Source organism: Aeromonas sp. S15(2024), assembly GCF_041402265.1.
GTDB lineage: Bacteria > Pseudomonadota > Gammaproteobacteria > Enterobacterales > Aeromonadaceae > Aeromonas > Aeromonas dhakensis.
Genome location: NZ_JBGLQY010000004.1, coordinates 54548 through 167726 on the forward strand (window position 1 = coordinate 54548; position 113179 = coordinate 167726).

Below are 113179 nucleotides of genomic sequence, written 5' to 3' on the forward strand. Positions count from 1 at the left end.
GGCCCAGGCTTTCTGCAAATCCAATTCGCCGATCAGCTGACCCATTCGCAGGTTGCGGTTGCTTTTGCTGCCCACCAGAGACTCTGAGGTGGGCACAAAGCCACGTTGCAACCGGCTGACCTCAAGCGATTTTTCGATCAGATCGCCAGGTCGGATGACATGGCCTCTAGGCAGCTCCTGAGCCGTCACCCAGACCGGCAGCATCAGTGTCACCTCGACCCTGGCCCTGATCTGCCAGGCCGGGTCGACGCACTCTGCCAGATAGGGTCGCCGTCCCCAGGGCTGACGATACTGACCACCGGCCTGCAGGCGGATAGGCTGCGAGCAGTCCGGCAGATGGGTGACTGCCGGGGAGATCCAGACCTGATATTCCGCTTCGGGCGCAGGCCAGCCCTGCTGCAGCAGATAGGCATGCAGGGCCTGGCTGGCATCCTCCTGCAACAGTGCTTCGAGCTGCCGGGTCAGGGTGTTTGGCTCAGCCAGCAGTGGCCATGACAGCAGCCACAGAGCCAGCAGGTTGCTGCGCTTCCATACGGGAAACAGTGCTTCCCCTTTTATCCGTGTTATCAGCCACTGTTGACGCTGTAACCAGCGGAAATAAAGGTTCTTCATGGTTGGCATGAGTCTTGATAAAGAGTGCACCGGTCTGACTGATTCATAGAAGGATGAAGCATGAGTATCTCATTTGACAGCGCGTTGGGTGTACACCCTTATGCCCTCGATGTGCGGGCGGATCGGGCGCGTATCCTGGCAGGCAACCTGGCCAATGTAGATACCCCAGGTTATCTGGCCCGGGATGTCGATTATAAGACGATTCTGGGGCGTGTCGCGCAGCAAGTTGCAGCGGGAGACGAGAGTGCCGCCATTGCACAGGGCAGCATGGCCAATGACATGCAGCATCCTCTCTATCGTATTCCCTATCAGGTATCAATGGATGGCAATACCGCCGAACTCAGCGTCGAGCAGAGCAAGTTTGCCAACAACGCCACTGATTTCCAGACCAGTCTCACCTTTCTGAATATGAAAATTACCGGGATCGCCAAGGCGATCGAGGGCCGCTGATCATGTCGTTCAATCGCATCTATGACATTGCAGGTAGTGCAATGCGAGCACAAACCGTTCGTCTGGACACGGTTGCCTCCAACCTGGCGAACGTGGACAGTGCCGCGGGCAGTGAAGAGGCGGCCTTCCGTGCCATCAAGCCGGTGTTCTCCACCCTTTATCAGCGGGTGCAGGATGCCGAGGCGCTGGGGTCGGCTCAGGTGCAGATAGCTGGCATAGTGCAATCCGATCGTCAGGTCGAGAAGCGTCTTGAGCCCACCAACCCCTTGGCTGATCAGGACGGCTTTGTCTACTACTCCAACGTCAACGCGGTGGAGGAGATGGCCGACATGATGAGTGCATCCCGTGGTTTTGAAACCTCCGTCGAGGTGATCAACCGTATCAACAGCATGCAGCAGGGTCTGTTGCGCCTGGGTCAGGGAGTGTAAGCCATGAGCCTGCCTCAGGTAAGCAGTCTGGATACGGCCCGCAGCACCAGCCAGCGCAACACGACACCGGAGATAGCCCCCAATAACACGGCTGCCGGCCAGAATGCCCAGAGCGGTATGCAGTTGCGTAACGAATTCCTGCAGATGATGGTTGCCCAGATCCAGAACCAAGATCCCACCAACCCCCTAGATGGTGCCCAGTATGTTACCCAGCTGGCACAGTTCAGCATGGTGGAAGGGGTGGAAAGCCTGAAGGTCTTGCAGCAGAAGTCCATCAACATGATGGATACCCAGCAGGTACTACAGAGCACTGACCTGATCGACAAGGAAGTGATGGTTCCGAGCAAGACACTGACCAAGAGCGACGAAAAAGCGATCCGGGGGCAGGTGGAACTGGCCGGTGCCGCCGATCAGGTTGAACTCAAGGTGTATGACAAGCACGGCACCCTGGTTGCGACCAAAAACTGGGGTGAGAGCAAGGCCGGTGGCCTTGATTATGAACTGCCCCCTTTGCCTGCCGGTGAATACAGCTTCGAGGTCAAAGCCTCGCTCCAAGGTGTGGCGACCACGACCAAGAATTATGTGGCCAGCACAGTAGAGCGGGTCACCCTGCCTGGTACAGGCGAAATTATGTTACAGGTGGCAGGAGTGGGCGATGTGCCTCTCTTCAGTGCCATCCAGTTTGGCAAATCGGCGTAATCAGATAGGAGCGAAACTGTGTCTTTCAGTATCGGATTGAGCGGCCTGCGCGCCGTAAACCAGGAATTGAGTGTCATCAGCAACAACGTGGCCAACGCCAGCACGGCCGGCTTCAAGTCCAGCCGTGCCGAGTTTGCCGCCATTTATGGCGGTGGTCAGGCTGGTGGTGTAGAGATGAACAACGTTTCCCAGAATTTTGACCGCAATGGTGACGTGACCCGTACCGGCCGTGGGCTGGATCTGGCGATCTCGGGCAGCGGCTTCTTTGTGCTCAAGGACAGCAACGGCCAGACCTCTTATACCCGGGCAGGCATGTTTCAGCGGGATCCCAACAATTACCTGACCACCGCCAGCGGTACGCGGCTGCAAGGTTACACCACCAATGATGCGGGCGAACTGCAGTCCGGTGTGGTGGGGGACATTCAGGTCAAGGCCGGCAGCTTGCCTGCCAAACCGTCCGACAAGCTGGAGTTCGTTGCCAACCTCAAGGCCGATGCCGGTGTGATCGACCAGACGGCCCATCCGTTCGATCCTGACAAGTCGGCCAGCTTCAGCTATTCCCAGTCCAGCAAGGTGTATGACTCGCTGGGGGTTGAGCACACAGTCACCCAGTATTTCGTCAAGACGGCCGACAACACCTGGCAGGTCAACTATGCCTTCAATGGCACCAAGACAGGCACCCCTGTGACGCTGGAGTTCAACACCAACGGTACCCTGAAGTCTCCGACGACCTCCCCGGTCCTGGACCTGACCCCGCCCGGTGCCGAAAAGATCTCCCTGCAAGTCGATATCGCCCGTGTCAGCCAGTACGCCTCCGATTTCAACGCCACGCGCAACCAGTCAAATGGGTATACCGCCGGCGATCTGACCGGGGTGCGGGTGGATGCCGATGGTGGTGTCTATGCCACCTTTACCAACGGTCAGAGCCTGTTGCAAGGCCAGGTGGTGATGGCGAACTTCACCAACCCCAACGGTCTGCTGCAAACCAACAATACCACCTGGCAGCAATCGTTCAGCTCTGGCCAGCCGGTATTGGGTGCCCCCGGCACGGGGACCATGGGGTCATTGACCGCAGGGGCTTATGAGGGGTCCAACGTGGATCTGACCGGGGAGCTGGTGAGCCTGATGACTTCCCAGCGCAACTATCAGGCCAACGCCAAGACCATCAGCTCCGCTGACAAGATGACCCAGGTTCTCTTCAACTCCTTCTAAGGCTTGATGCGTGGAAAAGCTTATCTATACCGCCATGTCTGGGGCGCAACATACCCTGATGGCCCAGCAAATCCGGGCAAACAACCTGGCCAACGTCAACACGGCCGGCTTTCGGGCCGATTTCGAGCGTGTATCTGCTTATGCCCTGGCCGGTGATGGCTATCCAAGCCGGGTAATGGCCCGCGAGGAGCTGGCTGGTACCGACTTCAAGGCGGGAGCCCTTATGCAGACGGGCCGCAAGCTGGATGTGGCGATCCGCGGTGAAGGCTTTATCACGGTCCAGACCGCCGATGGCAAAGAGGCCTATACCCGAGCTGGCAATCTGGAGAGCGATGCCGATGGTCTGCTCACGCTCAATGGTCGTCCGGTACTGGGGGAAGGCGGGGAAATGGTACTTCCTGCCTATCGGGATCTGAGTTTTGGCAAGGACGGTTCGCTCAGTATCACGCCGCCCGGCGGCGGTGCCCGGCTGGATGTAGGGCGTCTCAAGCTGGTGAACCCGGACCCAGCCGAACTGGTCAAGGGGTCGGATGGTCTCTTCCGGTTACGCCAGGGGGGGGATGCCGAGGCCAGCGAGCAGGTGGTACTGGCGTCCGGCTTTCTGGAAGGGGCGAACGTGAATGCAGTCGACGAGCTGATCAGCAGCATGTCGCTGACCCGCAACTTCGAGCTGCAGGTCAAATTGATGAAAACGGCGGACGATCAGGCTCGGCAAGGTGCCCGGCTGATATCCGGCCAGGGTTGATGAATGGCGGGCTTGCCGCCCGCCACGGCCAATTCGCATTGCGGGGGCGTTGACGCCCCCATGAATCAGGTGGAGAGACGAAGATGCACGCGGCACTTTGGGTAAGTAAAACAGGTCTGTCGGCGCAAGATGCCAAGATGGCCAGCATTTCCAACAACTTGGCTAACGTCAACACGGTCGGGTTCAAGCGCGATCGAGTTGCTTTTGAAGATCTGTTCTATCAGGTGCAACGCCAGCCCGGGGCCCAGCAGGATCAACAGAACCTGTCTCCCATCGGCATCCAGATGGGTAACGGTGTTCGAGTGGTCGGTACCCAGAAAGTGTTCACTCCCGGTCAGTTCCAGAACACCAACCAGGAACTGGACATGGCAGTTGTGGGGGCCGGTTTCTTCGGGGTGGAACGCCCTGACGGCGAGACCGCCTATACCCGCAATGGTCAGTGGCATCGCAACGCCGAAGGCCTGCTGGTCAACTCCGATGGTTTGCCCATGCAGCCGCAGATCCAGATCCCGGACAATGCGACCAAGGTGTCCATCGGAACCGACGGAACCGTGAGTGCGACCTTGCCGGGCCAACAGGAAAATGTGGAGCTGGGCCGTATCACCCTGACCAACTTTGCCAACCCTGCCGGCCTGGAAGCGCTCGGTGGCAACCTCTATCGAGCGACCGGTGCTTCCGGTGAAGCGATTGAGGGAGTACCCGGTGAAGAGGCGATGGGGGCCATCAAGCAGTTCACCCTGGAGAGCTCCAACGTCAACGTGGTGGAAGAAATGGTCGACATGATCACCACCCAGCGGGCTTATGAGATGAATGCCAAGGTTGTCTCGTCGGCTGACCAGATGCTCAAGTTCGTCACTCAAGCGCTGTGATGATGAAGACGATGTGGCGTTATCTGTGGGTGGTTCTGCTGTTGGGCGGCTGCGCGACCTATGAGCTCAAGGCTCCCGAACCGGGTGATGAGAAATGGGCGCCTTCACGCCCCATGCTATCGGCCTCGGGCAAGGGGGAGGATGGCAGTCTTTATCGCGGTGATTACATGATGACCCTGTTTCAGGATCGCAGAGCTTACCGTATCGGCGACATCCTCACCGTTGTATTGGAAGAGCGTACCCAGTCGAGCAAAAAAGCCAACACCAGCATGAGCAAGAACAGCAGCATGAACGTGCCGGCCCCGAGTATCGGCGGCAAGGTGCGCTCTGACTGGGGGGCTTCTCTTAGCGCAGATCGGGACTTTGATGGCGGGGCGACGTCCAGCCAGCAGAATACCCTGGCCGGCTCGATCACGGTGACGGTGGCCGAGGTAATGCCGAACGGGGTGCTGGGGATCCGCGGCGAGAAGTGGATCCGCCTCAACCAGGGCGATGAGTACATCCGGTTGGGCGGCATGGTGCGGGTTGAGGATATCGATCAGAGCAACCGAATCTCGTCCCAGCGCATTGCCGATGCCCGCATTACCTACGCCGGGCGTGGAGCTCTGGCTGACAGCAACCAGATGGGATGGCTGAGCCGTTTCTTCAGTTCCGCCTTCGCTCCCTTTTGAGGTTTCACATGAACAGATGGTTTATCGCCCTGCTTTGCCTCTGCCTGCCCTGGTGGGCCAATGCCGCTGCACCGGCCAAGCGGGCCTTGCTGGATATTGCCGATGTGCAGGGGATGCGGGCCAACCAGCTGGTTGGCTACGGACTGGTGGTGGGCTTGTCCGGCACGGGTGACAAGAGCCAGGTCAAGTTCACTGGCCAGTCGATGGCCAACATGCTCAAGCAATTCGGGGTTCAGCTGCCAGATGACATCGACCCAAAACTCAAGAACGTTGCGGCGGTGTCGGTTCAGGCCAATTTGCCGGCTCTGGCAGGCAAGGGGCAGATGGTGGATGTAACGGTCACCTCGATCGGGGATGCCAAGAGTCTGCGCGGCGGTTCGCTGCTGCTGACGCCACTGCGCGGTATCGATGGGGAAGTGTATGCCGTTGCCCAGGGCAATCTGGTGGTGGCCGGGGTCAAGGCCGAGGGGCAGTCGGGCTCTTCTGTCACCATCAACGTGCCGACCGCAGGGATCATTCCCAACGGCGCCATCATAGAACGCGAAGTGGCCAGCAACTTTGCAGAAAAGCCTGAAGTGACGCTCAATCTGCACCAGCCCAATTTCAAGACCGCCCGCAATGTGGAGCGGGAGATCAACCGTCAGCTGGGGCCGGTGGCCAGAGCGGTCAGTGCGGGACGGATCCAGGTTGCCGCTCCGAAGGACGAGAGCCAACGGATCTCGTTCATGGCGCTGCTGCAGGACATTCAGGTCGACATGGGCAAGGAGCGGCCTCGAGTCGTCTTCAACAGCCGGACCGGAACCGTGGTCATGGGCCAAGGAGTCAAGGTTCACAAAGCAGCGGTCAGTCATGGTAGTTTGACGGTGACTATTGGCGAGAGCCAGACAGTCAGTCAGCCCAACGCCTTCTCCAATGGACAGACCACAACGACTCCCAACTCGAAAATCCAGGTGGATCGGGAACGAAACAACATGTTTGTCTGGCCGGATGGCACCTCACTGGAGGTGATCGTCAAGGCAGTCAACTCGCTCGGGGCAACCCCCGATGATGTCATGGCCATCCTACAAGCACTCGATGAGGCTGGAGCCCTCGAGGGAGAGCTGGTGGTCATCTAAGGATCTCTATGACCAGAATAACCACGGAACCTGGGTTTTATCAGGATCTCAACGAACTGCAGCAGATAAAGAGCAACCCGGATCAGCGTGCCGCACTGGATGCGGCCGCCGGCCAATTCGAGGTGAGCTTTCTGCAAACCGTGCTCAAGCACATGCGCTCAGCCTCCGATGCGATGCAGGATGAGGATGACAAGCTCATCAAGGGCCAGGAGCTCTATCGCGACATGTATGACAGTCAGTTGGCGATGAGCATGGTCAAGCGTGGCGGCATTGGGTTGAAAGAGCAGATGGTCAGCCAATTGGCGCCGACATTAAAGAATGCCGAGTCGGTGGTCGCTTCAGAACAGCAGACCCTGGCTGCCTTCAGTCAGCCTCTGAATTCGGCAAAAATGAGGAAAGTTGACTGATGTCGCTGCTCAATATCGGTTTTAGCGGACTTAACTCGGCCCAGATCGCGTTAAATATCACCGCCCAGAATATCGCCAACGTCAATACCATCGGCTATAGCCGCCAGGAAGCCATGATGGGCAGCCTGTCCGGTTTTGGCCGGCTGGATAATGGCCAGGGGGTAGAGGTAACCGGTGTTCGCAGGATCACGGATGACTATCTGGTCTCCCAACATTGGCGCAGCCGCTCTGCAACTGGCGCCTCTTACTCTTTCCATCAATACATCAATACCACCGAACAGCTGCTGGGCAGCGAGTCGATGAACATCGCCAAGGGGCTGGATAGCTTCTTCGCCTCCCTGAGCGCGGCGCTCGACAGCCCGGAAACACCGGCACAGCGCAGTCAGATCGTCAGCTCGGCGGGGGCACTGGCCAACCGTTTTGGCCAATTGAATGAAAGCATGCTGACCCAGGAGAAGCAGATCGATGATCAGCTCAACAGTACCGTTTCTCAGGTCAACAGCTATCTGAAACAGGTTGCCGAGCTGAATACCCAGATCAGCGAGCAGGCGTCCAAGGGCGTTAATACCTCGGTGCTGGAAGACAGTCGCGAGCAGATCGTACGTGAGCTGTCGACCTTCATGGAAGTGCGGGTCAACCGGCAAAGTGATGGTTCGTTCTCACTGAGCCTGCCTCAGGGTCAGCCGCTGGTGCTGGCCGGCAGCAGCAGTACACTCTCGCTGGCGGGTGACAAGCTCAGTCTCAGCTTCGGTCCACAATCGTTCGATATTCCCAAGCTGCATGGCGGCAGCCTAGCGGGGGTTATGGAATATCGGACGACAGTTCTGCGTCCGCTGCGTGACGAGCTCAATCAGATCGCGAAAAAACTGGCGGATGATTTCAATGCCAAGCAGGGTGGGGGTGTCGACTTGCATGGTAATCCGGGCAAGCCGCTCTTCACCTACGATCCCCTCAACCCGTCCGGCACGCTGAAGATTGCCGATGGCTTCACTGGCGATGACCTCGCCTTTGCCAAGGCCGGCGGCGGCAGCGGTGACAACCGCAATCTGCAGGATCTGTTGACCATCAAGGATGATCAATATGATGCCTACAGTGCTTTGCTGGGCCGGATGGCGGTACAAAGTGGTCAGGCCAAGGCCACCATGACGGCGGATGCCAATATGGAAAAGCAGCTGGCCACCAAGCTGAGTAGCGTCAGCGGGGTCAACACGGATGAGGAAGGGATCAAGATCATGGCCTACACCAAGGCGTATCAGGCCAACGCCAAGGTGATCAGTACTTCGGAGCAACTTTTCACCTCCATCCTGAACATGTTCTAACGGAGCGATCATGCGCATCAGTACCAACCAGATTCAACTTAGCATGCTCGACAACCTGCAGTATGGTTTCGGTGAATATGCTCGCCTCGATCGTCAGATCTCCACCAACAAGCGCATTCTGCAACCCTCGGATGATCCGGTAGGGAGTGTGCGCCTGCTCGGTCTGAAGAAAGAGCAAGTGGCCATGGAGCAGTATCAGAAGAACATTGCCAATGCCAAAAGTCAGCTCTCTCAAGGGGAGATCCAGCTCGACACCATGACCAACATGCTGAGTCGATTGCGCGATCTGACCCAGACTGCAGCCAATGGCTCCCTTTCGGAAGATGATCGTCGGGCAGTCTCCAGCGAGTTGGCCATCATCAAAGATGGCTTGCTGGATCTAGCCAATGCCCGTAACGAGAGTGGATCCACTTTGTTCAGTGGCAGCCAGGTAGATAAGACCGCCATAGTGAAAGACCTTGGTGGTAATTATGTCTATCAGGGAGATAATCTGGTGCGCGAGGTCAGTATTGCCAAGGGAGTCACGGTGGAGCTTAATCAGACCGCCGACAAGCTGTTCATCCAGAACGGGGATTTCTTCAAGCAGTTAGATGACATGGTGGCCGCTTTCGACAGCGGTGCTGCGGACTCTGCCGATCAGGCCAGGGCCATGCTGGATCGCAGTCTGACCCTGCAAGATGACATCAGCCAGATGGTCAGCACTATTGGTGCCCGCATCAATCTGCTCGATCAGGTGGATGAAGGGCATGCGGAGAAGAGTGTCTATAGCAAGGAAGTGAGTAATCAGATAGAGTCCCTCGACTATGCCAGTGCCGTCACCCAGCAGGCCCATGTGCTGATGGCTCTGCAAGTGCAACAGCAGGCCTTTGCCAAGGTCAATGGCCTGAGCCTCTTCAATTACATGCCATAAGTCCAGTTTCAGGGAGCCATGATGCAGATTCAACAAACCCGTTTGGGTGGCGTGGCTGAAACGCCAGCCCAGCCCAGACTGCGCGGGCGCGTGACTGCTCAGAGTGCGTCCCAGCCAACCAGCAAAACGGAACGTCATCCCAATATTGTCCGGCTGGATCGCTGGGCCCTGATCGGTACGGCGCAGCAGCGGATCGCCCACGCTCAGGGGGGGGAACAGGCACTGAGCCAGATCTGGGGTGAATTGAAGCGTCTCGAGCAGCAGCTTGGCCAAAATCGTGCTGTGAGCGGCGATCTGGTATCACGCTTAAAGCTGCTGGAAGAGAAGTTGACCCAGCCCCAGGCCCCGCTGACCACAGAGTTGAAGCCCCGTTTGCTGGCATCAGCAGGGGAGAGCCGGGTGAGTTATGGCTCGGAGCGGCTCGACCTGCTGAGCCCCAAGGCGAGTGCCGAGCGCCTGATCTTTTCCTTCCCACAGACCAGCAGTGCCGTCGAAGTGATGTTGCCTGCCGGATCCAGTGAAGCGGAAGTGGTTACCCGGCTGGATCGGGCTCTGCGTAAAGAACATATCCAGGTCCGACTGAATGAGCTGGGTAAGCTCGAATTGACTGTACCTGAGCTGCATCGACGCAAACTGGATGAACCGGTTCTGCTCAGCGGTGAGGGGATCCGGATTCCGGCCGGCAATCCCGTTCCGGTGCAGTTCAAACCTAAGCCAGGGCAGTTAACCCAGTTGGGGGAAGGCATCGAAAAGGGAGAGTTCAAGCAGGAGCAACAGCGCCTGAAGCGCTTGTTGGGTGAGATTGAGCAATCCGTTCGCGAGTTGAAACAGTTTCGCCAGCGCATGGTCAGGCAGCTTGACCGGGTCAAGGCGCGTAGCCAGAACCTCAAGCAGGAAGAGCTTGAACAGTTGCAAGGCAAGCTCAGCCAGCAGCTCAAGGATGGTGGCTTCATGGGCACCATGGCTGGTCTGCTGGCCCAGGCCAATGTGTCGCGCCAGAACGTGGTGGCCCTGCTGACCTGAGGCCGGAAGAGGTGATCGAATTGAGAAACCGCCAGCACTTTGCTGGCGGTTTTTATTTCAAGGCTTGAGGAGGGCGTAGAGGCTCAGATCCGACGCAAAACCAGACTCACTCAATCCCTGTTCTATGGTTTTGATAAAGCCAGCATTGTGTTGGCGTATGGTGTGATAGCTGTAGAACAAGTTGATGATGTCCTGCTCCTCCAGCTCTTTCTCCATGGCCAGCAGGCACAGATAGCTGCGCAGCAGGAAGAAATCGATGACCAGCAACTGATAGGCTTGGGCCGGGGTGTTCTGCTGTTGCGGAAAGTTATGGTGATACACGTAGTAGAGCAGGTAGTTGTTCATGATCTGGGGACGAGCCGACAGGAAGGGTGATACCTTTTCATACCAGGCCTGCTGCAGTCGTGAGAGTTTCGTCTCGTCATAAACCCCTTCCAGCAGGCGGTTGATATTGTCAAGACAGCCTTGCATGGTCTGCCGTCCACGCCTTCCTTGTGAGTAGGCCAGCAATTGATGAGTTATGGTTCGCAACCCCCACCACTGCAACCGCGGCAAGACCGGCAATTGTTCGAACATGCTGAGGAGTTCTCCCCGCTCGGCCAGCACGGCCACCTGCTCCAGGAAGGCTTCGTGTGACAGCTGTGCGGGATCCCGATGGATCAGCATGCCAATGAGCCACAGCCGTATTTCGACGGGAACCTCCGTAGCAGCCAGCACATGGATGCTCAGGCTGTGCAGAGTCGCCATGGCGGTAGATGGAGGAGATACGAACGGCAGGCGTTGCTCCAGCTCGGTGACTTCAGTCTGCATTGCCATGGGATCGAGCAATAACTGCCGGCTGACCTCGGGGCATGAGAGCATCAGGGATTTTCTGACCTGATTGCCGATGCGTGAATGGGATCTTGGATAGGTTTTGCAGGTATGGCTCAGCGCCTCGGCACCGGCCTTGCTGTGGATCTGGCAAAGACGGTTCTCATCAAGGAAGGGGCAGGCTCCCTGCTCGTCAAGCTGGATTTCTCCCCAATGTTCATTGCTCTGTTTGACCTTGCGGATATGCAATTTGCTGAGGGACTGGACTGTGGGGTCCGGGTGTCTCTCATAGTTTCTAAAGGTCAATTTGTCGATGCTGATGGTCCAGCTATGACAGCAGTTGTCCTCGCAGCGATCTCCGATGCACTGGAAATGTTTAACAAAGTGAGGGGTATAGAGAGAGGCTGCCATGTCGCTGTCCGGTAAAGAGAGGTGCCGTGATAAAAGCAATAACCATGCCGGATACTCTCACTCTGTTACAGAGATCGTGGACTACGCAGGGGAGAAGGAAGTGCAAAAAAATATGCGTCAAGCTGTCTACATTTCTGCGAGAAAGAGGTCGCCTATATCTGATGTCAACCTAACAGGCTGCAGTGCAGCGTCATATCGAGGAATACATCATGGGCTTGTCCATTCATACCAACTTCGCTTCTCTGACCACTCAGAGCCAGCTCAATACCACCAACAAGATGCTGGGCACTGCCATGCAGCGTCTGGGCACTGGTCTGCGCATCAACTCTGCAGCCGATGACGCTGCTGGTCTGCAGATGGCCACTCGTCTGCAATCACAGTCCAGCGGCCAGAAAGTCGGCATGCGCAACTCCCAGGATGCCATTTCCATGATGCAGACCGGTGAAGGTGCCATGGACGAGATGAGCAATATCGTTCAGCGCATGAAGGATCTGGCTACCCAGTCTGCGAACGGAACCAGCACCGCTGAAGACCGCAAAGCCATGGATGCCGAGTTCACCGAACTGCGCGCCGAGCTGGACAACATCAGCAACAACACCACCTTCGGTGGACAAGAGTTGCTCAAGACCGGCAAGGGTTTCCAGGAAGATGTGACCTTCCAAATCGGCGGTACCAGTGCCGAGAAACTGGAGCTGAAAAAGACAGGTACCCTGGCCAAAGCGCTGGCAGAAGTTGTAGGCACTGGCAAAGGCACAGACGGTGCAGCTGTCAAGGCTGGTATCGGTGCTCAGGATAAGGCAACCGCCGCCATGGCTGAACTGGACACTTTCTCCCAGAAGATCGGTGAGTCTCGTTCTGCCTTCGGTGCCAACATCAACCGCCTGGAACACACAGTCAACAACCTCTCCAACATGAAAGAGAACACCGATCTGGCGAACGGCCGCATCATGGATGCCGACTTCGCTCAAGAGAGCACTAACATGACCAAGAACCAGATGCTGATGCAGGCTGGCATGTCCGTGCTGTCCAACTCGAATCAGATGACCGGCATGGTGACTTCCCTGCTGCGTTAATCCAGGTGGCACTCATCCCATCCTTGGATGAGTGCCTTCTTCCCTCTGTTCTTCTCCCTTCTTTCCGCTTTTCCGCATATTTTCCCGATCTCCATTCAAGTCTTGGCCGATTCCTGTCGCTTCTTATTCCCATAAGGGTTACCTGCTGCATCGCAGCTTTTTTAAGGAGTAAATCATGGGTTTGTCCATTCACACCAATTTCGCTTCCCTGACCACTCAGAGCCAGTTGAATTCCACCAACAAGATGCTGAGCACTGCCATGCAGCGTCTGGGCACCGGTCTGCGCATCAACTCCGCCGCCGATGACGCCGCCGGTCTGCAGATGGCGACCCGTCTGCAATCCCAGTCCAGCGGCCAGAAAGTTGGCATGCGCAACTCTCAGGATGCCATCTCAATGATGCAGACTGGTGAAGGCGCCATGGACGAGATGAGCAATATCGTTCAGCGCATGAAGGATCTGGCTACTCAGTCTGCGAACGGCACCAGCACCACCGAGGATCGCAAGGCGATGAATGCCGAGTTCGTGGAACTGCGCGCCGAGTTGGACAACATCACCACCAATACTACTTTCGGTGGTCAAACCTTGCTTGCCAAGGGCTCTGGTTTCCAAGGGAATGTCACCTTCCAGATCGGCGGCACTGCCGCCGAGAAACTGGAGCTGAAGGATGATGGCGTTCTGGCTACCGCCCTCAAGGGCGTGATTGCCGATGACAAGGGTACCAAGGGTGCCGCCGTTGCTGATGGTATCGATGACCAGACCAAGGCCACCAAAGCTATGGCCGAGCTGGATATCTTCTCCAAGGGGATCGGCGAGGCGCGTTCCGCCTTCGGTGCCAACATCAACCGTCTGGAACACACAGTCAACAACCTCTCCAACATGAAAGAGAACACCGACCTGGCGAACGGCCGTATCATGGATGCCGACTTCGCTCAGGAGAGCACCAACATGACCAAGAACCAGATGCTGATGCAGGCTGGCATGTCCGTGCTGTCCAACTCCAACCAGATGACCGGCATGGTGACTTCCCTGCTGCGTTAATGTGTTGCCTGGCCACCTCGAGAGGGGTGGCTTTGTTATTGTTTGTGCGTTGGAAAGCACCGACTCGGTTTTTTCCAACGGGCATGCCTCCGATAAGTTGATAGGGATGTGATGATGCAAGTAGATCCGGCCAGCATGGCAATGAAACTGGTAGCCATAGAGCGCCAGAACATGGACAAGTTGCTGAAAAAGCAGTTGGACAGTGTCAAGGGACAGCAGAGTGCTATCAGCACGCTAACCACCAAGCTGTCGACTTTCCAGGCCATGCTGAAGGATTTGAACAAGGCGAGCAACCTGCAAGCCCAGAAGGCCACCATGTCTCAAGACGGGGTCATGACGGTCACCAGTAACGGCAAGGCCAGCTCGGGTCAATACAACTTCTTCGTGGAACAGCTGGCCCAGTCTCATCAGGTGGGGCTGCAGCTCGACAGCGACACCACTCCACTGCCGACCGACGGTGTCTTATCCCTGACGGTCAAGGGCAAGGCTATCGACATCGATCTGGCGACTTTGCCAGCAGGCTCTACTGCCAAGGATTTGGTCTCTCATATCAATAATGCCAAGGACAATCCAGGTGTGAAGGCGACCCTGGTGCGTACCGATGGCAAGGTCAGTATGGTGCTGACCAGCAAGGAGAGCGGGGTGGAGAATGCTATCACTCTGGGTTATAGCGGAGATGCCAGCAATGCTCTGGGTGCGGCTGTTGTCGGTAAGAAGGACATCACCCAGGCACAGGATGCCAAGCTGCGAATGGGGGGCGACAATCCGCTGACCATCACCTCCGCCAGCAACAAGATCGAAAACGTGGTCGACGGTCTGACCTTCCAGCTGACCAAGGCCCAGAAGGTGGGAGATGCCCCTCTGATGGTGACCATAGATCAGGACAAAGAGGCTGTGACTGGGTCCCTCAAGAAGTTTGTCGATAGCTATAACGAGCTGATCGATGAGCTGGCCAAGATGACTTCCAGCGACCCCAAGGCGCCGGGTGCCCTTTCGTCTGATAGCGGGGTGCGCAGTCTCAAGAGCGCTCTGTCTCGCAGTGTGCGGGATCTGCCGGATGGGCTCAGTCTCAGCAGTCTCGGCATTAAGACCGATAAGACGGGCAAGCTCTCCTTCAACGAAACCGACTTCAACAAGGCGCTGGAGAAGGATCCTGAACTGCTCGGCAAGGCACTGATGGGCGATGATGGCTTGCTCAAGCGGATGAGTAATTCGCTCGATCCTTACACCAAGCGAGACGGTGCTCTCAAAGGCCGCAAGACCGGTCTTGAGGCGACCGAGAAGCGGGTGAACGAGCGGATGGAGGCATTGGACCGTCGCATGGAATCCGCGTATAAGCGCTACCTCAATCAGTTCACCACCATGAACCAGATGATGCAGACCATGGGTGCTATCTAAACCGGCACGTTTCCTGCTGTTTGCAGCATCTTATCCGGAACAAGCGAGTTGTACATGTTTGAAGATCAAGATGGCTACGATGCCTACCAATTCGCAGCTACCCAGGCCAAGGCGGCGAGTGCGGACCCACATCAGCTGGTGCTGATGTTGATGGACGGGTTGCTCGATGAAATGGCCCGCGCGGAAGGCCATATTCTGGCCAAGCAGTTTGAGCGCAAAGGGCAAGCTATCAACAAATGCCTGCAGATCCTGGGTGGACTGGACAGTGCATTGGATATGGAGAAAGGCGGGGAGCTTGCTGTCAACCTTCATCGTCTCTACGACTACTGTGGTCAGCGCCTGTTTGAAATCAGTGTGTCAAACGATGTGGCTGGGTTCGCCGAAGTGCGTCGAATTCTGCTGGAACTGAAGGAAGGTTGGGAAGCAATGGCGCGTCATCCTCGCTGATGCGGAAGTGATGCTTCCTTCTTTTCCCGGCCTGATCCCTGGCCATTCTCATGAATTCCTGAATTTCTCAGCTGGCCTGCTCCTTGCTTGCTGGCAAGGTCATTTTAATTGGGGGCCATCACCATGTCGGTAACCGGAACTAAGCAACTTACTGCAGAGCATGAGACTCGCCATCGCCAGCTGCTGGGGTTGGGACGCCTGATATTGCAGCAGGCCCGAGCCGGCCAGTGGGATGCCGTTCGTTTGGCTGATAGTCGATTGTCCCAGTTCATCCAGCACATGCTGGGGCAGCCAGAATTATGGGCCGCTATGCAACCTGCCAGGGATCAGGTGCGCTCCTGGCAGCAGGAGGCTCTGCTGCTCTGTCAGCAAGAAACGGCCTTGCGTAAACGGGAATGGCAGGCGCTGTCCCAGAAGCGGGAAGGGTTGCAAGCTTATGGCGAGGTACAGGAATGGGCATGATTCAATTCCCCTGCCTTGATGGTGTGGCTGCGCTTGATTCCGCAGGATTCAGTCGTCTTTCCCGGCAGCCTGATGGCCAAGGTGACACATACCAACCGCTGGACCTGCCATTCATGGAAGAGTTGGTGGCAATGCCTTTGCCAACTGAAACTATCGATGAAAAAGATCCGAGTGTGACTGATGAGCCGCGAGATGATGCTGCCGAACAGTTGGATTCTTTTAACAACCTGCCCCCCGTTTTCCTTTTGTCCGATGATGCTTCGCGACTGTCGATGCTACGCCAGGCCCAGCCGGTAGTCGTGACGACTGATGATAGGGAGGGGGCGATCCGACAAGACGGCTCATCAGCCGCCTCGGCAGTATTGCGAGCCCTGTCAACCTATGGTCGTTCTGACTACAGCCGAGTAGTTGGGGAGGCAGTAGGTTCTCAACATGAAAATAGAATGCTTGTATCCAGCACGGATGTATCCAACCGTATGGGCATACAGTCTGCTGGACAGATGGGGATACAGCCTGCTGGACAGGCAATGGAACCGGAACCGGTATTGCGTGACAAGGTTATTGCTAGTGTGCCGCCCCTGCTTCCAAGCGATGGCGCAGGTGAACGTGAATCCACCGTTGCAGACTTGAAAGGTGTGTTCAGCAATCTGGCGACTGCGGTGGCACCCAAACCGGCAGAATATCAATGGGCCCCCGTCAAGTTGGCCGACAACCCCGTTCAATGGGGACAGCAACTGCTCGATGTGTTGAAAGACAAGGTTGAGCTGCAGGTCAATCAGCAGGTCAAGCAGGCCCACATCCGGCTTGATCCCCCCGAACTGGGTCGGCTCGAATTGACCGTGCGTCTGGAGGGGGATCGTCTCAATGTCCAGCTCAACGTAACCAACCCTGCGGTGCGTGAAGCACTGATCCAGTCGATGGAGCGCCTGCGGATGAGCCTGTCTCCCCATCATACCGGGGGAGTCGAAGTCAACGTGGGCCAGGGTGGTGAGAGAGAGCAGCAGGATAAATGGCAACAGCAGCAGATCATGGCTGGACGACGGCAGTGGCAGGAAGAGTTCGAGCCAAGCGATGGCAATGGACGAGACTGGCTGAATACCCTGGTTTGATTTTTTATCCGGCAATAACGAGAGTGATTTCATATTATGCGGCGAGTCGTTAAGTGGTTGATGATGGGCGTGATGGCACTGTGCCTGTTGGCTGTGCTGGCTTATGGGGCCTATCTGAAGCGAGATCTGGTTGCCGTGTGGCTGGGATTGGCTGAGCCAAAACCCGAGCTCAGTACTACCCCGCTGTTCAAACCGATGGAGCGCTTTGTCATTAGTCTGGAAGGTGGTGTGGAATCCCATTATCTCGTGCTTGAACTGGCACTGGTGACCCACAATCCGGCTCAGCTCAACTCGCTCAATGAACTGACGCCGCTGATCCGCAATGCGATGGTGCAATATTTCAGTCACCGCACCCATGAGGATGTCAAAAAGGAGCTTCAGAACATCACTGCATTGCAAAGCTCTTTGTTGGGCAAGCTGGTCACCACGCTGCAAAGCTATGGCTACAAGACCTATCTGGATGAGGTGTTGATTACCAAGGTCCTGGTTCAGTAGCGACGTCATGATGGATATCGACTGGGATAGCCCGCAAGAATTTGTTTCCTCTCCCCCCCGCACGGGCGAACAGGCCATTCTGACCCGTTATCTGCCACTGGTTAAACGGGCTGCCAGCCATTTGCGCAGTCAGGTTTCCGCCTGCTTCGACCAGGAAGATATGGAACAGGTGGGCATGATGGGTCTGCTGGAAGCCTGGCGTCGTTACGACAGTGAGCCGGATGCCCAGTTCGAAAGCTACGCCTTCAAGCGGATCCGTGGGGCCATGCTGGATGAACTGCGTCGCCTGGATTGGCGCCCCCGTCAGTTGCGTCAGCAGGTGCATAGCCACAATCAGACCCAGAGAGAGCTACACAACCGGCTTGGACGTCCTCCGTCGGAGCTGGAACTGGCCACCGCATTGGAGTGCACCATTGAAGAAGTGCGCCAACTGGCTTATGCCAGCCAGGCCGAGGCCCTTCAGAGCCTGGAAGAGTGGCTGGAAAATGGTGGCAAGGCTCCGACCACGGAATCCGATGATGTCGACATGGCGATGACCATCAGCAAGGTGCTGACCTCGCTGGACAAGCGCGAGCAGCTGCTGCTCGCCCTCTACTATCAGCAAGAACTGAACATGAAAGAGATTGCCCTGGTGCTGGGGCTGACGGAATCTCGGGTTTGTCAGTTGCATAAGCAGTGTGTTCTACAGCTCAAGCAACGTTTGGTCGACTCCATATACTAACGCCTCACCACTAGTGGTGAGGCTCATTGAATTCTGCGGGAGCATTCATGCAAAAACAGATAGGCCTCGGCGTCATTTTCATTTGTGTGCTGGGCGGTTTCATGATGGCGGGCGGCAACCCCGTTGCTTTGTGGCAACCAGCCGAGTTGATCATCATCATTGGGGCCGCGGCAGGCTCCATGTTCCTGGGTAATTCGAAGGAGGTGATGCACGAGATGTGGCGGCAGATGAAACAATGCTTCAAATCCAACAAGGAGGAGAAGGAGGTTTATCGCGAGTTGCTGACACTGATGCATCAATTGCTGGAAGAGACCCGCAACAAGGGCATGAAGGCACTGGACGAGCATATCGAGAACCCGCAGCAGAGTTCGGTCTTCCTGATGTATCCACAGATTTCGGAAGATCCGCAGTTACTGGGTTTCATCATCGACAACTTGCGTTTGCTGGGCATGGGCAAGATCACCCCGCATGAACTGGATACCGTGCTGGAGCAGGAGATCATGGCGATCGAGGAAGACATGCTCAAGCCGGCACATGCTCTGCACAAGACCGGAGAAGCCTGCCCTGGGTTTGGTATCCTGGCGGCCGTGATGGGGATCATCATCACCATGCAGCAGTTGGATGGCCCTCTGAGCAATATCGGAGTGCATGTTGCTGCCGCACTGGTCGGCACCTTCATCGGTATCTTCCTCTGTTACTGCCTGCTGGAGCCCATCAGCAATGCCATGGAAGAGATGGTCAAGCGCCGGATCGGGCTGCTGATGTGCATCAAATCCATCCTGATTGCCCAGCTACGTGGCAAGACGCCGCTGATTTCCGTCGATTCAGGTCGCAAGATGCTGGAGCCTGACGTGAAGCCCAGTTTCCTTGAACTGGAAGACTGGGTAACGAACAGGGCCATGTAATGCGTAATCACGAGCAGATCATCATCAAGCGCCAGCAGCGGCGCAGCAGCGGCCCCAAAGGGGGAGGGGCCTGGAAAGTCGCCTTTGCCGATTTTACTTTGGCGATGATGGCATTTTTCATGGTGCTATGGATCCTGGCTGTCTCCAGCCAGGAGGAGCGAGAAGTCGTCGCCAGCCGCTTGCGTGATTACAGCATTATGGACAGTGAGGCCAACCCGTTCGACATCAGCAATAGTCCCTATCCGGTAGATCTGGGTGGCAACCCTTCTGTACTGGAGGAGCTAAGCCCGAAATTTGTGGAGCAGGGGCAGCGCATGCCGAGACATATGCAGCGAGATCGCAGCATCTTTTCTGATGGCGCCAGTGGTGGGTATGAGAGCCTGCTGGCCGGCAAGATTGAAGGGGAAGCCCAGATGAAGCAGCTGGCTGGCTTCATTGGTTCTCTGGCCGAGCAGATGCAGGCCAAAAATAATCTGGAGTTGCAGCTGGTACCGCAGGGCCTGCGGATCCTGATCCGTGATGATGACGATCGGGAGATGTACAGCCGGGGTAGTGCCCGTATCAGCCCTTTCTTCCGGCACATGCTGATGGCATTGGCACCGATTTTTCAACGGGTTGAAAACCGCATCATGATCTCGGGCCATACCGACAGCACCCCCTTTGCCGGGGACAACTACAGCAACTGGGAGCTCTCCTCGGATCGAGCCATGATGGCTAGACGTGTCTTGCTGGCGGGTGGCATGCCCCCGGAACGAGTGGGACAGGTGGTTGCCATGTCGGATACCATGCTGGAAAACACCGCCGATCCTCGGGGCAGCCAGAACCGTCGAATCGAGCTGTTGATCATGACCAGTCAGGCAGAAAATAATCTGGAACAGTTGTTCAGTGCACAAACGCAAGCGGCCGTGAAACAGGCCAAGGATGAAACGTCTCATGGACAACCTTGAAGCAGAGCCATCAATATCGACCGAATTCAATGATCCCCGGCGCAAGCTACCCCGCTGGTATCTACATGATGGCACTACGCCCCTGGAGTCACAGAGCTGCGGTATTGCAGCAAGGCTGCTGGTATCAGGTTTGTTGTTTGACAAGAGTATCGGCAGAGCCGTGATCAAGGACATTGGTCCCGGTGGGGTAGGCTTTCTTGCGCCAGCCCGTTTTGTCTTGCCCGAAATAGTTGCCTTATCGCTCTCGCCACGAATTGTGCTGGAGTGCCACATCACCCATCGTCGCCCCATCGGACAGTATCTGAGTTTTTATGGTGCCCGCTGGTCGGAGCCCGAGTCAGTCGATTTATCACCGGTATTGAGTCACTGGCGACACTGTTTCATGGTACCAGAGGCGGGCGTTTCGTCTCCAATCCCAGCGGATCCTGCAACGCCTCCAGCCTGACCGAACCCTTGCTCATATCCAGCCCTCTTGCTGCCTGCAACAACAGAGGGTCGTGCAAACTTTCCAGCGACACTGCCTTGTAAAACACCTGCTTGCTGTTTTGGCGTGTCGGTGCAGGAGATCCTCCCCGGCTGTAGACGATGGGACAGTTGGTGACCCCGGGGGCATCGGGAAGCTGCCATGCCGGATTCCAGCGGCTTGCTTCATTCATCGCGACCCCCTTTGCCATGGCCCATTGCAACAGGGAACAACTGCCAGGGTGTGTGGCAACCTGAATATTTTCCCCTGCTTGCCAGGGGGGCAGGGTGATCTGGTGCTGTTCCGACCGGTCAAGCAACTGTGCCAAGGCAATAAAGCGCGCCACATACAGGCGTGTTTCCATAGGCAGTTGCAGCTCCCATATATTTCGGGTGCCTGCATCGAGTACCGCTTTCAAGATTCTCCCTTCTCCTGCGTTATAGGCTGCCAGTGCCAGCAGCCAGTCCTGGCCAAAAAACTGATAAAGCCAGCCGAGATAGGAGAGAGCCGCATCGGTAGCAAGCGGTAGCGAATAGCGCCCATCAAAGCCCGGTTGCATAGGAATGGAAAAGCGTGCGGCTGTATCGGGCATCAGTTGCCAAGGGCCAGCAGCGCCTGCTGCCGATATCACATCTAGCCGATAACTGCTCTCTATCAGTGGTAAAAAGGCCAGCATACGAGGCAACTTGCGAGCGCTGACCTGATCTGCAACCCAGCGGATCATGGGCTGGGACTGTGTCAGTCGTCTTTGCAGGTGATCGCGTTGCTTCAACAGAAACTGTGTTTGCTGAGTGACCAGTTCGGCTCCTTTTCCCTGAATTGGGGTAGGAAAACCAGCCTGCCAGTGATAGTTATGATAAGAATAACAATAGGGGGAGGTCAGTAATAGAACGCTAACTAGCCAACCGAGAGAGCGACTCATGATATGAGGGGGAGGCAAATAGCATTAGAGAATAAAAACATGATGTATCTCAACAGTTTTCGATAATTTTTGTCGACTGTTCATGTGGAATCCAGGACGTGATAAGCATGATAGCACGAGTAAAAAAGACCCCAAAAGCGGGCAAGGCACTCCAGAAGTTTCTACTGTATTTGATTCTCGCCAATTTTGTATTGATGGGGCTTTATGTCATGCATGCCGGGGAACTGGCATTTGGCGTCAATATCCTGCTGACCTTCCTGCTGATTATCTACAATCTTCTGCTTTGCCAGTTGGTATGCCTGCGAGCTCGCCGGGCTGGTGACGGTTATATCATCTACCCCGTGGTTGGGGTCAGCATCATCCTGTGTACCGTGGTACTCTATCGCTTCATTATTTCCCCCTGATTAGAGCGGTCTTCATACTGGCCGTTAATTAATCAATAGTGCCTTCTCGTAAATAAGTTGTGGAAAATCAACTCATTTAATCCTCGCTGCGAAAATGCTGCGTCAATATGTTCCCCATGCCCGAGATCCTCGCTTGAAAAGCCCTCAGCACGTCCTTAAACTTCAAGGTGGGGAAAAGTGGATCAAAGTGGTTTTTATCGGGCGGTTTGCCCCCTTTAACTCATTTCAGGGACTGCAATTTGTTGCATGGTGCGCATGCCATCAGCCTAGACAGCAAGGGGCGATTGGCGATTCCGACCAAGTACCGTGATTGGCTGCGCGACGAGAGCGAGGGCCAGCTGGTCTGCACCATCGATATTGCTCACCCCTGTCTGCTGCTTTACCCCCTGAACGAATGGGAAGAGATCGAGCGCAAGCTCAAGACCCTCTCCAGCATGAATCCCCTTGAGCGCCGCCTGCAGCGGTTGTTGCTCGGGCATGCGACCGAATGCGAGCTGGACGGCAATGGCCGTCTGCTGCTCAGCCAGCCACTGCGCAGCCACGCGGGGCTGGACAAGAAAATCATGCTGGTGGGCCAGCTCAACAAATTTGAGCTGTGGGATGAAGCCCGCTGGCAACAACAGGTCAATGACGACATTCAGGGCCTGCCCGAGGATGACTGGGCAAGCTCGCCACGACTACAGGATTTCTCTTTATAAATGACCCAAGCCGCTGAACACATCACAGTGCTGCTGCACGAAGCCGTCGAAGGGCTGGCCATCAAGCCGGACGGCATCTACGTCGACGGTACGTTTGGCCGGGGCGGTCACTCGCGCCTTATCCTGCAGCAGCTGGGCTCCAATGGCCGTCTGATCGCCATCGATCGGGATCCCCAGGCCATCGCCGAAGCGGCCAAGATCCAGGATCCGCGTTTCGAGATCGTGCACGGCCCCTTCTCCGGTATCACCACCTACCTGAGTGAGCGCGGCCTGCTGGGCAAGGTCGACGGCTTCCTGCTGGATCTGGGGGTTTCTTCCCCCCAGCTGGACGATGCCGAGCGCGGTTTCAGCTTCATGAAGGACGGTCCGCTCGACATGCGGATGGATCCCACCTCCGGTCAGAGTGCCGCCGAATGGCTGGCCAGGGCCGATGTGGACGACATCGCCTGGGTACTGAAGACCTTCGGCGAGGAGCGCTTTGCCAAGAAGATTGCCCGCGCCATCGTGCATGACCGGGTCACCGAGCCCTATGTCCGCACCCGCCAGCTGGCGGAGATGATCGCCAGGGTCAATCCGAGCAAGGAGAAGGGCAAGCACGCGGCGACCCGCAGCTTCCAGGCCATCCGCATCTATATCAACAGCGAACTGGACGAGATCGAGACCGCACTCAACGGGGCCCTGGAAGTGCTGGCCCCCCACGGCCGCCTCTCCGTCATCAGCTTCCACTCGCTGGAAGACCGGCTGGTGAAGCACTTCATCCGCAAACACGAGAAAGGCCCGGAAGTGCCGCATGGCATTCCGCTGACCGAGGCCCAGCTGGCCGGCGGTCGCAAACTGAAATCGATCGGCAAGGCGCTCAAGCCTTCCGAGCATGAAGTCAACGAAAACAGCCGGTCACGCAGCTCGGTGCTGCGAGTGGCCCAGCGGCTGGCGGAGTAAGTCATGAGTGAGGTGCGTGTTCATCTGGCCAGGGAGATCCTCGGCGATCTCTGGCGGCACAAGCTGCAGGTGGTGCTGGCCATCGCCGTGCTGATCACCGCCTTTGCCGTGATCCTGGTGACCAACATGACCCGCGGCCTCACCGCCAAGCAGAATGACCTGATGGCGGAGGAGGATCGTCTCAACATCGAATGGCGCCACCTGCTGCTGGAGCAGGGCACGCTGGCAGAGCATTCCCGGGTCGCGAGTCTGGCCATGGACAAGTTGCAGATGGCTCGCCCGCTGGTGACCACCGAGAAGGTAATTACACAACCATGAAACGCAAGGCATCCGCCAAGGCCCAACCCAAGGTCAAAGCCCCGTCACTCTATCCGTGGCGCTTTCGCACGCTGGTGTTTTTCATCGGCATTGCGTTTGCCGGCTTGATCCTGCGGCTGGCCTGGATCCAGGTGATCGACCCGGACAGGCTGCGCCAGGAGGGGGACATGCGCTCGCTGCGCACCACCTCCACCCAGGCGGTGCGTGGCATGATCACCGATCGCAACGGCGAACAGCTGGCGGTGTCGGTACCGGTCGAAGCGGTGTGGGCCGATCCCAAGACGGTGCATGAATCCGGTGCGATCCACAACGAACGCGCCTGGATGGCGCTCTCCGCCGTGCTCAAGCTCGACATCAATACCCTCAAGCACCGTATCTCCAACCCGAGCAAGCGCTTCGTCTACCTGCAACGACAGGTGACGCCGGCGGTGTCCGAGTACATCAAGGGGCTCAAGCTGGGCGGCATCTACCTGCGTCCGGAGTCGCGCCGTTTCTATCCGACCGGCGAGATCAGCGCCCATCTGGTAGGGGTGACCAACATCGATGGGCATGGCATCGAGGGGATCGAGCGCAGCTATGACGAATGGCTGACCGCGACCCCGGGCGAGATGCGGGTGCGCAAGGACCGGCAGGGTCGGGTCATCGAGCGGCTCGGGCTGGTGAAAGAGGGCAAGAACGCCAACGATCTGCAGCTGAGCATCGATCAGCGGGTACAGGCGCTGGCCTACCGGGCACTCAAGCGGGCCACCGACGAGAACAAGGCGACCTCCGGCTCCATGGTGATGCTGGACGTGAAGACCGGCGAGGTGCTCGCCATGGTCAACACCCCCTCCTACAACCCCAACAACCGCGGTCAGTACCAGAGTTTCCGGGTGCGCAACCGGGTGGTGACCGACACCTATGAACCGGGTTCGACCGTCAAACCCCTGATCCTGCTGAGTGCCCTGCAGGCCGGCGTCACCAGCTGGAAGGACACCATCCAGGGCGGCCCCCTGTTCATCGGGGCCAAGCAGATCCGCGACGTGAGTATTCACAAGGCGACCAACCTGTACGACATCCTGCGCTATTCCTCCAACATCGGCATGTCGCGTATCGCACTGCGGATGCCCGCCCAGGAGATGATCAACACCCTCAGCATGGTGGGCTTCGGGATGGATACCGGCAGCGGCCTGATGGGCGAGAGCAGCGGCATGCTGCCCCAGCGCCGGCGCTGGTCCGATATCGAACGGGCCACTCTGTCGTTCGGCTATGGCCTGCGGGTGACCCCGCTGCAGCTGGCCTCTGCCTATGCCACCCTGGCCAACAAGGGCAAGCGGGTGCCCATCTCCATCGTCAAGGTGAGCGAGCCGCCCAAGGGCGAGCAGGTCATCGATCACAACAACGCCACCGCCATGCTGCAGGCGCTGGAGTACGTGGTCGACAACGCCATTCCGAAAGCCAAGATCCCGGGCTACCGGGTCGGCGGCAAGAGTGGTACCGCCAAGGTCGCCGTGGCCGGCGGCTACGGCAAGGATTACATGGCCTGGTTCGCCGGCTTCGCCCCGGCCAGCAACCCGCGCTTCGTCATGGTGGTGGTGATCAACGAGCCCAAGGGCGATGCCTACTACGGTGGCGCCGTGGCGACCCCGCCGTTTGCCGAAGCCATGGGCGGGGTGCTGCAACTCTTCAATATTCGTCCCGACGCTGTGCCGCCAGCGGTACCCACCAAACTTGCCCGTACGGAGGCTTCCAATGTTGTCCCGCGCACTTGATCAGCTGATGCGCCCCTTTGGCATTACTGCCCCGGCGCTCGCACTCACCGACATCCAGCTGGACAGTCGGCGTGTCGGGCCCGGTTGTCTCTTCGTGGCGATTCGCGGGCATCAGGTGGATGGCAGACGGTTTATCGAACAGGCGGTGGCTCAGGGAGCGACCGCCGTACTGTTTGAAGAGGACGGGGAATTCGTGGCACCAACGCTGGCCGTGCCCTGCATCGGCGTGCCCAACCTGCCGGCCCGCCTCTCCGAGCTGGCCGGCTATTTCTACGACCAGCCGGCCAGCAAGCTGGCGCTGGTGGGCATCACAGGCACCAACGGCAAGAGCACCACGGCACTGCTGGTCGCCAACTGGCGCACCCTGCTTGGGGGCAAGGCCGGGGTGATGGGCACGATCGGCAACGGCCTGTTCGGCGATCTCATCGAAGCGGAGAATACCACCGGCAGCGCGCTGCAGGTGCAGGCCAATTTGGCCGCCCTGCAGGCGCAGGGGGCGGATCTGGTGGCGATGGAGGTTTCCAGCCACGGTCTGGTGCAGCATCGCGTGGCAGCCCTGCCGTTTGCCGCTGCTGTATTCACCAACCTGAGCCGGGATCACCTGGACTATCACGGCACCATGGAGGCCTATGGCGCCGCCAAGGAAGAGCTGCTGAAACTGGTGGCCGAACCTTGCGCCGTGCTCAATGCCGATGACCGCCTGGGTCGCCAGTGGCTGGCCGCTTATCCGGCCGCGGTGGCGTTCAGCGTACACGGCCCGGTGGCCAATCACCCGGGGCGACAGCTGACGGCGCAAGATCCCCATTTCCACCAGCAAGGTTTTCGCACGCAGATTAACTCCAGTTGGGGGAATGGTGTATTATCCGCCCCCTTGCTCGGGCGCTTCAACGTCAGCAATGTGCTGGCCGCGATGGGCGCCATGCTGGTGCTCGGCTATGACTTCGACGAGTTGCTGGCCACCGCGCCGCAACTGCAGCCGGTGACCGGTCGCATGGAGTGTTTCGGTGGCGGCAAGGCGCCGCTCGCCGTGGTCGACTATGCCCACACGCCGGATGCGCTGGAGAAGGCGCTGCAGGCCCTGCGGGTGCACTGTGAAGGACGGCTCTGGTGCCTGGTGGGATGTGGCGGCGACAGGGATCGCGGCAAGCGTCCCATGATGGCCGCCATGGCCGAGCTGCATGCGGATCGCGTGATCCTGACCGACGACAACCCCCGTACCGAGGAGCCGGCCCGGATCATGGCCGACATGGTGGCGGGTCTTCGCGATCCTGGCGCCGTGCAGATCGAGCACGACAGAGTCAAGGCGATCCAGCTGGCGCTGAGCCAGGCAAACAAACAGGACATCATCCTGGTGGCCGGTAAAGGCCACGAGGATTATCAGATCATTGGAACCGACAAGCGGCACTACAGCGACCGGGAAACCGTCGCGGCCGCCTTGCACACATTATTGGAGTCATTCGCATGATGACCCTCAGGCTTGCCGAGCTGGCGCAGGTACTCGATGCCCGTCTGATTGGTGAAGACGAAGCGATCACGGCTGTCAGTACCGACACCCGTACCCTGGGTGCCGGCGCGCTGTTCGTGGCGCTGCGCGGCGAGCGTTTCGATGCCCACGATTTCTGCGACCAGGCCGTGGCTGCCGGCGCCTCCGCCCTGCTGGTGGAGCGTGAACTGCCGCTAGCGATCCCCCAGCTGGTGGTGGCCGATACCCTCAAGGGACTGGGCCGCCTCGGTCGGCTGGTGCGCGAGCGCATCAACCCGAAAGTGCTGGCCATCACCGGCAGCTGCGGCAAGACCACGGTGAAGGAGATGGCGACCGCCATCCTGCGCCAGGAAGGGGACGTGCTGGCCACCGCCGGCAACTTCAACAACGAGGTGGGGGTGCCGCTCACCCTGCTGCGCCTCGAGCCGAAACACCAGTTCGCGGTGATGGAGCTGGGGGCCAACCACCCGGGCGAGATCGCCTGGACCACCTCGCTGGCCAGACCCGATGCCGCCATCATCAACAACGTGGCGGCCGCCCATCTGGAGGGCTTCGGCTCGCTGGAAGGGGTGTTCCACGCCAAGAGCGAGATTTTTGAGGGCCTGGGTGAAGGTGGCACCGCCATCGTCAACGCCGACAACGAGTTCTGGCCCAAATGGCAGGCCCGCGGCATTCATTGCGCCTTCTCCATCGAGGATCAGCGTCAGCCGTTCCACGCCAGAGACGTGGTGATCAATCAGCAGGGCTGTGCCGAGTTCGTCATGGTGACCCCGCAGGGCGAAGTGAGCCTGACCCTGGCCATTCCGGGCCGCCACAATGTGGCCAACGCGCTGGCCGCTGCCGCTGGCACGCTGGCGCTCGGCGCTTCGCTCGCCTCGGTCAAGGCCGGGCTCGAGCAGATGGCGCCGGTCAAGGGCCGCTTCTGTGTCCAGCGCTGGGGTGGCCTCACCCTGGTGGACGACACCTACAACGCCAGCGTGGAGTCCGTGCTGGCGGGCATCGATACCTTGACTGCCATGAACGGCTACAAGGTGCTGGTGTTCGGTGACATGAAGGAGTTGGGTGAGGAGTCCGCCGAGCAGCATGCCCGGGTCGGTCGCCACGCCCGCGAGCGCGGTCTGGATGCCGTGCTGACGGTAGGAGAACAGAGTCGCCACACCGCAGATGCCGCGGCTGGCCGACATTTCGATAACAAGGCGTCGTTGTTTGAAGTGCTTGCGCAAATGATAAAAACACATCAAGAAATTTCGATTCTGGTCAAGGGTGCCCGCGGCTCCCGCATGGAAGATATCGTCGAGATGGTCAAAGACCATCAGGAGTCGGCCACATGCTAGTCTGGCTGGCGGAACTGCTCACCCCGCACTTCACCTTCTTCAACGTCTTCTCCTACCTGACGTTTCGCGCCATCCTGTCGATCATCACCGGTCTGGTGGTGGCGCTCTGGATGGGGCCGCGCCTCATCCGCCGCCTGCAGATCCTCAAATTCGGCCAGGTGATCCGCAATGACGGCCCCGAGTCACACCTGAGCAAGAAAGGCACCCCGACCATGGGCGGCCTGATGATCATCGCCGCCATCTTCATCTCGGTACTGCTCTGGTGCCGTCTCGACAACCCTTATGTGTGGCTGGTGCTGTTCGTGCTGGGTGCCTACGGCGCCATCGGCTTCGCCGATGACTACCTCAAGGTGGTGCGCAAGAACACCGACGGCCTGATCGCCCGCTGGAAGTACTTCTGGCAGTCCGCCGTTGCGCTGGGGGTGGCTGTGTTCCTCTACGCCACCGCCACCCACGACGGTCAGACCCAGCTGGTGGTGCCCTTCCTCAAGGACGTGATGCCGCAGCTCGGCCTGATGTTCATCCTGCTGACCTACTTCGTCATCGTCGGCACCTCCAACGCGGTCAATCTCACGGATGGTCTGGATGGTCTGGCCATCATGCCGACCGTGATGGTGGCGGGGGGCTTCGCCTTCATCGCCTGGGCGACCGGCAACGTCAATTTTGCCAGCTACCTGCACATTCCCTACGTGCCCTATACCTCCGAGCTGGTGATCGTCTGTACCGCCATCGTCGGCGCCGGTCTGGGGTTCCTTTGGTTCAACACTTATCCGGCCCAGGTGTTCATGGGGGACGTGGGTTCCCTGGCGCTGGGCGGCGCGCTCGGCACCATCGCCGTGCTGGTGCGTCAGGAGTTCCTGCTGGTGATCATGGGCGGGGTCTTCGTGATGGAGACCGTCTCGGTGATCCTGCAGGTAGGTTCCTACAAGCTGCGCGGCGTGCGCATCTTCCGCATGGCGCCGATCCATCACCACTATGAGAAGAAGGGCTGGCCTGAGCCGCGCGTCATCGTGCGCTTCTGGATCATCACCCTCATGCTGGTGCTGCTCGGCCTTGCCACCCTGAAGGTGAGGTAAGCCATGGTCATCATCATCGGACTCGGCAAAACCGGACTCTCCTGCGTCGACTACTTCCTCGGCCGTGGCGTCACGCCGCTGGTGATGGACACCCGCGCCAACCCGCCTGGCAAGGATCAGCTGCCGCCTGAGGTGGAGCTCATTCACGGGCTGGACGGCGAGCGCCTCAAGCAGGCGCACATGATAGTGGCGAGCCCGGGCATCGCCCTGGCCACCCCCGAACTGAAAGCCGCCGCCGAGTGCGGGGTGCAGATCGTCGGTGACATCGAGCTGTTCGTGCGTGATACCGAAGTGCCGGTCATCGCCATCACCGGCTCCAACGGCAAGAGCACTGTGACTACCCTGGTGGGCGAGATGATCGCCGAAGCCGGCCTCAAGGTCGGGGTGGGTGGCAACATAGGCACGCCGGCGCTTGAGCTGCTCAAGCAGCCGATGGATCTCTGCGTGCTGGAGCTCTCCAGCTTCCAGCTGGAGACCACCCACAGCCTGCGCGCCGCCGCTTCCGTGGTATTGAACCTCAGTGAAGATCATATGGATCGCTATCAGGGCATGGCCGACTACCGCGCCGCCAAGATGGAGATCCATCAGCACTCCCAGCACATTCTGGTCAATCGTGACGATGCCCAGACTCTGCCCGACGTGGGTCAGGTGTGGCAGAGCTTCGGTCTCGACTACAACGGTTATGGCCGCTGTGAATTGGAGGGGCGCCAGTGGCTGACCCTGCACGGCGAGCCGTTGCTGGCGGTGGACGAGATGAAGATCGTCGGTGCCCACAACCAGGCCAACGCCTTGGCCGCCATGGCCCTGTGCGATGCGGTGGGCATTCCGCGTGAGCCCCAGCTCGCCGTGCTGCGCCGCTTCGAGGGGTTGCCGCACCGCGCCCGCTTCGTGCGCGAGGTGAACGGGGTGCGCTGGATCAACGACTCCAAGGCCACCAACGTGGGAGCGACCCTGGCCGCCGTGGCCGGGGTGCGTGAATCGGTGAAAGGCCGTCTGCTGCTGCTGGCCGGCGGCCAGGGCAAGGGCCAGGATTTCGGCCCGGTGCAGGCCCTGCTCGGCAGCCAGATCGATCACATGTACTGCTTCGGCCAGGATGCCGAGGTGCTGTTGGCACTGGGTGAGCAGACCGAGCGGGTTGCCGATCTCGATGCCGCGGTCGTCAAGGCGGCTGCCGATGCCATGCCCGGCGACTGGGTGCTGCTGGCGCCCGCCTGCGCCAGCCTGGACCAGTTCAAGTCTTTCGAAGCGCGCGGTGATCGTTTCACCGAGCTGGTACAAAAGTTATGAATGCCCTTCGTGCGGTAGCGGGTTTCCTGCAGCGCTGGCTGTTGCCGGCGCGCCCTGCCGGTCTCTATGACCGGCAGCTGGTGGTGCTGGCGCTGGCGCTGATGGCGGTGGGTCTGGTGATAGTTGCGTCCGCCTCCATCCCGGAGGGGATCGCCATCAACAACGATCCCTTCATGTTCGTGAAGCGCCATGGCCTGTTCTTGCTGATGGCGCTCGGGGTCTCCTGGTTCGTACTGCAGGTACCCATGGCCCGCTGGCAACACTACAACGGCCCCATGCTGCTGCTGGCCATCGTCATGCTGGTGCTGGTGCTGCTGGTGGGGCGCAGCGTCAACGGCTCGGTGCGCTGGTTGCCACTCGGCCCCTTCAACCTGCAGCCTGCCGAGTTTGGCAAGCTGGCATTGTTTGTCTATCTGGCCGGCTACCTGGTACGCCGCCAGAGCGAGGTGCGCGAACGCTTCATCGGCTTCATGAAGCCGATGGCGGTGCTGTTCGTGGTGGCCATCCTGCTGCTGGCACAGCCTGACCTGGGTTCTGTGGTGGTGATGTTCGTGACGTCGCTGGGCATGCTGTTCCTGGCCGGCGCCCGCCTGGTGCAGTTCATCGGCCTCATCCTGGTGGGGGTGAGCGCGGTAGTGACCCTGATCATCGCCGAGCCCTACCGGATGCGGCGGGTCACCTCCTTCCTCGACCCCTGGGCCGATCCGTTCGGCAGCGGCTACCAGCTGACCCAGTCGCTGATGGCCTTCGGTCGTGGCAGCTGGTTTGGCGAGGGGCTCGGCAACTCCATCCAGAAGATGGAGTACCTGCCGGAGGCGCACACCGACTTCGTGTTTGCGATCCTGGGTGAAGAGCTGGGGTATGTGGGCGTGCTGGGCGCGCTCTTCCTTATCTTCGCGCTCTCGGTCAAGGCGCTCAAGCTGGGCCACCAGGCACTGGTGGCGGAGCGGCTGTATGAAGGCTATCTGGCCATCGGCATCGGCATCTGGTTCAGCTTCCAGACCTTCGTCAACGTCGGTGCCGCCAGCGGCATGATGCCGACCAAGGGTCTGACCCTGCCGCTGGTCAGTTATGGTGGTTCGAGCCTCATCATCATGATGGTGGCGGTGAGCATGTTGATTCGTATCGATTTCGAGTTGCGTCAGGCCAGTGCCCAGGCGCGCGTGCGGGAGGTTTAGTGAGCAAGACGCTGTTGGTGATGGCAGGCGGTACCGGGGGCCACGTGTTCCCCGGTTTGGCCGTGGCCGATCGCCTCAAGGCCCAGGGCTGGACCATTCACTGGCTCGGCACCGCCGACCGGATGGAGGCGGAGCTGGTGCCTGCCCATGGTTATCCCATCTCCTTCATCGATATCCAGGGGGTGCGTGGCAATGGCATCAAGCGGCTGCTGGCGGCCCCCTATCGCATCGTCAAATCCGTGCTGCAGGCGCGCCGGGTGCTCAAGACCATTCGCCCCGACGTGGTGCTCGGCATGGGCGGTTTTGCCTCCGGTCCGGGTGGCGTGGCCGCCTGGCTGTCCGGCATCCCGTTGCTGCTGCATGAGCAGAATGCTGCGGCCGGCATGACCAACAAGCTGCTGGCTCGTCTCGCCAAGCGGGTGCTGATGGCCTTCCCGGGCGCCTTTGCGCCAAGCCGTCGCACCGCCGTGGTGGGCAACCCGGTGCGTCCCGAGGTGGTGGCCCTGCCGGATCCGCAACTGCGCAGCAGTGCAGAGCCGCTGCGGCTGCTGATCGTCGGTGGCAGCCTGGGGGCCCGGGTGCTCAACGAGCAGGTGCCGCCGGCGGTGGCGGCGGCCGGTGTGCCCATCGAGGTGCGTCACCAGTGCGGCAAGGGCAATCGCGATGCCGTGGCCGAGGCCTACGCCAAGCAGGGCGTTGCGGCCGAGGTGAGTGAATTTATCAAGGACATGGCCGGTGCCTATGCCTGGGCAGACCTGGTGGTGTGCCGGGCCGGGGCGCTGACCGTCTCCGAAGTCGCCGCCGCTGGGGTTGCCGCCATTTTTGTGCCGCTGCCCCACGCGGTGGATGATCACCAGACCCGCAACGCCCTGACCCTGGTCGACGGTGGTGCGGCTGAATTCCTGCCTCAATCCGAGCTGACCACGGCCTCGCTGGCCGCGCGTCTCTCCTGGCTTGCCGGGCGCAGGGAAACCCTATTGAACATGGCCCAGGCCGCCCGTCGCGTCGCCATCATCGATGCCGCCGAGCGGGTCGCCGATGAGTGCAAACGCCTGGCGACCGGGCAGAGCGAGAGATGATTATGACCAAGGTTGAACTGGCAAAACTGCGTACCGTTATCCCTGAAATGCGCCGGGTGCGTCGCATTCACTTCATCGGCATCGGTGGGGCCGGGATGGGCGGTATCGCTGAAGTCCTTGCCAACGAAGGGTATCAGGTGACCGGCTCGGATCTGGCCCGCAATGCGGTGACCGAACGGCTCGAGTCCCTCGGTGCCCACATCTTCGTGGGCCACAGTGCCGAGCACGTGAACGAGGCGAGCGTGGTGGTGGTCTCTACCGCCATCAAGCAGGACAACCCCGAGCTGCTGGCTGCCCGCGAGCTGCGCATCCCCGTGGTGCGCCGCGCCGAGATGCTGGCCGAGCTGATGCGTTTCCGCCATGGCATCGCCATCGCCGGCACTCACGGCAAGACCACCACCACCAGTCTGGTAGCGAGTATCTATGCCGAGGCAGACCGGGATCCGACCTTCGTCATCGGTGGCCTGCTCAACAGCGCCGGCACCAATGCCCGCCTGGGCAGCAGCCGCTATCTGATTGCCGAAGCGGACGAGAGCGACGCCTCCTTCCTGCATCTGCAGCCGATGGTTTCCATCGTGACCAACATCGAAGCGGATCACATGGACACCTATGGTGGCGACTTCTCCAAGCTGAAGGCCACCTTCATCGACTTCCTGCACAATCTGCCGTTTTACGGGCTGGCCGTGGTGTGCGTGGATGACCCGGTGATCCGCGGCCTGCTGCCGGAGATCGCGCGTCCCACCATCACCTATGGCCTGAGTGATGATGCCGACGTGCAGGTGCTGGACTTCGTGCAGACCAGCAACCGCAGCCGTTTCCGGGTCCGTCGCAAGGATGCCGGCGAGCTGGAGGTGACCCTCAATCTGCCGGGCATCCACAACGCCCTCAATGCCGCCGCGGCGATTGCGGTCGCCACCGAGGACGGGATCGGCGATGATGCCATCATCCGGGCGCTGGCCAAGTTTGAAGGGGTGGGTCGCCGCTTCCAGCAATATGGCGAGTTCGAGACCGGCCGCGGCAAGGCCATGCTGGTGGACGACTACGGTCACCACCCGAGCGAGGTCAAGGTCACCATCAACGCCGCTCGCGCCGGCTGGCCCGAGAAGCGACTGGTGATGGTGTTCCAGCCGCACCGCTATACCCGTACCCGCGATCTCTATGAAGATTTCGCTGACGTGCTCTCCAAGGTGGACGTGCTGGTGATGCTGGAGGTCTATGCCGCCGGTGAAGAGCCTATTCCGGGCGCCGATGGCCGCGCCCTGTGCCGCTCCATCCGCTCCCGCGGCAGTCTGGAACCCATCTTTGTCGCGACGCCGGACGATGTGCCGGCGGTACTGGCCGGCCTGGTCGGCGAGGGCGATCTGGTGCTGACCCAGGGGGCAGGGAACGTCGGGGCGCTGGCACGGCGTCTCGGCGAGATGAAATTGAGCATCGAGAGCATGAAATCCGGCGCCTGAGGGCCCAATGAGTATTTTGACCGCCAAGCCGGGGCCTATATAATGGCGAACCGGCCTGCAAAGGGCCGGCATGGCGCGTTAAACGGGGATCGATCGGGTGGAGGCAAGGGCACAAGGGCGCACCAAGGGAGGCTTCATCGCCGGGGTGGGATTTTTCCTCCTGGTCATGTGGGGCCTCTACCAGACCGCGCTGGATGTTAAAGATTGGCTGACGGATGCCAATCGGTTGCCCATGAGCGAGCTGTTGCTGCAGGGGCAACACCAGTATTTGCAAACCGATGAACTGCGCAGCGCCGTGCTGGATGGCGCCGAACTGCGCAATTTTTTCGAGTTGGATGTGAACGAATTGCAGGCGCGGTTGAACGCCTTGCCTTGGGTGGCCCAGGTCTCGGTACGCAAGAAGTGGCCCAACAAGATCAAGGTCTACCTCACCGAACAGGCGGTGGCGGCACGCTGGAATGGCAACCGCTTCGTCAACACCAAGGGTGAGGTGTTCAGTGCGCCGGACAGGGTGAAGACCCCCCTGATGCAGCTGTCCGGGCCAGAAGATCAGGCCGTCAAGGTGCTGGAGGCCAGCCGTCAGTACGAGGCGCAGCTGGCGGCCAGAGGATACAAGCTGCTGGGGGTGAATCTGACCCCTCGCCATGCCTGGGAACTGACCCTGGATGGCAACATTCAGCTGTTTTTGGGGCGCTCGGATATCGCGCTTCGACTGCAGCGGTTTATCGATGCCTTTCCGGTCATCGAACCCCGTGAGCGGGTTGCTTACGTGGATCTTCGATACGACACCGGGATGGCAGTTGGCTGGAAGAAGAACGAAGAGAAAGTGAATGACCAAAACCGCAGATAGAAATCTGATTGTCGGACTGGATATCGGCACAACCAAGGTGGCGGTTCTGGTTGGCGAAGTGCTGCCAGACGGTGAGCTCAATGTCATCGGCATGGGCAGTCACGCCTCTCGTGGCATGGACAAGGGCGGGGTCAACGATCTCGATTCCGTGGTCAAGTCCCTGCGCCGCGCGGTGGAAGAGGCCGAGATGATGGCCGACTGCCAGATCAGCTCCGTCTATCTGGGGTTGTCCGGCAAGCACATCGACTGTCGCAATGAAACCGGCATGGTGCCCATCTCCGATGAAGAGGTGACCCAGGAAGACGTGGACAACGTCATCCACACCGCCAAGTCGGTGCGGTTGTCTGATGAGCTGCGGGTGCTGCACGTGCTGCCCCAGGAGTTCGCCATCGACTACCAGGAAGGGATCAAGAACCCGGTCGGTCTGTCCGGCGTGCGGATGGCCGCCAAGGTGCACCTGATCACCTGCCACAACGACATGGCTCGCAACATCGAGAAGTGCGTTGAGAAGGTGGGTCTGCGGGTGGATCAGCTGATCTTCTCCGCCTTGGCATCCAGCTACGCCGTGCTGACCGAAGACGAGAAAGAGCTGGGTGTCTGCGTGGTGGACATCGGTGGTGGCACCATGGACATGTCGCTGTTTACCGGCGGCGCCCTGCGTCACACCAAGGTGATCCCGTACGCCGGCAGCACTGTGACCAGCGACATCGCCTACGCCTTCGGCACTCCGCCGCTGGATGCGGAGGCGATCAAGGTGCGCTACGGCTGCGCCCTGGGCCGGCTGGTCAGCAAGGAAGACAATATTGAAGTACCCAGTGTCGGCGGTCGTCCGGCGCGCAGCCTGCAACGGCAGACACTGGCCGAAGTGATCGAGCCCCGTTACACCGAGTTGCTCTCCATGGTGAATGATGAGCTGGTGCGGGTACAAAGCGAATTGAAAGCGCAGGGGGTCAAGCATCAGCTTGCAGCCGGTGTGGTCTTGACCGGCGGCGCTGCCCAGATCGAAGGCATTGTGGAGTGCGCAGAGCAGATCTTCCAGAGCCAGGTCCGGGTAGGGGAGCCCATGAATATCCGGGGATTGAGTGATTACGTGCAGGCGCCTGTGTACTCGACTGCGGTCGGGTTGCTGCAGTATGGCCGCACCCATCAATCCACCGGCAGTAGCAAGGAATATGCCGCCAAGGCAAGCGTAGGTGGGCTGGTCAAACGGGTCAGCAACTGGTTGCGTGGCGAGTTCTAAAAGATTTTGCTGAGTCAGGCAAATAAAGCGGAGAGACAACATGTTTGAATTTATGGATAGCCACACTGACGAAGCCGTCATCAAAGTGATTGGTGTGGGTGGCGGCGGCGGCAACGCGGTCGAACACATGGTTCGTCAAAACATCGAAGGTGTCGAGTTCATTACCGTCAACACCGACGCCCAGGCGCTGCGCAACTCCAGTGCCAACACAACCCTGCAGATCGGCGGTGGCATCACCAAGGGTCTGGGTGCCGGGGCCAACCCGGAAGTGGGTCGTGACGCGGCCATGGAAGATCGGGAAGCGCTGCGCGAGCTGCTGACCGGCTCCGACATGGTGTTCATCGCCGCCGGCATGGGTGGTGGTACCGGTACCGGCGCTGCCCCGATCGTGGCCGAAGTGGCCCGCGAGATGGGTATCCTGACAGTTGCTGTCGTAACCAAGCCGTTCTCCTTCGAAGGGAAAAAACGGATGGGCTTCGCCGCTCACGGTATCGAAGAGCTGTCCAAGAACGTCGACTCCCTGATCACCATCCCCAACGACAAGTTGCTGAAGGTGCTGGGTCGTGGCATCTCCCTGCTGGACGCCTTCAAGGCGGCCAACGATGTGCTGCTGGGTGCGGTACAGGGCATTGCCGAGCTGATCACCCGTCCGGGTCTGATCAACGTCGACTTCGCGGACGTGCGTACCGTGATGCGCGAAATGGGTACCGCCATGATGGGTACCGGTTCCGCCTCCGGTGATGACCGTGCCGAAGAGGCCGCCGAGAAGGCCATCTCCAGCCCGCTGCTGGAAGACGTGGATCTGGCCGGTGCCCGTGGCATCCTGGTCAACATCACTGCCGGCATGGACATGACCATCGAAGAGTTCGAAACCGTGGGTAACGCGGTCAAGGCCTTCGCCTCCGAGAACGCCACCGTGGTGGTGGGTACCGTAATCGACCCGGAAATGCACGACGAACTGCGCGTGACCGTGGTTGCCACCGGTATCGGTGCCGAGCGCAAGCCCGACATCACCCTGGTGAAGAACAACATGGTACAAGAGCGTCCGGCCCGTCAGCCCCTGATCAGCGAAGCCCTGCAGTCTCGCGTGATGGAAGAGGCGCCGGCCAAGGTGGTGAACGCCGAGCCGCAAGCTCGTCGCGAACCGGATTATCTCGATATTCCTGCGTTCCTGCGCAAGCAAGCTGACTAAGCCCCTAATGACGCTGGTTTGTTTGTTGCTTAAGGAATGTGCTAAGATGGCCTGCCCACGACCATCTGGTCAGGAATTTGAGCTGTTAAGCGGATACGCCCATGATTAGACAAAGAACCTTGAAAACGAGTGTCCAGGCCACCGGTGTCGGCCTGCATTCGGGCCGGAAAGTCACAATGACGTTCCGTCCGGCGCCTGTTAACACAGGGATCGTTTACTTGCGTACCGATCTGAATCCTGTGGTAGAGCTGCCAGCCAATGCTGATCAGGTGCGTGATACCGTGCTTTGTACCGCTCTGGTGAACGAAGCCGGTGTCCGTGTCTCTACCATTGAGCACCTCTCTGCCGCACTGGCCGGGATGGGCATCGACAATCTCTATGTCGAGGTTGATGCGCCCGAGATCCCGGTGATGGACGGCAGTGCGCACCCCTTTATCTACCTGCTGCAAGAAGTTGGTATCCGTGAACAGAATGCGCCCAAGCAGTTTGTGCGGATCAAGCAGAGCATCCGGGTTGAAGACGGCGACAAGTGGGCGGAATTCCACCCCTATCGCAACGGCTTCAAGATGGATCTCGAGATCGACTTCCAGCATCCGGTATTTGAAGGACGCAATCAGCGTTGCGTGCTGGACTTCTCCGGTGCCTCTTTCGTAAAAGAGATCAGCCGTGCCCGTACCTTCGGCTTCATGCGTGACATCGAGTACCTGCGTTCCCAGAACCTGGCGCTGGGTGGCAGCCTGGAAAACGCTGTGGTGCTGGATGACTACCGGGTGTTGAACGAAGATGGTCTGCGCTACGAAGACGAATTCGTCAAACACAAGATGCTGGATGCGATTGGCGATCTGTACATGTGCAATCGCAGCATCATTGGCGAATTCCGTGCCTACAAGACCGGCCATGCCCTGAACAATAAACTGCTGCGTGCCTTGCTGGCCAAGCAGGAGGCCTGGGAACTGGTGACCTTCGAGGGTGAGGGCGACAAAGCGCCTATCGCTTACTACGATAACGGTCTGGTTCTGGCCTGATAGCCGTGCAACGGAACGTCGGTCCTCTCTCCGCACCGACGTTCCGTCATTTGTTTACTCCATTCTGTAATACCGATTATCTCCCGGTTTTATTTTCCGTGTTGGCCCATGGCCACACCTGACCGAGCAGACTGATTTCTATGAGCATTACCCTGATCCTCCATGGTAAGCAGCGACGCAGGTTGCACTTGCCCAAACAACGTCTGGCCTGGGTCGGCGGTATCCTCTTCACTGTATTGGCCTTGGGGGGCGGCTGGCTCTGGCAGAGCTGGCAGCAAAAGATGGACGCGCTGGAAGTGGCGCTGGCCATGGCCGAACAGCAAAAATCCACGCAAGGGGCTGACGAAGCCCGCGAACAGCTTGCCATGCTGGCTGCCCAGGTGGGCACCATGCAGGGGCAGCTGGGTCGACTCAATGCACTCGGAGAGCGGCTGACCGAAAAAGCCGATCTCGACCCCGAGGAGTTCAATTTCAAGGAGCTGCCCCCCATGGGCGGTCCCTCCTATGATGCGGATCTGGAAGTCAGCCTCAACGAGCTGCAGGACTCCATGAAGCATCTCAGCCAACAGCTCAGCAGTCGTGAAGAGCAGCTGTCGGTACTTGAATCTTTCATCATGAATCACCATATAACCGATGCCGGTTTCATCTCCGGGACACCGGTCAAGCAGGAGCGAGTTTGGGTCTCCTCTGGCTTCGGTGGCCGGGTCGATCCGTTCAATGGTCGTGCCAAGATGCACAAGGGGGTGGATTTCCGTGGCAAACCCGGCACCCCCATCCTGGCAACGGGCCCAGGCGTTGTAAGCTGGGCTGGCCGTCATCCGGAATTTGGCAACATGGTGGAGATCAACCACGGCAATGGTCTGGTGACCCGTTATGCCCACAACTCCAAGTTGCTGGTCGAAGTGGGCACCCTGGTCGATGAGGGCCAGAAAATTGCCTTGATGGGACGCACCGGTCGCGCGACCGGGGTCCATTTGCATTACGAAGTATTGAAAGATGGTCGTCAGGTGGACCCCGCGCGTTTTCTCAATGCCAGACGGGGTTAGGTTTTTTTCTCCAGGTTCCAGTGACGGAACGCTTATATAACCAGAAATAGTTGGTACCCATGATTAGCACACTGCTTACCAAGATTATCGGCAGCCGGAACGACAGAACGCTCAAGGCTTTGCGTAAAATTGTAAAACAGATCAACGCGATGGAGCCGCAATTCGAAGCTCTGTCCGATGCACAGCTGCAGGCGAAGACGGCCGAATATCGTCAGCGTCTGGAGCAGGGTGAGACGCTGGAGCAGCTGCTGCCGGAGGCCTTTGCCACCGTGCGTGAGGCCTCCCGTCGGGTGTTCGGCATGCGTCATTTCGACGTGCAGCTGATTGGCGGCATGGTGCTGAACTCCAACCGCATCGCCGAGATGAAGACGGGTGAAGGTAAAACCCTCACCGCCACCCTGCCGGCCTACTTGAATGCCCTAAGCGGCCGCGGCGTGCACGTGGTGACGGTGAACGACTATCTGGCCAAGCGTGACGCCGAGGCGAACCGTCCGCTGTTTGCCTTCCTCGGTATGACCGTCGACTGCAACGTGCCCGGCATGGATGCGTCCCAGAAGCGTGACGCCTACGCCGCCGACATCACCTACGGTACCAACAACGAATTCGGTTTCGACTACCTGCGCGACAACATGGCGTTTTCGCCCGAGCAGCGCGTGCAGCGTCCGCTCAACTACGCGCTGGTGGATGAGGTGGACTCGGTGCTCATCGATGAAGCCCGTACCCCGCTCATCATCTCAGGCCCGGCCGAAGACAGCTCCGAGCTCTATATCCGCGTCAACAAGCTGATCCCGCTGCTGGTCAAGCAGGACAAGGAAGATTCCGAAGAGTACACCGGCGACGGCCACTACACGGTGGACGAGAAGAACCGCCAGGCGCTGCTGACCGAAAACGGCCAGATCTTCGTGGAGGAGCTGCTCAAGAAAGAGGGGCTGCTGGCCGAGGACGACTCCCTGTTCTCCGCCACCAACATCAGCCTGCTGCACCACGTCAACGCCGGCCTGCGTGCGCACACCCTGTTTGAACGCAACGTCGACTACATAGTCCAGAAGGACGAGATCGTCATCGTCGACGAGCACACCGGCCGTACCATGCCGGGTCGTCGCTGGTCCGACGGTCTGCACCAGGCGGTCGAGGCGAAGGAAGGGGTCAAGATCCAGAACGAGAACCAGACGCTGGCCTCCATCACCTTCCAGAACTACTTCCGTCTGTACGACAAGCTGGCGGGCATGACGGGTACTGCCGATACCGAAGCCTTTGAATTCCAACAGATTTATGGCCTGGATACCGTGGTTATCCCGACCAACAAGCCGATGGTGCGCAAGGACATGGGCGATCTGGTCTACCTGACCGCCAACGAGAAGTATGCCGCCATCATCGAAGACATCCGCGGTTGCGTCGAACGCGGCCAGCCGGTGCTGGTCGGTACCGTCTCCATCGAGAACTCCGAGCTGCTCTCCGGCATCCTGACCAAGGAGAAGATCCCGCACAAGGTGTTGAACGCCAAGTTCCACGCCATGGAGGCGGAGATCGTTGCCCAGGCCGGCCAGACCGGTGCCGTCACCATCGCCACCAACATGGCTGGTCGTGGTACTGACATAGTGCTGGGTGGCAACTGGCAAGCGGAAATCGCCCAGCTGGAGAACCCGAGCGAGGAGCAGATCGCCGAGCTGAAGGCCGCCTGGCAGGTGCGCCACGATGCGGTGCTGGCCGCCGGTGGTCTGCACATTATCGGTACCGAGCGTCACGAGTCCCGTCGTATCGACAACCAGCTGCGCGGCCGTTCCGGTCGTCAGGGTGACCCGGGCTCCTCCCGCTTCTACCTCTCCATGGAAGATACCCTGATGCGGATCTTCGCCTCCGATCGCGTGACCGGCATGATGAAGAAGCTGGGCATGGAAGAGGGCGAAGCCATCGAGCACCCCTGGGTGACCAAGGCCATCGAGAACGCCCAGCGCAAGGTGGAAGGTCGCAACTTCGACATCCGCAAGAGCCTGCTGGAGTTTGACGACGTGGCCAACGACCAGCGCAAGGTGGTCTATGAGCAGCGCAACGAGCTGCTGGACACCAGCGATATCTCCGAGACCATCCACGTCATCCGTGACGACGTCTACGGCGCCATCATCGACGAGTACATCCCGCCCCAGTCTCTGGAAGAGATGTGGGACGTGCCGGGTCTGGAAGCCCGCCTGAAGTCCGACTTCGCGCTGGATCTGCCGCTGCAGCAGTGGCTGGCGGAAGACGACAAGCTGTATGAAGAGAAGCTGCGCGAGCGCATTCTGGATGAAGCCACCAAGCTCTATGCCCACAAGGAAGAGCTGGTCGGTAAAGAGGTGCTGCGCAACTTCGAGAAGGCGGTCATGCTGCAGACCCTGGATGGCCTGTGGAAAGAGCATCTGGCGGCCATGGATCACCTGCGTCAGGGTATCCATCTGCGCGGTTACGCCCAGAAGAACCCCAAGCAGGAGTACAAGCGCGAGTCTTTCGATCTGTTCACCCAGATGCTGGAGACCCTCAAGCGCGACGTGGTCAGCATCCTGAGTCGGGTACAGGTGCAGGAGCGCGACGTGGAGGCGATGGAAGAGCAGCAGCGCCAGCAGGCCGAAGCCGCTCCCCGTACCTACACCCACGCGACGGCCGACAACCAGCTGGCCGATGAAGAGCAGGCCGAAGCGGGCCCGGTCACCTTCGTGCGGGACGAGCAGAAGGTGGGGCGCAACGATCCCTGCCCCTGCGGCTCCGGCAAGAAATACAAGCACTGCCACGGTCAGTTGACCTGATAGCGCAATGACGATGATGCACCGCCTCCGGGCGGTGCATTCATTTCCGGCAGGCAAAGAGGGAGAGCCGTGCGATGAGCAAGATGCCGACAGGATGGGATACTACTGCCCACAACAGCTGGCTGGCGGGCCAGCGCCAGGTTGCCATCCAGCAACTGCTGGCCCGGCTCAATGCCAGCGCGGTCAAGCCGGTGGCTCTGCAGCTGCAGTTTGCCTATTACCTCTTTTTGTGCGGTGACCCGGCGTCGGCGGCCCAGGTACTGGAGATGGCTCACAAGGCCGAACCTGGCAACGACGAGGTGCTGCGCAACCTCTGCTCTTGTCTGTCACGGTCCGGTCAATATGAACAGGCGGTGGCGCGGCTGCAGACCCTGTTGCAGCGTCTCCCCGACGACTTCCATGCGCTGGATGCTCTCTGCGCCTCGCTGGCCAAGCTGGAGCGACACTCCGAGGCAGCCCTTGCGGGCACCCGCTCGCTGGAGCTAAAGGCACGGGTGAGCGACAAGGCGCCGTCAGACTGGACTCTGCCGGCAGTCGCACCGTCAGCCTGGCTGTCGGCAGACAAGCCGGATGTCATCGCCTTCTCGCTGTGGGGTAGTGCCCCTCGCTACCTGCGGGGCGCCATCGACAATGTGCTGGCGGCCGCCTATCTCTATCCAGGTTGGCGGGTGCGTTTCTACGTGGATGAGAGCGTGCCTGCCGAGCTGCTCGCTGCGCTGCGCGAACTGGGGGCCGAGCTGTTGCTGCAACCCGCCGGTCAATCTTTGCGTCAGCGCCTCTGCTGGCGCTTTCAGGTAGCCAACGATCCGCGGGTGGGGCGCTTTCTGGTGCGGGATGTGGATTCGGTACCGGGTGTGCGCGAGCGGCTGGCGGTACAGGAGTGGCTTGCATCGACGCGCTGGTTTCATATCATGCGCGACTGGTGGAGTCATACCGATCTGGTGCTGGCGGGCATGTGGGGTGGGGTGGCCGGTGTGCTGCCGCCACTGGCGCCCCTGCTCGAAGCCTATCAGCCGGACGTGATGGAGACGCCGAATATCGACCAGTGGTTTTTGCGCGACCGGCTCTGGGGTTATCTCTCGCAGAGCTGTCTGGTGCATGACCGCTGCTTCACGCCGTCTGGCGCCACCCCCTGGCCGCTGCCCGCCCCGGACGGGAGCGAGCATGTGGGGCAGGATATCTTTACGGCACAAGGGGAAACACAGGCCCGCCGGCTGGCGCCCTGGATTGCCCGTTTGCCATGTTTACGCTGAGGACAATGATGGAACAGAAGAAACGGATCTGGGTGGCGGTCGGCGTCATCGAGAACGAACGGGGCGATATCTTCATCGCCAGACGCTCCGCCGATCGTCATCAGGGGGATCGCTGGGAATTCCCCGGCGGCAAGGTGGAAGCCGGAGAGGATCTGCTCACCGCGCTGGACAGGGAGCTGTGGGAAGAGATCGGGATCCGGGTGCAGGATTGCGCTCCCTTCATGGAGCTGCATCACGACTACCCGGACAAGCAGGTACTGCTGGATATCTGGAAGGTGACCCGCTTCAGCGGCGAGCCGTTTGGCAAGGAGGGGCAGGAGTGTCGCTGGGTGCCGCTGGTCTCGCTGCACGAGTACCACTTCCCCGACGCCAATGGCCCGATCGTGACGCGCCTGCAGGCATCGCTGGCCGCACAGGGCTGATATTAGCCGCAGTGCATACCAAAATAAAAAGGGCCGAATCGGCCCTTTTTGCTTGCTGGCTTACTGCCACTGCTCCCCCTCTTCGGGGTAGGGCAGCAGCTCCGGGTCTATTTCCCCCGGGATCCGCTTCTCCTCGTCGGCCCACTCGCCGAGATCGATCAGTTGGCAGCGCTTGCTGCAGAACGGGCGAAACGGGCTCTGCGGGCCCCATTCCAGCTCGGTCTGGCAGGTCGGGCACTTTACCTTGGTCACCATGGATGCTCCTTAGCAGCAGGCCAGCTGGAAGGGCACGTCACCGATCTGCTGCTCCGTGGTGGGTAAAAAGCGCAGGGCAAACCGGTTCTTGTGGCCGCTCAGGGTCGGGTAGCACTGCTGGGTGCCGCTCAGGCGAATGCGTATCAGCTCGGCACTCTCGGCGGTATCCTGGAAGAAGCCGTTGACGGCCACCTGTTCACTGAAGTTGCCGGATTCGCGCCACAGGCGCAGCAGCAGGGAGATGGCGTTCATCAACAGGTTGATGTCGCTCAGCCACAGCTGCATCTGCTGATGACGGGCGATGGCCGGGGTGGCCAGCCAGTGGTGCAGTTGCGGTACGTCGAAGGCGCACAACCCGCCCGGAATGGAGAAGCGTTGGCGGATGGAGCCAAGCAGCCGGTCCTCTTTCAGACGGGCACCGGGACGCGGTGCACTCAGCAAGTTGCGGGAGAGCTGGGTGCTCTCCTGCTGCATCAGGTTGATCTGCTCCAGGTCGACGTCTGGCAGGCTGGCCCAGTGGCTCAGGCGCTGGCTGAGGCGCTCCAGGTCTTTAATCAGGTCGGCACGCAGGTCACCGCGCTCCAGCAACTCCTGCAGGTCGAACAGGCCCTTGAAAAAGGCGATGTGTGCCCAGGGCTGGTCGCTCTCCAGATTGTCGCGGATCTGGGAAAACAGGGACTCCAGACGAAGATAGGTCCGGCTTTTTTCATTGAGGGGAAAATCGTAAATCATGCCTAATCCTGGCCAGCCATAAACCGGCCTAGTGTACTCACAGTTGGCGGGCTTGTTGAGAGGCAAATGCCAGATATGTCTCGTGCAGCGCGAAAATTCGGCTCTTTATTGCCTCGGGCGTGCCGTTCTGGTTGTCCAGCACATCGTCGGCTGCCGCCAGCCGCTCGGTCCGGCTCGCCTGGGCGGCCAGGATGGCCTCAGCCTGCTCCCGGCTCACGCCGTCCCGGCGACAGGTACGCTCAATCTGGGTCGCTTCGTCCACGTCGATCACCAGTACCCGGTTGGCCAGTGCGGTGAGCCGGTTTTCCACCAGCAGGGGCACCACCAGCAGGCAATAGGGGGAGCGCGCGGCCGCGCACTGGCGCTGCATCTCGCTGCGAATGAGGGGATGGAGCAGGGCGTTGAGCCAGCCCTTGGCCTGCGGGTCAGTGAAGACCCGCTCACGCAGCTGGCGGCGATCGAGCCGGCCATCCGGGGCGATGACGTCTGCGCCAAAATGGGCGGCGATGGCGGCCAGGGCCGGGGTGCCGGGTTCCACTACCTCGCGGGCGATGATGTCCGCATCCACCACCTCGATGCCCAGCTCGGCAAACTGATTGGCAACCGTGGTCTTGCCGCTGCCAATCCCGCCGGTAATTGCGACTACATACATGGGTCAGTGCTGCCTTTGATCAGAGAAATGTCGTGAGGTACCAGCGGGTGATGGTATCGCCCCACAGCAGCGCGATCCAGCCGGCGATCGCCAGGTAGGGCCCGAAGGGGATGGGTTTGCCCTGATGGTGGTTGCGCAGCAGGATGAGACTTATCCCTATGATGGCGCCGACCAGCGAGGAGAGCAGCAGCACGATGGGCAGGGCCTGCCAGCCCAGCCAGGCCCCCAGCGCCGCCAGCAGCTTGAAGTCGCCGTAGCCCATCCCTTCCTTGCCGGTCAGCAGCTTGAAGGCCCAGTAGAGGCTCCAGAGCACCAGATAGCCCGCCATGGCACCGATCACCGCATCGGCCAGCGGAACGAATCCCCCTGCCAGATTGAACAGCAGGCCACCCCACAGCAATGGCAGGGTCAGCTGATCCGGCAGCAGCATCTTGTCCAGATCGATGAAAGTGAGCGCCACCAGCACCCAGGTGAGCAGCAGGGCGGCCAGCAAGCCCCAGCCCGGTGGGAATGTTGCGGCGACGACCAGCGAGAGCAGGGCGGTCAGCAGCTCCACCAGCGGATAACGGGCCGAGATGGGGGCCTGACATTCACGGCAGCGACCCTTGAGCCAGAGCCAGCTGAGCAGGGGGATATTCTCCATGGCCGTGATGGCGTGGCCGCAATGGGGGCAGGCAGAACGCGGCACCATCAGGTTGTAGCGTTCTTCCTGCTGCAGTTGTGTCTCTGGGTTGAAATAGCTGAGGTATTCGGCCTGCCACTCCCGTTCCAGCATGATGGGCAGGCGATGGATCACCACGTTGAGAAAACTGCCGATCATCAGGGAGAAGAGGAATACTAGCGAAAAATAGAGCCAAGGCAGGCTGTGAAAAACGTCAGTGATCAGCAACATCGGGTTCCGGATTGGTTGGGGGTCAGTGGATGACCGACCCCAGTTTGAAGATGGGCAGGTACATGGCGACCACCATGCCGCCGACCAGTACCCCCAGCACCACCATGATGAGAGGTTCCAGCAGGCTGGTGAGGCCGTCGACCAGATCGTCCACCTCTTGTTCGAAGATGGTGGCGACCTTGGAGAGCATATCATCGATGGCGCCTGACTCCTCGCCAATCATCACCATCTGGATCACCATGTCGGGGAAGAGATCGACGGTGCGCATGGCCACGTTGATCTGCATGCCTGCCACCACCTCGTTGCGAATGGCCATGACAGCGGTGCGATAGACATAGTTGCCGGAGGCGCCTGCGGCGGAGATCAGGGCATCCACCAGCGGGATACCGGCGGAAAAGGTGGTGGAGAGGGTACGGGCGAAGCGGGCCATGGCGGCCTTGTGCAATATCATGCCGACCACCGGGATGGTCAGAATGAACTTGTCGGTGTTGTCTCTGACTTTCTGCGAGGCGCGCCAGGCTCGCACGTAGAGGAAGATGGCGAGTGCAACCCCGCCAAAGATCATATACCACCAGTTCTGCATGAAGCGGGAGATGCCGATGACGAACTGGGTAAAGGCGGGCAGCTCGGCGCCGAAACTCTTGAAGATGTCCTCAAACTGCGGAATGACGAACAGCAGCAGAATGGAGGTGACGACAATGGCCACCAGGATGACCATGGTGGGGTAGAACATGGCCTTCTTGATCTTGGATTTGAGCGCTTCGGATTTTTCGCGATAAGTCGCGATGCGGTCGTAGATGGTCTCCAGGGCGCCGGACTGCTCACCCGCCTCGACCAGGTCGCAATAGAGATCATCGAAGTGGCGGGGATGGCGGCGCAGCGCCTCGGACATGGGGGTGCCGGTCTCCACATCGGCGGCTATCTGGCCCATCAGCTCGCGCATGGCCGCTTTCTCGTGGCTGCGGGCGATGATCTGCAGGCTCTGGACCAGAGGCACGCCGGCCGACAGCATGGTGGTGATCTGGCGGGAGACGACGGCAATGTCCATCGGCTTGATCTTGGCGCCGCCCTTGGAGAAGAGACCCTGACTCTTCTTGCTCACCTTGGTGACGTTGACGCCCTGCTTGCGCAGCTCGGCCTTGACCGTGTTGATGCTGTCGGCCTGCAGCTCGCCGGAGACCTTCTGGCCCTTGCGGTTCACCCCGCTCCAGCGAAAGGCAAAGACTTTCTTGGGGGCATTCTGTTTCTGGGTTAGCGTTGCCATCACTGCGTCCTGCAATGGGGCCCGGTTTGCTCGTCATTAAGAGAAGCAACCTCGGCCTGATGGAAATCGCCAGGGCCGGCGGCACCTGGATGAATCGGCTGAGCGATAGACTCTGTCAGTTGGTTGTTACCCGGTTTATCTCGGCCAGGCTGGTCACCCCCAGTCGGGCCTTCTCAAGACCGGAGGTGCGCAAGGTCCGCATGCCCTCCTTCTGGGCAATGGCCGCAATCTGCATGGAATTGGCTCCCTGCATGATCAATTTTGCAATATTTTCTGACATCAACAGGATCTCGTAGATGCCGACCCGTCCCTTGTAGCCGCCAGAACACTCCTTGCAGCCAACCGGCTTGAACAGCCGCAAGCCTGCGGCCAGCTGCTGTTGGGTAAACCCCAACTCCAGCAGTTCAGCTTCCGGCACCACTTCGGGGGCCTTGCAGTGGTCGCACAGCTTGCGTGCCAATCGTTGAGCCATGATCAGGGTAACCGAGGAGGCGATGTTGAAGGCGGGGACTCCCATGTTCATCATCCGGGTCAGCGTCTCGGCCGCTGAGTTGGTGTGCAATGTAGAGAGCACCAGGTGGCCGGTTTGTGCCGCCTTGATGGCGATCTCGGCGGTTTCAAGATCCCGTATTTCACCAACCATCACCACGTCGGGATCCTGGCGCAGGAAGGAGCGCAGGGCACTGGCGAAGGTGAGCCCGGCCTTGGGGTTGACCTGCACCTGATTGACCCCAGGCAGGTTGATCTCCACCGGGTCTTCGGCGGTCGAAATATTCACTTCTGTGGTGTTGAGAATGTTCAGGCCGGTGTAGAGCGACACCGTCTTGCCCGAACCGGTCGGGCCGGTCACCAGGATCATGCCCTGAGGCTTCGAGAGCGCGCGCAGATATTGTGCCTTCTGCCGATCGTCAAAGCCGAGCTGTTCGATATTGAGGCGCGCAGCGGAAGAGTCGAGCAGACGGATAACGATCTTCTCGCCCCACATGGTGGGCAGGGTGTTGACCCGCATGTCCATCGACTTGTTGCGCGACAGCTTCAATTTGATGCGGCCATCCTGGGGCAGCCGCCGTTCGGCGATGTCCAGGCGCGCCATCACCTTGAGGCGGGCCGAGAAGCGGTTGGCCAGATTGACCGGCGGCGTCGCTACCTCATGCAGGATCCCGTCTATCCGAAAGCGAATACGGTACTTGGTCTCATAGGGTTCGAAGTGGAGGTCGGATGCACCGCGCTTGATGGCATCCATCATGATCTTGTTGATGTATTTGACGATGGGGGCGTCATCGTCCGCCGTGTTGACGCTCTCGTCGAGTCGTGACCCCTCGTCAGACACCTCCAGCTCGGAGATCTCGGATTCGTCGATGTCCTCCATGCCGAGGGCGTCCTGATCGTTCTCCATCAGCTTGCTGATGGCGGCGGTCAGCTTGTTCTCTTCGACCAGCAGGGCCTCGGTGTGCAGCCCGAAGCTGAAACCAAAATCCTCCAGTGCCGACACATTGGTCGGGTCGGACATGGCGATATAGAGGGTGTGGCCCTGGGTGTAGATGGGCAGCACATGGTGTTTCTCAATCAGCTTCTGATTGAGGTACTTCTGCGGGATCTCGGCCAGGTCGAAGGCGGCAAGATCCAGCAGAGGTACCCCATACTCCAGCTCGCAGAAGTCGGCCAGCGCCTTGCTGTCGAGGATCTCGTTCTCGATCAGAAAGGTCACAAAGGGTTTGCGCTGTGCCTTGGCCTGGCTCAGATAGCGCTGTGAGTCTGACTCACTGAGCAGGGAAGAGGCGGCCAGGCTTAACGCCAGGCCGCTATGGGGGCTAGAAGTCATGCGTTAGCATTTACCATCTGTCTTGCAAGAACCCGAAATGGTCCACAAAACTTGCTGTCCTTCGGTCGCTAAAGCATTCGTTACCAAAGAATAGGTTGAGCTGTCTAAGTTTGTATCGGCAGTGGCAAGAATGGTGACTACATTACCTGTCGCTGTAACGCCGATGCTGGCTAAGTTCCCGGTGAGATCGGAAGCACCTGAGACAGCTGCTAGGCCTGAAGCTGCACAATCAGATGCAAGAGTACCTGTTCCCCCTGTATGACCTTGTACACATACCTCGACTGCGGTTTTAGCTGGACCAGTTGCAGAGATTACTTCAGTGAATTTTGCGCGTTTTGTATAGCTTTGATACGCCGGCAGCGCAATGGCGGCTAGGATGGCGACGATCGCGACCACGATCATCAATTCGATAAGGGTAAAGCCTGATTGTTTCTTCATTTCAAATATCCTTTTTGTCCTTGGTTCCTGGGAAGTGCCGGTGGAAAACTATCCACACGTCAATATCTTATCCGAGCTGTCCGACTTGGCAACAGAGGTCGGGGTCTTTGTTAACAATCTTTCTGTCATTTGCGAAAAATTTGATATAAATCATGGATGAAGAGCCCCTATCGACTCTTTGTAGCTGGCGGGGATGAGTCCATCTCACACTCCTTTGCCGAGGGATCCTGCCTTAAAGAAAAGGCGCCCATGGCGCCTTTTGCAAGTCCTTCATCTTGTTATATGTCACCGGCCCGACGGGGCATGGTGAACGCCCTTCGGCTAGATAAAACGCATCGAGAGATCTAGGGCCCGCACATGTTTGGTCAGGGCACCGACCGAAATGAAGTCGACACCGGTAGCCGCATATTCGGCCAGGGTGTCCAGCGTGACGTTGCCGGACACTTCCAGCTTGGCCCGCCCCTGATTGAGTGCAACGGCCTCGCGCATCATGGGCACGTCGAAGTTGTCCAGCATTACTATGTCTGCCAGGGCTGCCAGCGCCTGTGCCAGCTCGGCCAGGGATTCGACCTCGACTTCCACCGGTTTGCCCGGATTGAGCCGGCGAGCCTCGGCAATAGCCTGCGCTATGCCACCACAGGCGAGAATATGGTTCTCCTTGATGAGATAGGCGTCATAGAGGCCGATGCGGTGATTCTTGCCGCCGCCGCAGGTGACCGCATACTTCTGGGCGCTGCGAAGGCCGGGCAGGGTCTTGCGGGTGTCGAGCAGGCGGCAATCTGTGCCTGCCAGCTCGGCCACGTAGCGGGCGGTGAGGGTGGCGACGCCGGAGAGGGTCTGCACGAAGTTCAGCGCATTGCGCTCGCCGGTCAGCAGGGTGCGAGCCGGGCCGTGCAGACGGAACAGCTCCTGATTGGGGGTGAGCACTTCACCATCCTGCACCAGCCACTCCACCTGCACATCGCCACCAAGCTGGGTGAATACCTCGTCTACCCAGGGTTGGCCGCAGAAGACGCCGGCTTCGCGGGTGATGACTCGGGCCGTCGAGATGCGATCCGCCGGGATCAGCTGGGCCGTGATATCGGCGCTGGCATCCGGTTGGTCCAGCGCGGTGAGGGCGTCGCCCAAGTCTTCGAGTAATGCGGCGCGCACGGCGCGACGGATGTCCTGTTGTAGCATGCCTTTATTCCTGCAAAGGTCTGAGCAGCAACTGCCGCTCCTTTTGAACCAGCTCCAGCCGGCCGAGGGCATTCATGCCTACCAGCACCTCGTCGCCAGCCGCCGCCGGGTTGATAAAGATGGCCAGATCGTACAAGGTCAATGGTCCCATCGCCAGCGTTTCGATGGTGCCGTTGCCGACCCGGATAAAGCCGGCAGCCGTATTCACCTGGCTGCTGCCGTGGGCGGTCAGGCCGAGCCGCTCGGCGACCCGTTGTGGCACTGTGATGCGCGTTGCGCCGGTATCGAGCAGCAGTTGCACCGGCTGGCCGTTGATGGCACCCTCCAGTCGATAGTGGCCGCTCTGGTCGGCCCTCAGCAGGAGTTCGCCGCTGGCGGTGACGCTCGGTTGGGTGCGGGAGTGGAAGTAGAGGGTCAGCAGGCCCATCAAAGAGAGCCAGGCCAGTAGCCAGAACCAGCGCGCCGTTTGCTGCATACCTCATCCATATCGAGCCAAAGATGACCCAGCCTAACACACAATTTTCCACTGATTCAGCGGCTTGGTGACAAGATGCCGGCCCGGATCGCGCTTTTCCCCTCAACTCGTATCGAGTAGCCGATGACCCATCCTGACCCCATGTTTTCCATCGACGCCGCCGGCTGGTGCCGGGAGGCTCGCCGGGTGCCCTCTCCCCACTACAACGAGCGGGCCAGCCCGAGCGACATCTCTCTGCTGGTGGTGCATGGCATCAGCCTGCCGCCAGGCGAGTTCGGCGGCCCCTTCATCGACGATCTCTTTATGGGCAGGTTGGATCCCGCGGCGCACCCCTACTTTGTCGACATTCATCAACTGCGGGTCTCGGCGCACTGTCTGATCCGGCGCGATGGTGAACTGGTGCAGTATGTGCCGTTTGGTGCCAGAGCCTGGCATGCCGGGGTCTCGAGCTGGCAGGGGAGGGAGGCGTGCAACGACTTCTCCATCGGCATCGAGCTGGAAGGGACCGACGAACTGCCCTACACGGACGCACAGTATGAGGTATTGGTTGGGCTCAGCCGAACCTTGTCGAGTCATTATCCCGCCATCACGGCGGATCGTATCGTCGGCCATTGCGACATAGCGCCGGGGCGCAAGACGGATCCGGGTGACAGTTTCGAATGGCAGCGATATCGCCAGGCACTCAACTTTAAGTAAATATTCTAAAAATAAGTTTGTATTTTTAAAACAATGGCTTGCCTCTATGGCAGGCCATTTTTATTCGCTGTTGATCAAATGTTGCCTGTGAGCCATGTCAAAAATATTGGTCTGACCAATTTCTATGAGCCAAATCATAAATCCCTCTATTTACCCCTTAAGTGGCAAGGTTGATTCTTGATTCAGATCATCTTTTGGGTGGACTTTTCCCATGCCCTCTGCTAATTTTCGCCCCATTCATGAAATTGGTAATACCAATTTAACAAAGCAGCCTCATGCCCTATCTCAAGATTACTCAACCCAAGTTGGCCGACGCCATTGTCGCCGAGCTGGAACAGATGATTCTGGAAGGCAGTTTGCAGCCGGGCCAGAAGTTGCCGCCCGAGCGGGAACTGGCCATCCAGTTTCAGGTTTCGCGCCCTTCGCTGCGCGAAGCCATCCAGCGTCTCGAGGCAAGAGGACTCTTGTATCGTCGTCAGGGCGGCGGCACTTACGTACAGAATGCCTTGAGCAAAGGGATCGCCGATCCCCTGTTCGAGCTGCTCAGCACCCACCCGGAAGCCCAGTACGACCTGCTGGAGTTTCGCCATGCGCTGGAAGGCATCTGTGCCTACTATGCTGCATTGCGGGGAACGGAAGCCGATTTCGAGCGGATCCGTCAGGTGCAGTCCGCCATCGAGGAGGCTGGCCAGCAAGGCTCGCTGGTAGCCGAATCTGCTGCCGTCACCCAGTTCTATCTGGCGGTGGCCGAAGCGTCCCACAACGTGGTGCTGCTGCATCTGCTGCGGGCCATGGGCCCCATGCTTGAGCAGAACATTTTACGCAATAACGAAATTCTGAATCGCCGTCCGGGAGTGGTCGCCAAGATCCGTCGCCATCGCGCGCATCTGATCGAGGCTATCCTGTCGGGGGCTCCGGAGCGGGCCAGGGCAGCTTGTCATGAGCACCTGGCCTTTATCGAGGACACCTTGTTGGATATGCAGAGGGAAGACAGCCGGATCCAGCGATCCATGCGTCGGATCCGTCAGCAGGAAAACTAATCCCACAAGGCTTTATTGTCGAATGCTTGCGCCCTTCGCCGTGCAATGCCGTGCAATCACAACATAATAGGAACCAGCCATGTCTGATATCCTGAAGAACGATGTGGACCCGATAGAAACGCTGGAGTGGCTTGCCTCTCTGGAATCCCTGCTGCGTGAAGAGGGTCCGCAACGCGCTCAGTTCATCCTTGAACAGTTGGCCGAGAAAGCCCGCGCAAGCGGTGTGGACGTGGCTGCCAAGGCAAATCGCGACTACATCAACACCATCCCGTCCAGCGACGAGCCGGCTTACCCGGGCGACCTGGAGATGGAGCGTCGCATTCGCGCCATCATCCGCTGGAACGCCATGATGATCGTGCTGCGCGCCTCCAAGAAAGACCTGGACCTGGGCGGTCACATGTCTTCCTTCGCCTCTTCCGCGACCATCTACGAAGTCTGCTACAACCACTTCTTCCGTGCCCGCAACGAGAAGGACGGTGGCGACCTGGTTTACTTCCAGGGTCACATCTCCCCGGGCATCTACGCCCGTGCATTTGCCGAAGGTCGCCTGACCGAAGAGCAGCTGGACAACTTCCGTCAGGAAGTGGATGGCAAGGGTATCCCTTCCTACCCGCACCCGAAACTGATGCCGGAATTCTGGCAGTTCCCGACCGTCTCCATGGGTCTGGGCCCCATCGCCGCCATCTATCAGGCCCGCTTCCTGAAGTACCTGACCGACCGTGGCATCAAGGATTGCTCCGAGCAGACCGTTTACGCCTTCCTAGGTGACGGCGAGATGGACGAGCCGGAAGCCAAGGGCGCCCTGACCGTTGCCGTGCGTGAAAAGCTCGACAACCTGGTGTTCGTGGTCAACTGCAACCTGCAGCGTCTGGATGGCCCGGTTGTCGGCAACGGCAAGGTCATCAACGAGCTGGAAGGCCTGTTCGCCGGCGCTGGCTGGGACGTCACCAAGGTTATCTGGGGTCGCAAGTGGGATGAGCTGCTGAAGAAAGACACTTCCGGCAAGCTGATCCAGCTGATGAACGAGACCGTGGATGGTGACTACCAGACCATGAAGTCCCGCGATGGCGGCTACGTGCGCGAGCACTTCTTCAACCGTTACCCGGAAACCGCCGCGCTGGTCAAAGACATGACTGACGAGGAGATCTTCGCCCTGAACCGCGGTGGTCACGATCCTCGCAAACTGTTCGCCGCCTTCTCCAAGGCCGCACAGACCAAGGGCAAGCCGACCGTGATCCTGGCCAAGACCATCAAGGGCTATGGCATGGGCGAAGCGGCCGAAGGCAAGAACATCGCTCACCAGGTCAAGAAGATGGATCTGGGCTCAGTGCGTCACCTGCGCGATCGTTTCAACCTGCCGGTGACCGACGAGCAGCTGGAAAACCTGCCGTACCTGAAGATCGAAGAGGGTACCGAAGAACACAAGTACCTGCACGCCCGTCGTGCCGCGCTGAAGGGCTATGTACCGACCCGTCTGCGCGAGAGCACCACCAAGCTGGAAATCCCGGCGCTGGATGCCTTCGGTCCGCTGCTGGGTGAACAGGCGCGTGAAATCTCCACCACCATGGCGTTCGTGCGTTCCCTGAACGTGATGCTGAAAGACAAGTCCATCGGCAAGCGCATCGTGCCGATCCTGGCTGACGAAGCCCGTACCTTCGGTATGGAAGGCCTGTTCCGCCAGATCGGTATCTACAGCCCGCACGGTCAGCAGTACACCCCGCAAGACCGCGACATCGTCTCCTACTACAAGGAAGACAAGCAGGGTCAGGTTCTGCAAGACGGTATCAACGAGCTGGGCGCCATGTCCTCCTGGCTGGCTGCTGCGACCTCTTACAGCACCAACGATTGCCCGATGATCCCGTTCTACATCTACTACTCCATGTTCGGCTTCCAGCGGATCGGCGACATGGCGTGGGCAGCCGGTGACCAGCAAGCCCGTGGCTTCCTGCTGGGTGCGACCTCCGGTCGTACTACCCTGAACGGCGAAGGTCTGCAGCACGAAGATGGTCACAGCCACATCCTGGCCAACACCATCCCGAACTGCGTCTCCTACGACCCGTCCTACGCCTATGAAGTAGCGGTGATCGTACAGGACGGTCTGCGCCGCATGTACGGTGAGAACCCGGAGAACGTGTTCTACTACATCACCACTCTGAACGAGAACTACGCCATGCCGGCCATGCCGGAAGGCGCCGAGGAAGGCATCCGCAAGGGTATCTACAAGCTGGAAACCGTGGCCGGCACCAAGGCCAAGGTACAGCTGCTGGGTTGTGGCTCCATCCTGGGTCACGTGCGCACCGCCGCCCAGATCCTGGCCAGCGAATACGGCATCGGTTCCGACGTGTTCAGCGTCACCTCCTTCAACGAGCTGGCTCGTGACGGTCAGGACGCGGATCGCTGGAACATGCTGCACCCGACTGCCGAGGCTCGCGTTCCCTACATCGCTCAGGTGCTGGGCAGCGAAGCCACCATCGCCGCGACCGACTACATGAAGTCCTTCGCCGATCAGGTGCGTGCCTTCGTGCCGACCGAAAACTACCGCGTGCTGGGTACCGACGGTTACGGCCGTTCCGACAGCCGTGCCAACCTGCGTCGTCACTTCGAAGTGAACGAGTTCTACGTAGTGGTTGCTGCCCTGACCGAACTGGCCAAGCGCGGCGAGGTAGACAAGCAGGTTGTGGCCGAGGCCATCGCCAAGTACGGCATCGATGCCGACAAGGTCAACCCGCTGTACGCGTAAGAGGATCAAGTGTCGTGCCGGGACTCGTTGCCCGGCACGGCCTTGCAAAGGTTAACGCGAAAGACGCGTGACAGCAGTCGGTCACGCGGATGCACGCAAGAGGATAAAGCACAATGTCCAAACAGATTATGGTGCCGGATATCGGCGCCGATGAAGTTGAAGTCACCGAGATCATGGTGGCCGTGGGTGACAAGGTCGAACTCGATCAGTCCATCATCGCGGTAGAAGGCGACAAGGCCTCCATGGAAGTCCCGGCCCCATCCGCCGGCATCGTCAAAGAGATCCTGATCAAGGTGGGCGACAAGGTTGCCACCGGTTCCCAGATCATGATCTTCGAAGCCGAGGGTGCTGCCGCACCTGCGCCTGCTCAGGCCGCTGCACCGGTTGCAGCCGCACCGGCCGCCGCTCCTGCTGCTGCCGCTCGCAAAGACGTGCACGTGCCGGACATCGGTGACGACGAAGTGGACGTGACCGAGATCATGGTTGCCGTAGGCGACATGGTTGAAGCCGACCAGTCCATCATCGCCGTGGAAGGTGACAAGGCCTCCATGGAAGTGCCAGCACCGTTCGCGGGCCGCGTGGTCGAGATCAAGGTTGCCGCTGGCGCCAAGGTCTCTACCGGTTCCCTGGTGATGGTGTTTGAAGTGGCTGGTGCCGCTCCTGCCGTTGCTGCTGCACCGGCCCAGGCTGCCGCTCCCGTGGCTGCTGCCCCGGTTGCCGCCGCTGCCAAAGAGGTCAATGTACCGGATATCGGTGGCGACGAAGTGGAAGTCACCGAGATCATGGTCGCCGTGGGTGACAAGGTTGAAGCCGACCAGTCCCTGATCGCCGTGGAAGGTGACAAGGCCTCCATGGAAGTGCCTGCGCCGTTCGCCGGTGTGGTCAAAGAGATCAAGGTGAAGGCGGGTGACAAGGTCTCCACCGGTTCCCTGATCATGGTATTCGAAGTGGCTGGTGCCGCTCCGGCTGCCGTGGCTGCTCCGGCTCCTGCCGCTGCACCTGTTGCTGCCGCTCCGGCTGCCGCTGCTCCTGCGCCGGTTGCCCAGGCTGCTGCCGCCTCCGACTTCGTTGCCAACGATGCCTACGTACACGCCTCTCCGGCGGTACGCCGTCTGGCTCGCGAGTTTGGTGTCAACCTAGCCAAGGTGAAAGCCTCCGGTCGCAAGGGCCGCATCGTCAAAGAAGACGTGCAAGCCTACGTGAAGGATGCGGTCAAGCGCGCCGAGTCCGCTCCGGCTGCAGGTCAAGGCACTGGTAACGGCAACGGCATGAGTGTGCTGGCGTGGCCTAAGGTCGATTTCAGCAAGTTCGGTGATGTGGAAGAGGTCGATCTGACCCGCATCCAGAAGATCTCCGGTCCGAACCTGCACCGCAACTGGGTCATGATCCCCCATGTCACCCAGTTCGACGAAGCTGATACCACCGAGCTGGAAGCGTTCCGCAAAGAGCAGAACGCGATGCTCGAGAAGCAGAAGGCAGACGTGAAGATCACCCCGCTGGTGTTCATCCTGAAAGCCGCCGCCAAGGCGCTGGAAGCCCATCCGCGCTTCTGCAGCTCCCTGTCCGAAGATGGCAGCAAGCTGATCATGAAGAAGTACATCCACATCGGTGTGGCGGTGGATACCCCCAACGGTCTGGTTGTGCCCGTGGTGCGCGACGTCAACAAGAAGGGCATCATGGAGCTGTCTCGCGATCTGGCCGAGATCTCCAAGAAGGCTCGTGCCGGCAAGCTGACCGCTGCCGACATGCAGGGCGGTTGCTTCACCATCTCCAGCCTGGGTGGCATCGGTGGTACCAGCTTTACCCCGATCGTCAACGCGCCGGAAGTGGCCATCCTGGGCGTCTCCAAGTCCGAGATGAAGCCGAAGTGGAACGGCAAAGAGTTCGCGCCACGCCTGATGCTGCCGCTGGCCCTGAGCTACGACCACCGCGTCATCGATGGTGCCGATGGAGCCCGCTTCATCACCACCATGAACGGCGTGCTGTCCGACATCCGTCGACTGGTCCTGTAAGTGAGAGGGCGGGCCCAGAGCCTGCCCTTTTTACTTCTCATTTCGTTAACAGGATTGTAAACTTGCCCCGTTTTTTTCACGGCTGCAGCCGCCTTGTCCTGGCTTAAGACTGCGCTGTCCGGGGATATAAGAACGACAAAGAGGTCATGATGAGTAAAGAAATCAAAACCCAGGTCGTAGTACTGGGTGCTGGCCCTGCCGGTTATTCCGCTGCCTTCCGTGCGGCTGACTTGGGTCTGGATACCATTATCGTCGAGCGTTACTCCACCCTGGGGGGCGTCTGCCTGAACGTGGGCTGCATCCCGTCCAAGGCGCTGCTGCACGTCGCCAAAGTCATTGAAGAAGCCAAGGCGCTGGCCGAGCACGGCATCGTCTTCGGTGCCCCGCAGACCGACATCGACAAGGTGCGTCTGTGGAAAGAGAAGGTCATCAACCAGCTGACCGGCGGTCTGGCTGGCATGGCCAAGATGCGTAAAGTCCAGGTTGTGAACGGCTTCGGCAAGTTCACCGGCCCGAACACGCTCGAAGTGATCGGGGAAGACGGCAAGACCACCGTCACCTTCGACAACGCCATCATCGCCGCCGGTTCCCGTCCGGTGAAGCTGCCGTTCATCCCCCATGACGACCCGCGCGTATGGGACTCTACCGATGCGCTGGAGCTGACTACCGTTCCGGGCAAGCTGCTGGTCATCGGTGGCGGCATCATCGGTCTGGAGATGGGTACCGTGTACTCCTCCCTGGGCTCCGAGATCGACGTGGTGGAATTTGCCGACCAGCTGGTACCGGCTGCCGACAAAGACATCGTCAAGATCTACACCAAGCGCGTTGCCAAGAAATTCAACATCATGCTGGAGACCAAGGTCACCGCAGTTGAAGCCCGTGAAGACGGCCTGTACGTCTCCTACGAAGGCAAGCACGCCCCGGCCGAGCCGGTTCGTTACGACAACGTGCTGGTTGCCGTAGGTCGCGTGCCGAACGGCAAGATGCTGGATGCCGAGAAGGCCGGCGTTGCCGTGACCGAGCGCGGTTTCATCGAGGTGGACAAGCAGCTGCGTACCAACGTGGCGCACATCCACGCCATCGGCGACATCGTCGGTCAGCCGATGCTGGCTCACAAGGGTGTGCACGAAGGCCACGTGGCTGCCGAAGTCATCGCCGGCAAGAAGCACTACTTCGACCCGAAAGTGATCCCGTCCATCGCCTACACCGAGCCGGAGATGGCCTGGGTTGGTCTGACCGAGAAAGAAGCCAAGCAACAGGGCCTGAACTTCGAAGTCGCCACCTTCCCGTGGGCTGCTTCCGGTCGCGCCATCGCGTCCGACTGCTCCGACGGCATGACCAAGCTGATCTTCGACAAGGAGAGCGGCCGCGTCATCGGTGGTGCCATCGTGGGTACCAACGGTGGTGAACTGCTGGGTGAAATCGGTCTGGCCATCGAGATGGGTGCTGACGCCGAAGACATCGCGCTGACCATCCACGCTCACCCGACTCTGCACGAGTCCGTGGGTCTGGCTGCCGAAGTGTTCGAAGGCTCCATCACCGACCTGCCGAACGCCAAGGCCAAGAAGAAGAAGTAATTCTCTTCCCGCCTCATGAAAAAGCCGCTCAATCGAGCGGCTTTTTGTTTTTCAGCGGCAGGCGGCTGGTTGTCAGCAGCGCCCCTTCTTCGCCTGGCCGGGCGGGCAGAAGGTGCCGTAACCGTTCCTGCTGCCATCGCTGACCCGGATGCGGGCGTCATCGACGCTCACATCGGCACTGTGCACCCGTACCGGTCCGCTGCTGCAGGCGCTGAGCAGCCCCCCCAGCACTATCATCACTACCAGCTTGCCCATAACTCCTCCTCTCATTTTCCTGATTATGGGGCATTTTCAGAAGCCGGTGGAGGCGGCGCAAAAGCGCCTGCGTCACGGCTTGCCGTGGTTGCGACAGAGGGCGCCGCAGCGCCCTCTGTCGGGTGATGAAGTGGGAGTCAAAAGTTACAGCCGGAAGTTGCCGACCAGCTTGTCCAGCTCACCGGAGAGGTGCTGCAGGCTGCGGCTCGACTCGGTCAGCTGGTGGGCGATGTCGGCGGTCTCCATGGTGAGCTGGTTGATGTCTTCCACGTTGCGGTTGATCTCGCCCACCACGCTGGACTGCTCCTCGGTGGCGGTGGCGACCTGGATGTTCATGTCGCTGATCTGGGTAATGTGGGCGGTGATCTGGCCGAGGGCGCCGTTGGCCGCATCGGCCTGGGTAACCACTTCCAGGCTCTGGTTGCGGCCCTGGGTCATGGCGTTGACCGCGCGGGCGCTCTGCTCCTGCAGCCGGTTGATCATGCCCTGGATCTCGGCGGTGGAGGCGGCGGAGCGACTGGCGAGGTTGCGCACCTCGTCGGCCACCACTGCGAAGCCGCGGCCCTGCTCGCCGGCACGGGCGGCCTCGATGGCGGCGTTGAGCGCCAGCAGGTTGGTCTGCTCCGAGATGCTGCGAATGGTGTCGAGGATGCTGCCGATGGAGTCGGTCTGGCTGGCCAGCGACTCGATGACCCCGGCCACCCCTTCAATCTCGCCGGAGAGGCCGACGATGCCGTGGCGGGCCTGAGCAACCACGCCGGCCCCCGCATCCGCCTGCTCATTGGCCTGTCTCGCCACCTCTGCGGCGAGGGAGGCATTGCCGGCGATTTCGCTTACAGTGGCCCCCATCTCATGGATGGCGGTGGCTACCTGCACGGTGCGATCCCGCTGGGCGGTGCAGTTGTGCTGGGTGAGCTGGGCCTTGGCGGCCACCTCGTCGGCGGTGGCGGCCAGTTGATGGGAGTTGCGGGCTACCTGCTCGATGGCGCTGTGGATCTTGCTGACGAAGTGATTGAAGCTCACCGTGATCTCCGCCAGCTCGTCATTGCCCTTCAGCTGGGCACGGGAATCCAGCGCCAGGTGTTCGGCGGCATAGCCAATGTACTGCTGCAGGAAGCTGACGCGATTGCGCAGGCCACGCAGTACCAGAAAGGAGACCAGCAGGCAGATGACGAGTGCGCCTCCTATGATGGCGAGCATCTGGCTTTCGCCCCGTGCGAAGCTCTGCTGACTGATGGCGTGACGCTGCTGGGCCAGCTTCATCAGTTCGTCGAGCTGGGTATTGGCACTCTTGCGCATGGTGCCGTAGGTCACCGCGTAGCGCTCCTTGTAGATGCGCCGTGCACTCTCCATGTCACCCTGCTCCATTGCGGCCAGCATGGGCTGCAACTCACTCTTTTCCATCGCCTCGAATTGTTCGAACAGCTGCTGGGCATTTTGCCGCGCGGCAGGATCGACCTGGGCGTTGACCGCCAGCTGCATGGCCTGGCGCATCTCGGGGATGTCCTCTTCCCGTGTCTCCTTGACCCGGGTCAACACCCCTTTTTCATCCTTGAGCGAGGTTTCTTGCAGCAGCATCATGTCGAGCCCCACCCGCATGCGGGGGATGCGCGACACTACCTCTGCCATGGCCCGCATCGGGGTGGCAGTGTTCTCGTAGAGCTCGGTGGCCTGTCGTTCGATAGCGCCCATGCTGCGAAGGCTGGCGGCGCCCACCAGCAGCAGCGCCAGGCAGGGCACGGCGACAGCCAGTATCAACTGGCTCTTGATTGTCAGTTTACCCTCTAGCATGGGTTCTCCTCGCTGATCATGACGATGTGAATTATCACAGTATAAATCGACGGATCTGGCGCCAACTTGAGCCTTTGTTAACAAGTGGCCAACAAAAAGGGGCGCCATGCGCCCCTTGTGATATCAAAACCTCAAAGTCGGAAGTTGCCGACCAGCTTGTCCAGCTCGCCGGAGAGGTGCTGCAGGCTGCGACTCGACTCGGTCAGCTGGTGGGCGATGTCGGCGGTCTCCATGGTGAGCTGGTTGATGTCCTCCACGTTGCGGTTGATCTCGCCCACCACGCTGGATTGCTCCTCGGTGGCGGTGGCAACCTGGATGTTCATGTCGCTGATCTGGGTGATGTGGGCGGTGATCTGGCCGAGGGCGCCGTTGGCCGCATCGGCCTGGGTGACCACTTCCAGGCTCTGGTTGCGGCCCTGGGCCATGGCGCTGACGGCACGGGCGCTCTGCTCCTGCAGCCGGTTGATCATGCCCTGGATCTCGGCGGTGGAGGCGGCGGAGCGGCTGGCGAGGTTGCGCACCTCGTCGGCCACCACCGCGAAGCCACGGCCCTGCTCACCGGCGCGGGCGGCCTCGATGGCGGCGTTGAGCGCCAGCAGGTTGGTCTGCTCCGAGATGCTGCGGATGGTGTCGAGGATGCTGCCGATGGAGTCGGTCTGGCTGGCCAGCGACTCGATGACCCCGGCCACCCCTTCAATCTCGCCAGAGAGGCCGACGATGCCATGGCGGGCCTGGGCTACCACCACGGCCCCTGCGTCGGCTTGTTCGTTGGCCTGCTTGGCCACGTCAGCCGCCAGCGAGGCATTGCCGGCGATTTCACTCACGGTAGCCCCCATCTCGTGGATTGCGGTGGCTACCTGCACGGTGCGATCCCGCTGGGCGGTGCAGTTGTGCTGGGTCAGCTGGGCCTTGGCGGCCACCTCGTTGGCAGTTGCGGCGAGCTGGCGGGAGTTGTCGGCCACCTGCTCGATGGAGCCGTGGATCTTGGCGACGAAGTTGTTGAAACCGGTGGCCACCTGGGCCAGTTCATCCCGCCCTTCCACCTTGAGGCGCTGGGTCAGGTCGCCGTCGCCGCTGCCGAGTTCGCGGAACAGGCGGGCCAGCTGGTTGAGCGGGCGGCTGACCGAGCCGGCCAGCAGCATGCCGAGCAGTCCCATGCCGGCGGCGATGGCCAGGCTCACCAGCAGGATGTGCAGGCGGGCGCGGTCCAGTTCGGCATAGATCTCCGCTTCCGGCACCTGGGCCACCAGATACCAGTCGAGCAGCGGAATGTAGCTGCTGGCCAGCACCACCGGCTGGCCGTCGATCTCGGCGTGGGTGGCAGCAAAGGGCTGCTTGTTCAGCAGGTTGCCGCTGCCGCTTGCCAGCTGGGCTAGGCTGTCACGGTCGATGCGGCTGGCGTCGGGGTGCAGCTTCACCTTGCCGCTGCCATCGGTCATGAAGACGAAGCCGCTGTCACCGATGCGGAAGTTGGCGAGCATGCTGACCATGCTGTCGAGGGACTTGGCGAGACCGGCGAGGCCGCGGCCATTGAGTTGCTGGAAGTTGACGAACAGCTTCACCTCGCCGTTGCTCTCACGAAAGATGCTGAGCATCAGGTCTTGCTGGCTCTTGGTGTAGCCGTAGAACCAGGCGTCCTGCTCTGGGGTGAGGTTGCGCAGAAAGCCATCCTGGTTGTAGTAGGCGGCGCTCTGGCGATCGGCAAAGGAGGCGGTGACCAGACCATGCTGGCTCGTCATGTCCTTGAGCTGGTTGATGAGGATGGACTCCTGCTCCTTGGGCATGCCGCGCTCGACCCAGTCCAGCACGAAGCGATCGTTGGCCAGCTGTCTGGCGGCGCCGGCGACCGAGGTGAGATCTTTCTCGATCTCCTTGCCGATGCGCTGGGTCAGGTTGGGCAGCTCCTGCTCGAACATGCGGGTTTCGATCAGTTGCTGGGCCGAGCGCTGGCTGAAGTAGCCCACCAGCAGGCAGGAGAGCACCACGGCGAGGGTGACCGTGGCCAGGATTTTCTGTTTGAGTGTCAGGCTTGCAAGCATAAGAGTGACTCGGATGGATGAACGCGGGATTGAGCACATATTAGCGGCAGCCCGGCGCCACCCTTGATAGGCCGGCCCACTTTATTGATGGATTACGTTTGCGCTCACATCGCTGCCTGGCCGGGCCGTACCCGCCTGCGTCGGAATGCGCACCGATAACCCCTGCCAACTGTTGCGGTTCGCTTTGCGCACCTTATAGTAGGCTTCACTGCCTAGCTGGCTCGCCCTGGATTCAATGGAAAATCATATGCGCATCTTTCGTCGAGGATGGAACCCCCTGTTCCTGATTTTGCTGGCCTGTCTGCCGCTGATGGCGGCGGCCCAGCCCGAACGGCCCAAAATTGCCCTGGTACTCAGCGGCGGCGGCGCCAAGGGCTCGGCCCACATCGGCATCCTCAAGGTGCTGGAGCAGAAGCGCATCCCGGTCGACATCATAGTGGGCACCAGCATGGGTTCCTACGTGGCGGGCATGTACGCCATGGGGCTGAGCGCCGAAGAGGTGGAGCGCACCACCCTGGCCATCGACTGGAACAAGGGCTATCAGGACAAGGTCGGGCGCGATGAACTCTCCCTGCGCAAGAAGCAGCAGAGCGAGCAGTACCAGCTGCGCACCGACATCGGCATCAACGGCGACTCGGTCCAGTTCCCCGATGGCTTCTTCCAGGGCCAGTCCATGGCCAGCCTGCTGCGCCACGCCACCTCCAACCTGCCGGTACAGAAGAGCTTCAACGATCTGCCCATTCCCTACCGCGCCATGGCCACCGACATGGAGACGGTGACCCCCTTCGTGCTGGACCACGGCAGCCTGGCCAAGGCGATGCAGGCCTCCATGTCCATTCCCGGCGCCCTCAAGCCGGTGGAGTGGGAGGGGCACATCCTGGCCGATGGCGGCACCGTCAACAACATGCCGGTGGACGTGGCCAAGGCGATGGGCGCCGACGTGGTGATCGCGGTGGACATCAGCGCCAGGCTGCGCACCCGCGAGTCTCTGAAATCGGGGCTCGCCATGATCGACCAGCTCACCACCTACATGACCCAGGTTGGCACCGAGAAACAGAAGGCGCTGATGGGGCCAGACGACATTCTGCTGACGCCCGAGTTCGGCAACATGGGCATTGCCGACTTCGCCCTGATGCCGGAGGGGATCAAGCTCGGGGAGGAGGTGGCCAACCGCGCCTCGGCCCGGCTCGACAAGCTCTCCCTCTCGCCGGCCGCCTATGCCGCCTATCGCAACCAGAAGCTGAGCCGGCGTGCCGAGCGCAGCGGCCAGCCCGCCTACTACATCGACAAGGTGGAGATCATCAACAAGTCCCGTCTCTCCGACGAGACGGTGCGCGCCATGCTGAAGGTGCGTCCCGACAAGATCCAGACCAACGAGAGCCTGGAGGCGGGCATTCGCCGGCTCTATGCACTGGAGTCGTTCGATCGCATCACCTACGAGGTGGTGGAGCGGGGTGGCGAGAACGTGCTGGTGGTCGACGCCAGCGAGAAGAACTGGGGGCCGGGCTACCTCAACTTCCAGTTCGGCTTCTCCGATGATTTCGAGAGCAGCTCCAACTACAACGTGGGCATGTCCTACACCCTCACCAACGTCAACGACTGGGGGGGCGAGTGGCTGACCGAGGCATCGCTCGGTACCGCCAAGCACTTCAAGACCGACTTCTACACCCCGCTGGAGCCCTCCCAGACCTTCTTCGGCGAGGCGAGCCTGGCCTATGACAAGACCCAGCGTCGCATCTTCATGCCCGAGGAGACGCGAGCGGCCGATGGGGTGAGCTATGTCGATTCCGAATACAGCTTCACCAGCGTCGATCTGGCGGTGGGCTGGAATCGTCAGCCCTGGAGCCGTCTCTCGCTCGGGCTGGAGGGAAAAATGGGGGATATCGACATTCGCAACGTGGCGGATGCCAAGGTGGATGCCTCCTCCTGGGGCCCCTATGTCCGTTTCGAGCACGACACCCTCGACAGCCGCTACTTCCCCTATCAGGGCGCCTACTGGGACATCAAGGGGGGTTACTCCGCCGTCCGGCTGGATGACAGCAGTGACATCAATGATCGCTACGAGGGGGTCAACTACCACCTGGCGATGATCAAGCCCTGGTCCTGGGACAGACACAGCCTCAACCTGCTGCTGGAGGGAGGGGGCTCCACCTCCCAGGAGGAGTACCCGCTGTTCGTGCAGGATCTGGGCGGACTGTTCCGCATGTCCGGCTTCCAGCGCTACCAGCTGAGCGGCCGCTACAGCCTGTTTGGCGGGCTGCGTTACATCTACCGGGTGGCTGACAACGACTTCGGCGCGCTGCGGGCCCCACTCTATCTGGGGGGCTCCATCGAGCAGGGTGGGGTGTGGAACAGCGGCAGGGATATCAGCGTGGAGAGCTCTTTCACCGCCGGCTCCGTCTACGTCGGGGTGGAGAGCTTCCTCGGCCCCATCTTCCTCGGCTACGGCATGGCGGAGGGGGGCAACGACATGTTCTATCTGCAATTGGGCAGCACGTTCGAATAACGGGAAAATGATGCCTTTTTGTTAACTTATTTCTGGCGTGCCATTTATCTGCTTGTAAAACATCAGCAAGTTTAGATGGTTATGTTGTTTTGATGAATATCTGTACAGGCTTTGGATTTTAATTAGTCGTTAAAACTTATATAGTGGGGGGCACCCTACGGGTGTCCCGCAAGGACGATCGCCGCGAGCGTGGGCGAACCCCAAAAAAAGACCAAAGAGGAATTAGTCGTGCTTGAAACATACCGTAAACACGTCGCAGAACGTGCCGCCGAAGGCGTGGTTGCCAAACCTCTGGACGCAGAGCAGGTCGCCGCCCTGGTCGAACTGCTCAAGAACCCGCCCGCCGGTGAACAAGACTTTCTGAAAGAGCTGTTGTCTTCCCGTATTCCCCCAGGCGTTGATGAAGCGGCCTATGTCAAAGCCGGTTTCCTCACCGCCGTCGCCAAGGGCGAAGCCCACTCTCCCATCCTCACCGCTGCCGAAGCCGTCGAGCTGCTCGGTACCATGCAGGGTGGTTACAACATTCAGCCGCTGATCGACCTGCTGGACGACGCGACCCTGGCTCCTCTTGCCGCCAAGGGCCTCTCCCACACCCTGCTGATGTTCGACTCCTTCCACGACGTGGAAGAGAAGGCCAAGGCCGGCAATGCCCACGCCAAGCAGGTGATGCAATCCTGGGCCGACGCCGAGTGGTTCCTCTCCCGCCCCGAATTGGCCGAGAAGATCACCGTCACCGTGTTCAAGGTGACCGGCGAAACCAACACCGACGATCTGTCGCCGGCGCCGGACGCCTGGTCCCGCCCGGACATTCCGCTGCACGCCCTGGCCATGCTGAAGAACGCCCGTCCCGGCATCACCCCGGACAAGGATGGCGTCATCGGCCCCATCAAGACCATCGATGCCCTGAAAGAGAAAGGTTTCCCGCTGGCTTACGTGGGTGACGTGGTCGGTACCGGCTCTTCCCGTAAATCCGCCACCAACTCCGTGCTCTGGTTCATGGGCGACGACATTCCGTTCGTGCCGAACAAGCGCGCCGGCGGCGTTTGCCTGGGTGGCAAGATTGCCCCCATCTTCTTCAACACCATGGAAGATGCCGGCGCCCTGCCCATCGAGGTGGACGTTTCCAAGCTGGAAATGGGCGATGTGATCGATATCTACCCGTACCAGGGCAAGATCTGCAAGCATGGCACCGACCAGGTGCTGGCCCAGTTTGAACTGAAGACCGACGTGCTGATCGACGAAGTACGCGCCGGTGGCCGGATTCCGCTGATCATCGGCCGTGGCCTGACCGACAAGGCCCGCGAGGCGCTGGGTCTGCCGTTCTCCACCGTGTTCCGTCGTCCGCAGCCTGTCGCCGACACCGGCAAGGGCTTCACCCTGGCCCAGAAGATGGTGGGCAAGGCGTGCGGCGTGAAGGGCATCCGCCCCGGCACCTACTGCGAACCCAAGATGACCACGGTCGGCTCCCAGGACACCACGGGCCCGATGACCCGCGACGAGCTGAAAGACCTGGCCTGTCTCGGCTTCTCCGCCGACCTGACCATGCAGTCCTTCTGCCACACCGCGGCTTATCCCAAGCCCATCGACGTGCAGACCCACCACACCCTGCCGGACTTCATCATGAACCGCGGTGGTGTCTCCCTGCGTCCGGGTGACGGCGTCATCCACTCCTGGCTGAACCGCATGCTGCTGCCGGATACCGTGGGTACCGGTGGTGACTCTCACACCCGTTTCCCCATTGGCATCTCCTTCCCGGCGGGCTCTGGCCTCGTGGCCTTCGCCGCCGCCACCGGCGTGATGCCGCTGGACATGCCGGAATCCGTGCTGGTGCGCTTCAAGGGCGAGCTGCAGCCGGGCATCACCCTGCGTGACCTGGTCCATGCCATCCCGTATGCCGCCATCCAGAAAGGGCTGCTGACCGTCGAGAAAGCGGGCAAGAAGAACATCTTCTCCGGCCGCATCCTCGAGATTGAAGGTCTGCCGACCCTGAAGGTGGAGCAAGCCTTTGAGCTGGCGGACGCCAGCGCCGAGCGCTCCGCCGCCGGTTGCACCATCAAGCTGGATAAAGAGCCGATCATCGAGTATCTGAAGTCCAACATCGTGATGCTGAAATGGATGCTGTCCGAAGGCTACGGCGACGTGCGCACCATTACCCGCCGCATCAAGGGGATGGAAGAGTGGCTGGCCAACCCGGTGCTGATGGAAGCGGACAAGGACGCCGAGTATGCCGAGATCATCGAGATCGATCTGGCTACCATCAAGGAGCCGATCCTGTGCGCGCCGAACGATCCGGACGACGCCCGCCTGCTGAGCAGCGTGGCTGGCGACCAGATCGACGAGGTGTTCATCGGTTCCTGCATGACCAACATCGGCCACTTCCGTGCCGCCGGCAAACTGCTCGAGAAGTACCAGGGCGAGCTGCCGACCCGCATGTGGATCGCCCCGCCCACCAAGATGGACAAGGATCAGCTGACCGAAGAGGGCTACTACGGCATCTTCGGCCGGGTCGGTGCCCGCATCGAAATACCCGGCTGCTCCCTCTGCATGGGCAACCAGGCGCGGGTAGCGGAAGGGGCCTCCGTGGTTTCCACCTCCACCCGCAACTTCCCGAACCGTCTGGGCAAGGGTGCCAACGTCTATCTGGCTTCTGCCGAACTGGCTGCGGTTGCCGCCATCCTCGGCAAGATCCCGACCGTGGCGGAGTACCTGCAGTATGCCAAGTCGCTGGATGCCACTGCCGCCGACACCTATCGCTACCTCAACTTCAACGAGATCGCCTCCTACACCAAGAAGGCCGATGCGGTGATCCTGCAGCAAGCGGTATAAGGGGAGGCGCCGACAGGGCGCGTCCGTATTGACTCCAAGCCCCGGCCCGTGCCGGGGCTTTTGTTTGTTTCGCTGTCAGCAGCTGGTCAATCTTTGCGCATGTTAGGGCCTGATTCAGCATCGGCTGTTAAGGTGGGCTGCCATGTTTGCCGTATGGTCCCGCCATGTCGATGTCGCCGCTCAACCTGGATTTCTCCCGTACCTGGCTAAGGTTCGGATGCACCTTGCTGCTGTTCATGCTGCCCTTTGCGCTCGGGCTGTGGACCATCTACCAAGGTCATCTGCAGACGCTGGATCGCCAGTCGCAACGCTCGGCCCGGCAGGTGGTCACCCTGATGGAGACCATGCTGACCCACGCAGAGAGGGCCAACCAGGCCTTGCGTCCCTTCGTTGACAAACCGTGCGAGCAGGCCCTGTTCACCCTGCGCCAGCAGGTGGCGCTGGTGCCCTTCGTGCGCACCGTCAACCTGGTGGGGGAGCAGGGGATCTACTGCAACTCGCTGTTCGGTGCTATCCAGTGGCCGGATCGGCTCGAGCACTACAGCGGTGGCCGGCTGCGGTTGATGGCCGGCAATCAGGTGCGGGCCGATCACCCCCTGCTGGCGCTGCGTGACAGCGAGGGCAAGGGCGCCATCTTCAGCACCATAGACGGCGACTACCTGCGCTTCATGCTGGTGCTGAGTGGCCACCCCTGCACCCTGCTGCTGCACGTAGGCAAACAGTGGCTGGATGAGCGGGGCGTGCTGAGTGAAGAGCCACAGGCGCCCTCCATGCTGGCCGGCCATGAGATCCGCTCTGCCCGCTACCCGCTCTCCATTTATGCCGGGCACGAGCTCCCTTCGCTCTGGCGCTCCCTCTGGCAGACCCGTCCCTGGGCCATCCTGCTGTTGCTGGGGATCTGCTTCGGTTTTGCCCTGCTCATCTGGTGGTTGCTGGGGCGACCCCGTTCCCCCGGGATCGAGCTGGCCCGTGCCCTGCGCAACCGGGAGTTCGTACCCTATCTGCAACCGCTGGTGGAGGCGGGGAGTGGTCGGGTGATGGGAGGCGAGGTGTTGATGCGCTGGCAGCACCCGACGGCCGGGCTGATCCGCCCCGATCTCTTCATTCCCCAGGCGGAGGCGAGCGGCCTGATCGTGCCGATGACCACCCTGCTGATGGAGGAGGTGGCCCGCGAGCTGAGCATGGCGCGAGAGCTGGTGCCCCACGGCTTTCACATCAGCTTCAACATCAGTGCCGTCCACTGCCGCGACATGACGCTGCTTGCCGGGTGCCGGCGTTTCCTCGATCACTTCGCGCCTGGCCAGGTGGTGCTGGTGCTGGAGCTGACCGAGCGGGAGTTGCTGGTGGCGGATCCCAAGACGCTGGCGCTGTTTCGCCGGCTCGACGAGATGGGGGTCAGGCTGGCCATCGACGACTTTGGTACCGGCCACTCCAGCCTGCACTATCTGCAGCAGTTCCATGTGGACTATCTCAAGATAGACAAGTCATTTATCGGCAGGATCGGCACCGAATCCCTCTCCGAGCACATAGTCGACAACGTGATCGATCTGGGAACCCGGCTCGGTCTCGCTCTGGTGGCCGAGGGGGTGGAGACGCGCCGGCAGGCCGACTACCTGAGGGGCAAGGGGGTCGACTACCTGCAGGGCTATCTGTTTGGCCGCCCGCTGCCGCTGCGCGAATTTCAGGAGGTGCTGCGCCACTCCTGCGTCGATCCCGCGCGGCAGGCGCTCTCGGCCTGAGTCGTCAGGTGAGGGCGTGCAGCCACTCCGCGAGCCTGGCGTGGGCACTGCCAGGGGCGGGAGGCGCGGGGGCGAGCAGGTGATAGCCGGTGCCATCCGCAATGAAGCCGAGCGGCGCCACCAGCAGGCCGGCTTCTATGTCGTCGCACACCTGCCGGTAGGGGCCGATGGCGACTCCCAGCCCGGCAACCGCCGCCTGCAGGCTGAAGTAGAAGTGCTCGAAGGTCTGCCCCGGTGCCTCCTCGCCGGCGGACTGGCCGGCGTGCTGCAGCCACTCCTGCCAAGCCCCCGGCCGGGTCTTGGTGTGCAGGCGGGGGGCGCCAGGGCGCAGGGCCGGGCCGTTGGCCCCCGTTTCGAAGAAGTGCGCCACCTTACCCGGCTGGCAGACCGGCCCGGTCAGCTCTTCGAACAGCGGCTGGCTGTAGAGCTCGGCGGGCCACTGGAAGTCGTTGCGCCGGATGGCGAGATCGATGCCGCTACCGAAGTTGAGGGCGCCGCCACCGGCCATCAGATGCACGTCCAGCTCGGGGTGCTGGGTCTGGAAGGCGGGCCAGCGCGGGATCAGCCAGCGCATCAGCAGGGTCGGCTCACAGGAGATGACCAGCGAGGATGGTCGCCCCTGCTGGCGCAGTGCCTGCGCCGTCTGGCGGATGCCGCCCAGTCCCTCCCTGACCGCCTGATAGAGCCGTTCGCCCGCCTCGGTCAGAAAGACCCGGCGCTGGCGCCGCTCGAACAGCATGACTCCCAGATCCTCCTCCAGCAGCCGCACCGCCCGGCTGACGGCGCCGTGGGTGAGGTGCAGCTCGTCGGCGGCGCGGCTGAAGTGTTCGGTGCGGGCCGCCACCTCGAAACAGCGCAGCGCAGTCAGGGCCGGCAGCGACAGGCTTTTCTGTGAATTATTCTCACCGTTCATGTCAGAAGTTATCGTTCGTTATTGGTGCTATGGCCAAATAAAATAGCTGATATTCCATCTGATCAGGACTGTTTTCATGACCGAACTGTTAGCCGTAGTGGCCATTACCTTCTTTGCCGTCATCAGCCCCGGGCCCGACTTCGCCATGGTGTCGCGCAACAGCCTGCTGCTCTCGCGCCGCAGCGGTGTGCTGACGGCGCTCGGCATCGGCGCCGGGGTCTGCGTGCACGTCACCTACACCCTGCTCGGGGTGGGGCTGCTGATCCAGCAGTCGCTCTGGCTGTTCAACCTCATCAAGCTGGCGGGGGCCGCCTACCTCATCTTCCTCGGCATCAAGATGCTGCGGGCCAAGCCGGCGACCGCCGAGGTGCTGGCCGAGCAGCCCGCCCTCTCCAGCCTGGGGGCGCTGCGCACCGGTTTTCTGACCAATGTGCTCAACCCCAAGACCACCATCTTCATCGTCAGCCTGTTCATGCAGGTGGTGCAGCCGCAGACGCCGCTGGCGGTCCAGCTCGGTTACGGCGCCTTCATCGTGCTGGCCCACGCCGTCTGGTTCAGCGCGGTGGCGATCTTCTTCTCCACCGACTCGGTACGGGGTCGGCTGCTGGCGGTGCGCCACTGGATCGATCGGGTGTTTGGTGCTCTGCTGGTGGGATTCGGCATGCTGCTGGCACTGACCCAGCAGACGCGCTGAGGCGAGGGGAGAGGCGCTCTCCCTTATCCACCCCCGACTGTAGGGGCTTGTTTTTCATGCCTTGTGGTCCGCTTTTCGGTAGAATTGGCGCTCATTTTGACGTCAATAAAGATGAGGGGCGGTATGACGGTCAGGTTCCAGGCATTTCACAGCATCAAGGCGATAGGTCAGCGAGAGGTGCTGTTCAACTGGTCCAGGACCAATCCCCTCGGCGCGCTGGAGCAGGTGTGGCGTCCGAAGAATCGCGACGAACTGCAGCAACTGCTGCGGGAAAACCCCGAGCGCAAGCTGCGCCTCATCGGCTCCGGCCTCTCCTTCGAACCCATCCACAGCGTCTATGCCGAGGGCAGCCAGGCGCTGCTGGTGGACTTGCACCACCTGCGTGGCCAGTTGGCGCAGACCGCCGACACCGTCACCTATCAGGCGGGCACCCCGCTCGACACCGTCTACGCCGATCTCATCGCCATGGAACGGATGCTGCCGGCCTCCCCCGGCGTCATTGGCATCCAGACCCTGGGCGGTGCGCTCAGCACTGGCACCCACGGCCAGGGGCTGCACCAGTCCGCCCTCTGTGATGCGGTGGCGGCCCTGACCGTGATGTTGGCCAGTGGCGACATCATCCGGGTGGATCGTACCGACCCCCGCTTCGGTGCCTTCGTGATGGGGATGGGCATGCTCGGCATCCTGCTCGACGTCACCCTGCAGACTGTGCCCAACCGCATCATGCGTTGCACCAAGTTCACCACCGACTACCCCTTCCTGCTGGAACACAACGAGCGGCTCAACCGCGAGCACGCCTTCGTGAAAAGCTGGTGGTTCGCCTGGACCGGCGAGAGCCACATCTGGCTGGTGGACCCCGCCTCCGAGGAGGAGGTGGCCCGCTACCGCGCCGGTGGCAGCGAGCCGCTGCTGCTGGAGGGCGACATCGACGCCCGCATGAATGCCACCATAGATGCCACCCTGCAGAAGATGGCCAAGGACACCAAGGATGAGGCGCTGGCCGGCGAGCACTTCGAGACGGTGCGCCGCTTCAAGGATGCCTCCGATCTGGTGGGCAACGTCTACCAGATCCTCTGCAAGGGGATCCCGGCGCCCCAGATCAACTGCGAAGTGGCTGTGCCGCTGCATCGAATGAACGAGGCGCTGGAGACCCTGCAGGCGTGGCAGCAGGCCAACCCCGGCGTGCTGCACTACCCCTTTATCCTGCGCTGCACCGGCCCCTCCGAGGCCTGGCTCAGCGCCGCCTACGACCAGTCGGTCTGCTGGATCGGGTTCCTGGTCTATCTGGCGGCGGACGGCACCTTCGTCAACGGCTCCATGGAGCAGATGCGCGAGCTGCAGCAACTGCTGGTGCCGCTCGGCGGCATCCCGCACTTTGGCAAGCACCTGGCGATGGATCTCTACGACTTCCCGGCCCTGCTGCCGCGCTGGCACGACTTCCTGGCCCTCAAGGGCGAGCTCGACCCCCACGGCCGCTTCGAAAACCGCTGGCTCGCCGACCTGTTTGCCAACCGGTAAGGATCTGACATGACCGATATGCAAGATACCCGCATCCCCGTGACCCTGCTGACGAGAGGGGAGTCATCCCTATGACGGACATGCAAGATACTCGTATCCCAGTGACCCTGCTGACCGGCTTTCTCGGCAGCGGTAAGACCACATTGCTCAACCACTGGGTCAAGCAGCCTGAGCTTGGCGAGTGCGCTGTACTGATCAACGAGTTCGGCTCGGTGGGGCTGGATCACCACCTGGTGCAGCAGGTGGACGAGCAGGTGGTGCTGCTCGATTCCGGCTGCATCTGCTGCTCGGTGCAGGGTTCCCTGGTGGAGGCGCTGCAGGGGCTGTTTATGAAGGCTATCCAGCGGAAAATTAAGCCTTTTAAACGACTCATTATCGAGACCACAGGCCTCGCCGATCCGGCCCCCGTGCTGTTCACGTTGAGGGAGGAGGGCTTTATCGCCCAGCGCTATCGCTTCGACGGTACCGTCACCGTGGTAGATGCCGGCCATATCGAGCAGCAGCTGGCGGCTCAGTATGAAGCGGTGAAACAGGTGGCGCTGGCGGATCTGCTGGTGGTGAGCAAGGGCGATCTGGTGGATGAGGAGACGCTGGCACGGGTGGAGGCCCAGCTGGCGACCCTCAACCCGGCGGCCCCCATCGAGCGGGTCAGCAATGGGGTGCTCTCGCCCGCCGTGCTGGAGAAGCTGGGGGCCTACAACGAGGCGGCCGGGCGCGACGTGCGCCAGCTGCTGGCCTGGCTGCGCACCGAATCCCCCAGGCAGGGGCTGGCCTCGCCGATGCAGCCGAAGATGAAGCCGTTCGCCGCCAAGGTGGGCACGGCCGCGCCGACCCACTTCGAGCACGGCAATATCGAAAGTTTCTCCCTGCGCATCGGCGAGCCGCTCAAGCCCTCCCGCCTGCTGGCTGCCATCGACGCGGTGCAGGCGCAATACGGCGATGCGCTGCTGCGGCTCAAGGGCATATTGCAGCTGGAGGGGGAGAGCCAGCCGGTGGTGATCCACGGCGTCCATGGCCAGCTCTATCCGCTGCAGGCGCTGGGAGAGTGGCCGGAGGGCAAGGCCCAGTCCCGGCTGGTGTTCATCGTGAAGAGTCAGGACAAGGCGGGTATAGAGCGGTTGTTCCTTGATACCCTCAAGGCCCCCGAGCCCAGCCTGGAAGAGCAGCTCAGAGCCATGCTCGGCCAGCCTGATGCCTGATGTAATGAGATGACCCGCGCTTGTGCGGGTCTTTTTTTGTCTGAAGAGGAGGTGGCTGCAGATGCCCGATAGCACACACATGGTGACCCCTGCCCAGCGCAAATGGCTGCCGCCGCTCACGGCGGTCGGTTTCTTCATGCAGACGCTGGATGGCACCATCCTCAACACCGCCCTGCCCAGCATGGCCGAGACCCTGGGTGAGAGCCCGCTGCAGATGCAGTCGGTGATCATCGCCTACATGCTGACGGTGGCGCTGCTCATTCCCGCCTCCGGCTGGCTGGCGGACAGATTCGGCACCCGCCGCATCTATCTGGCCGCCATCCTGCTGTTTACCCTGGGCTCTCTGGCCTGCGCGGCCGCCAACTCCCTGCCGGTGCTGGTGGCCGCCCGGGTACTGCAGGGGATCGGTGGTGCCCTGCTGATGCCGGTCGGCAGGCTGGCGGTACTACGGGTCTACAGCAAGCACGAGCTGCTGCGGGTGATGTCGTTCGTCACCATCCCCGGCCTGGTGGGGCCGCTCATCGGCCCGGCACTGGGTGGCTGGCTGGTGGAAGTGGCGAGCTGGCACTGGGTGTTTCTCATCAACCTGCCGGTGGGGTTGCTCGGCTTTATCGCCAGCTGGTACTTCATGCCGGACTTGCGCCAGAGTACGGCCAAGTTCGACTGGCAGGGATTCGTGATGTTCAGCGCCGGCATGGTGCTGGTGTCGGTGGGCCTGCAGGGGCTGGGGGAGCACAGCATCTCCACCGGCTGGGCGCTGTTTGCCCTGCTGTTCGGGCTGGCCGCCATGGCGAGTTACTGGCTCTACGCCGCCAATGCCGAGGAGCCGCTGTTCGGGCTGGGGCTGTTCAAGACCAGCACCTTTGCCATCGGCATCTGGGGCAACCTGTTCGCCCGCCTCGGCAGCGGCGCCATGCCGTTTCTCACCCCACTGTTTCTGCAACTGGGGCTCGGCTTCTCGCCGAGCAAGGCGGGGATGACCATGATCCCCACCGTGCTGGGGGCCATGCTGACCAAGACGCTGGTGAACAAGCTCATTCCGCGCATCGGTTATCGCCGCATCCTGATCGGCAACACCCTGGCGCTCGGGGTGATGATCGCCAGCTTCTCCCTCATCGACAACCAGCTCCCCTACGGGGTGCTGCTGGGCTGGCTGATGGTGTTCGGCGCCATCAACTCGCTGCAGTTCTCCGCCATGAACACCCTGACCCTGCAGGATCTCAGCCCGGAGTTCGCCAGCAGCGGCAACGGCCTGCTGTCGGTGGTGATGCAGCTCTCCATGAGCCTGGGGGTGGCCATCGCCGCCAGCCTGCTGGGGCTCTTCTCTGCCGGCTCGGCGGCGGCGGATGGCCAGTGGCTGGGAGGCTTTCACATCACCTACCTCTGCATCGGCCTGATGTCGATGCTGGCGGCGCTGATCTTCGCCCAGCTGGCGCGGGACAAGCGCTGAGCCGCGGGCTCAGGGGGCCGGCAGGTAGCTTACCTGGCAGGGCAGCTGGGCCAGCAGTCCGGCCAGGTGGGCGGTTTCCAGCAGGAAGGTCTGCTCGGGGTGGCCCGGCGTCCAGGTAAAGGCGTGGTGGGTCATGAGCACAGGATCCACCAGCAACGGGATGTCGGCGCGGGGCAGGAAGGGGCAGACTGCGCCCGGCAGGCAGCCAATCTCGGCCTGCATCTCGTCGGCGGTGCAGATGGAGGGCTTGGCGCCGAGCGCCGCCTTGACCGCCTTGTTGTCGAGCCGGCCGTCCCTGTGGGTCAGCAGCAGCGCAAAGCGGCCATCCTTGAACTTGAGAAACAGGGTCTTGCTGAACTCGGCCTGCCAGCCGAGGCGGGCTCTCACCTTTTCATCGGTGGCGTAGTCGAGAATGGGCTCGTGCTCGAAACGCTGATGGGGCAGTTCGGCCAGCAGCCGGCAGTTGAAGTCGTGAATGGTATCGAGTGGCATGGGGTCCTCCTGTGATGGCGGCCATCCTGCCACTTGCCGTGGCACAGGCCCAATCACGGTTTCTTATCCGTTATCAGCTCCGTCCATCAGCAACAAGGGCACCCGTGGGTGCCCTTGTCGTTCAGTGGTGCTGCAATGCGTCCGCTTCCCAGTGAAAGGGGATGGGGCAGAGCCGTTGGGAGGCCTTGTCGTAGCACGCCCACAGCTCGCCGATGGTGCGGCCATCGACGGGGTGGCAGAACTTGGGCGCCAGCTCTGCCAGTGGCCAGAGCACGAAGGCGTTGGTGAGGATCTCGCCGCGTGGCAGCACCAGCGGCGTCTCGCAGATCAGCTCGCCGTAGAGCAGCAGATCGAGATCCAGAGTGCGCGGGGCGAACTTCTTGGCGTCCGGCTCGCGGCCGTGGGCGAACTCCATGGCGCGCAGCCGCTGACACAGGGTCGCCAGCGGCAGCTCGGTGTCGGCCCCCACCACCAGGTTGTAGAAGGGGCGGCCGTTGAAGCCTACCGCCTCGCTCTCGAACACCCGGGAGACCTGCAGCTCGCCAAACTCGGCCTGCAGCGCATCGAGGCCGGCGCGGATATGGCGTTCCCGCTCGATGTTGGATCCCAGGCTGATATAGACACGAGTCATGCGGTGCTCCCTGTCATCTGGCTGGAACCCTGGCTGATATAGATGCGGGTCATCAGTTGGCGCTCGCGGCCGGGGTGCGGTGACGCAGGATCTCGACACCGACACCGGCGGCATTGGGGACGGCACCCGGCTTGGTCAGGGTGACCTTGACCCAGTGCACCCGTTCGTCGGCCAGCACCAGCATGGCGACCTGTTCAGCCATGGTTTCGACCAGCTCCACCACCTTGCTGGCGACGTGATCACAGATCTTGCGAGAGAGGGTGGCGTAATCCAGTGCCAGATTGATATCGTCGGTTGCGGCGGCGGGGCGGTTGTCGAACCCCATCTCGAGGTCGAAACAGAGCTTCTGGCGAATGCCTTTCTCCCACTCGTATACACCGATAGTGGTCAAAACCTCGAGTCCGCGAATAAACACCTTGTCCATGACAGTACTTCTTCTTTACTCTTGATGGGCTGTGATGACAGCGCAGGGATGCAGGCCTGGCCAGCGGATGAGTGCCGGCGGCCGGTTTGGGCGACACGCGGTGGGCAACCCCACGCAGGCGCCAGAGAATGTGGCCCGCATCATACCCCATTCATATCGTGGTAAAAACGACCAAGATGACGGCCCTGACGATTTTGATGATTATTCTGGCCTACCTGGGCGGCTCGCTGTCCAGTGCTGTGCTGGTTTCCCGCATCACGGGTCTGCCGGATCCCCGTGATCACGGCTCCCACAACCCGGGGGCCACCAATGTGCTGCGCCTCGGCGGTCGGCTGGCGGCCGTGGTGGTGTTGCTGCTCGATGTGCTCAAGGGCACTGCTCCCGTCTATCTCGCCTGGTATCTGCAAATCAAACCCGTCTACCTCGGCTTTATCGGGGTGGCAGCCTGTCTCGGCCACATGTACCCCATCTTCTTCCACTTTCGTGGCGGCAAGGGGGTAGCCACGGCGCTCGGCACCATGATGCCCATCGGCTTCACCATGGGGGGCGCGGTGATCGGCACCTGGCTGCTGGTGCTGCTGGTGAGCGGCTATTCGTCGCTGGCCTCCATCATTACCGTGTTGCTGACCCCGCTCTTTACCTACCTGCTCAAGCCGGAATACACGCTGCCGGTTTCGCTGCTCTCCTGCCTCATTCTGATCCGCCATCACGAGAACATCGCCCGCCTGCTGAAAGGGGAGGAGCCCAGAGTCTGGGGCCGCCAGAACCGCAGTGAGCAGGAAGAAGTGCTGGAAATGGATGATCCTGAGCAAAAAAGAGACGAACGAGACAAAAAGTGAAATTTCCCGTTGACCACCTGCCTTAAAATCCGTTTAATAGCGCCCACGCCCAGATAGCTCAGTCGGTAGAGCAGGGGATTGAAAATCCCCGTGTCGGCGGTTCGATTCCGTCTCTGGGCACCAAATTTTGGTGTCGTGAAAGAAAAACTTGTTCATGCACAATGGTTTAAAGTGTGCCGGCTTAGCTCAGTAGGTAGAGCAACTGACTTGTAATCAGTAGGTCACCAGTTCGATTCCGGTAGCCGGCACCATTTGCCCAGATAGCTCAGTCGGTAGAGCAGGGGATTGAAAATCCCCGTGTCGGCGGTTCGATTCCGTCTCTGGGCACCACTTATAATTCCTCCTTAGCTCAGTCGGTAGAGCGACGGACTGTTAATCCGCAGGTCGCTGGTTCGAGCCCAGCAGGAGGAGCCAATTCAAAAGCCCAGCAGCAATGCTGGGCTTTTTCTTTGCCCGTTTTCCGGCATCCGGTGCCCATTGAGCAAGATCTCGCCAGCTCGGCGGCAAGTTGTCGCAGTGCCCCTGCCGTACCGCTCCCGCCAGTGACTTCCCCCGCCCGCCTAGTATGATGGCGTGATGAGTCCCTATTCTGCCCATCTTGCCCTGGCGGCCTCTGTCGCATCGGTGGGCGCAGGAGAACGGGACCGCTTTCTTGAGTGAGGTCATGCATGAATGCAACAGAGCTTTGGCAGCTTTCCCCCGAACAGTTCAACGAGTGGCGCCGGGCCAACGACTACCCCCTGATCTGGGATCTGCTGGTGGCGTCGCTGCCCCATTTCGACGACTGGATGACGGAGCAGAAGATCGACAAGCAGGTGATCTTCCAGATCGGCATCGCCCGCTTCATCAGCTCCCGCTGCGTGCTGAGCCTGTGCCTCTACATGAGCGACGACAAGATCAGACTCTATGAGACCGCCTCGAGCGCGCTGGAGTCCCTGCGCAAGAGCGGGCTGATCCGCGCCGAGACGCGCTTTGAACCCTATTGCATGTGGCTGGCCGGCAAACACGGTAAGGACGAAGTGAAGCGGGTGCAGAGCCTGCTCTCGGTCTCCGAGAACAACAAGGGGGAGGCCCAGGTGCTGGGCAGGCACCGGCTGCTCAACATCGGCGGCGTCGAGCTCAAAAGCCCCATCATCTCCGGCCGGCTGCTCGACTTCACCTGCCTGGACGAGCTCTCGCTGGATGGCGCCGTCAACAACTCCAAGGTCTATCTGTGGCACTGCTCGGCCAAGGGGGTGAGGGTCAACGGTGGGGTGATCGGGCTAGATCTGTTCGACTCCCTGCTGTGGGACCACAGGGCCTGGGCCAAGAAGCGGGAGCTGGCGCTGGAGGACGGGGTGTTTCAGGACTTCACCATAGAGTGCGAGGAGATCCGCTTTCACTCCTCCCGGGCGGTGCTGAAAAACTTCAACGTGCGGGCCAAGAACTTCGACGCCACCATGGAGCACACCAACCTGGACAAGGTGCAGGTGGCCTACAACGAGAATGGCCGGGTCGATCACAGCGAGGCCAGCAAGCTCTACCGCAACGCCAAGCGGCTCTTCTCCAGCGTGGGCGACACCGTCGATGCCGGCGAGTGCTACTACAAGGAGAAGCTGCACGAGATGAAGTCGCTGGCGAGCCCCAGGGAGCTGTTCAAGGAGTGCTGGCTGCGCAGCGGCTGGCTCAAGAAAGGCTGGCTCACCCTGCTGTGCTACCTGAAATGCGCCGCCAAGTTCATCAGCTTCATCACCTGGGGCTTCGGCGAGCGGCCGATCCGCAGCCTGCTGCTGTCGATGGGGGTGATCCTGCTGGCGACCCTGACCTATTATCTGGCGCCGGGATCGGTCACCCATGACCATCTTGGGCGCTCGCTCTATTTCAGCATCGTCACTTTCGTAACCCTGGGCTATGGCGACATCTCCCAGACTTCCTCCCCGCTGCAGCTGCTGTCGGCCATCGAGGCCTTCTGCGGCATGTTCCTGACCGGACTGTTCCTGGCGGGGTTTGCCTCCAAGACCAAGCAGTATTGACGGCGCGCCGGTCACTGGTCGAGCAGGTCAGCGGGCTGGCGTGATCTCCTGCATCTTGAGCCAGAAGGCCTCCTGGCAGGGGTTGTGGAACAGCTTGCGCGCAGGGGTGATGGGGATGGGGCTGGCGACCACCCGGTAGCTGATCCAGCACTCCGGACAGACTTGTGGGGAGGGCTCTTCGTCCAGCTCCAGCTGGTGGCAGATGACCACGCCATTGGCGAACCAGTAATGGGTCTGCCGGTGGTGGGTCAGGGTGCCGCTCTCGTCCTGCTCGCTGTGTTGTTCGCTCTGCTGGCGGACGAGTATCGCCGGTCCTGCCTGGCGGTGGATGGCCTTGATATAGGTCACGAGGTCGTTCATGGTGCTGCCGGATGGTAAATGACGGAGTCGATTGCCGATGGGGAAGCTTACCCGCGCAGGCGCTGGGCGGCAATCCGCTCCGGTCGCCCGTTGTTTCGCCGACCGGCCCCAGTTGCTATACTGCCGCCCCGTTTCGTTGCCGGGCTGGCCGTGGTGCCGGTGCGCTGGCGCGAGACAGGCAGACTGGACAGGATCGTCCGGCCACTCGTTTTTCCTCCCTGGTTCAGCCGCTAGCGCGGCGACTCGTCAATCCGTATGGCACGGGTGCGCGGCCGGCAGGAAGAGTCATTCAAGGAGCCCTTGTCGCAAGACAAGGGCTCCTGCTTTATGGGTGCCATAACAACAATACTCACCACACAGCGACAGATTTCAGGATTGGTATGGAAAATCAAGCAGTTAAAGATTCTCACCAGGGGGCGGCCTCCCTTCGCCGCTGGTTGGAGCCGGTATTGGTACTGGCCATCCTCGGCAGCCTGTTTGGCTACCTCGGCAGCCAGATGGGCCTCTCCGCCCTGGTCAACACCCTGTTCAACACCGCCCACCAGCTGCTGCTCAACACAGTGCTCTTCATCATGGGCATTACCGTGCTGTCCGGCGCGCTCAGCCAGCTGCTCAGCGAGTTCGGGGTGATCCGCCTGCTGGAGGTGCTGCTGGCACCGCTGATGAAGCCGGTGTTCCGGCTGCCGGGGCGCACCGCACTGGCGGCCCTGATGACCTTCTTCTCCGACAACCCGGCGGTGATCAGCCTCGCCAGGGACAGCCGCTTTCGCAAGGGCTTCACCCCCTGGCAGCTGGTCTCGCTCACCAACTTCGGCACCGCCTTCGGCATGGGGCTGATCGTGGTGACCTTCATGGCCACCCTGCAGCTGCCGGGGGGCGAGTCCACTGCCAGCGCGGCGCTGATCGGCCTGCTCGGCGCCCTCATCGGCTCCGTGGTATCGACCCGGCTGATGCAGCGGATGATCCGCCCGCTGGTGGGGGAGACCCCGATCGCCGACGAGGTGGCGAGCGTGGGGGCCAAGCCCGGCCTGCGCCGGGAGGCGGCGCCTACCTGGCTGCGGGTGCTCAACGCCCTGCTGGATGGCGGCAAATCCGGGGTGGAACTGGGGATGGCGGTGATCCCCGGGGTGCTCATCATCAGCACCTTCGTGATGCTGCTGACCTTCGGCCCGGGTGAGAAGGGGTATACCGGCGAAGCCTTCCAGGGGGTGGCGCTGCTGCCGGTGCTGGCGGCCAAGGTGGGCTGGCTGTTCGAGCTGCTGTTCGGCTTCACCCACGCCGAGCTGGTGGCCTTCCCGGTCACCTCGCTGGGGGCGGTCGGGGCGGCCATGTCGCTGGTGCCTCCCTTCATCGGCAAGGGCTGGATCACCGGCAACGAGGTTGCGGTGTTCACCGCCATGGGCATGTGCTGGAGCGGCTTCCTGAGCACCCACACCGCCATGCTGGATGCGCTCGGCTATCGTCATCTCACCTCCCGCGCCATCGTGGCCCACACCATCGGTGGCCTGTGCGCCGGGGTGGCTGCTCACCAGCTCTACCTCTGGCTGGGCTGATCCATCAAGCAGCAAAAGGGCGCCGAGGCGCCCTTTTGCTTGCGTGGCCGACCGGCGGCCTCACAGGTTGCCCGGTTTGGGAATGGGGATGCCGAGCAGGAAGTTATCCATCATGCCGACCATGCGGCCCAGCTCCGGTTTGGTGATGGTGTCGTTGGCTCCCAGCTGCAGCGCCTTCTGGCGGTTGTCATCGCTCATCAGCGACGAGAACATGACGATGGGAATGGTCTTGAAGGCGGGGGTGTCGCGCAGCCGCTTGAGCAGGTGCATGCCGTCCATGCGGGGCATCTCCACGTCGGTGATGATGCCGCTGACGAACTCGGCCACCGGGATCTTCTCCTCCTGCGACAGACGATCGAACTCCATCAGCATCTCCAGCCCGTCGCCCCCGTCCTTGGCGGTCACCACGTTGTAGCCCGCGGTGCGCAGGGTGGTCTCGATCATCTTGCGGATGAAGGCGGAGTCGTCCACCACCAGGATGGTTTTGGCCTGGCGCATGGCCATCATGCGATCGTCGATGATGACCTTGCGATCCTGGGTCACATCGTACTTCTCCATGCTCAGCTCGGGGTTGATGTCGGCGATGATCTTCTCGAAGTCGAGGATCATGATGAGGTTGCCATCGCGCCTGACCACGGCCACCACGCAGTCATTCTCGCCCGCCTCCAGGAACTGGCTGGGGGATTCCACATCCTCCCAGGAGACCCGGTGGATCCTGCTGACGCTGTCGATGAGGAAGCCGTTCGCCATCTTGTTGAAGTCGGTGACGATGACCACCTTGTGGCTGTTGTCCGGGTTGGTTTTGATGCCAAGCCAGCCGGCCAGATCCACCAGCGGGATCAGCCGCTCGCGCAGGGAGAAGACCCCCACCATGTGACGCTGGGCGTTGGGGTAGTCGGTGGTCTCCGGCACCCGGATCACCTCGCGCACCTTGGCGACGTTGATGCCGTAGTAGGCTATTTTCTCGCGGCCATCGGGCAGCTGCTTCTTGAGGTGGAATTCGATGATCTCGAGCTCGTTGGTGCCGCTCTCGGTCAGAATGGATTTACGCTCTTCCCCGTCTTTGGCCATCATGGTCACTCTCGTGCTTCTGGTTGCGCTGGCAGCAGCCGCTGCGGTTTTCCCTCAGTATAGGAATGGATCCGCCGCTGACGACGGGATCCACACAAGATCGCCTCCATAACCGCTTGATCCCGCAGGCTGGAAGGCGCGTATCAGCCTATCAGGAAAAGCGCGGGGCGATGGAGAAGGCCATCACACTCGCCGCAAGGGGGGAGTCATGGAAGAGAGTGTCGTGGTGATCGGCGCCGGTGGTGGGCTGGGGAGCGCCCTGGTGGCGCACTGGCTGGCGGCGGACACTGCGCCTGTCATCGCCATCAGCCGCCAGCCGCAACCGGCGCGGCTCAATAGCGCCAGGCTGCACTGGCTGCGCTGTGATTACAGTGATGAACAGCTGGCAGAGGCGGTGGCCCGCATCGGCGAGCTGGCGCCGAGGCCGCGCTGGCTGGTGATCTGCAACGGTCTGCTGCAGCAGGGAGGCATCCGGCCGGAGAAACGGCTCGAGGCGCTCAACCTCGAGGCCATGACCCAGCTCTATCAGACCAACGCCCTGCTGCCGCTGCGCTGGATCAGCCAGCTGCTGCCCCTGCTGGGGTCGAGCCCCTGTACCCTGGCGGTGCTCAGTGCCCGGGTCGGCAGCATTGGCGACAACCGCACCGGGGGCTGGTATGGCTATCGCGCCGCCAAGGCGGCCCTCAACATGCTGCTCAAGTGCTCCGCCATCGAGCTCGCCAGACGGGCGCCCGGCGTCAAGCTGCTGGCGTTTCATCCGGGCACGGTGGACACCCCGCTCTCGCGACCGTTTCACGGCAACCTGGCCGCCGGCAGCCTGCGCAGCCCGCAACAGGCTGCCGCGGATCTGGTGACGCTGATGGCGCGGCTGACGCCGGATGGCGAGCTGAGCTACCTCGACTGGCGAGGCGAGCCTATCGAGTGGTAGCGGGCGGCAACAGCCGGGCCAGCAGGCCGCGCAGTGCCTTGATGACCGCCGGCTTGCCCGCCAGTTGCAGCCTGGCCGCCAGCGCTCCCCAGTCGGCATATTGCCAGATGGTGGCGATCAGCAGTTGCCGCTCGGCGGGGTCAAGCTGTGCCAGTTGTGTCAGGTTGCTCGCCAGCCAGCGTTGCAGGCTGGGCTGGCACAGCTCGAACGGCTTGTGGTGGTGGGCAAAGCAGGCCAGTTCATCCTGATCAAACTCATCGAGCCCGCTCGAGCTGGCCTCCGGATCCTGCAAGCACTGCCACACCAGCTCGGGTTCAAGGGTTTTCAGCTCGCCCGCCAGCAGGGTGGGCAGCTGGCGCACGAAGCGTTGGTGCCAGTCGGCCAGCTCGGCGGTGCAGGTCGGTTGCAGCGCCTTGAGCAGCAGGGCGGCGTGGCTGCCGCTGGCGGCATCTCGCTGCAGGCCGATGCGCAGCACCCTGAGCCCGGCCTTGCGCCAGAATGGCAACAAGTCGGCACTGGCCGAGAAGGCGGAGCCCAGATAGTCGAGCCCTGTCGCCTGATAATGCTGTTCGAGGTGGGCCAGCAGGAGCGACCCCAGCCCGTGGCGATGGAGCGCCGGATGAATGGCGATGCGCATCACCCGGGCGTAGCTGCGCGCGCCTGCGGTTTTGAAGCCGGCGTGCGCCAGCAGTGACTGGGGCAGCAGATGGCCGCGCGGGCGCCGCCGCCCGGCCCAGATCGCCTCGGCCAGCTCGTCCGCTATCTCTCCTTCCCGGGCCACCAGCGCCACCCCGAGCAGATGTTGGCCCTGCTCCAGCAGGTGGATGTCGAGGGCCGGGCTCTCCAGCAGGTAGCGCAGATCGCTCGGCGTGGTCTGGTAGTGGGCCAGCACCAGCAGGCCGAACACCCGATGGAGCAGCCCCTCGTCGGCAGCCAGTGCATCCTGTTCTAGCCGGCGCAAGCCAGGCTGGGTGGGCGCTGGCGGCGTCTCGACCTCGGCGTTGAGGCCGAGCAGCCGGAACACCAGCGGCTCCAGTGGATCATGTCTACTCCAGCGGATCGGCTCGGCTAGGTGGATCTCCTGCCAGCCGGGCGTTTCGCGATCGAGTACCCGCTTAAAGCGCAGGTGAAAACCGCGGCCCGTACCCTCGTAGCCGTGCTCTGTGGTGGCGAAGACGATGCGACCGTGCCGGGCCAGCATGGCCTCCAGCAGAGGGGTGGGAATGGCGGCGGCTTCGTCCACCAGCAGCAGATCGGGTTGCAGCGGCTCGTGCACCAGCCGATCCGGCGAGCAGTAGCTGAGCCCTGCCAGCAGTTGCGGCGCGTCTTCAAGGGCACGGGCGGCGTGGGCAAACAGGGTGGCGACCGTGGCCTGGGAGGGGGCCGTCACCAGGATCTGCAGATCGGGTTGTTGGCGCAGCAGCTCGGCGGCGGCCAGCCCCAGCAGGCTGCTCTTGCCGCGGCCCCGATCCGCGCTCAATACCAGCGGACGGCGGCGGTGACCGTGCAACACCTTGTGGATGGCGGGCAGGGCGCGGGCCTGATCGCAGCTCAATGGCCGCGCCGGCCCAACCGGCTGCCACTGGGTCGGCGTGGCAGGGGGCGTCAGCTCGAGGGCTGGGTCACCCGCCAGCAGCCGCACCAGCCGGGCGAGAAAGCCGTGGCCCGCCAATGCTGTATCTTCCGGTTGTGCCACCAGCCGAACCCGGTCCGGATCCGGCCGGGCAGGCCATTGGGCTCGCGGCGGGGTCAGCAGCAGCAGCAGGCCGCCCGCCCGCAAGGTGCCCGCCAGCGCCCCGAACGCATCGGGGTGAAAACCGCTGAACGCATTGAACACCAGCGTGTCGCACTCCTGACCGAGTCGCTGCAGCGCCTTGGCCGCCGGTTGCGGGTGGTGCTCGCTCGGGCCATCTCCCAGCCAGTAGCTGACGCCGCTTAGCAGCGCCTCGGCCCGGGCGATGCAATCGGCTTCATCACCTTCCAGCCAGATCAGCCGCCGTTCGCCGGCGCGGGCCAGTGCCTGGCGCAGCTCGTCGAGCGCAGCCGGCATCATGAGGCGGCGCTGTCGGCCGGTTTGCGGGGCTCGAACATGCGATCCCCCATCTGGTCGATGAAGGTGTGCGCCTTCTGCACCATGAAGCGCTCCGCATCGGCGGGGTTGGTAAACAGATCGGAGCGGATGAAGCGGTGGGTCTGCAGCACGCCGTCCAGCTCCTTGGTGATGCGGCCCGCCAGCCGATACTGACCCCCTTCGGCCATGGGCTCGGGATAGATGAGGTAGCCGGCGTATTCGGTGGGGGTGACTTCGGCGGCGGGAGCGGGCTGGCCGCCAAACAGGGCAGTGAACAGTTTCTTGAGCATGATGTTTCCCTCAGTGACAGAGCATTGTCACCAAGGGGTTGATGGCTGGCAAGCGGGGGATCTTATTACCAATCGTTATTTGCACTACGAACCATTCTCATTTAGATTTCATGGCAATCCAGCATGAGGTAAACACTATGTATGTCTGTTTGTGCCGCGGCATCACAGATTCCCAGATCCGCAAGGCGGTACAGGCAGGCAAGACCGAGTTTCGCCAGCTCAAGCAGTCGCTCGACGTCGGCACCCAGTGTGGCAAATGCGTGCGCATGACCATGGAGATCATCGCCGCCGAACTCGACAAGGCCGAGCTGGATCAGGCGCCGCTCTACTACGAGGTGGCCTGAGCAGAGCTCGTCGCCGGCAAAACCGGCCCGTCTCTTCAATCCCTTCCCGCTGGCGAGCAAGCTCGCCGGACCTCTTGTTGTCATCTTTCTGGACTAAGCTCTAAGGATCTAAGCCTCAGGCACGAACCAAGGAGCACTGTCGATGAAAGGAGATCCCAAGATCATCGCCCACCTCAACAAGGTGCTGGCCAATGAGCTGATAGCCATCAACCAATATTTTCTGCATGCCCGCATCTACGATGACTGGGGCCTCAAGGCGCTCGGGCACAAGGAGTATCACGAATCCATCGATGAGATGAAACACGCCGACGAGCTGGTCAAGCGGGTGCTGTTTCTGGAAGGGCTGCCCAACTTGCAGGATCTGGGCAAGCTGCGCATCGGCGAGACGGTGGAGGAGATGCTGCGCTGCGACTTGTCGCTGGAGATGGATGCCATCCCGGATCTGAAGGTGGCCATCGCCTATGCCGAGTCGGTGCAGGACTACATCAGCCGCGACCTGTTCCAGGATATTCTGGAAGACGAGGAGGAGCACGTGGACTGGCTGGAGACCCAGCTCGATCTCATCGATCGCATCGGGCTGGAGAACTATCAGCAGTCCCAGCTGCATCACGGCTCCTCCTGAATAGTTATGGCATGAAAAAACGATTAAAAAACCCGCTCAGGCGGGTTTTTTAATGTCCGTCTGCATAGCTTTTCATGAGGCTTATCATCATGAAAAGTAAGCTTATTTTTGTTAATCATGTCGCAAAAAAGCGAGCGGGAGAGGTGCACTATTGGAACCCCTTTTTGGGGGCAAACAATAACAACGGTTAAAGGACTACACCATGCACTTCTTGCCCAACAAACTGGCGCTAGCTTGCGCCATCGCACTCTCGCTCGCTGCCTGCAATGACAACAGCTCCAACGCTCCGGCGGATCCCGCCGCCACCAAGGCCTCCCTGATGCAGACCATGGATGAGGCCCTGCGCGAGGGCCAGGCGCTCGATCCCTACGGCTTTGCCATCGATGCCGCCAGCATCGCTAGGCGCAAGGCCCTCGACAGTGCCCTGCTCAAACGGCTGGATGCCCTGGACGCGAGCGTGCTGAGCGAACGGGACCGGTTGTTCTACGACATGATCCGCTGGGATCTGCAGATCAACCTGACCGGTTACGATCTGCCCCAGTCCCAGATCCCGATCCACCACTTCAGCAACCGGGTGGTGGACCTGGCCGATGAGGTGGGGGCCGCCCCGGCCAGCGGCAAAGCTGCCCGCACCGTCGAGCCCGGCTTCGACTACTTCGAGCAGAGTTCGGCCGAGCGGGTCGCGCCGGGGGATGCCACCTGGCGGCGCGACATTGATCGCCCGGCAGCGGCACCGGTTGTGGCCAGCAAGGCGAGGGCCACAACCGCATCACTGGCCTGGTATCAGGAGCACCTCAGCTGGCTCAAGGCCTATGACGGCTACCTTGCCGAGGTGAAGCACCAGTTCGAACTGGGCAGCGCCCAGGGCAACACCCTGCCAGACGAGCTGGTGGACCGGCTGCTGGCCCAGCTCGACAGCAAGCTGGAGGGCGAGGCGATCGCCGGTTCCTACCTCGGCTGGCAGCAGCTGCCGGGAGAGGCGGACGAGGCGCTGCGCAGCGAGTACAAGGGGGTGCTGGACAGCATCAACGGCCACTATCTGGCGCTGCGGGACTATCTGGATTACCGGCACGGCGGTGCCTATGCGGTGCGCCTTGGCAGCGGCGAGTGCGACGACGGTTTCTGCGGCATGACCAACGGGCGTGACTGGTATCGCTGGCTGCTGAAGAAGCACACCACCACCGACATGACGCCGGAGCAGGTGCATGAGCTGGGGCTGAGCGAGGTGGCGCGGATCTTCGGCGCCATGGTCAAGGTGTGCCATACCATCGGCAAGTGCGACAGCGACGACGTGGCCCAGAGCAAGCAGAGCGGTCAGATCTACGCCTTCTTCCGCTACCTGAACGAACCTGCCTTCTTCTATCAGAACCCGCTGGCGGTCTGGTCGGCCGGCCTCAACCCCGGCAACGCCACCGGTGCGACCCTGAGCGGGCCGCAGCAGCAGGCGCTGGCCGAGCACGAGCGGGCACTGCAGGAGTACAACGCCTTCAAGAGCAAGGCCGCGCTGGTGCTGCCGGACTTCTTCGATGCCGAGCGCACCATTCCCAAGCTGGATTACGAGGTGGTGCCCGTCTCCTATAAGGACGCGCCATACGGCGGGGTGGCCTGGTATCAGGACGGCAACCCGCAGACCGGCCGCAAGGGGCGCTTCTTCCTCAACACCTACTACCCCTATGGCCTGCAGAGCTGGAACATCAGCACCCTGCTGGCCCACGAGGCGGCGCCAGGCCACCACTTCCAGATCACCATCGCCCAGGAGCTGGCCGCCAAGGATCCCGACTTCCCGCAGTACGTGGCGAACGCCTCCTACACCGCCTATGCGGAGGGCTGGGCGCTCTACACCGAATACCTGGCGGATCACGACATGGGGCTCTATCAGGGGCGCGGTCTCTACGATCCGGCGGTGGGGGACGTGAAGGTCGAGGGATCGTCTGCCTTCAACAACCAGCTACAGTACTTCGGTCGCCTCAACGAGGAGATGCTGAGGGCGATGCGGCTGGTGGTGGATACCGGCATCCACTGGTATGGCTGGAACCACGACCAGGCCGCCAACTACATGAAGGAGAACTCGGCGCTGGGGGACGGGGACATCAGCTCCGAGGTGCCCCGCTACATGGCCTACACCGGCCAGGCGACCTCCTACAAGGCGGGCCAGCTGGCGCTGATCCGGATGCGGGAGTCGGCCGAGCAGGCGCTGGGCGGAGGTTTTGACCTCAAGGCGTTCCACCACCATGTGCTGGAGTACGGCATGCTGCCTATCTCGGTGCTGGAGCAGAAGAACAGGCAGTGGATTGAACAGTCGAAGTGATCACAGTTACGGCGCCCGGCAAGGCAACGGGCGCCGCTTTCGATTAGGATACGGCTCTATTCAAACAACACTGCTACGGATGATGTCCATGGAACAGATCGCCCGTGAGATGGCGCCCCACAAGCGAGTGGCGCTGGTGGCTCACGACAACATGAAGACCCCTCTGCTGAACTGGGTGATGCGGCGCAAGGAGGAGCTCAAGCTCCACCACCTCTACGCCACCGGCACCACAGGCACCATGCTCGGCAAGCAGGCACAGCTGCCCATCACCTGTCTCTTCTCCGGCCCCATGGGGGGCGACCAGCAGCTTGGCGCCCTGATCGCCGAGGGCAAGATCGACGTGCTGATCTTCTTCTGGGATCCCCTCAATGCGGTGCCCCACGATCCGGACGTGAAGGCCTTGCTGCGCCTCGCGGCAGTCTGGAACATCCCGGTCGCCACCAACGAGGCGACTGCCGATTTCATCATGGACAGCCCCCACATGCGCCAGGCGTTCAGCGTGCAGATCCCCGACTACGCCGGGTATCTCAAGGCCAGAACCCAGTAACGGGGCAGAAACGACAGAGCCGGCCACAGGGCCGGCTCTTTTTATTGGCGGGAACGACGATCAGCGCTGGAAGCTTTTCTGCGCGAACTTGGGTCTGGCGTTCATGATCTGCTCCACCTGTTCGTCACTCATCTTGCCGCGCGACAGCCCCAGCACCTTGTAGGTGAGCAGCGGCCGGGCGGGCAGAGCGATCATCAGGGCGCGGATCTGGTTCTCGTCCTCTTTCTCCCGGGCCGGCTTGCCATAGGCGTAGGTGAGCACGCCGGCATCCATCAGGTTTTTGACGGCGGGCTCGGTGATCGGCAAGTTTATGACGCTTTTACGTTGCAGCACGAACTCCCGCAGCACCGCCTTCTCGTTGAAATCGAGAAAGGAGATCATCTGGGCCAGCTGATCCTGCTGACGGCGCGACTGCCACTCGTCACAGGCCCACTCCCAGGCGATCAGGAAGCCCTGGCTGCAGAAGTAGGAGATGGCGATCAGCATGCCGACCCCGAGCCAGGCGGCGTGTGTGGCGGCCCACTGGCTGACGGCGCCCTGCATCAAACCGGCCGGAAACAGCAGAATGATGCTGCAGCAGAGCAGCAGCCAGACCATCAGCCAGTTGAGGCGGTTCAGTTGATAGAAATGTTGGATCCACCGTTTCATCGTTCACCCTTCCCAAATCAGTGTGGACAGTAGTCATCTCATAGCAAACGGTGTGCCAAGGCGAGGAACTCACCGGCATTGGAGTGGATCCGGATGGCAAAGCCGATGGGTGGACGGTTACATTCCCTTACAACTTGTTGAGTCAATGATCATTAGTTTGCCTTGTGGGGTGGCGGTCAACTTGGTAAAAAGCCCGCACTGTCATAGGGGAGTAGCAACCCGCCCGTGATCCGGGCAGGGCTCATGTCAACATTCTTGGATCCTCAGATCCATGGCATGGGCGGCGATGGTATCCATCGCTCTGCAAGACCTTTGGCCTCGATATGCAAGCCAGCCGGGCGAGCCGTATCGGGTCCATTGGTTGTTCTGCTCGCCTGGCGGTTACTCATCATGCTGATCACCCTGCTGTTATTTCTGCTCTCTGCCGTCACCATCTATCTGGCCTGCGAATATTTCGTCAACGGCATCGAATGGACCGGCCACCACTTCAAGTTCTCCCAGAGCGCCACCGGCTCCCTGCTGGCGGCCCTTGGCACGGCCCTGCCCGAATGCATCGTCACCCTGACCGCCTTGCTGATGGGGGATGCCCCCGCTCAGCAGCAGATAGGCATAGGTGCCGCCCTCGGCGGCCCGCTGGTGCTGGCCACCATAGGTTATGCCGCCGTCGGCGTGACCCTGCTGCTGTGCATGAGCCGGGAGCACAGGGCCATTGATGGCGAGGTACAGCGGGAGATAGGGCGCGATCAGGCCTGGTTCGTCGGCATCTTCCTGGTGGCGGTGGCCCTCGGCATGGTGGCCTTCACCGGTAAAACCTGGCTGGCCCCGCTGTTCGTGCTGGTGTATCTGGTCTATGTGCGGCGCGAGCTGAAACAGACCGACAGTCACGAGGTCGAGTTGCCAGAGCCCCTCAAGCTGGATCCGGGCGCCGAGATCCCGGCGCTCGGCAAGGTGCTGCTGCAGACGCTGGTGGCGCTGGTGGTGGTGGCACTGGCGGCCCAGTTGTTCGTTCACCAGCTGGAGAGCATGGGCGAGCTGTTCGGTCTCTCGCCGGTGCTGGCAGCCCTGTTGCTGAGCCCGGTGGCGACCGAGATGCCCGAGCTGATGAACGTGCTGATCTGGGTACGGCAGGGCAAGCACCGGCTGGCACTGGCCAATATCTCGGGGGCCATGATGATCCAGGGCACCATTCCCAAGGCGTTCTGCCTGTTGTTCACCCCCTGGCTGCTGGACAGCACCATGATGGTCTCCTCGCTGGTGACCCTGCTGGCGGTGGCGCTGTTGTGGTGGGGGTTCAGTCGGGAGCGGATGACGGCGGGCAGGCTCGCCTGGGTGGGGTTGATCTATCTTGGCTTCTGCGGCTGGCTGGTCATGGGCTGATGTGCCACGAACAAGGGCGGGATAGTATCCCGCCCTTTTTTATTCATTCCCTCTGCCGGCGGAGGCCGGCAGGGTGATCAGAACTGCTGGAACCAGCGCTGGATCTGGACCGGATCCTTGCTCTGGGTCAGGGCAAGCATCAGCAGCACCCGCGCCTTCTGCGGGTTGAGGGTCTCGGCGGCGACGAAGCCGTACTTGGCGTCATCGATCTCGGCATCCAGGGTGGTGGAGCCGGTCGGCACGCGGGCGGAGCGCACTACCCGGATACCGTCCTTGCTCGCCTTGGCCAGGGTGTCGAACAGGGTGTGGTAGAGGTTGCCGTTGCCCACCCCGGCGCTGACGATGCCGTCGAACTTGGCATCCACCAGGGCCTTGGCCGGCAGATCCGAGGCGTTGGCGTAGCTGTAGACGATGCCGACCTGGGGCAGCTTGTCGAGCTTGCTCACGTCAAACGGGGTCTTGCTGGTGTGCTGGCGGGCCGGGCTGCGCTGATAGTCGATCTTGCCGTTGTGGATGTAGCCGAGCGGGCCGAAGTTGGGGGAGGCGAAGGTCTGCACTCCTGTGGTGTTGGTCTTGGTGACGTCGCGGGCATCGAGCACGGTATCGTTCATCGCCACCATGACGCCACGCCCCTTGGAGGCGGGGTCGGAGGCGGTCACCACGGCGTTGTAGAGGTTCATCGGGCCATCGGCGCTCATGGCGGTGGAGGGGCGCATGGCACCGACCAGCACCACCGGCTTGTCGCTCTTGACGGTCAGATTGAGGAAATAGGCGGTCTCTTCCATGGTGTCGGTGCCGTGGGTGATGACGATGCCATCCACGTCATCCCTGGCCAGCAGCTCGTTGACCCGCTTGGCCAGCTTGAGCCACACCTCGTCGTTCATGTCCTGGGAGCCGATCTTCACCACCTGCTCACCCTGCACGTCGGCCACGTTCTTCATCTCGGGCACGGCGGCGATCAGCGTCTCGATGGCCACCTTGCCGGCCTCGTAGTTGGACTGGGTGGCGGACTGCCCCGCCCCGGCAATGGTGCCGCCGGTGGCCAGGATATGGACGTTGGGCAGGGCCATGGCCATCGGGGAGAGGGTCAGGCCGAGGACGGCGGCGAGCAGGGTCTTGCGGATCGGGAGAGTCATGCTGCAATTCCTTCTGGGTGATAAAAATTGCAGCAAGTTTGCGCTTTCTGTTGCAGGGGTTTGTGATGACTCTCACCAAAAAACAGCTGGGTACAGAATTTTAACCTGTTTTATACCTATATGGAGATAATTTAACTCGCCGAGAAGCCTTTGGTTTCGATCAGGGCGATCAGCTCGGCTTTGCTCAGTTCGCTCTCGATGATGGCCTTGCTGCTGGCAAAGTCGACACTGGCGCTGCTGACGGCAGGCTGGGCCAGCAGGGCTTTTTGCAGGCTGGCGGCGCAGCCACCGCAGGACATGCCGGAGACGGTGAGTTCGATGGTCATGGGATATCTCCTCTGTTGATTGAGAGTCAGCGTAAAGCTGCCGCCCGCGGCAAGGTCAAGGGGGTGATGAAGGGGTGAGGGTCAGCACGTTTGCTGCTGGCTAGCCCATCAGCCCCAGGTAGTTCATCAGGGTAGCGCCCAGGCTGGTGGTGACGAGCGAGCCCAGCGTGGTGGTGGCAATGATGTTGGCCGCCAGGGCGCTGTCGCCCCCCATGGCGCGGGTCATCACATAGCTGGCGGCGGCGGTGGGGGTGGAGCTGATGAGAAACAGGATGCCGAGCGCCTGCGGGCTGAAACCCAGCGCCCAGGCGCCCATCACCAGCAGCACCGGGATGCACAGCAGCCGGTTGGCGGTGGCCCAGCCGGTCAGCAGGGCGCCGCCGCGCAAGGCCTTGAGGTTGAGGCTGGCACCGGTACAGAGCAGCGCCAGCGGCAGGGTCATGTTGGCGAAGTAGTTGCCGGTGGTGATCACCAGCTGGGGCAGCTCGATGCCGAGCAGGCCGAACGGCAGGGCCGCCAGGATGGCGATGATCAACGGGTTTTTGGCGATCCCCCTGAGGATCGGCTTGATCCCCTTGCTGCCCCCCAGGCTGCGGGTCAGGGTGATCACCGCAAGCACGTTGTAGAGCACGGTGACCGAGCCCACCAGCAGGGCGGCGGCGCCGATACCCTCGGCGCCGTAGGCATTCTGCACATAGGCCAGCCCCATGATCCCCATGTTGCCGCGAAAGCTCCCTTGCACGAAGATGCCGCGCTGGCGCCGCTCGGGGATGAAGCGGGCCGCCAGCAGCTCCAGCACCAGAAAACCGGTGAGGGTGCCGAGCAGGCCGTAGACGATGAGCCAGGGGCTCGGCATGGTGGAGAAATCGGTGCGCACCATGCTGAGAAACAGGAGTGCCGGCAGGGTGACCTGAAACACCAGACGGGAGGCGGACTCGACGAAGCTGTCCGGCAGCAGGCCCAGCTGCTTGAGCCAGATGCCGAGCAGCAGCACCACGCAGATGGGGCCCGTGATGGAGAGGGAGAAGTGCAGACTGGCCAACAGATCCATGATGCGCGTCCTGTGCGATGGCGGGTGGCACGGCATGCGCCGGCGCCAAAAGGGCATTCTAACGCCATGGGCTTGTATTCACAGGGGTTAATCACAACAATGTGGGCAATTCCACCGCCTAGCCCCTGTGAGCCACTTCATGGACAAAAAACTGACCATCCTCGATATCGCCCGACTCAGTGGTGTCGGCAAGTCGACCGTCTCCCGGGTGCTCAACCAGGATCCCAAGGTGAAGCAGGCGACCCGCGAGCGGGTGGAGCAGATCATCGCCGAGCACGGCTTCGTGCCGAGCAAGTCGGCGCGGGCCATGCGCAGCCAGAGCCAGCAGGTGGTGGGGATCATCGTCTCGCGGCTCGACTCCAGCTCGGAAAACCAGGCGGTGCGCGGCATGCTGGAGACCCTCTACCGGCGCGGCTACGACGCCGTGCTGATGGAGAGCAAGTTCTCCCCCGCCAAGGTGCAGGAGCATCTGGCGGTGCTGGAGCGGCGCGGGGTGGATGGCATCATTTTGTTCGCCTTCAACGATCTGGACTATGCCGCCATGGCGCCGCTCAGGGAGAAGCTGGTGCTGGTGGCCCGCGACCATCCCGGTTTCTCCTCGGTCTGTTTCGACGATGCCGGTGCGGTGCACACCATGCTGGGCCAGCTCGCTAACCGTGGCATCCACGACATCGCCTACCTGGGGGTGGACACCGCCGACCTCACCACCGGCCAGCGCCGACTCGATGCCTACCTCGGCTACTGCGCCGAACAGGGGCTGACGGCGCGCAGCGCCCTCGGCGATCTCAGCCTGCAGAGCGGCTACCGACTGGCGGCTGAGCTGCTCACCCCGACCACGGGCGCCCTGGTCTGTGCCAGCGATACCCTCGCCATTGGCGCCGCCAAGTACCTGCAGGAGCAGGGGCGCAGCGAGGTGCTGGTGACCGGCCTTGGCAACAACCCCATGCTCACCTTTCTTTTCCCCAACGCCCTCAGCCTGGATCTCGGCTACAAGGGGGCGGGGGAGCAGGCCGCGCGCCAGCTGCTCGGCCAGATCGAGCAGGATCAGCGCCCGCTGGCGACCATAGCTCCCTGCCACTCTTTGTGAACGCCATCACCTAGCACCGCACAAAAAATGCGCTTTTTGTGACCTCGACCACGAATTGGGAACGTTCCCATTTTGATCGTAACCAATTGGCGGCATGCTAAATGGGAACGATACCAAAAACGCTCGGGCCCACAGACTGGCCCAAAAGGGCGACGCAGACCAATATCAATGGAGTCACAGAGGGAAGGCTCATGTCCAAGATCAACGCACAACATCTGGCCACGCTCATCGACAAGATCGGTGGCAAGGAGAACATCGCAACCGTCAGCCACTGCTTGACCCGGTTGCGCTTCGTCCTCAACGATCCGGCCAAGGCCGACAGCAAGGCCATCGAAACCATCCCGGCGGTGAAGGGAAGCTTCACCCAGGGCGGCCAGTTCCAGGTGGTCATCGGCAACGAGGTGGAGCAGTGGTACAAGGCGCTGACCGAAGAGATCGGCGTCAGCGGCGGCAGCAAGGAGGCCGCCAAACAGGCCGCGCGCCAGAACATGAATCCGCTGGAGCGGGGCATCTCCCACCTGGCGGAGATCTTCGTGCCCCTGCTGCCGGCCATCATCACCGGCGGTCTGATCCTGGGCTTTCGCAACGTCATCGGCGACATCAAGATGTTCGACGATGGCACCCACACCCTCACCGAGATCAGCCAGTTCTGGGCTCAGGTGCACGCTTTCCTCTGGCTGCTGGGCGAGGCCATCTTCCACTTCCTGCCGGTGGGCGTCTGCTGGTCGGCGGTGAAGAAGATGGGCGGCTCCGAGATCCTGGGGATCGTGCTCGGTATCACGCTGGTGTCGCCCCAGCTGATGAACGCCTACGGCATCGGCCAGCAGACTCCCGAGGTGTGGGACTTCGGTCTGTTCGTCATCCAGAAGGTGGGTTATCAGGCCCAGGTCATCCCGGCCCTGCTGGCGGGTGTCTTCCTTGCCTGGGTGGAGACCAATCTCAAGCGGATCATCCCGGCCTACCTCTACCTGGTCATAGTCCCCTTCATCTCCCTGCTGCTGGCGGTGATCGTGGCCCACGCCTTTATCGGTCCGTTCGGTCGCTGGCTGGGTGACGGCGTCGGCTTTGCCGCCAAGGCCGCCATGACCGGTTCGTTTGCCCCCATCGGTGCCGCCCTGTTCGGCTTCCTCTACGCGCCCCTGGTCATCACCGGTATCCACCACACCACCAACGCGGTGGATCTGCAGCTGATGCAGAGCATGGGTGGCACCCCGATCTGGCCGCTGATCGCCCTCTCCAACATCGCCCAGGCCTCTGCGGTGGTCGGCATCATCCTGATCAGCCGCAAGGAGAACGAGCGGGAGATCTCGATACCTGCCGCCATCTCCGCCTATCTGGGGGTGACCGAGCCGGCCATGTACGGCATCAACCTCAAGTACAAGTTCCCCATGCTGTGCGCCATGGTGGGCTCGAGCCTTGCGGCCCTCATCTGCGGCTTCGCCGGGGTGATGGCCAACGGTATCGGGGTAGGGGGCCTGCCGGGCATCCTCTCCATCCAGCCGCAATACTGGGCCGTCTATGCCATCGCCATGCTGGTGGCCATCGTCGTGCCTATCGTGCTGACTCTGCTGGTTTACCAGCGCCAGCAGGCAGCCGGCAAGCTGGCTCAGGCCAGCGCCTGACTCCACGCATCAGGGCGACCCACCGGGGTCGCCCTCTCCCTTTTTCATTCGAGACAAGAGCAAGACCCATGAGCCAAACACCCTGGTGGCAGAGCGCCGTGATTTACCAGATCTACCCCAAGAGCTTTCAGGACAGTGGCGCGCGCGGCACTGGCGATCTCAAGGGGATCATGGCCCGCCTCGACTATCTCAAGACCCTCGGCGTCGACGCCCTCTGGCTGACCCCGGTTTACGTCTCGCCGCAGGTGGACAACGGCTACGACATCGCCGACTACCTGAATATTGATCCTGCCTACGGCACCATGGCCGACTTCGAGGCACTCTTGGCCACCGCCCACGCGCGCGACATCCGCATCGTGATGGACATAGTCGTCAACCACACCTCCACCGAGCACGCCTGGTTCAAGTCGGCGCTGGGGGACAAGAACAGCCCCTACCGCGATTACTACATCTGGAAAGACCCGGTGGAGGGTGGTGTGCCGAACAACTGGCAATCCAAGTTTGGCGGCAGCGCCTGGGAGCTGGATAAGGCCACCGGCCAGTATTACCTGCATCTCTTTGCCCGCGAGCAGGCAGATCTCAACTGGGAGAACCCGGCCGTGCGCGCCGAGGTGAAGAAGATCATCCACTTCTGGGCCAAGAAGGGAGTGGACGGTTTCCGGCTCGATGTCATCAACCTCATCTCCAAGGATCAGTGCTTCCCGAGCGACGACAGTGGCGATGGCCGCCGCTTCTACACCGACGGGCCGCGCATCCACGAATTTTTGCAGGACGTGAGCCGCGACGTGTTCGCCCCGGTGGGCGCCATGACGGTAGGGGAGATGTCCTCCACCAGCCTGGAGCACTGCCAGCGCTATGGCGCGCTGGATGGCTCCGAGCTCTCCATGGTGTTCAACTTCCACCACCTCAAGGTGGACTACCCCAATGGCGACAAGTGGACCAAGGCGCCGTTCGATTTCCTCGAACTCAAGCGCATCTTCAACCACTGGCAGAGCGGCATGCACGGCAAGGGGTGGTCGGCCCTGTTCTGGTGCAACCACGATCAGCCGCGCATCGTCTCCCGCTTCGGTGACGAGGGCGAACATAGGGTGGTAGCGGCCAAGATGCTGGCCAGCACACTGCACGGCTTGCAGGGCACCCCCTACATCTATCAGGGGGAGGAGATCGGCATGACCAACCCCTGCTATCAGCGCATCGATGACTATCAGGACGTGGAGAGCCGCAACATCTTCGCCATCAAGCAGGCCGAAGGGATGAGCGAGGCCGAGATCCTGGCCATTCTTGGCGCCAAATCTCGCGACAACTCGCGCACGCCGATGCAGTGGAGCGCTGCGGCCAATGCCGGCTTCACCAGCGGGACGCCCTGGCTCAAGCCCGCCGCCAACTATCCCGCGATCAATGCCGAGGCGGCGCTGGCCGACACCGACTCGGTGTTCTGGCACTACCGGGATTTGATCCGCCTGCGCAAGAGTCATCCCATCTTCACTCACGGGGATTATCAGGAGCTGCTGGCGGGGCATTCGCAGATCTGGGCCTATGCCCGCCGCGCCGACGGTCAGACCCTGCTGGTGGTGAGCAACTTCTACGGCGAGCCGGCCACCTTCGCACTGCCGGAGGAGCTGGCCACTGGCAAGGGGCGCCTGCTGCTTGGCAACTACCCGGATAGCCCGGCCCGGCCGCAATCCTGTATGCTGCGCCCTTATGAATCCCTGATCTGGCTGGTGGAGTAGGCGATGAGCGAGGTGATGATGAAGGCGGCGGTGCGCGGCCCCGAGTGGCAGAAGATGGTGGCGGGGGAGCCCTATGATGCGGGCGACTCCGAGCTCAAAGCGGCGCGCGAGCGCTGCCGCAGGCTCTATCACACCTTCAACACCAGCTGGCAGGAGAAACCGGCGCGCGATGCCCTGCTCCATGAACTGCTGGGCAGCCGCGGCAAGGAGTGCGCCATCAACCCGCCCTTCTTTTGCGACTACGGGGCCAACATCTTCGTGGGCGAGAACTTCTACGCCAACGTTAACTGCACCATCCTCGACGTGTGCGAGGTGCACATCGGCGACAACGTGCTGCTGGCGCCCGGTGTGCAGATCTACACGGCCGCTCACCCGGTGGCGGTGGCGCCGCGCATCAAGGGGGTGGAGTTCGGCAAGCCAGTGCGGATCGGCCACAACGTCTGGATCGGGGGCAGCGTCGTCATCTGCCCCGGCGTGACCATTGGGGATAACAGCGTGATCGGCGCGGGCTCCGTGGTGACCAAGGATGTGCCGGCGGGCGTGGTGGCGGCCGGCAACCCCTGCAAGGTGCTGCGGCCCATGACGGCAGCAGAGTTGGCTGGTGGCTAGTGGTACCGGCCAGCGCGCACTTTCCAACACCAAGGGCAGGTTATCCTGCCCTTTTTCTTGTCCGTCATTGGCTGAACCTGGGATGTACAGCCACTTCAGATTTTTTGAACATCTAGGCCAGTTTATCTCGCTAACAATGACGAGCCTGGATGTTTAATATTCACTCAACGCTTAGGCAGGAACGCCAAGCGGCCAAATAACTGGTCGTTCAAGGCTGTGAGACCTTCAAATAGGAGGTCTGATGTTGGTGAAAGAACTACACACTATTTGAATAACCTCTTGCATGGATGCATTGATTCGGGGCCGTCGGCCCAGGCAATGACATAGAAACCAAGAGAGTGAATGAACATGAAAAACGTAATCAAGATGCTGGCCGTTGCAGGCCTGATGACCGCAGGTTTTGCCCAGGCTTCCGTTCCGGCTGACTTCAACGCCGCCCCGGGTGTGCTGTTTGTAAACTGGCACGCCACCGCTGCCGTCGAAGGCAAGGGCAACCCCATGCTGGAAGTGCGTGACGAGTCTGGTGATGTGGTTGCCTCCGTGCACGCCAACCTGATGGGCAGCCAGCAGGTGCAGATCCCGAGCCGTACCCAGGGCAACCTGACCGTGAGCCTGGGTGAGCAGAGCAGCGACTACCGCATTCCGTTCGGTATCGGCAGCGGGCGTCAGCGCTAAGGGATCCCCGGGCAACCGGACACCCATGCGAGACAGACAGGGAGGCCGAGGCCTCCCTGTCGTCGTTGGCGGGCGCCCGACCCGGCTCTGGCCTCTGACTCACAGGTGCAAGCCAGCAATGGATCGCCATACGGCAGATCCTCGGCGCGGCCAGCTCGCACCACACTCTTGCGCCACATTCTCGCACCGCGAGCGAGACAGATCTTCTGTTCCGATATACCGCCTTTCATTTCCCTGCCCGACCATACCGTCGGTGCCGTGCAGCTTGCACACATTCTGCCTGTTCAACGCATTGCGCGGGTCTGCTTGGCGACATCCATCCGCTGACAGCAACCTGCCGCCTGCCGTTTCCCCGTTCCACAGAAGCCTATACTCCCTGAAGAATCTGTTGTGGGAGTGGTGATCATGCGTAGTCTCGTCTTGTTGGCCTGCTGTTGTATGGGGTCGGCCCTGGCTGCCCCGGTGCAGCTCAGGCTGCTGGAGTGGGGGTATCTGCCCGCCGGATATGAACAGCAATTTGCCGAGTACGCCAAGCGCGAGGGGGTGGAGGCGACAGTGACCCGGATCGAACCGCTGCTCACCGACTTTGACAGCGTCTATCGTGCTCTGCGCACCCGCAGTGCCGACGTGGTGATGCCGACCAGCTACTTCTACAAGGCGCATCATCAACCCCTCTTCAAGCTGCTGTTGCCCATCGACTTTGGCCGTTTGCGCCATTACCAGGAGGTGAGGCCGGCCCTCAAGAATACCGAGTATGACAAGTTGGGGGAGCGCAACTATTCCGTGCCCTTCTCCTATGCCATGTTCAGTCTGGCTTACGACAGCAAGCAGGAAAACACCCCGCCCACCAGCTGGCAGGCGTTGGCCGAGCCGACGCGGCAGGGGCAATTTGCGGTTTTCTGCGATCAGTTTGAGCCCTTGCTCTTCTCCGTGTTGCTCTCTCTTGGCAAGTCACCCGCCCTCTTTGCCAGCGGTGAAATGCTGGCCGATAGCCCGTTGCAGAACGAGGTTGAAGGGCAACTGACCCGGCGGCTCAAGGCGAGCCGGGGCTTCTGGTTCAATCAGGCCAATCGGTGCGAGAATCTGCGCCATCAGCGCCTGGCCACCACCTGGGGGCTGGAGCTGGTGGAGTGCAACCGGCAAAACGGTCAGCAGTGGCGCATCGCCATGGTAAGGGAAGGGGCCATCTATGCCCTTGATGCCCTCTCGATTGCGCGGGATGTCGGGGATGATCCGGTCAGGCTCAAGGCGGCCTATCTGCTGATCGACTTCCTGTTGAGCGAACCCCTGCAGAGCCGCATGTTGATGGGCACGCCGACGGTTTCCGGCAGCAATGGATCGGCCCGCCCCCCGCTGACACCGGAGGAGCAGGCCGTGTTGCCGCCGCAGGCCCTGCCTGAATTTGACGAGCGCCTGCTGGTGCCGGCCCTGCCCGCGCACATCAAGAATCGCTACAAACGGATGGTGCAGCAGGCCCTGGCCAGCAGTGGCAAGGAGGGGCTGGCCAAGGTGTGTCCCTGGGATCTGGCGAACTGATGCCGGCGCTAGCGAGGTGTCAGGACGGGGCGATCGGAGAGGAGCTCCTGCACCAGCTGCACGGCCAGCGGGATGTTTGTGTCCATGGTGTCCCCATCTTGCGCCTCGGCTTTCCAGCTGGCGGGGGCTTCAGGATGGGGGCCGGAGACGGCCACTTTTCCTTTACCGTAGGCGCCGATTAAGGCGGCGATCCGGCCATCGTCGAAGTAGGCAAGTTCACGCACCGGTTCGGTGCCTGGCTGCAGGACGAAGGTAGGGCCGGCCTGGTAGTACATGCGGCGCACCTCCCCGAGCCAGCGAATGTCATGGATCTTGGGAGAGAAGTCACCGTCGTAGTCGTCAGACTCTGCCGGCACCAAACCGAGCGCCTTCACATAGTTGCCCTCGTCGGCCCAGCCCAGCGACGCGACAAAGGCGCCGCCGCAGATCCCCAGATAGCGCCCGCCCTGACTCAGATAGCGTTTGAGCGACCCGGCGATGGCGGGGGTGAACCGATGAACCAGGGGCTCTACGTCATCTTCGGTTCCGCCGATGATAAACAGACGGGCGCTCGCCAGCCTGGCGGGGAGATCGTCCAGGTTGTCGAGATAGACCACGGGGAGCCCGGCCTGTTTGACCACGGCGGCGATCGCCTCGTTGCTGTCCGGGTCCGAGATGGGGCCGGTATAGAGCAGGGCGTAGCCTGTCGGATTGGCGTCTATCTGTGGCTGGCTCTGGGCCTTTCCCGCGAGACAGCAGATCATCAGCAGGGTGGACCACAGCAGCCAGCGCACTGGTCGGCTCGCTGATGACCTTAGCGCGTGAAGGTCAAAGTGTCGGTTGCTCAACATGTCATCTTCCTGTGTGGGTCATCGCTGTGGGGGTCGGGCCGACTCATCAGTCGGCCCGGTTGGGGGATGGGGTGAGCCGCAAGTGGCCGGCTCTGTGGGCGCCGCGCGGCCCTGATGGGACCATTCGCTTCGCAGCAGGGCAAACACCGCTGTGTCCCACCACTGCCCCTTGAAGTAGCGATGCTCGCGAAAGTGCGCCTCCTGGCGCATCCCGAGCGAGGAGCAGAGCCGTATGGCTGCCCGGTTCAGGGACAGGGTCTCGGCATAGATGCGGTGCACCCCGAGCGATGCAAACCCGAAGCCCGCCAGGGCCGAGGCCGCCTCCTGCATCAGTCCGCGTCCCTGGCTGTGGCGCGCCATGCCGCACCCCATCGAGGCTTGCTGATCGCTCTCCATACGCAGGCAGACTGTGCCGATCAGGGCATTCGTCGCCTTATGCTCGATCAGCCAGCTGATAGGCGCGCTGGGGGCGCTCGCCGGTCTGCTCGACAAACAGTCGGGTCAGCTCCCGGTACTTCTGCGCCCGGCCATCCTCCTCGCTGTAGAAGCGCTGATAGCGCTCGTCCTGGGTGATGGCCACGAAGGCCGCCTCGTCGTCGAGGCGCATATCGCGCAGCCTCAGGCGATCGGTCTCAAGGATAAACATGCAGGCCTCCTCCAATGAGCGGCCATTATGGGGCCTGGGATGAGGGGAGGGACAATCCCCAACCGGGGTGTGGCAGCCGGCGCTCGGTCGAGCTCCTGGCTTACGACGGGCATTTTGATGCGGCACAGCCGCACAGGGGGAGGGGACAATCAGCGCGGCGCATGGTGCCGGGTGAGTGAGGAGCGAGGGCTCTGCCCTCGACGTTTTTCGCCAGCCACCTGGAGGCGCTCAGTCGAGCTCCTGGCCTACGACGGGGATCTCGATGCGGCTTTGCCGCATAGGGGGAGGGGGCAATCAGTGCGGCGCATTGCATCGGGTGAGTGAGGGGCGAGGGCTCTGCCCTCGAAGGTTTTCGCCAGCCCACCTGGAGGCGCTCAGTCGAGCTCCTGGCCTACGACTGGGATCTCGATGCGGCTTTGCCGCATAGGCGTTTCGCCTGCCCTTCGGGCCGGGGCGAGTGACTTTGGAAAGACCCAAAGTCACCAAAGGTCTTCTCCCCCGCCGATTCGCTCTCCTTCGGCGAGTGCCCTCGCTTCAGTCATCAGGCCGACGGCACGCGCCGACGGGCCTTTGGCCTTAGCCATCCATGGCTTCGGCCAAAGCCCGCTTCGAACATCCTTGTTCTCGCGCCAACTCGGGATCGAGCCGTGCTCGCCCTGATCCGAATTGGCCCATGGCCCGCCGCCACTCGCTCGACATCCCTGTCTCGCGACCTGGCCTGATGGCTTCACCTCGGCGAATCAGAGGGGGAACCAATACCGTGCCCGACAGCAGCTGGGTAGGTTGCTGCTCTGTTGGCCGCTACGCGGCGCTCAGAACGGTGGGTGTCCCAATTTCTTCTCGAAGGTTTTCGCCAGCCCTTTGGGCTTTGGCGAGTGACTTTTCTTTGCGTGGCCAAAGAAAAGTCACCAAAAGAAAGGCCAACCCCGGCAAGTCGTCCGCTGCGCGGATGCCCTCGGCTCGTCGATCGGGTCGGCCGTACCGCCGCACACGGCACATCCCTGTGCCGCCTGCGGCTGCGCCGTCCTCCCTGACGGCGCTACTGACCCGTTCAACTCACCTTGGCGACTTGCAGGGGGGCCAATACCGTGCCCGACGGCGGCTAAGTGGGCTCGCTACGCGGCGCTCAGAACGGTGGGTGTCCCAATATTTGAGGCGATTACTTGGCGAACTGCACATGACCCAGCTCACCGTTTGTTTTATTTATTTGGCAAACATAGCCCGAAAAGTTATTTACGGCGATAAAACCAGCTTCAGAGGCAGTGGTACGACTGAAATTAGTGTACCCATCATTACCTTGATTGGTGGGGTTCTTTGCCACCCATAATTCAATGCCGCTCTTATCAAGACACACTAGATTATTTGCTGCTTCGCAAGTTGGATATTCCATGTAGTCGTAGATTACAAAGATTTTTCCATCTGTTTCTTCCGCATCAAGAATAGAGTGCGGGAGAGTAAGCCTTTTCCCATCTATTACTATTTGCTTGCTGTCGAGCTCGATCATTTAGTGCGCCTAATGCCTTGCTCACCGGAAAATTGGGAGCGAAGAGACTAATTTTTCCGCGCGCAGCAACTTGTTAGCCACTACCCCTCCTCAGTTCTGCCCATCAGCGCTTTCGCCATAAATTCCGTAGTATAAACATCTCCCTTCTTAGTTCGAACAGTGCTCGGTTTGTAATCTCCGTTCTCAAACATTCTCCACTCTGCATTAAGAAGGCGTTCATCTAAATGATTGAGGTTTAAGTTGAGCCAATTACATAGCTGCTGAAAATTTTCAGCGAAGGACTCGCCTTTGTGTTTGGTTAGAACCATCTGTAGATTAATAGGATAATCACGATTCCCTGCTGCCATTATTGCACTTCTTGCAGTTGTAAGTAGCTCTTGCCCCGTGAAGGTGAATACGTTGTCGATAATGTCATGACGAAGTCCGTACTCAATTCTTGTACGCTTTGAGTGCGACCAGTACCTGTCTTCAAGAAGATTCACTCGTTCAAGATAACCCCTAAGGATCTCTGACTCAGCAAACCCCCGTGTATCAGAGATTAACTCCTCGAACGTTTTTAGCTTAATGTTTGTTTTATCGGCAGCTTCCAGAGCGCCTTTTTGAAAGCCAACTTTTGAAACTATAAAGCCTCGATCCGCACCAATATCATCCACAATAGTGCGAAGGGTTAATACCTGTGCTTTTGTAACTTTGCTTTCCCAATACTTTGCCTCAACCAACCAAACCAGATTCTCACCGAGATATCTGGTTTGCACATATACATCGATATCATGACTTGTCCGCACGCCTTGAATACGAACATTCGTCTTCGCCTCAGCGCCAAGAGAGACGAAGTGGTCTTTAATGCGTTCTTGGAAATCGAACCATTCCTTTGTCATTACGTAACTCTTACATGGTGGCTAACGTTTAGGTTAAGGGGCCGGCTTTAGCCGGTCCCGAGCGAGCGAAGCGAACGACTTGAACCGTTTGTTAGGCGGTTTACGGACATTCAGGAAGGCTAAGCAAGTTGTTCGGATGTTCGCCATCATTTTGGGTTTTTAAATATTTATTGCCGGCAGCGCTTTTGGCAACAATTACCCAAACTGATTGTCCACCAGCACTCACCCAAAAGCGCCATTTACCTGACTCTATGCCGGCAATAGCATCTTGTTGAGATAACTTCCAGCGAGTGCCGTCCGCGTTTACGCCGCCGATAAACTGTATACGCTCGTGGGCGCTTTGGCGGTTTGACTTGTTTATGCATTTAACTTGATGGTCTGACATTGCAACCTCCGTTGTTGGTAACTGCCTAACGATTAAGCTAAGGGGCGGCGGCACGCCGTCCCAGCGAACGAAGTGAGCGATTTGAGCGCCTTGTTAGGCATAAACCACCTCGCTTGCGAGCTGCGGATATTCACCTTGCATTTCAGTAAGGCATTCTTTCAGTAGCACAGCCTCACGAGGTAGGCGTTGAGAGAACTGCAGCCAGCCCAAGAACCTAACTGTGTATGGCATTTCAACTAAGCCAGTTATGGCGTCCCAGAAAGCGTCCCAGTTAGCACCATACCAGCCCGGAAAATTCAGCGACTCCATCAGCAATGAGTGCAGTTCCTCTGCGCTAGTGATAGCTCGGAGATCAATCTCTACTAGCTGTACGCGGGACATATGTTTTTGCCTAACAGTGATTAGATGGAAGGCGGTACTAATCTGTTAGCAGAGAATTCCATCTAACTCCGTAACATTTCAATCGCCGCCAAGTGAAAATCATCATTAAATCATAATGTTAACAACGTTCTTCTCGCTCGGGCGTATTCGCTTGATTTCCTCTTTTTGCGCCACCATTAGTACTGTATGAAAAAACAGTTCGTGGGTTACGCAAGGAAAGCGCCGCCAAACCACGACTGCGTAAATAGCTCAGAATCAGCATAAGACCATCACCATGTTGAGTCGGTCGTTGTGGGCAACGTTCGCTTATCTATTCCATCTGGCAAGGCTACCGCCCCTGAATGTCAGCCTTCAGTCTGCTGCTTTTTACCTGTGAGGTTGCACTGGCATGGCCCATGGGTGACTCCGACGAGACGGTTGCCAAACGGCTATGTTAGCGAGTGGAGCCGGGGAAGGAAGAGCGGGATGATGGTTTCCAGAGCAAGATCAAGAAATTCAAGAAATGAATCGGGATGGAGGGGCGCTCTGGAACTCTCACCACATTGAGCGCCGCAGAAGTGGGCGCCGTTCTGAGCGCCACAACTGACACCAGCCGCCTTCGCCACCGACGGGCACGGTATCGGAGCCCCCTCTGATTCGCCGAGGTGAAGCCATCAGGCCAGGTCGCGAGACAGGGATGTCGAGCGAGGGGCGGCGGTCCAAGGATGGACCGTCGGCGCGTGCCGTCGGCCTGATGGCTGAGGCGAGGGAACTCGACGAAGGAGAGCGAATTAGCGGGGGGTGGCCTTTCTTTTGGTGACTTTTCTTTGGCCACGCAAAGAAAAGTCACTCGCCACAGCCCGCAGGGCGGGCGAAACCCCCTCGAGGAGGAACTCCTCGCATCCTATGCGGCGCAGCCGCATCTCCCCTCACCTGGTGCAATGCGCCGCGCTTATTGCACCCTACGACTGTGCGGCGCAGCCGCATCGAGAGGCTGGTCGTAGGCAAGGAGCTCGACCGAGCTCCTCCTGGTGCGTCTCTACAACTTCACCATGATATGCCGCGGCACCGTGTAGTCCTCCAGGGCGTAGAGGGAGAGATCCTTGCCGTAGCCGGACATCTTCATGCCGCCGTGGGGCATCTCGGAGGTGAGCATGAAGTGGGTGTTGATCCAGGTGCAACCGTACTGCAGGTGGCTGGCCACCTTGCTGGCAAGGCCGAGATCCCGGGTCCAGACCGAGCTGGCGAGGCCGTAGTCCGAGTCGTTGGCCCACTGCACCACCTGCTCGGCGTCGTTGAAGCGAGTCACCGACACCACGGGGCCGAATACCTCCCGGCGCACAATTTCATCCTCCTGGCGGGCATGGGCGATCAGGGTCGGCTCGAAGAAGAAGCCGTTGCCGGGATGGATCTTGCCTCCCGCCGTCACCTCAACATGACCGCTGCTCTGGGCCCGCTCCACGAAGCTGGCCACCCGGTTGCGTTGCCGGTCCGAGATGAGCGGCCCCATCTCCACCCCCTCCTCGCGCGGGCCGCCCACCTTGATGGAGGCGACCGCCTCGGTCATGGCGGCGACAAACTTGTCGTAGATCTTGCCCTGGGCATAGATGCGGCAGGCGGCGGTGCAATCCTGGCCGGCGTTGTAGAAGCCGAAGGTGCGAATGCCCGCCACCACGGCCTCCAGATCCGCGTCGTCGAAGATGATGACCGGCGCCTTGCCCCCCAGCTCCAGGTGGGTGCGCTTCATGGTGCGGGCGGCGCTCTGCAGGATCTTCTGGCCGGTGGCGATGTCACCGGTCAGCGACACCATGCGCACCAGCGGGTGCTCCACCAGCGGCGCCCCCACGCTCTCGCCCCGGCCGCAGACGATGTTGATGACGCCGCGGGGGAAGAGCTCGCTGGCCAGCTCCGCCAGGCGCAGGGCGGTGAGGGGGGTCTGCTCGGAGGGCTTTAGCACCACCGTATTGCCGGCGGCGAGCACCGGGGCCATCTTCCAGGCCGCCATCATCAGGGGGTAGTTCCAGGGGGCGATACTGCCCACCACCCCGATGGGGTCGCGGCGGATCATGCTGGTGTGTCCCTCGATATACTCCCCCGCCAGCGGCCCCTGCAGGCAGCGGGCGGCACCGGCGAAGAAGCGGAAGCAGTCCACCACCGCCGGCAGCTCATCGTTCAGCACCGCCATATAGGGCTTGCCGCAGTTGAGGGATTCGAGGGCCGCAAACTCCTCGGCGTGGCGTTCGATGGCATCGGCCAGGCGCAGCAGCAGGGTACTGCGTTGGGCCGGGGTGGTGCGGCTCCACTGGGCGAAGGCGCGCTGGGCGCCGTTCACCGCCCGGTTCACCTGCTCGAACGAGGCTTCGGGCACCGAGGCGAGAAGCTCACCGGTGGCGGGGTTGAGGATGGGCTCGGCCGGGCCGTCACCGGTGACGAACTGGCCGTCGATCAAGAGTTGGGTAGAGAGTTTCATGGTTGCATCCTTGCGCACGCGTTGAGTCATTATTTGCCACTGCCGGCGACGTCCTGGCCGTCGCGGGTGAGGTAGTAGGCAAGCAGAATGGGAATGGTGGTGAAGGCCACTATGATGAGCGCCACCACGTTGGTGACCGGCCTGTCCCGTGGCCGGATCAGCTCCTGATACATCCAGATCGGCAGCGTGGTCTGCTGGCCGGCGGTGAAGGTGGTGACGATCACCTCGTCAAAGCTGAGCGCGAACGCCAGCATGCCCCCCGCCAGCAGGGCGGTGGCGAGGTTCGGCAGGATCACGTAGCGCAGAGTTTGGAAGCCGTCGGCGCCGAGATCCATCGACGCCTCGATGAGGCTCTGGTTGGTACGGCGAAAGCGCGCCAGGGCATTGTTGTAGACCACCACCACGCAGAAGGTGGCGTGACCGATGACGATGGTCCAGAAGCTGAAGGGGATCTCCATCACCCCATAGGCGGAGCGCAGCGCGATGCCGGTGACGATGCCGGGCAGGGCGATGGGCAGCACCAGCAAGAGCGACACCACCTCCTGGCCGAAGAAGCGGCTGCGGGCGATGGCCCCCGCCGCCAGGGTGCCGAGCACCATGGCCACCAGGGTGGCGAGCCCGGCCACCTCCAGCGACAGCTGGATGGCGCGCCACACATCGGGGCGGTTGAGGGTCACCTCGAACCACTTGAGGGTGAGCCCGGGAGGCGGGAACTGGTAGCTCTTGCTCTCGCTGGTGAAGGCGTAGAGGAAGATGAACAGGATCGGAAAGTGCAGGAACAGGAGACCGCCGATGGCCGCGTACTTGAGCAGGCCGGAAGGCTGGCTGCCATGGTCCCGTTTCATGGCGGTATTAGAGCGCATCGAAGGCCCCCAGGCGTTTCGCGATGGTGAGGTAGATGGCGATGATGAGGATCGGCACCAGCGAGAAGGCGGCGGCGAAGGGCAGGTTGCCCGCCGTGCCCTGCTGCATGTAGACCACCTGACCTATGTACATGGTTGAGTTGCCTATGATGCCGGGGATGATGTAGTCCCCCAGCGTCAGGGAGAAGGTGAAGATGGAGCCCGCCACCACGCCGGGCAGGGCCAGCGGCAGGATCAGGGTGCGAAAGGTTTGGGCCGGGGTGGCGCCGAGATCGCCGCTCGCCTCCAGCAGGGAGCGCGGGATCCGCTCCACCGCCGCCTGGATGGGCAGGATCATGAAGGGCAGCCAGACGTAGACGAATACGATGAAGGTGCCGATGCGCGAGAACGACAGCGACGGCCCTCCTATAACTGGCAGCGAGAGAATGGCGTCCAGCAGCCAATCCAGCCCCAGGGTGTCCGCCAGCCAGCTGATGACCCCCTCCTTGGCCAGGATCAGCTTCCAGGCGTAGACCCGCACCAGATAGCTGGACCAGAGCGGCAGCATGATGCCGACGTAGAACAGGGCCCGGGTCTTGCCGCTGGTGTAGCGCGCCATGTAGTAGGCGACGGGGAAACCGAGCAGGGCGCAGGCCAGGGTCACCAGCAGCGACATGCCGACGGTGCGCAGGATCACGTCCAGGTTTTCTGCCCGCAGCAGGGCGACGAAGTTCTGCAGCCCCAGCTCGTGGCGGATCTGGCCGCTGAACTCGTCCAGCCCGAAGAAGGCGTTGGAGAGCAGCATCAGCAGGGAGCCGACGTAAATGATGCCAAGCCAGAGCAGGGGCGGCCCGAGCAGGATGGCCAGCAGCAGGCCGGAGCGACCATAGAGCAGGGTGGAGAGGCGCCGCAGCGGCCTGACGCGAACGGAGTCGGTAGCTTGGCTCATGGCAAGGCTCGCACTGTGGGGGGCGCTCATGGTTGAGTTCCCAGAGGGGCGGTGTGCAGGCGATGGATCGCCTGCTCCGGCCAGCTGAGGCTGACCCGGGTGCCACGGGGCAGACGGGCCTGGCCCTCGTTGGGGTGGTTGACGATAAGCTCGAGCTGCTCGCCGAGATCGACCCGGTAGCGCACGAAGGGGCCGAGGTACTCCACTTCGCGCACCTCCCCTGACCAGCCGGGGCTGCCGGCTTCGGCGAGGCGGATCCGCTCCGGGCGCACCATCATCTGGCGCTCATCGCCGCACAGGCGGCGGGCCTGCTCTCCCTCGAACAGGTTGACGGTGCCGACGAAGCGGGCGACGAAGGGGGTGGCGGGGGCGTCGTAGATGGTATCCGGCGCGGCGATCTGCTCGATCTTGCCCTGATTGAAGATGCAGATGCGGTCGCTCATGGAGAGCGCCTCCTGCTGATCGTGGGTGACGAAGATAAAGGTGATGCCGAGCTGGCGCTGCAAGGCCTTGAGCTCAAGCTGCATCTGCTCGCGCAGCTTGAGATCGAGCGCCCCCAGCGGCTCGTCCAGCAAGAGGATGCGCGGCTGGTTGATCAGTGCCCGGGCGATGGCGATGCGCTGGCGCTGGCCGCCGGAGAGCTGGCCGGGCTTGCGGTTGCCGACGCCGGGCAGGCGCACCAGCTCCAGCATCTCGTCCACCTTGCGGTAGCGCTCCGCCTTGGCCACGCCCTTGAGCATCAGGCCATAGCCTATGTTGTCGCGCACATCCATGTTGGGAAACAGGGCGTAGTCCTGAAACACGGTATTGAGGTTGCGATCGTAGGGGGGCACAGTGGAGCAGGGTTCGCC

The 113179-nt window shown here is 61.2% G+C and carries 107 protein-coding genes, 4 tRNA genes and 1 riboswitch (2 of these 112 cut by a window edge); of the genes, 73 read left to right on the forward strand and 38 right to left on the reverse strand.

Going from position 1 to position 113179, the window contains the following annotated elements; translation table 11 throughout:
• Positions 1–621 carry the 5' portion of a lateral flagellar basal body P-ring formation protein LfgA gene (gene lfgA, locus ACB033_RS10750; protein WP_193557972.1) on the reverse strand. 180 nt of this gene lie to the left of the window's left edge, so the window shows 621 of its 801 coding nt (coding positions 1–621); the start codon lies at positions 619–621; its stop codon lies off the left edge, out of view.
• A gap of 51 nt (positions 622–672) precedes the next feature.
• On the opposite strand from lfgA, the gene lfgB reads away from it, so the two are divergent.
• The 12 genes from lfgB to ACB033_RS10810 all read left to right on the forward strand — a co-directional run bounded on the left by lfgB (position 673) and on the right by ACB033_RS10810 (position 10460).
• Positions 673–1062 carry a lateral flagellar basal body rod protein LfgB gene (gene lfgB / locus ACB033_RS10755; RefSeq protein WP_005305804.1) on the forward strand — a complete coding sequence of 130 codons (390 nt, stop codon included), beginning with the start codon at positions 673–675 and terminating at the stop codon, positions 1060–1062.
• A gap of 2 nt (positions 1063–1064) precedes the next feature.
• The gene (gene flgCL, locus ACB033_RS10760) at positions 1065–1490 is read left to right on the forward strand and encodes a lateral flagellar basal body rod protein FlgCL (protein ID WP_017788251.1); all 426 of its coding nucleotides are present in this window, start codon (positions 1065–1067) and stop codon (positions 1488–1490) included.
• Between the two features lie 3 nt (positions 1491–1493).
• On the forward strand, positions 1494–2189 hold the full coding sequence (locus tag ACB033_RS10765; protein ID WP_139397683.1) for a flagellar hook assembly protein FlgD: 696 nt from the start codon (positions 1494–1496) through the stop codon (positions 2187–2189).
• Between the two features lie 18 nt (positions 2190–2207).
• Entirely contained in the window at positions 2208–3401 is a 1194-nt protein-coding gene (gene flgEL, locus ACB033_RS10770; protein ID WP_005305795.1) for a lateral flagellar hook protein FlgEL, read from the forward strand.
• Positions 3402–3411: 10 nt separating this feature from the next.
• Complete coding sequence (gene lfgF, locus ACB033_RS10775; RefSeq protein ID WP_005305793.1) at positions 3412–4146, forward strand: lateral flagellar basal-body rod protein LfgF; 735 nt, start codon at positions 3412–3414, stop codon at positions 4144–4146.
• A gap of 83 nt (positions 4147–4229) precedes the next feature.
• Entirely contained in the window at positions 4230–5015 is a 786-nt protein-coding gene (lfgG, locus tag ACB033_RS10780; protein ID WP_054543595.1) for a lateral flagellar basal-body rod protein LfgG, read from the forward strand.
• Complete coding sequence (flgH, locus tag ACB033_RS10785) at positions 5015–5686, forward strand: flagellar basal body L-ring protein FlgH (RefSeq protein ID WP_054543594.1); 672 nt, start codon at positions 5015–5017, stop codon at positions 5684–5686. The genes lfgG and flgH overlap by 1 nt, the downstream gene beginning before the upstream one ends.
• Before the next feature lie 8 nt (positions 5687–5694).
• Positions 5695–6801, forward strand: coding sequence for a lateral flagellar basal body P-ring FlgIL (gene fgIL, locus ACB033_RS10790; RefSeq protein ID WP_005305784.1), 1107 nt, complete (start codon positions 5695–5697; stop codon positions 6799–6801).
• 8 nt (positions 6802–6809) lie between these two features.
• The gene (locus tag ACB033_RS10795; protein ID WP_005305782.1) at positions 6810–7208 is read left to right on the forward strand and encodes a rod-binding protein; all 399 of its coding nucleotides are present in this window, start codon (positions 6810–6812) and stop codon (positions 7206–7208) included.
• Positions 7208–8527: a lateral flagellar hook-associated protein LfgK gene (gene lfgK / locus ACB033_RS10800; protein ID WP_005305779.1), complete on the forward strand. Its 1320-nt coding sequence runs from the start codon at positions 7208–7210 to the stop codon at positions 8525–8527. Before ACB033_RS10795 ends, lfgK begins: the two co-directional genes overlap by 1 nt.
• Before the next feature lie 10 nt (positions 8528–8537).
• Entirely contained in the window at positions 8538–9437 is a 900-nt protein-coding gene (gene lfgL, locus ACB033_RS10805) for a lateral flagellar hook-associated protein LfgL (RefSeq protein ID WP_017782425.1), read from the forward strand.
• Positions 9438–9458: 21 nt separating this feature from the next.
• A complete protein-coding gene (locus ACB033_RS10810) occupies positions 9459–10460 on the forward strand; it encodes a hypothetical protein (protein ID WP_017782426.1) in 1002 nt (333 codons plus the stop codon).
• A 57-nt stretch (positions 10461–10517) separates the two neighbouring features.
• On the opposite strand, the gene fliB is transcribed toward ACB033_RS10810, so the two are convergent.
• Positions 10518–11681 carry a flagellin lysine-N-methylase gene (fliB, locus tag ACB033_RS10815; protein ID WP_172442796.1) on the reverse strand — a complete coding sequence of 388 codons (1164 nt, stop codon included), beginning with the start codon at positions 11679–11681 and terminating at the stop codon, positions 10518–10520.
• A 209-nt stretch (positions 11682–11890) separates the two neighbouring features.
• Between fliB and lafA (ACB033_RS10820) the strand changes: the two genes are divergently transcribed.
• The 10 genes from lafA (ACB033_RS10820) (at position 11891) to lafU (ending at position 20277) form a co-directional block, all read left to right on the forward strand.
• Entirely contained in the window at positions 11891–12754 is an 864-nt protein-coding gene (lafA, locus tag ACB033_RS10820; RefSeq protein WP_017788245.1) for a lateral flagellin LafA, read from the forward strand.
• Positions 12755–12929: 175 nt separating this feature from the next.
• Positions 12930–13793, forward strand: a complete 864-nt coding sequence (lafA, locus tag ACB033_RS10825; RefSeq protein ID WP_139430603.1) for a lateral flagellin LafA — start codon at positions 12930–12932, stop codon at positions 13791–13793.
• Between the two features lie 114 nt (positions 13794–13907).
• Positions 13908–15191: a lateral flagellar capping protein LafB gene (gene lafB, locus ACB033_RS10830; RefSeq protein WP_139430703.1), complete on the forward strand. Its 1284-nt coding sequence runs from the start codon at positions 13908–13910 to the stop codon at positions 15189–15191.
• Positions 15192–15245: 54 nt separating this feature from the next.
• The gene (gene lafC, locus ACB033_RS10835) at positions 15246–15638 is read left to right on the forward strand and encodes a lateral flagellar export chaperone LafC (protein WP_026141638.1); all 393 of its coding nucleotides are present in this window, start codon (positions 15246–15248) and stop codon (positions 15636–15638) included.
• A 123-nt stretch (positions 15639–15761) separates the two neighbouring features.
• Positions 15762–16100, forward strand: a complete 339-nt coding sequence (locus tag ACB033_RS10840) for a LafX (RefSeq protein WP_139430604.1) — start codon at positions 15762–15764, stop codon at positions 16098–16100.
• A complete protein-coding gene (lafE, locus tag ACB033_RS10845; protein ID WP_139430605.1) occupies positions 16097–17209 on the forward strand; it encodes a lateral flagellar hook-length control protein LafE in 1113 nt (370 codons plus the stop codon). The genes ACB033_RS10840 and lafE overlap by 4 nt, the downstream gene beginning before the upstream one ends.
• Positions 17210–17245: 36 nt before the next feature.
• Positions 17246–17704, forward strand: a complete 459-nt coding sequence (lafF, locus tag ACB033_RS10850) for a lateral flagellar basal body-associated protein LafF (protein WP_042049850.1) — start codon at positions 17246–17248, stop codon at positions 17702–17704.
• Between the two features lie 7 nt (positions 17705–17711).
• Entirely contained in the window at positions 17712–18425 is a 714-nt protein-coding gene (gene lafS, locus ACB033_RS10855) for a lateral flagellar system RNA polymerase sigma factor LafS (RefSeq protein ID WP_139430606.1), read from the forward strand.
• Between the two features lie 47 nt (positions 18426–18472).
• Complete coding sequence (gene lafT, locus ACB033_RS10860) at positions 18473–19330, forward strand: lateral flagellar motor stator protein LafT (protein WP_005305741.1); 858 nt, start codon at positions 18473–18475, stop codon at positions 19328–19330.
• A complete protein-coding gene (gene lafU / locus ACB033_RS10865) occupies positions 19330–20277 on the forward strand; it encodes a lateral flagellar motor protein LafU (RefSeq protein ID WP_371140515.1) in 948 nt (315 codons plus the stop codon). The genes lafT and lafU overlap by 1 nt, the downstream gene beginning before the upstream one ends.
• A gap of 380 nt (positions 20278–20657) precedes the next feature.
• On the opposite strand, the gene ACB033_RS10870 is transcribed toward lafU, so the two are convergent.
• Entirely contained in the window at positions 20658–21512 is an 855-nt protein-coding gene (locus ACB033_RS10870; RefSeq protein WP_139430608.1) for a lytic transglycosylase domain-containing protein, read from the reverse strand.
• A gap of 257 nt (positions 21513–21769) precedes the next feature.
• On the opposite strand from ACB033_RS10870, the gene ACB033_RS10875 reads away from it, so the two are divergent.
• The 20 genes from ACB033_RS10875 (at position 21770) to mutT (ending at position 44471) form a co-directional block, all read left to right on the forward strand.
• Entirely contained in the window at positions 21770–22066 is a 297-nt protein-coding gene (locus tag ACB033_RS10875; protein ID WP_005305733.1) for a hypothetical protein, read from the forward strand.
• 239 nt (positions 22067–22305) lie between these two features.
• A complete protein-coding gene (gene mraZ / locus ACB033_RS10880) occupies positions 22306–22764 on the forward strand; it encodes a division/cell wall cluster transcriptional repressor MraZ (RefSeq protein ID WP_139725701.1) in 459 nt (152 codons plus the stop codon).
• The gene (gene rsmH / locus ACB033_RS10885) at positions 22765–23703 is read left to right on the forward strand and encodes a 16S rRNA (cytosine(1402)-N(4))-methyltransferase RsmH (protein ID WP_139725700.1); all 939 of its coding nucleotides are present in this window, start codon (positions 22765–22767) and stop codon (positions 23701–23703) included.
• A 3-nt stretch (positions 23704–23706) separates the two neighbouring features.
• Positions 23707–24021: a cell division protein FtsL gene (ftsL, locus tag ACB033_RS10890; RefSeq protein WP_005305726.1), complete on the forward strand. Its 315-nt coding sequence runs from the start codon at positions 23707–23709 to the stop codon at positions 24019–24021.
• Positions 24018–25772: a peptidoglycan glycosyltransferase FtsI gene (locus ACB033_RS10895; protein ID WP_005305719.1), complete on the forward strand. Its 1755-nt coding sequence runs from the start codon at positions 24018–24020 to the stop codon at positions 25770–25772. The genes ftsL and ACB033_RS10895 overlap by 4 nt, the downstream gene beginning before the upstream one ends.
• Positions 25753–27237 (forward strand): UDP-N-acetylmuramoyl-L-alanyl-D-glutamate--2,6-diaminopimelate ligase, encoded by a 1485-nt coding sequence (gene murE, locus ACB033_RS10900; protein ID WP_139725699.1) that lies wholly within the window; start codon positions 25753–25755, stop codon positions 27235–27237. The genes ACB033_RS10895 and murE overlap by 20 nt, the downstream gene beginning before the upstream one ends.
• Positions 27234–28589: a UDP-N-acetylmuramoyl-tripeptide--D-alanyl-D-alanine ligase gene (murF, locus tag ACB033_RS10905; protein WP_139725698.1), complete on the forward strand. Its 1356-nt coding sequence runs from the start codon at positions 27234–27236 to the stop codon at positions 28587–28589. Before murE ends, murF begins: the two co-directional genes overlap by 4 nt.
• Positions 28583–29665, forward strand: a complete 1083-nt coding sequence (gene mraY / locus ACB033_RS10910; RefSeq protein ID WP_139725697.1) for a phospho-N-acetylmuramoyl-pentapeptide-transferase — start codon at positions 28583–28585, stop codon at positions 29663–29665. Before murF ends, mraY begins: the two co-directional genes overlap by 7 nt.
• A gap of 3 nt (positions 29666–29668) precedes the next feature.
• On the forward strand, positions 29669–30952 hold the full coding sequence (gene murD / locus ACB033_RS10915) for a UDP-N-acetylmuramoyl-L-alanine--D-glutamate ligase (protein WP_371140516.1): 1284 nt from the start codon (positions 29669–29671) through the stop codon (positions 30950–30952).
• Complete coding sequence (ftsW, locus tag ACB033_RS10920) at positions 30949–32130, forward strand: cell division protein FtsW (RefSeq protein ID WP_005305703.1); 1182 nt, start codon at positions 30949–30951, stop codon at positions 32128–32130. Before murD ends, ftsW begins: the two co-directional genes overlap by 4 nt.
• The gene (gene murG, locus ACB033_RS10925) at positions 32130–33209 is read left to right on the forward strand and encodes an undecaprenyldiphospho-muramoylpentapeptide beta-N-acetylglucosaminyltransferase (RefSeq protein ID WP_010635949.1); all 1080 of its coding nucleotides are present in this window, start codon (positions 32130–32132) and stop codon (positions 33207–33209) included. The genes ftsW and murG overlap by 1 nt, the downstream gene beginning before the upstream one ends.
• 2 nt (positions 33210–33211) lie before the next feature.
• Complete coding sequence (gene murC / locus ACB033_RS10930; RefSeq protein WP_026458927.1) at positions 33212–34666, forward strand: UDP-N-acetylmuramate--L-alanine ligase; 1455 nt, start codon at positions 33212–33214, stop codon at positions 34664–34666.
• A 97-nt stretch (positions 34667–34763) separates the two neighbouring features.
• Complete coding sequence (locus ACB033_RS10935) at positions 34764–35516, forward strand: cell division protein FtsQ/DivIB (protein ID WP_005305694.1); 753 nt, start codon at positions 34764–34766, stop codon at positions 35514–35516.
• Positions 35497–36756: a cell division protein FtsA gene (gene ftsA / locus ACB033_RS10940; protein WP_005305690.1), complete on the forward strand. Its 1260-nt coding sequence runs from the start codon at positions 35497–35499 to the stop codon at positions 36754–36756. The genes ACB033_RS10935 and ftsA overlap by 20 nt, the downstream gene beginning before the upstream one ends.
• A gap of 40 nt (positions 36757–36796) precedes the next feature.
• A complete protein-coding gene (gene ftsZ / locus ACB033_RS10945; RefSeq protein ID WP_005305686.1) occupies positions 36797–37948 on the forward strand; it encodes a cell division protein FtsZ in 1152 nt (383 codons plus the stop codon).
• Between the two features lie 101 nt (positions 37949–38049).
• Positions 38050–38973, forward strand: coding sequence for a UDP-3-O-acyl-N-acetylglucosamine deacetylase (lpxC, locus tag ACB033_RS10950; protein ID WP_011707578.1), 924 nt, complete (start codon positions 38050–38052; stop codon positions 38971–38973).
• A gap of 140 nt (positions 38974–39113) precedes the next feature.
• Positions 39114–40019 carry a M23 family metallopeptidase gene (locus ACB033_RS10955; RefSeq protein ID WP_005305673.1) on the forward strand — a complete coding sequence of 302 codons (906 nt, stop codon included), beginning with the start codon at positions 39114–39116 and terminating at the stop codon, positions 40017–40019.
• A 59-nt stretch (positions 40020–40078) separates the two neighbouring features.
• Positions 40079–42796, forward strand: coding sequence for a preprotein translocase subunit SecA (gene secA / locus ACB033_RS10960; RefSeq protein WP_010635954.1), 2718 nt, complete (start codon positions 40079–40081; stop codon positions 42794–42796).
• 74 nt (positions 42797–42870) lie between these two features.
• Positions 42871–44049 (forward strand): tetratricopeptide repeat protein, encoded by a 1179-nt coding sequence (locus ACB033_RS10965; RefSeq protein WP_139725695.1) that lies wholly within the window; start codon positions 42871–42873, stop codon positions 44047–44049.
• Positions 44050–44057: 8 nt separating this feature from the next.
• On the forward strand, positions 44058–44471 hold the full coding sequence (gene mutT, locus ACB033_RS10970; protein WP_010635956.1) for an 8-oxo-dGTP diphosphatase MutT: 414 nt from the start codon (positions 44058–44060) through the stop codon (positions 44469–44471).
• A 60-nt stretch (positions 44472–44531) separates the two neighbouring features.
• On the opposite strand, the gene yacG is transcribed toward mutT, so the two are convergent.
• The 9 genes from yacG to ACB033_RS11015 all read right to left on the reverse strand — a co-directional run bounded on the left by yacG (position 44532) and on the right by ACB033_RS11015 (position 52180).
• Positions 44532–44726 (reverse strand): DNA gyrase inhibitor YacG, encoded by a 195-nt coding sequence (yacG, locus tag ACB033_RS10975; protein ID WP_005305661.1) that lies wholly within the window; start codon positions 44724–44726, stop codon positions 44532–44534.
• Between the two features lie 9 nt (positions 44727–44735).
• Positions 44736–45458, reverse strand: a complete 723-nt coding sequence (gene zapD / locus ACB033_RS10980) for a cell division protein ZapD (protein ID WP_162519906.1) — start codon at positions 45456–45458, stop codon at positions 44736–44738.
• Between the two features lie 37 nt (positions 45459–45495).
• Positions 45496–46110 carry a dephospho-CoA kinase gene (gene coaE, locus ACB033_RS10985; protein WP_017766418.1) on the reverse strand — a complete coding sequence of 205 codons (615 nt, stop codon included), beginning with the start codon at positions 46108–46110 and terminating at the stop codon, positions 45496–45498.
• A gap of 19 nt (positions 46111–46129) precedes the next feature.
• Positions 46130–47002, reverse strand: a complete 873-nt coding sequence (locus tag ACB033_RS10990) for an A24 family peptidase (RefSeq protein ID WP_139725693.1) — start codon at positions 47000–47002, stop codon at positions 46130–46132.
• A 22-nt stretch (positions 47003–47024) separates the two neighbouring features.
• Positions 47025–48266: a type II secretion system F family protein gene (locus ACB033_RS10995; RefSeq protein WP_005305649.1), complete on the reverse strand. Its 1242-nt coding sequence runs from the start codon at positions 48264–48266 to the stop codon at positions 47025–47027.
• A 115-nt stretch (positions 48267–48381) separates the two neighbouring features.
• A complete protein-coding gene (gene tapB / locus ACB033_RS11000; RefSeq protein ID WP_139430614.1) occupies positions 48382–50088 on the reverse strand; it encodes a PilB family type IVa pilus assembly ATPase TapB in 1707 nt (568 codons plus the stop codon).
• 3 nt (positions 50089–50091) lie between these two features.
• Positions 50092–50526 carry a prepilin-type N-terminal cleavage/methylation domain-containing protein gene (locus tag ACB033_RS11005; RefSeq protein WP_139430615.1) on the reverse strand — a complete coding sequence of 145 codons (435 nt, stop codon included), beginning with the start codon at positions 50524–50526 and terminating at the stop codon, positions 50092–50094.
• A 321-nt stretch (positions 50527–50847) separates the two neighbouring features.
• On the reverse strand, positions 50848–51705 hold the full coding sequence (gene nadC, locus ACB033_RS11010) for a carboxylating nicotinate-nucleotide diphosphorylase (RefSeq protein WP_139725691.1): 858 nt from the start codon (positions 51703–51705) through the stop codon (positions 50848–50850).
• Positions 51706–51709: 4 nt separating this feature from the next.
• Positions 51710–52180, reverse strand: coding sequence for a TIGR02281 family clan AA aspartic protease (locus tag ACB033_RS11015; protein ID WP_010635963.1), 471 nt, complete (start codon positions 52178–52180; stop codon positions 51710–51712).
• 123 nt (positions 52181–52303) lie between these two features.
• Between ACB033_RS11015 and ampD the strand changes: the two genes are divergently transcribed.
• The 5 genes from ampD (at position 52304) to lpdA (ending at position 60245) form a co-directional block, all read left to right on the forward strand.
• Entirely contained in the window at positions 52304–52876 is a 573-nt protein-coding gene (gene ampD / locus ACB033_RS11020) for a 1,6-anhydro-N-acetylmuramyl-L-alanine amidase AmpD (RefSeq protein ID WP_139725690.1), read from the forward strand.
• Between the two features lie 275 nt (positions 52877–53151).
• Positions 53152–53916 carry a pyruvate dehydrogenase complex transcriptional repressor PdhR gene (pdhR, locus tag ACB033_RS11025; protein WP_005305630.1) on the forward strand — a complete coding sequence of 255 codons (765 nt, stop codon included), beginning with the start codon at positions 53152–53154 and terminating at the stop codon, positions 53914–53916.
• Positions 53917–53995: 79 nt separating this feature from the next.
• Entirely contained in the window at positions 53996–56656 is a 2661-nt protein-coding gene (gene aceE, locus ACB033_RS11030; protein ID WP_005305627.1) for a pyruvate dehydrogenase (acetyl-transferring), homodimeric type, read from the forward strand.
• Between the two features lie 113 nt (positions 56657–56769).
• On the forward strand, positions 56770–58668 hold the full coding sequence (gene aceF, locus ACB033_RS11035; RefSeq protein ID WP_017766425.1) for a pyruvate dehydrogenase complex dihydrolipoyllysine-residue acetyltransferase: 1899 nt from the start codon (positions 56770–56772) through the stop codon (positions 58666–58668).
• A 149-nt stretch (positions 58669–58817) separates the two neighbouring features.
• Entirely contained in the window at positions 58818–60245 is a 1428-nt protein-coding gene (lpdA, locus tag ACB033_RS11040) for a dihydrolipoyl dehydrogenase (protein ID WP_139725688.1), read from the forward strand.
• Between the two features lie 72 nt (positions 60246–60317).
• On the opposite strand, the gene ACB033_RS11045 is transcribed toward lpdA, so the two are convergent.
• The 3 genes from ACB033_RS11045 to ACB033_RS11055 form a co-directional block, all read right to left on the reverse strand.
• Positions 60318–60500: a hypothetical protein gene (locus tag ACB033_RS11045; RefSeq protein WP_139725687.1), complete on the reverse strand. Its 183-nt coding sequence runs from the start codon at positions 60498–60500 to the stop codon at positions 60318–60320.
• A gap of 144 nt (positions 60501–60644) precedes the next feature.
• Positions 60645–62291, reverse strand: coding sequence for a methyl-accepting chemotaxis protein (locus ACB033_RS11050; protein WP_010635966.1), 1647 nt, complete (start codon positions 62289–62291; stop codon positions 60645–60647).
• Between the two features lie 131 nt (positions 62292–62422).
• Complete coding sequence (locus ACB033_RS11055) at positions 62423–64330, reverse strand: methyl-accepting chemotaxis protein (protein WP_162519905.1); 1908 nt, start codon at positions 64328–64330, stop codon at positions 62423–62425.
• 247 nt (positions 64331–64577) lie between these two features.
• Between ACB033_RS11055 and ACB033_RS11060 the strand changes: the two genes are divergently transcribed.
• The 3 genes from ACB033_RS11060 (at position 64578) to ACB033_RS11070 (ending at position 71401) form a co-directional block, all read left to right on the forward strand.
• Positions 64578–66836: a patatin-like phospholipase family protein gene (locus tag ACB033_RS11060; RefSeq protein WP_010635968.1), complete on the forward strand. Its 2259-nt coding sequence runs from the start codon at positions 64578–64580 to the stop codon at positions 66834–66836.
• A 228-nt stretch (positions 66837–67064) separates the two neighbouring features.
• On the forward strand, positions 67065–69662 hold the full coding sequence (acnB, locus tag ACB033_RS11065) for a bifunctional aconitate hydratase 2/2-methylisocitrate dehydratase (RefSeq protein ID WP_005305603.1): 2598 nt from the start codon (positions 67065–67067) through the stop codon (positions 69660–69662).
• Between the two features lie 164 nt (positions 69663–69826).
• Positions 69827–71401: an EAL domain-containing protein gene (locus tag ACB033_RS11070; protein WP_371140517.1), complete on the forward strand. Its 1575-nt coding sequence runs from the start codon at positions 69827–69829 to the stop codon at positions 71399–71401.
• Between the two features lie 4 nt (positions 71402–71405).
• Here ACB033_RS11070 and ACB033_RS11075 read toward each other — a convergent pair whose 3' ends face one another.
• Positions 71406–72314, reverse strand: a complete 909-nt coding sequence (locus ACB033_RS11075; protein ID WP_371140518.1) for a LysR family transcriptional regulator — start codon at positions 72312–72314, stop codon at positions 71406–71408.
• Between the two features lie 76 nt (positions 72315–72390).
• Between ACB033_RS11075 and ACB033_RS11080 the strand changes: the two genes are divergently transcribed.
• The 4 genes from ACB033_RS11080 (at position 72391) to mdtD (ending at position 77175) form a co-directional block, all read left to right on the forward strand.
• Positions 72391–73008: a LysE family translocator gene (locus ACB033_RS11080; RefSeq protein ID WP_005305594.1), complete on the forward strand. Its 618-nt coding sequence runs from the start codon at positions 72391–72393 to the stop codon at positions 73006–73008.
• A 123-nt stretch (positions 73009–73131) separates the two neighbouring features.
• Positions 73132–74526, forward strand: coding sequence for a D-arabinono-1,4-lactone oxidase (locus tag ACB033_RS11085; protein WP_371140519.1), 1395 nt, complete (start codon positions 73132–73134; stop codon positions 74524–74526).
• A 71-nt stretch (positions 74527–74597) separates the two neighbouring features.
• Positions 74598–75725, forward strand: coding sequence for a GTP-binding protein (locus ACB033_RS11090; RefSeq protein ID WP_167385237.1), 1128 nt, complete (start codon positions 74598–74600; stop codon positions 75723–75725).
• Positions 75726–75786: 61 nt separating this feature from the next.
• Complete coding sequence (gene mdtD, locus ACB033_RS11095; protein WP_371140520.1) at positions 75787–77175, forward strand: multidrug transporter subunit MdtD; 1389 nt, start codon at positions 75787–75789, stop codon at positions 77173–77175.
• 9 nt (positions 77176–77184) lie between these two features.
• Here the strand turns inward: mdtD and ACB033_RS11100 are convergent, their stop codons facing one another.
• The 3 genes from ACB033_RS11100 to folB all read right to left on the reverse strand — a co-directional run bounded on the left by ACB033_RS11100 (position 77185) and on the right by folB (position 78722).
• Positions 77185–77667, reverse strand: coding sequence for a YbaK/EbsC family protein (locus ACB033_RS11100; RefSeq protein WP_017788220.1), 483 nt, complete (start codon positions 77665–77667; stop codon positions 77185–77187).
• 121 nt (positions 77668–77788) lie between these two features.
• Positions 77789–78298, reverse strand: coding sequence for a 2-amino-4-hydroxy-6-hydroxymethyldihydropteridine diphosphokinase (folK, locus tag ACB033_RS11105; RefSeq protein WP_268037588.1), 510 nt, complete (start codon positions 78296–78298; stop codon positions 77789–77791).
• Between the two features lie 52 nt (positions 78299–78350).
• Positions 78351–78722, reverse strand: a complete 372-nt coding sequence (folB, locus tag ACB033_RS11110; RefSeq protein ID WP_005305573.1) for a dihydroneopterin aldolase — start codon at positions 78720–78722, stop codon at positions 78351–78353.
• A 176-nt stretch (positions 78723–78898) separates the two neighbouring features.
• Between folB and plsY the strand changes: the two genes are divergently transcribed.
• The 6 genes from plsY to ACB033_RS11140 all read left to right on the forward strand — a co-directional run bounded on the left by plsY (position 78899) and on the right by ACB033_RS11140 (position 81573).
• Positions 78899–79561, forward strand: a complete 663-nt coding sequence (gene plsY, locus ACB033_RS11115) for a glycerol-3-phosphate 1-O-acyltransferase PlsY (RefSeq protein ID WP_026139285.1) — start codon at positions 78899–78901, stop codon at positions 79559–79561.
• A 47-nt stretch (positions 79562–79608) separates the two neighbouring features.
• Positions 79609–79684, forward strand: a tRNA-Phe gene (locus ACB033_RS11120).
• Between the two features lie 52 nt (positions 79685–79736).
• Positions 79737–79812 (forward strand) — tRNA-Thr (locus ACB033_RS11125).
• Between the two features lie 3 nt (positions 79813–79815).
• A tRNA-Phe gene (locus tag ACB033_RS11130) sits at positions 79816–79891 on the forward strand.
• 8 nt (positions 79892–79899) lie between these two features.
• A tRNA-Asn gene (locus ACB033_RS11135) sits at positions 79900–79975 on the forward strand.
• 254 nt (positions 79976–80229) lie between these two features.
• Positions 80230–81573, forward strand: a complete 1344-nt coding sequence (locus ACB033_RS11140) for a potassium channel family protein (protein WP_010635979.1) — start codon at positions 80230–80232, stop codon at positions 81571–81573.
• A gap of 27 nt (positions 81574–81600) precedes the next feature.
• Here ACB033_RS11140 and ACB033_RS11145 read toward each other — a convergent pair whose 3' ends face one another.
• The gene (locus ACB033_RS11145; protein WP_139725680.1) at positions 81601–81933 is read right to left on the reverse strand and encodes a hypothetical protein; all 333 of its coding nucleotides are present in this window, start codon (positions 81931–81933) and stop codon (positions 81601–81603) included.
• Between the two features lie 380 nt (positions 81934–82313).
• Between ACB033_RS11145 and ACB033_RS11150 the strand changes: the two genes are divergently transcribed.
• Positions 82314–83486: a nucleoside recognition domain-containing protein gene (locus ACB033_RS11150; protein WP_042889256.1), complete on the forward strand. Its 1173-nt coding sequence runs from the start codon at positions 82314–82316 to the stop codon at positions 83484–83486.
• A gap of 60 nt (positions 83487–83546) precedes the next feature.
• On the opposite strand, the gene ACB033_RS11155 is transcribed toward ACB033_RS11150, so the two are convergent.
• Positions 83547–84560, reverse strand: a complete 1014-nt coding sequence (locus tag ACB033_RS11155) for a chemotaxis protein CheV (RefSeq protein ID WP_094698766.1) — start codon at positions 84558–84560, stop codon at positions 83547–83549.
• A gap of 205 nt (positions 84561–84765) precedes the next feature.
• Here ACB033_RS11155 and ACB033_RS11160 point away from each other — a divergent pair, with 205 nt between their 5' ends.
• Positions 84766–85485, forward strand: coding sequence for an SDR family NAD(P)-dependent oxidoreductase (locus ACB033_RS11160; RefSeq protein WP_139725679.1), 720 nt, complete (start codon positions 84766–84768; stop codon positions 85483–85485).
• Here the strand turns inward: ACB033_RS11160 and ACB033_RS11165 are convergent.
• Complete coding sequence (locus ACB033_RS11165; protein ID WP_139725678.1) at positions 85472–87538, reverse strand: tRNA(Met) cytidine acetyltransferase TmcA; 2067 nt, start codon at positions 87536–87538, stop codon at positions 85472–85474. The genes ACB033_RS11160 and ACB033_RS11165 overlap by 14 nt on opposite strands.
• Positions 87535–87846 (reverse strand): HlyU family transcriptional regulator, encoded by a 312-nt coding sequence (locus ACB033_RS11170; RefSeq protein ID WP_139725677.1) that lies wholly within the window; start codon positions 87844–87846, stop codon positions 87535–87537. The genes ACB033_RS11165 and ACB033_RS11170 overlap by 4 nt, the downstream gene beginning before the upstream one ends.
• 137 nt (positions 87847–87983) lie before the next feature.
• Here ACB033_RS11170 and ACB033_RS11175 point away from each other — a divergent pair, with 137 nt between their 5' ends.
• The 4 genes from ACB033_RS11175 to ACB033_RS11190 all read left to right on the forward strand — a co-directional run bounded on the left by ACB033_RS11175 (position 87984) and on the right by ACB033_RS11190 (position 91667).
• A complete protein-coding gene (locus tag ACB033_RS11175) occupies positions 87984–88190 on the forward strand; it encodes a bacterioferritin-associated ferredoxin (RefSeq protein WP_162519904.1) in 207 nt (68 codons plus the stop codon).
• Positions 88191–88332: 142 nt separating this feature from the next.
• Positions 88333–88812 carry a bacterioferritin gene (gene bfr / locus ACB033_RS11180; RefSeq protein ID WP_005314068.1) on the forward strand — a complete coding sequence of 160 codons (480 nt, stop codon included), beginning with the start codon at positions 88333–88335 and terminating at the stop codon, positions 88810–88812.
• Between the two features lie 202 nt (positions 88813–89014).
• Positions 89015–91120 (forward strand): DUF885 family protein, encoded by a 2106-nt coding sequence (locus ACB033_RS11185; protein WP_139725675.1) that lies wholly within the window; start codon positions 89015–89017, stop codon positions 91118–91120.
• An 88-nt stretch (positions 91121–91208) separates the two neighbouring features.
• Positions 91209–91667: a methylglyoxal synthase gene (locus ACB033_RS11190; RefSeq protein WP_005305534.1), complete on the forward strand. Its 459-nt coding sequence runs from the start codon at positions 91209–91211 to the stop codon at positions 91665–91667.
• Positions 91668–91727: 60 nt separating this feature from the next.
• On the opposite strand, the gene ACB033_RS11195 is transcribed toward ACB033_RS11190, so the two are convergent.
• The gene (locus ACB033_RS11195) at positions 91728–92315 is read right to left on the reverse strand and encodes a superinfection exclusion B family protein (protein WP_005305531.1); all 588 of its coding nucleotides are present in this window, start codon (positions 92313–92315) and stop codon (positions 91728–91730) included.
• Between the two features lie 194 nt (positions 92316–92509).
• A riboswitch (yybP-ykoY riboswitch) is annotated at positions 92510–92616 on the forward strand.
• Positions 92617–92705: 89 nt separating this feature from the next.
• Between ACB033_RS11195 and ACB033_RS11200 the strand changes: the two genes are divergently transcribed.
• Entirely contained in the window at positions 92706–93692 is a 987-nt protein-coding gene (locus ACB033_RS11200; RefSeq protein ID WP_043147183.1) for a sodium:calcium antiporter, read from the forward strand.
• Positions 93693–93769: 77 nt separating this feature from the next.
• Here ACB033_RS11200 and ansB read toward each other — a convergent pair whose 3' ends face one another.
• From ansB to ACB033_RS11215, 3 genes are all read right to left on the reverse strand, one after another.
• The gene (ansB, locus tag ACB033_RS11205) at positions 93770–94828 is read right to left on the reverse strand and encodes an L-asparaginase 2 (protein ID WP_139725674.1); all 1059 of its coding nucleotides are present in this window, start codon (positions 94826–94828) and stop codon (positions 93770–93772) included.
• Positions 94829–94959: 131 nt separating this feature from the next.
• The gene (locus ACB033_RS11210; RefSeq protein WP_005305523.1) at positions 94960–95154 is read right to left on the reverse strand and encodes a heavy-metal-associated domain-containing protein; all 195 of its coding nucleotides are present in this window, start codon (positions 95152–95154) and stop codon (positions 94960–94962) included.
• Between the two features lie 100 nt (positions 95155–95254).
• Complete coding sequence (locus ACB033_RS11215; RefSeq protein WP_010635992.1) at positions 95255–96205, reverse strand: AEC family transporter; 951 nt, start codon at positions 96203–96205, stop codon at positions 95255–95257.
• 139 nt (positions 96206–96344) lie between these two features.
• On the opposite strand from ACB033_RS11215, the gene treR reads away from it, so the two are divergent.
• The 6 genes from treR to ACB033_RS11245 all read left to right on the forward strand — a co-directional run bounded on the left by treR (position 96345) and on the right by ACB033_RS11245 (position 103464).
• Complete coding sequence (gene treR / locus ACB033_RS11220) at positions 96345–97292, forward strand: trehalose operon repressor TreR (RefSeq protein WP_126880592.1); 948 nt, start codon at positions 96345–96347, stop codon at positions 97290–97292.
• 191 nt (positions 97293–97483) lie between these two features.
• Entirely contained in the window at positions 97484–98914 is a 1431-nt protein-coding gene (gene treB / locus ACB033_RS11225; protein ID WP_026139289.1) for a PTS trehalose transporter subunit IIBC, read from the forward strand.
• A 68-nt stretch (positions 98915–98982) separates the two neighbouring features.
• A complete protein-coding gene (gene treC / locus ACB033_RS11230) occupies positions 98983–100644 on the forward strand; it encodes an alpha,alpha-phosphotrehalase (RefSeq protein ID WP_139725673.1) in 1662 nt (553 codons plus the stop codon).
• Between the two features lie 3 nt (positions 100645–100647).
• Complete coding sequence (locus ACB033_RS11235; RefSeq protein WP_139725672.1) at positions 100648–101253, forward strand: sugar O-acetyltransferase; 606 nt, start codon at positions 100648–100650, stop codon at positions 101251–101253.
• Between the two features lie 342 nt (positions 101254–101595).
• Positions 101596–101928 carry a hypothetical protein gene (locus ACB033_RS11240; RefSeq protein ID WP_017779082.1) on the forward strand — a complete coding sequence of 111 codons (333 nt, stop codon included), beginning with the start codon at positions 101596–101598 and terminating at the stop codon, positions 101926–101928.
• A gap of 438 nt (positions 101929–102366) precedes the next feature.
• Entirely contained in the window at positions 102367–103464 is a 1098-nt protein-coding gene (locus tag ACB033_RS11245; RefSeq protein ID WP_139725714.1) for a PotD/PotF family extracellular solute-binding protein, read from the forward strand.
• Positions 103465–103472: 8 nt separating this feature from the next.
• Here ACB033_RS11245 and ACB033_RS11250 read toward each other — a convergent pair whose 3' ends face one another.
• From ACB033_RS11250 to ACB033_RS11300, 11 genes are all read right to left on the reverse strand, one after another.
• Entirely contained in the window at positions 103473–104237 is a 765-nt protein-coding gene (locus ACB033_RS11250) for a hypothetical protein (protein ID WP_139725671.1), read from the reverse strand.
• Positions 104238–104312: 75 nt separating this feature from the next.
• Positions 104313–104786, reverse strand: a complete 474-nt coding sequence (locus tag ACB033_RS11255) for a GNAT family N-acetyltransferase (RefSeq protein WP_240041771.1) — start codon at positions 104784–104786, stop codon at positions 104313–104315.
• A complete protein-coding gene (locus tag ACB033_RS11260) occupies positions 104728–104940 on the reverse strand; it encodes a hypothetical protein (RefSeq protein WP_240041770.1) in 213 nt (70 codons plus the stop codon). The genes ACB033_RS11255 and ACB033_RS11260 overlap by 59 nt, the downstream gene beginning before the upstream one ends.
• A gap of 1159 nt (positions 104941–106099) precedes the next feature.
• Complete coding sequence (locus ACB033_RS11265; protein WP_139397717.1) at positions 106100–106444, reverse strand: hypothetical protein; 345 nt, start codon at positions 106442–106444, stop codon at positions 106100–106102.
• 80 nt (positions 106445–106524) lie between these two features.
• Complete coding sequence (locus ACB033_RS11270; RefSeq protein WP_139397718.1) at positions 106525–107322, reverse strand: restriction endonuclease; 798 nt, start codon at positions 107320–107322, stop codon at positions 106525–106527.
• 100 nt (positions 107323–107422) lie between these two features.
• The gene (locus ACB033_RS11275) at positions 107423–107707 is read right to left on the reverse strand and encodes a DUF3892 domain-containing protein (RefSeq protein WP_103260393.1); all 285 of its coding nucleotides are present in this window, start codon (positions 107705–107707) and stop codon (positions 107423–107425) included.
• Between the two features lie 93 nt (positions 107708–107800).
• Positions 107801–108088 carry a barstar family protein gene (locus tag ACB033_RS11280; RefSeq protein WP_139397719.1) on the reverse strand — a complete coding sequence of 96 codons (288 nt, stop codon included), beginning with the start codon at positions 108086–108088 and terminating at the stop codon, positions 107801–107803.
• Positions 108089–109106: 1018 nt separating this feature from the next.
• Positions 109107–110537, reverse strand: a complete 1431-nt coding sequence (locus ACB033_RS11285; protein ID WP_139725670.1) for a gamma-aminobutyraldehyde dehydrogenase — start codon at positions 110535–110537, stop codon at positions 109107–109109.
• Positions 110538–110566: 29 nt separating this feature from the next.
• A complete protein-coding gene (locus tag ACB033_RS11290) occupies positions 110567–111382 on the reverse strand; it encodes an ABC transporter permease (protein WP_010636002.1) in 816 nt (271 codons plus the stop codon).
• A gap of 7 nt (positions 111383–111389) precedes the next feature.
• Positions 111390–112358 (reverse strand): ABC transporter permease, encoded by a 969-nt coding sequence (locus tag ACB033_RS11295; RefSeq protein WP_099359842.1) that lies wholly within the window; start codon positions 112356–112358, stop codon positions 111390–111392.
• Positions 112355–113179 carry the 3' portion of an ABC transporter ATP-binding protein gene (locus ACB033_RS11300; protein WP_371140521.1) on the reverse strand. Its footprint extends 189 nt past the window's final position, so the window shows 825 of its 1014 coding nt (coding positions 190–1014); its start codon lies off the right edge, out of view — the gene reads right to left on this strand; the stop codon is at positions 112355–112357. The genes ACB033_RS11295 and ACB033_RS11300 overlap by 4 nt, the downstream gene beginning before the upstream one ends.

Bases quoted from the DNA above. Each gene is read 5' to 3' on its own strand.
- lfgB (WP_005305804.1), top strand. From the start codon at position 673: ATGAGTATCTCATTTGACAGCGCGTTGGGTGTACACCCTTATGCCCTC.
- flgCL (WP_017788251.1), top strand. From the start codon at position 1,065: ATGTCGTTCAATCGCATCTATGACATTGCAGGTAGTGCAATGCGAGCA.
- ACB033_RS10765 (WP_139397683.1), top strand. From the start codon at position 1,494: ATGAGCCTGCCTCAGGTAAGCAGTCTGGATACGGCCCGCAGCACCAGC.
- lfgG (WP_054543595.1), top strand. From the start codon at position 4,230: ATGCACGCGGCACTTTGGGTAAGTAAAACAGGTCTGTCGGCGCAAGAT.
- flgH (WP_054543594.1), top strand. From the start codon at position 5,015: ATGATGAAGACGATGTGGCGTTATCTGTGGGTGGTTCTGCTGTTGGGC.
- fgIL (WP_005305784.1), top strand. From the start codon at position 5,695: ATGAACAGATGGTTTATCGCCCTGCTTTGCCTCTGCCTGCCCTGGTGG.
- ACB033_RS10795 (WP_005305782.1), top strand. From the start codon at position 6,810: ATGACCAGAATAACCACGGAACCTGGGTTTTATCAGGATCTCAACGAA.
- lfgK (WP_005305779.1), top strand. From the start codon at position 7,208: ATGTCGCTGCTCAATATCGGTTTTAGCGGACTTAACTCGGCCCAGATC.
- lfgL (WP_017782425.1), top strand. From the start codon at position 8,538: ATGCGCATCAGTACCAACCAGATTCAACTTAGCATGCTCGACAACCTG.
- ACB033_RS10810 (WP_017782426.1), top strand. From the start codon at position 9,459: ATGCAGATTCAACAAACCCGTTTGGGTGGCGTGGCTGAAACGCCAGCC.
- fliB (WP_172442796.1), bottom strand. From the start codon at position 11,681: ATGGCAGCCTCTCTCTATACCCCTCACTTTGTTAAACATTTCCAGTGC.
- lafA (WP_017788245.1), top strand. From the start codon at position 11,891: ATGGGCTTGTCCATTCATACCAACTTCGCTTCTCTGACCACTCAGAGC.
- lafA (WP_139430603.1), top strand. From the start codon at position 12,930: ATGGGTTTGTCCATTCACACCAATTTCGCTTCCCTGACCACTCAGAGC.
- lafB (WP_139430703.1), top strand. From the start codon at position 13,908: ATGCAAGTAGATCCGGCCAGCATGGCAATGAAACTGGTAGCCATAGAG.
- lafC (WP_026141638.1), top strand. From the start codon at position 15,246: ATGTTTGAAGATCAAGATGGCTACGATGCCTACCAATTCGCAGCTACC.
- ACB033_RS10840 (WP_139430604.1), top strand. From the start codon at position 15,762: ATGTCGGTAACCGGAACTAAGCAACTTACTGCAGAGCATGAGACTCGC.
- lafE (WP_139430605.1), top strand. From the start codon at position 16,097: ATGATTCAATTCCCCTGCCTTGATGGTGTGGCTGCGCTTGATTCCGCA.
- lafF (WP_042049850.1), top strand. From the start codon at position 17,246: ATGCGGCGAGTCGTTAAGTGGTTGATGATGGGCGTGATGGCACTGTGC.
- lafS (WP_139430606.1), top strand. From the start codon at position 17,712: ATGATGGATATCGACTGGGATAGCCCGCAAGAATTTGTTTCCTCTCCC.
- lafT (WP_005305741.1), top strand. From the start codon at position 18,473: ATGCAAAAACAGATAGGCCTCGGCGTCATTTTCATTTGTGTGCTGGGC.
- lafU (WP_371140515.1), top strand. From the start codon at position 19,330: ATGCGTAATCACGAGCAGATCATCATCAAGCGCCAGCAGCGGCGCAGC.
- ACB033_RS10875 (WP_005305733.1), top strand. From the start codon at position 21,770: ATGATAGCACGAGTAAAAAAGACCCCAAAAGCGGGCAAGGCACTCCAG.
- rsmH (WP_139725700.1), top strand. From the start codon at position 22,765: ATGACCCAAGCCGCTGAACACATCACAGTGCTGCTGCACGAAGCCGTC.
- ftsL (WP_005305726.1), top strand. From the start codon at position 23,707: ATGAGTGAGGTGCGTGTTCATCTGGCCAGGGAGATCCTCGGCGATCTC.
- ACB033_RS10895 (WP_005305719.1), top strand. From the start codon at position 24,018: ATGAAACGCAAGGCATCCGCCAAGGCCCAACCCAAGGTCAAAGCCCCG.
- murE (WP_139725699.1), top strand. From the start codon at position 25,753: ATGTTGTCCCGCGCACTTGATCAGCTGATGCGCCCCTTTGGCATTACT.
- murF (WP_139725698.1), top strand. From the start codon at position 27,234: ATGATGACCCTCAGGCTTGCCGAGCTGGCGCAGGTACTCGATGCCCGT.
- mraY (WP_139725697.1), top strand. From the start codon at position 28,583: ATGCTAGTCTGGCTGGCGGAACTGCTCACCCCGCACTTCACCTTCTTC.
- murD (WP_371140516.1), top strand. From the start codon at position 29,669: ATGGTCATCATCATCGGACTCGGCAAAACCGGACTCTCCTGCGTCGAC.
- ftsW (WP_005305703.1), top strand. From the start codon at position 30,949: ATGAATGCCCTTCGTGCGGTAGCGGGTTTCCTGCAGCGCTGGCTGTTG.
- murC (WP_026458927.1), top strand. From the start codon at position 33,212: ATGACCAAGGTTGAACTGGCAAAACTGCGTACCGTTATCCCTGAAATG.
- ftsA (WP_005305690.1), top strand. From the start codon at position 35,497: ATGACCAAAACCGCAGATAGAAATCTGATTGTCGGACTGGATATCGGC.
- ftsZ (WP_005305686.1), top strand. From the start codon at position 36,797: ATGTTTGAATTTATGGATAGCCACACTGACGAAGCCGTCATCAAAGTG.
- lpxC (WP_011707578.1), top strand. From the start codon at position 38,050: ATGATTAGACAAAGAACCTTGAAAACGAGTGTCCAGGCCACCGGTGTC.
- ACB033_RS10955 (WP_005305673.1), top strand. From the start codon at position 39,114: ATGAGCATTACCCTGATCCTCCATGGTAAGCAGCGACGCAGGTTGCAC.
- secA (WP_010635954.1), top strand. From the start codon at position 40,079: ATGATTAGCACACTGCTTACCAAGATTATCGGCAGCCGGAACGACAGA.
- ACB033_RS10965 (WP_139725695.1), top strand. From the start codon at position 42,871: ATGAGCAAGATGCCGACAGGATGGGATACTACTGCCCACAACAGCTGG.
- mutT (WP_010635956.1), top strand. From the start codon at position 44,058: ATGGAACAGAAGAAACGGATCTGGGTGGCGGTCGGCGTCATCGAGAAC.
- yacG (WP_005305661.1), bottom strand. From the start codon at position 44,726: ATGGTGACCAAGGTAAAGTGCCCGACCTGCCAGACCGAGCTGGAATGG.
- zapD (WP_162519906.1), bottom strand. From the start codon at position 45,458: ATGATTTACGATTTTCCCCTCAATGAAAAAAGCCGGACCTATCTTCGT.
- coaE (WP_017766418.1), bottom strand. From the start codon at position 46,110: ATGTATGTAGTCGCAATTACCGGCGGGATTGGCAGCGGCAAGACCACG.
- ACB033_RS10990 (WP_139725693.1), bottom strand. From the start codon at position 47,002: ATGTTGCTGATCACTGACGTTTTTCACAGCCTGCCTTGGCTCTATTTT.
- ACB033_RS10995 (WP_005305649.1), bottom strand. From the start codon at position 48,266: ATGGCAACGCTAACCCAGAAACAGAATGCCCCCAAGAAAGTCTTTGCC.
- tapB (WP_139430614.1), bottom strand. From the start codon at position 50,088: ATGACTTCTAGCCCCCATAGCGGCCTGGCGTTAAGCCTGGCCGCCTCT.
- ACB033_RS11005 (WP_139430615.1), bottom strand. From the start codon at position 50,526: ATGAAGAAACAATCAGGCTTTACCCTTATCGAATTGATGATCGTGGTC.
- nadC (WP_139725691.1), bottom strand. From the start codon at position 51,705: ATGCTACAACAGGACATCCGTCGCGCCGTGCGCGCCGCATTACTCGAA.
- ACB033_RS11015 (WP_010635963.1), bottom strand. From the start codon at position 52,180: ATGCAGCAAACGGCGCGCTGGTTCTGGCTACTGGCCTGGCTCTCTTTG.
- ampD (WP_139725690.1), top strand. From the start codon at position 52,304: ATGACCCATCCTGACCCCATGTTTTCCATCGACGCCGCCGGCTGGTGC.
- pdhR (WP_005305630.1), top strand. From the start codon at position 53,152: ATGCCCTATCTCAAGATTACTCAACCCAAGTTGGCCGACGCCATTGTC.
- aceE (WP_005305627.1), top strand. From the start codon at position 53,996: ATGTCTGATATCCTGAAGAACGATGTGGACCCGATAGAAACGCTGGAG.
- aceF (WP_017766425.1), top strand. From the start codon at position 56,770: ATGTCCAAACAGATTATGGTGCCGGATATCGGCGCCGATGAAGTTGAA.
- lpdA (WP_139725688.1), top strand. From the start codon at position 58,818: ATGAGTAAAGAAATCAAAACCCAGGTCGTAGTACTGGGTGCTGGCCCT.
- ACB033_RS11045 (WP_139725687.1), bottom strand. From the start codon at position 60,500: ATGGGCAAGCTGGTAGTGATGATAGTGCTGGGGGGGCTGCTCAGCGCC.
- ACB033_RS11050 (WP_010635966.1), bottom strand. From the start codon at position 62,291: ATGCTAGAGGGTAAACTGACAATCAAGAGCCAGTTGATACTGGCTGTC.
- ACB033_RS11055 (WP_162519905.1), bottom strand. From the start codon at position 64,330: ATGCTTGCAAGCCTGACACTCAAACAGAAAATCCTGGCCACGGTCACC.
- ACB033_RS11060 (WP_010635968.1), top strand. From the start codon at position 64,578: ATGCGCATCTTTCGTCGAGGATGGAACCCCCTGTTCCTGATTTTGCTG.
- ACB033_RS11070 (WP_371140517.1), top strand. From the start codon at position 69,827: ATGTCGATGTCGCCGCTCAACCTGGATTTCTCCCGTACCTGGCTAAGG.
- ACB033_RS11075 (WP_371140518.1), bottom strand. From the start codon at position 72,314: ATGAACGGTGAGAATAATTCACAGAAAAGCCTGTCGCTGCCGGCCCTG.
- ACB033_RS11080 (WP_005305594.1), top strand. From the start codon at position 72,391: ATGACCGAACTGTTAGCCGTAGTGGCCATTACCTTCTTTGCCGTCATC.
- ACB033_RS11085 (WP_371140519.1), top strand. From the start codon at position 73,132: ATGACGGTCAGGTTCCAGGCATTTCACAGCATCAAGGCGATAGGTCAG.
- ACB033_RS11090 (WP_167385237.1), top strand. From the start codon at position 74,598: ATGACGGACATGCAAGATACTCGTATCCCAGTGACCCTGCTGACCGGC.
- mdtD (WP_371140520.1), top strand. From the start codon at position 75,787: ATGCCCGATAGCACACACATGGTGACCCCTGCCCAGCGCAAATGGCTG.
- ACB033_RS11100 (WP_017788220.1), bottom strand. From the start codon at position 77,667: ATGCCACTCGATACCATTCACGACTTCAACTGCCGGCTGCTGGCCGAA.
- folK (WP_268037588.1), bottom strand. From the start codon at position 78,298: ATGACTCGTGTCTATATCAGCCTGGGATCCAACATCGAGCGGGAACGC.
- folB (WP_005305573.1), bottom strand. From the start codon at position 78,722: ATGGACAAGGTGTTTATTCGCGGACTCGAGGTTTTGACCACTATCGGT.
- plsY (WP_026139285.1), top strand. From the start codon at position 78,899: ATGACGGCCCTGACGATTTTGATGATTATTCTGGCCTACCTGGGCGGC.
- ACB033_RS11140 (WP_010635979.1), top strand. From the start codon at position 80,230: ATGAATGCAACAGAGCTTTGGCAGCTTTCCCCCGAACAGTTCAACGAG.
- ACB033_RS11145 (WP_139725680.1), bottom strand. From the start codon at position 81,933: ATGAACGACCTCGTGACCTATATCAAGGCCATCCACCGCCAGGCAGGA.
- ACB033_RS11150 (WP_042889256.1), top strand. From the start codon at position 82,314: ATGGAAAATCAAGCAGTTAAAGATTCTCACCAGGGGGCGGCCTCCCTT.
- ACB033_RS11155 (WP_094698766.1), bottom strand. From the start codon at position 84,560: ATGATGGCCAAAGACGGGGAAGAGCGTAAATCCATTCTGACCGAGAGC.
- ACB033_RS11160 (WP_139725679.1), top strand. From the start codon at position 84,766: ATGGAAGAGAGTGTCGTGGTGATCGGCGCCGGTGGTGGGCTGGGGAGC.
- ACB033_RS11165 (WP_139725678.1), bottom strand. From the start codon at position 87,538: ATGATGCCGGCTGCGCTCGACGAGCTGCGCCAGGCACTGGCCCGCGCC.
- ACB033_RS11170 (WP_139725677.1), bottom strand. From the start codon at position 87,846: ATGCTCAAGAAACTGTTCACTGCCCTGTTTGGCGGCCAGCCCGCTCCC.
- ACB033_RS11175 (WP_162519904.1), top strand. From the start codon at position 87,984: ATGTATGTCTGTTTGTGCCGCGGCATCACAGATTCCCAGATCCGCAAG.
- bfr (WP_005314068.1), top strand. From the start codon at position 88,333: ATGAAAGGAGATCCCAAGATCATCGCCCACCTCAACAAGGTGCTGGCC.
- ACB033_RS11185 (WP_139725675.1), top strand. From the start codon at position 89,015: ATGCACTTCTTGCCCAACAAACTGGCGCTAGCTTGCGCCATCGCACTC.
- ACB033_RS11190 (WP_005305534.1), top strand. From the start codon at position 91,209: ATGGAACAGATCGCCCGTGAGATGGCGCCCCACAAGCGAGTGGCGCTG.
- ACB033_RS11195 (WP_005305531.1), bottom strand. From the start codon at position 92,315: ATGAAACGGTGGATCCAACATTTCTATCAACTGAACCGCCTCAACTGG.
- ACB033_RS11200 (WP_043147183.1), top strand. From the start codon at position 92,706: ATGCTGATCACCCTGCTGTTATTTCTGCTCTCTGCCGTCACCATCTAT.
- ansB (WP_139725674.1), bottom strand. From the start codon at position 94,828: ATGACTCTCCCGATCCGCAAGACCCTGCTCGCCGCCGTCCTCGGCCTG.
- ACB033_RS11210 (WP_005305523.1), bottom strand. From the start codon at position 95,154: ATGACCATCGAACTCACCGTCTCCGGCATGTCCTGCGGTGGCTGCGCC.
- ACB033_RS11215 (WP_010635992.1), bottom strand. From the start codon at position 96,205: ATGGATCTGTTGGCCAGTCTGCACTTCTCCCTCTCCATCACGGGCCCC.
- treR (WP_126880592.1), top strand. From the start codon at position 96,345: ATGGACAAAAAACTGACCATCCTCGATATCGCCCGACTCAGTGGTGTC.
- treB (WP_026139289.1), top strand. From the start codon at position 97,484: ATGTCCAAGATCAACGCACAACATCTGGCCACGCTCATCGACAAGATC.
- treC (WP_139725673.1), top strand. From the start codon at position 98,983: ATGAGCCAAACACCCTGGTGGCAGAGCGCCGTGATTTACCAGATCTAC.
- ACB033_RS11235 (WP_139725672.1), top strand. From the start codon at position 100,648: ATGAGCGAGGTGATGATGAAGGCGGCGGTGCGCGGCCCCGAGTGGCAG.
- ACB033_RS11240 (WP_017779082.1), top strand. From the start codon at position 101,596: ATGAACATGAAAAACGTAATCAAGATGCTGGCCGTTGCAGGCCTGATG.
- ACB033_RS11245 (WP_139725714.1), top strand. From the start codon at position 102,367: ATGGGGTCGGCCCTGGCTGCCCCGGTGCAGCTCAGGCTGCTGGAGTGG.
- ACB033_RS11260 (WP_240041770.1), bottom strand. From the start codon at position 104,940: ATGTTTATCCTTGAGACCGATCGCCTGAGGCTGCGCGATATGCGCCTC.
- ACB033_RS11265 (WP_139397717.1), bottom strand. From the start codon at position 106,444: ATGATCGAGCTCGACAGCAAGCAAATAGTAATAGATGGGAAAAGGCTT.
- ACB033_RS11270 (WP_139397718.1), bottom strand. From the start codon at position 107,322: ATGACAAAGGAATGGTTCGATTTCCAAGAACGCATTAAAGACCACTTC.
- ACB033_RS11275 (WP_103260393.1), bottom strand. From the start codon at position 107,707: ATGTCAGACCATCAAGTTAAATGCATAAACAAGTCAAACCGCCAAAGC.
- ACB033_RS11280 (WP_139397719.1), bottom strand. From the start codon at position 108,088: ATGTCCCGCGTACAGCTAGTAGAGATTGATCTCCGAGCTATCACTAGC.
- ACB033_RS11285 (WP_139725670.1), bottom strand. From the start codon at position 110,537: ATGAAACTCTCTACCCAACTCTTGATCGACGGCCAGTTCGTCACCGGT.
- ACB033_RS11290 (WP_010636002.1), bottom strand. From the start codon at position 111,382: ATGAAACGGGACCATGGCAGCCAGCCTTCCGGCCTGCTCAAGTACGCG.
- ACB033_RS11295 (WP_099359842.1), bottom strand. From the start codon at position 112,358: ATGAGCGCCCCCCACAGTGCGAGCCTTGCCATGAGCCAAGCTACCGAC.